72 protein-coding genes (1 of these 72 cut by a window edge) are annotated in these 115,343 nt (G+C 72.2%); 38 read left to right on the top strand and 34 right to left on the bottom strand.

The window, feature by feature from the left end; all coding sequences use genetic code 11:
• Both AW272_RS26715 and AW272_RS26710 read left to right on the top strand, forming a co-directional pair.
• Nucleotides 1-2,387, top strand: the 3' portion of a protein-coding gene (locus AW272_RS26715; RefSeq protein WP_066371124.1) for a CHAT domain-containing protein. It extends 226 nt beyond the left edge of the window; only the last 2,387 of its 2,613 coding nucleotides appear in the window; its start codon lies off the left edge, out of view; it ends in the stop codon at nucleotides 2,385-2,387.
• A gap of 65 nt (nucleotides 2,388-2,452) precedes the next feature.
• The gene (locus AW272_RS26710; RefSeq protein ID WP_066370632.1) at nucleotides 2,453-5,188 is read left to right on the top strand and encodes an FGLLP motif-containing membrane protein; all 2,736 of its coding nucleotides are present in this window, start codon (nucleotides 2,453-2,455) and stop codon (nucleotides 5,186-5,188) included.
• Here AW272_RS26710 and AW272_RS26705 read toward each other — a convergent pair.
• Genes AW272_RS26705 through AW272_RS26690 form a run of 4 tightly spaced genes read right to left on the bottom strand, consistent with a single transcriptional unit; the run spans nucleotide 5,124 to nucleotide 8,844 of the window.
• On the bottom strand, nucleotides 5,124-6,062 hold the full coding sequence (locus tag AW272_RS26705) for an epimerase (protein WP_066370630.1): 939 nt from the start codon (nucleotides 6,060-6,062) through the stop codon (nucleotides 5,124-5,126). The two genes, AW272_RS26710 and AW272_RS26705, sit on opposite strands and share 65 nt — an antisense overlap.
• Before the next feature lie 31 nt (nucleotides 6,063-6,093).
• A complete protein-coding gene (locus AW272_RS26700; RefSeq protein ID WP_066370628.1) occupies nucleotides 6,094-6,765 on the bottom strand; it encodes a rhomboid family intramembrane serine protease in 672 nt (223 codons plus the stop codon).
• 13 nt (nucleotides 6,766-6,778) lie between these two features.
• Nucleotides 6,779-7,822 carry an ornithine cyclodeaminase family protein gene (locus tag AW272_RS26695; RefSeq protein WP_066370626.1) on the bottom strand — a complete coding sequence of 348 codons (1,044 nt, stop codon included), beginning with the start codon at nucleotides 7,820-7,822 and terminating at the stop codon, nucleotides 6,779-6,781.
• Nucleotides 7,819-8,844 carry a pyridoxal-phosphate dependent enzyme gene (locus tag AW272_RS26690; protein WP_066370624.1) on the bottom strand — a complete coding sequence of 342 codons (1,026 nt, stop codon included), beginning with the start codon at nucleotides 8,842-8,844 and terminating at the stop codon, nucleotides 7,819-7,821. Before AW272_RS26690 ends, AW272_RS26695 begins: the two co-directional genes overlap by 4 nt.
• Before the next feature lie 164 nt (nucleotides 8,845-9,008).
• On the opposite strand from AW272_RS26690, the gene AW272_RS26685 reads away from it, so the two are divergent.
• Nucleotides 9,009-11,975 (top strand): AfsR/SARP family transcriptional regulator, encoded by a 2,967-nt coding sequence (locus tag AW272_RS26685; protein ID WP_169807636.1) that lies wholly within the window; start codon nucleotides 9,009-9,011, stop codon nucleotides 11,973-11,975.
• 3 nt (nucleotides 11,976-11,978) lie between these two features.
• On the opposite strand, the gene AW272_RS26680 is transcribed toward AW272_RS26685, so the two are convergent.
• On the bottom strand, nucleotides 11,979-12,665 hold the full coding sequence (locus AW272_RS26680; protein ID WP_066370618.1) for an SDR family NAD(P)-dependent oxidoreductase: 687 nt from the start codon (nucleotides 12,663-12,665) through the stop codon (nucleotides 11,979-11,981).
• An 85-nt stretch (nucleotides 12,666-12,750) separates the two neighbouring features.
• Here AW272_RS26680 and AW272_RS26675 point away from each other — a divergent pair, with 85 nt between their 5' ends.
• A complete protein-coding gene (locus tag AW272_RS26675) occupies nucleotides 12,751-13,350 on the top strand; it encodes a TetR/AcrR family transcriptional regulator (RefSeq protein WP_066370615.1) in 600 nt (199 codons plus the stop codon).
• Nucleotides 13,351-13,375: 25 nt separating this feature from the next.
• On the opposite strand, the gene AW272_RS26670 is transcribed toward AW272_RS26675, so the two are convergent.
• Genes AW272_RS26670 through AW272_RS26650 form a run of 5 tightly spaced genes read right to left on the bottom strand, consistent with a single transcriptional unit; the run spans nucleotide 13,376 to nucleotide 17,634 of the window.
• Nucleotides 13,376-14,320: a sugar kinase gene (locus tag AW272_RS26670; protein ID WP_245657740.1), complete on the bottom strand. Its 945-nt coding sequence runs from the start codon at nucleotides 14,318-14,320 to the stop codon at nucleotides 13,376-13,378.
• Nucleotides 14,317-14,946 carry a bifunctional 4-hydroxy-2-oxoglutarate aldolase/2-dehydro-3-deoxy-phosphogluconate aldolase gene (locus AW272_RS26665; RefSeq protein ID WP_066370613.1) on the bottom strand — a complete coding sequence of 210 codons (630 nt, stop codon included), beginning with the start codon at nucleotides 14,944-14,946 and terminating at the stop codon, nucleotides 14,317-14,319. The genes AW272_RS26670 and AW272_RS26665 overlap by 4 nt, the downstream gene beginning before the upstream one ends.
• A complete protein-coding gene (locus AW272_RS26660; RefSeq protein WP_218011083.1) occupies nucleotides 14,946-15,764 on the bottom strand; it encodes a hypothetical protein in 819 nt (272 codons plus the stop codon). Before AW272_RS26660 ends, AW272_RS26665 begins: the two co-directional genes overlap by 1 nt.
• Nucleotides 15,758-16,906, bottom strand: coding sequence for a galactonate dehydratase (dgoD, locus tag AW272_RS26655; protein WP_066370611.1), 1,149 nt, complete (start codon nucleotides 16,904-16,906; stop codon nucleotides 15,758-15,760). Before dgoD ends, AW272_RS26660 begins: the two co-directional genes overlap by 7 nt.
• Complete coding sequence (locus tag AW272_RS26650) at nucleotides 16,903-17,634, bottom strand: SDR family NAD(P)-dependent oxidoreductase (RefSeq protein WP_066370609.1); 732 nt, start codon at nucleotides 17,632-17,634, stop codon at nucleotides 16,903-16,905. Before AW272_RS26650 ends, dgoD begins: the two co-directional genes overlap by 4 nt.
• A 90-nt stretch (nucleotides 17,635-17,724) precedes the next feature.
• On the opposite strand from AW272_RS26650, the gene AW272_RS26645 reads away from it, so the two are divergent.
• The gene (locus AW272_RS26645) at nucleotides 17,725-18,588 is read left to right on the top strand and encodes an AraC family transcriptional regulator (protein WP_066370606.1); all 864 of its coding nucleotides are present in this window, start codon (nucleotides 17,725-17,727) and stop codon (nucleotides 18,586-18,588) included.
• A 5-nt stretch (nucleotides 18,589-18,593) separates the two neighbouring features.
• On the opposite strand, the gene AW272_RS26640 is transcribed toward AW272_RS26645, so the two are convergent.
• The 5 genes from AW272_RS26640 to AW272_RS26620 are packed head-to-tail and all read right to left on the bottom strand — an operon-like array spanning nucleotide 18,594 to nucleotide 26,132.
• Nucleotides 18,594-20,684 carry an alpha-galactosidase gene (locus AW272_RS26640; RefSeq protein ID WP_157518801.1) on the bottom strand — a complete coding sequence of 697 codons (2,091 nt, stop codon included), beginning with the start codon at nucleotides 20,682-20,684 and terminating at the stop codon, nucleotides 18,594-18,596.
• Between the two features lie 11 nt (nucleotides 20,685-20,695).
• A complete protein-coding gene (locus tag AW272_RS26635) occupies nucleotides 20,696-21,517 on the bottom strand; it encodes a carbohydrate ABC transporter permease (protein ID WP_066370603.1) in 822 nt (273 codons plus the stop codon).
• Nucleotides 21,510-22,370, bottom strand: coding sequence for a carbohydrate ABC transporter permease (locus tag AW272_RS26630; protein ID WP_245657739.1), 861 nt, complete (start codon nucleotides 22,368-22,370; stop codon nucleotides 21,510-21,512). Before AW272_RS26630 ends, AW272_RS26635 begins: the two co-directional genes overlap by 8 nt.
• A gap of 44 nt (nucleotides 22,371-22,414) precedes the next feature.
• On the bottom strand, nucleotides 22,415-23,677 hold the full coding sequence (locus AW272_RS26625) for an ABC transporter substrate-binding protein (RefSeq protein WP_066370600.1): 1,263 nt from the start codon (nucleotides 23,675-23,677) through the stop codon (nucleotides 22,415-22,417).
• A gap of 10 nt (nucleotides 23,678-23,687) precedes the next feature.
• Nucleotides 23,688-26,132, bottom strand: a complete 2,445-nt coding sequence (locus tag AW272_RS26620) for a glycoside hydrolase family 97 catalytic domain-containing protein (protein WP_169807635.1) — start codon at nucleotides 26,130-26,132, stop codon at nucleotides 23,688-23,690.
• 690 nt (nucleotides 26,133-26,822) lie between these two features.
• On the opposite strand from AW272_RS26620, the gene AW272_RS26615 reads away from it, so the two are divergent.
• On the top strand, nucleotides 26,823-29,669 hold the full coding sequence (locus AW272_RS26615) for a glycosyl hydrolase family 95 catalytic domain-containing protein (RefSeq protein WP_066370597.1): 2,847 nt from the start codon (nucleotides 26,823-26,825) through the stop codon (nucleotides 29,667-29,669).
• A 66-nt stretch (nucleotides 29,670-29,735) separates the two neighbouring features.
• Here AW272_RS26615 and AW272_RS26610 read toward each other — a convergent pair whose 3' ends face one another.
• Nucleotides 29,736-31,091: a ricin-type beta-trefoil lectin domain protein gene (locus tag AW272_RS26610; protein ID WP_066370595.1), complete on the bottom strand. Its 1,356-nt coding sequence runs from the start codon at nucleotides 31,089-31,091 to the stop codon at nucleotides 29,736-29,738.
• A 515-nt stretch (nucleotides 31,092-31,606) separates the two neighbouring features.
• On the opposite strand from AW272_RS26610, the gene AW272_RS26605 reads away from it, so the two are divergent.
• Nucleotides 31,607-31,831, top strand: a complete 225-nt coding sequence (locus AW272_RS26605) for a helix-turn-helix domain-containing protein (RefSeq protein WP_066370593.1) — start codon at nucleotides 31,607-31,609, stop codon at nucleotides 31,829-31,831.
• Nucleotides 31,832-31,971: 140 nt separating this feature from the next.
• On the opposite strand, the gene AW272_RS26600 is transcribed toward AW272_RS26605, so the two are convergent.
• Both AW272_RS26600 and AW272_RS26595 read right to left on the bottom strand, forming a co-directional pair.
• Nucleotides 31,972-32,766: an alpha/beta fold hydrolase gene (locus tag AW272_RS26600; protein WP_066370592.1), complete on the bottom strand. Its 795-nt coding sequence runs from the start codon at nucleotides 32,764-32,766 to the stop codon at nucleotides 31,972-31,974.
• Complete coding sequence (locus AW272_RS26595) at nucleotides 32,747-34,033, bottom strand: MFS transporter (RefSeq protein ID WP_169807634.1); 1,287 nt, start codon at nucleotides 34,031-34,033, stop codon at nucleotides 32,747-32,749. Before AW272_RS26595 ends, AW272_RS26600 begins: the two co-directional genes overlap by 20 nt.
• A 167-nt stretch (nucleotides 34,034-34,200) precedes the next feature.
• Here AW272_RS26595 and AW272_RS26590 point away from each other — a divergent pair, with 167 nt between their 5' ends.
• From AW272_RS26590 to AW272_RS26520, 15 genes are read left to right on the top strand one after another with little or no spacing between them, the layout of a single operon-like run.
• On the top strand, nucleotides 34,201-39,531 hold the full coding sequence (locus AW272_RS26590) for a type I polyketide synthase (RefSeq protein ID WP_169807633.1): 5,331 nt from the start codon (nucleotides 34,201-34,203) through the stop codon (nucleotides 39,529-39,531).
• Nucleotides 39,532-39,541: 10 nt separating this feature from the next.
• Nucleotides 39,542-39,745, top strand: coding sequence for an MbtH family protein (locus tag AW272_RS26585; RefSeq protein WP_066370589.1), 204 nt, complete (start codon nucleotides 39,542-39,544; stop codon nucleotides 39,743-39,745).
• Nucleotides 39,746-39,747: 2 nt separating this feature from the next.
• On the top strand, nucleotides 39,748-40,707 hold the full coding sequence (locus AW272_RS26580; RefSeq protein ID WP_066370587.1) for an LLM class flavin-dependent oxidoreductase: 960 nt from the start codon (nucleotides 39,748-39,750) through the stop codon (nucleotides 40,705-40,707).
• Nucleotides 40,704-45,680, top strand: a complete 4,977-nt coding sequence (locus AW272_RS26575; RefSeq protein ID WP_066370584.1) for a non-ribosomal peptide synthetase — start codon at nucleotides 40,704-40,706, stop codon at nucleotides 45,678-45,680. The genes AW272_RS26580 and AW272_RS26575 overlap by 4 nt, the downstream gene beginning before the upstream one ends.
• Complete coding sequence (locus AW272_RS26570; protein ID WP_066370582.1) at nucleotides 45,677-48,898, top strand: non-ribosomal peptide synthetase; 3,222 nt, start codon at nucleotides 45,677-45,679, stop codon at nucleotides 48,896-48,898. The genes AW272_RS26575 and AW272_RS26570 overlap by 4 nt, the downstream gene beginning before the upstream one ends.
• Nucleotides 48,891-54,914, top strand: coding sequence for a non-ribosomal peptide synthetase (locus tag AW272_RS26565; RefSeq protein WP_066370581.1), 6,024 nt, complete (start codon nucleotides 48,891-48,893; stop codon nucleotides 54,912-54,914). Before AW272_RS26570 ends, AW272_RS26565 begins: the two co-directional genes overlap by 8 nt.
• A complete protein-coding gene (locus tag AW272_RS26560; protein ID WP_066370578.1) occupies nucleotides 54,907-55,680 on the top strand; it encodes a thioesterase II family protein in 774 nt (257 codons plus the stop codon). The genes AW272_RS26565 and AW272_RS26560 overlap by 8 nt, the downstream gene beginning before the upstream one ends.
• The gene (locus tag AW272_RS26555; RefSeq protein WP_083958704.1) at nucleotides 55,677-62,114 is read left to right on the top strand and encodes a non-ribosomal peptide synthetase; all 6,438 of its coding nucleotides are present in this window, start codon (nucleotides 55,677-55,679) and stop codon (nucleotides 62,112-62,114) included. The genes AW272_RS26560 and AW272_RS26555 overlap by 4 nt, the downstream gene beginning before the upstream one ends.
• A complete protein-coding gene (locus tag AW272_RS26550) occupies nucleotides 62,104-71,685 on the top strand; it encodes a non-ribosomal peptide synthetase (protein WP_066370576.1) in 9,582 nt (3,193 codons plus the stop codon). The genes AW272_RS26555 and AW272_RS26550 overlap by 11 nt, the downstream gene beginning before the upstream one ends.
• Nucleotides 71,682-74,876 carry a non-ribosomal peptide synthetase gene (locus tag AW272_RS26545; protein WP_066370574.1) on the top strand — a complete coding sequence of 1,065 codons (3,195 nt, stop codon included), beginning with the start codon at nucleotides 71,682-71,684 and terminating at the stop codon, nucleotides 74,874-74,876. The genes AW272_RS26550 and AW272_RS26545 overlap by 4 nt, the downstream gene beginning before the upstream one ends.
• The gene (locus AW272_RS26540) at nucleotides 74,873-82,423 is read left to right on the top strand and encodes a non-ribosomal peptide synthetase (protein ID WP_066370569.1); all 7,551 of its coding nucleotides are present in this window, start codon (nucleotides 74,873-74,875) and stop codon (nucleotides 82,421-82,423) included. Before AW272_RS26545 ends, AW272_RS26540 begins: the two co-directional genes overlap by 4 nt.
• Nucleotides 82,410-83,342 carry an ornithine carbamoyltransferase gene (locus tag AW272_RS26535; RefSeq protein WP_083958703.1) on the top strand — a complete coding sequence of 311 codons (933 nt, stop codon included), beginning with the start codon at nucleotides 82,410-82,412 and terminating at the stop codon, nucleotides 83,340-83,342. Before AW272_RS26540 ends, AW272_RS26535 begins: the two co-directional genes overlap by 14 nt.
• Complete coding sequence (locus AW272_RS26530; protein WP_218011082.1) at nucleotides 83,339-84,520, top strand: Zn-dependent hydrolase; 1,182 nt, start codon at nucleotides 83,339-83,341, stop codon at nucleotides 84,518-84,520. The genes AW272_RS26535 and AW272_RS26530 overlap by 4 nt, the downstream gene beginning before the upstream one ends.
• Nucleotides 84,517-85,356, top strand: coding sequence for an ABC transporter ATP-binding protein (locus tag AW272_RS26525; protein ID WP_066370565.1), 840 nt, complete (start codon nucleotides 84,517-84,519; stop codon nucleotides 85,354-85,356). Before AW272_RS26530 ends, AW272_RS26525 begins: the two co-directional genes overlap by 4 nt.
• Complete coding sequence (locus AW272_RS26520) at nucleotides 85,349-86,221, top strand: ABC transporter permease (protein WP_083958701.1); 873 nt, start codon at nucleotides 85,349-85,351, stop codon at nucleotides 86,219-86,221. The genes AW272_RS26525 and AW272_RS26520 overlap by 8 nt, the downstream gene beginning before the upstream one ends.
• 34 nt (nucleotides 86,222-86,255) lie before the next feature.
• Here AW272_RS26520 and AW272_RS26515 read toward each other — a convergent pair whose 3' ends face one another.
• From AW272_RS26515 to AW272_RS26490, 6 genes are all read right to left on the bottom strand, one after another.
• Nucleotides 86,256-86,948: a type 1 glutamine amidotransferase domain-containing protein gene (locus AW272_RS26515; protein ID WP_066370564.1), complete on the bottom strand. Its 693-nt coding sequence runs from the start codon at nucleotides 86,946-86,948 to the stop codon at nucleotides 86,256-86,258.
• A 49-nt stretch (nucleotides 86,949-86,997) separates the two neighbouring features.
• Nucleotides 86,998-88,212: an MFS transporter gene (locus tag AW272_RS26510; RefSeq protein WP_066370561.1), complete on the bottom strand. Its 1,215-nt coding sequence runs from the start codon at nucleotides 88,210-88,212 to the stop codon at nucleotides 86,998-87,000.
• Nucleotides 88,213-88,405: 193 nt separating this feature from the next.
• A complete protein-coding gene (locus AW272_RS26505) occupies nucleotides 88,406-88,885 on the bottom strand; it encodes a hypothetical protein (RefSeq protein ID WP_066370559.1) in 480 nt (159 codons plus the stop codon).
• A 124-nt stretch (nucleotides 88,886-89,009) separates the two neighbouring features.
• Nucleotides 89,010-90,119, bottom strand: coding sequence for an AbrB family transcriptional regulator (locus tag AW272_RS26500; RefSeq protein ID WP_157518800.1), 1,110 nt, complete (start codon nucleotides 90,117-90,119; stop codon nucleotides 89,010-89,012).
• A 58-nt stretch (nucleotides 90,120-90,177) separates the two neighbouring features.
• Nucleotides 90,178-91,452, bottom strand: a complete 1,275-nt coding sequence (locus AW272_RS26495) for an RNA polymerase sigma factor (RefSeq protein ID WP_083958699.1) — start codon at nucleotides 91,450-91,452, stop codon at nucleotides 90,178-90,180.
• Nucleotides 91,452-91,826, bottom strand: a complete 375-nt coding sequence (locus AW272_RS26490) for a YciI family protein (protein ID WP_066370557.1) — start codon at nucleotides 91,824-91,826, stop codon at nucleotides 91,452-91,454. The genes AW272_RS26495 and AW272_RS26490 overlap by 1 nt, the downstream gene beginning before the upstream one ends.
• Nucleotides 91,827-91,998: 172 nt before the next feature.
• Here AW272_RS26490 and AW272_RS26485 point away from each other — a divergent pair, with 172 nt between their 5' ends.
• Together AW272_RS26485 and AW272_RS26480 are read left to right on the top strand one after the other, a co-directional pair.
• Complete coding sequence (locus AW272_RS26485) at nucleotides 91,999-92,856, top strand: hypothetical protein (protein WP_157518799.1); 858 nt, start codon at nucleotides 91,999-92,001, stop codon at nucleotides 92,854-92,856.
• A 37-nt stretch (nucleotides 92,857-92,893) separates the two neighbouring features.
• Nucleotides 92,894-93,628, top strand: a complete 735-nt coding sequence (locus AW272_RS26480; protein ID WP_066370554.1) for a VOC family protein — start codon at nucleotides 92,894-92,896, stop codon at nucleotides 93,626-93,628.
• Here AW272_RS26480 and AW272_RS26475 read toward each other — a convergent pair.
• Nucleotides 93,625-94,593: a helix-turn-helix transcriptional regulator gene (locus AW272_RS26475; RefSeq protein WP_066370553.1), complete on the bottom strand. Its 969-nt coding sequence runs from the start codon at nucleotides 94,591-94,593 to the stop codon at nucleotides 93,625-93,627. The two genes, AW272_RS26480 and AW272_RS26475, sit on opposite strands and share 4 nt — an antisense overlap.
• A gap of 60 nt (nucleotides 94,594-94,653) precedes the next feature.
• Here AW272_RS26475 and AW272_RS26470 point away from each other — a divergent pair, with 60 nt between their 5' ends.
• A complete protein-coding gene (locus AW272_RS26470) occupies nucleotides 94,654-95,058 on the top strand; it encodes a RidA family protein (protein ID WP_066370551.1) in 405 nt (134 codons plus the stop codon).
• 20 nt (nucleotides 95,059-95,078) lie between these two features.
• Here AW272_RS26470 and AW272_RS26465 read toward each other — a convergent pair whose 3' ends face one another.
• Nucleotides 95,079-95,918 carry an SDR family NAD(P)-dependent oxidoreductase gene (locus AW272_RS26465; protein ID WP_066370548.1) on the bottom strand — a complete coding sequence of 280 codons (840 nt, stop codon included), beginning with the start codon at nucleotides 95,916-95,918 and terminating at the stop codon, nucleotides 95,079-95,081.
• A 58-nt stretch (nucleotides 95,919-95,976) separates the two neighbouring features.
• On the bottom strand, nucleotides 95,977-96,504 hold the full coding sequence (locus AW272_RS45260) for a TetR/AcrR family transcriptional regulator (RefSeq protein WP_066370546.1): 528 nt from the start codon (nucleotides 96,502-96,504) through the stop codon (nucleotides 95,977-95,979).
• A 162-nt stretch (nucleotides 96,505-96,666) separates the two neighbouring features.
• On the opposite strand from AW272_RS45260, the gene AW272_RS26455 reads away from it, so the two are divergent.
• The 7 genes from AW272_RS26455 (at nucleotide 96,667) to AW272_RS26425 (ending at nucleotide 105,472) form a co-directional block, all read left to right on the top strand.
• A complete protein-coding gene (locus AW272_RS26455) occupies nucleotides 96,667-98,004 on the top strand; it encodes an extracellular solute-binding protein (RefSeq protein WP_066370543.1) in 1,338 nt (445 codons plus the stop codon).
• Nucleotides 98,005-98,007: 3 nt separating this feature from the next.
• Nucleotides 98,008-98,922: a carbohydrate ABC transporter permease gene (locus AW272_RS26450; protein WP_066370542.1), complete on the top strand. Its 915-nt coding sequence runs from the start codon at nucleotides 98,008-98,010 to the stop codon at nucleotides 98,920-98,922.
• Nucleotides 98,919-99,746, top strand: a complete 828-nt coding sequence (locus tag AW272_RS26445; protein ID WP_066370540.1) for a carbohydrate ABC transporter permease — start codon at nucleotides 98,919-98,921, stop codon at nucleotides 99,744-99,746. The genes AW272_RS26450 and AW272_RS26445 overlap by 4 nt, the downstream gene beginning before the upstream one ends.
• A complete protein-coding gene (locus tag AW272_RS26440) occupies nucleotides 99,743-101,548 on the top strand; it encodes a glycoside hydrolase family 9 protein (protein WP_066370535.1) in 1,806 nt (601 codons plus the stop codon). The genes AW272_RS26445 and AW272_RS26440 overlap by 4 nt, the downstream gene beginning before the upstream one ends.
• A gap of 29 nt (nucleotides 101,549-101,577) precedes the next feature.
• A complete protein-coding gene (locus AW272_RS26435) occupies nucleotides 101,578-102,732 on the top strand; it encodes an ROK family transcriptional regulator (RefSeq protein WP_066370534.1) in 1,155 nt (384 codons plus the stop codon).
• Between the two features lie 2 nt (nucleotides 102,733-102,734).
• Nucleotides 102,735-103,349 (top strand): hypothetical protein, encoded by a 615-nt coding sequence (locus AW272_RS26430; protein WP_066370532.1) that lies wholly within the window; start codon nucleotides 102,735-102,737, stop codon nucleotides 103,347-103,349.
• Nucleotides 103,350-103,783: 434 nt separating this feature from the next.
• Nucleotides 103,784-105,472: a lamin tail domain-containing protein gene (locus AW272_RS26425; RefSeq protein WP_066370530.1), complete on the top strand. Its 1,689-nt coding sequence runs from the start codon at nucleotides 103,784-103,786 to the stop codon at nucleotides 105,470-105,472.
• 77 nt (nucleotides 105,473-105,549) lie between these two features.
• On the opposite strand, the gene AW272_RS26420 is transcribed toward AW272_RS26425, so the two are convergent.
• Nucleotides 105,550-106,032: a metallophosphoesterase family protein gene (locus tag AW272_RS26420; RefSeq protein WP_066370527.1), complete on the bottom strand. Its 483-nt coding sequence runs from the start codon at nucleotides 106,030-106,032 to the stop codon at nucleotides 105,550-105,552.
• Between the two features lie 38 nt (nucleotides 106,033-106,070).
• Nucleotides 106,071-106,298: a YciI family protein gene (locus AW272_RS44460; RefSeq protein WP_218011080.1), complete on the bottom strand. Its 228-nt coding sequence runs from the start codon at nucleotides 106,296-106,298 to the stop codon at nucleotides 106,071-106,073.
• A gap of 6 nt (nucleotides 106,299-106,304) precedes the next feature.
• Between AW272_RS44460 and AW272_RS26410 the strand changes: the two genes are divergently transcribed.
• Nucleotides 106,305-107,072 carry a glycosyltransferase gene (locus AW272_RS26410; protein ID WP_218011079.1) on the top strand — a complete coding sequence of 256 codons (768 nt, stop codon included), beginning with the start codon at nucleotides 106,305-106,307 and terminating at the stop codon, nucleotides 107,070-107,072.
• Nucleotides 107,073-107,075: 3 nt separating this feature from the next.
• Here AW272_RS26410 and AW272_RS26405 read toward each other — a convergent pair whose 3' ends face one another.
• Nucleotides 107,076-107,456 (bottom strand): HIT domain-containing protein, encoded by a 381-nt coding sequence (locus AW272_RS26405; protein WP_066370521.1) that lies wholly within the window; start codon nucleotides 107,454-107,456, stop codon nucleotides 107,076-107,078.
• Between the two features lie 533 nt (nucleotides 107,457-107,989).
• Between AW272_RS26405 and AW272_RS26400 the strand changes: the two genes are divergently transcribed.
• Entirely contained in the window at nucleotides 107,990-108,421 is a 432-nt protein-coding gene (locus AW272_RS26400; RefSeq protein ID WP_066370518.1) for an IS3 family transposase, read from the top strand.
• Between the two features lie 91 nt (nucleotides 108,422-108,512).
• On the opposite strand, the gene AW272_RS26395 is transcribed toward AW272_RS26400, so the two are convergent.
• On the bottom strand, nucleotides 108,513-108,884 hold the full coding sequence (locus AW272_RS26395; RefSeq protein WP_066370515.1) for an STAS domain-containing protein: 372 nt from the start codon (nucleotides 108,882-108,884) through the stop codon (nucleotides 108,513-108,515).
• A 191-nt stretch (nucleotides 108,885-109,075) separates the two neighbouring features.
• Between AW272_RS26395 and AW272_RS26390 the strand changes: the two genes are divergently transcribed.
• From AW272_RS26390 to AW272_RS42435, 4 genes are all read left to right on the top strand, one after another.
• The gene (locus AW272_RS26390) at nucleotides 109,076-109,393 is read left to right on the top strand and encodes a helix-turn-helix transcriptional regulator (RefSeq protein ID WP_066370513.1); all 318 of its coding nucleotides are present in this window, start codon (nucleotides 109,076-109,078) and stop codon (nucleotides 109,391-109,393) included.
• Between the two features lie 281 nt (nucleotides 109,394-109,674).
• Entirely contained in the window at nucleotides 109,675-109,797 is a 123-nt protein-coding gene (locus AW272_RS45725; RefSeq protein WP_275527321.1) for a hypothetical protein, read from the top strand.
• A complete protein-coding gene (locus AW272_RS26385) occupies nucleotides 109,794-110,222 on the top strand; it encodes a YkvA family protein (protein ID WP_066370512.1) in 429 nt (142 codons plus the stop codon). Before AW272_RS45725 ends, AW272_RS26385 begins: the two co-directional genes overlap by 4 nt.
• A gap of 62 nt (nucleotides 110,223-110,284) precedes the next feature.
• Nucleotides 110,285-110,746, top strand: coding sequence for a hypothetical protein (locus tag AW272_RS42435; protein ID WP_157518797.1), 462 nt, complete (start codon nucleotides 110,285-110,287; stop codon nucleotides 110,744-110,746).
• A gap of 356 nt (nucleotides 110,747-111,102) precedes the next feature.
• Here the strand turns inward: AW272_RS42435 and AW272_RS26380 are convergent, their stop codons facing one another.
• The 3 genes from AW272_RS26380 to AW272_RS43550 form a co-directional block, all read right to left on the bottom strand.
• Nucleotides 111,103-111,687 (bottom strand): hypothetical protein, encoded by a 585-nt coding sequence (locus AW272_RS26380; protein ID WP_066370509.1) that lies wholly within the window; start codon nucleotides 111,685-111,687, stop codon nucleotides 111,103-111,105.
• Nucleotides 111,684-112,172: a SigE family RNA polymerase sigma factor gene (locus AW272_RS44455; RefSeq protein WP_066370506.1), complete on the bottom strand. Its 489-nt coding sequence runs from the start codon at nucleotides 112,170-112,172 to the stop codon at nucleotides 111,684-111,686. The genes AW272_RS26380 and AW272_RS44455 overlap by 4 nt, the downstream gene beginning before the upstream one ends.
• 674 nt (nucleotides 112,173-112,846) lie before the next feature.
• A partial coding sequence (locus AW272_RS43550) for a thioester reductase domain-containing protein (protein WP_218011078.1) occupies nucleotides 112,847-115,343 on the bottom strand: 2,497 nt, incomplete at its 5' end.

The raw sequence follows: 115,343 nt of genomic DNA, 5'->3' as shown, positions 1-115,343 counted from the left end.
AGGCCGACGTGCTGGCCAGCCTCGGGGTGGCGCTGGTGTTCGCCGGCCGGACGGCGGCGGGCCGCCAGGCGCTCGACCTGGCCGTTCTGAGCTCCGTGGGGTGGTTGCGGGGCCGGAGCCTGCTGCGCCGTGGCGGGGTGCTCGTCGTGCTCGGAGCCCATCGCGAGGCGCTGGCCGATCTGAACGACGCGATCGAGGTGCTGCACCGGGACGACGACCGGATGTGGGAGGCCAGGGCGCTGACCGAACGCGCCTTCTGCCATCTCGCCCTGGGCGCGGTGCGGGAGGCCGCCGACGACCTGGGGCGGGCGGAGGAGATGTTCCGCGCCACCGGGCAGGAGCTGGAGTCGGCCGACGCCGTGGTGCACCGAGGGGTGTTGGCCCTGCGCATCGGCGACCTTCCCGAGGCGCTGGCCTGCTTCGACGCCGCGGCCGACCGCTTCGACCGGCTTGAGGTGTCCGATCCGGCCCTCAGCCTGCACCGGTGCCGCGCGCTGCTCACGGCGGGGCTGGCGGACGAGGCGCTGATCGAGGCCGATTCGGCGATCGACCGGCTGGAAGGGGTGAACGGGCAACCGGCGAAGGTGGCCGAGCTGATGCTGATGGCGGCCGAATGCGCGCTGGCGGCGGATCGCCCGCAACCGGCCCTCGCCCGCGCCGCGACCGCGGTCGAGCTCTTCGAGAAACAGCACCGTCCCTGGTGGCGGGCGCACGCACGGCTCGTTCTGGTCCGCGCGGAGTTCGCCGCCGGACCGCCGACCGCCGGCCTCCTCGCCACCGCCGCCGAGTGCACCATCGAACTGGCCGGCCTGTCCTCCCCCGACCTGCCGCTGAGCCGCCTGGTCGCGGGCCGGCTGGCGCTCGCGCTCGGCCGCGCGTCGACGGCCCGGCACTACCTGACCGACGCCGCCCGGGCGCGGTGGAGCGGCCCGGCGCAGACCCGGACCGTGGGCTGGCTCGCGGAGGCGCTGCTGGCCGAGACGGACGGCGACGCCCGGCGCCTGATGAGAGCCTGCCGACGCGGCCTGGCGGTGATCGAGGAACACCGCGACACCCTCGGCTCGTCGGAACTCCTGGCGCAGGCCACCACCTTCGGCGCCCAGCTGGCCGGGCTGGGCCAGCGCCACGCGCTGGAGCTCGACCGGCCCCGCCTGCTGCTGACGTGGTGCGAACGGTGGCGCGCCGGCGCCCTCGCGATCCACGTGGCACGGTCGTCGGACGACGAAGCGCTCCAGGCCGACCTCGCCGCGGTCCGGGTGGTCTCCAGCAGGCTCGCCGACGTCCGTGCCCAGGGGCTGCCGACCGCCGCGCTGCACGCCGAGCAGCTGCGGCTGGAGCGGGCCGCCAGGGCGCGGGCGCTGCGGACGCGCGCGCCGGGCCGGTCGGCCCCGCTCCCCTTCGACGTGTCCGCCCTGCTGGCGAAGCTCGGCGACGACACGCTCCTCGAACTGGTCGACGTCGACGGTGAGCTGCACGTCCTGCTCTGCGGTTCCGACCGGGTGCGTCGGTTCCCCGCCGGGCGGCTGGATCGGGCCGTCACCCAGATCCACGGTGTCCGGTTCGGGCTCTCCCGCCTGGCCCACGGCCGGTCGACCCTGCGCCCGGACGAGATCCTCGGCCAGGTGGACGCCGCCTCAGCGGCGCTCGAACGCACGCTCTTCGGCGACGCGATGTCCCGTCTCGGCGACGGCGACGTGATCGTCGTCCCGCCCGGACGACTCCACGCCGCCCCCTGGGCGCTGCTGCCCGCCCTGCGCGACCGGGTGCTGAGCGTGGCGCCCTCGGCCACGTCGTGGTCACGCGCCCGGGACTCCCCCGGTGGCGGCGGCGACGTGGTGCTGGTTCGCGGGCCTGGGCTGGCGTCGGGCGGCGAGGAGGTGGTGCGGATCGCCGCCGACTACGTGGATCACCCGCCGCCGGTCGTGCTCGGTGACGGCGGGGCGACCGTCGCCCGGGTGCTGGCGGCCATGGACGGGGCCGGGCTGGCGCACATCGCGGCGCACGGGACCTTCCGCGCCGACAGCCCGCAGTTCTCCGCGCTGCGCGTCGACGACGGCCCCCTGATGGTCTACGACCTGGAGCGGCTCCACCGGCCGCCCCGGCACGTGATCCTGTCGAGCTGCGACTCGGGCCGGGTCGCCGCGGTCGGCTCCGACGAACTGCTCGGCCTGGCCGCCTCCCTGATCCAGCTCGGCACGGCCGGGATCGTGGCCAGCGTGGCCCCGGTGAACGACCGGGCGGCGGTGCCGCTGATGGTCGCCCTGCACAGGGAGCTGCGCGCCGGGTCGCGGCTGCCCGAGGCCCTGCGCGCCGCCCGCCTGGCGGTCGGCACCGACCCGGTCGCCCTGGCCACGGGTTGGTGTTTCCTCGCCCTCGGCTCGGGCTGACCGGTATTTCGGGACGGGTTCCGCCCTCCGTGCTGATGAGGCACGACCGAGGGAGGAGTTCCGAGATGCGACGGTGGACCGCGATCGTCCTGGGCGCCATGACGATCGTCACAGGCCTGGCGATGGTGGCGCCCGCCCACGCGGAGGAGGTCACGCTCACCCCGAGCTGGGGCGTCGCCGGCACCAAAGTGACCGCCGAACTGGCCGGGGTATGCCCCGGCGAATACGCGATACAAGGCCAGACCGAGGTGAAGACGGAGGAGTCGGCCGAGTCCTCCGCGCGTTTCGAGATACCCGCTGACTGGACGCTGGGACCTCATCCGGTGAAGATCAGCTGCCCGGCGGGAAAGGTCGGCGGCCAGAGTTACTTCACCCTCGTCACCGCCGGGGCCGACGTCGCCATGGCGGCCCCCGGATCGTCGATCACCGTCAGCGGGGCGGGCTTCGTCTGCGCGGACCGCCTGGCTCCGCAGCCGGAGGTGACGCTGGTGTGGGGCGGCCGGAGTTTCCCCGCGAAGGTGGACTCCGACGGCCGTCTCACCCGCGTGCTCGAGGTGCCGGAGATCCCGGCCGGTCAGTACCTGATCGACGTCCTCGCGGGGTGCCGCGAACCCGTGTCGCCGGCCGCGCGGATTCCCCTGGGAGTCGCGGCCGTCGACCTGCCGTCGACGGCGCTCGCCGGGTCGAAGATCGAGGTCTCGGGAAAGGGCTTCTCCTGCGGCCCGCGACCCGGTGAGCACGCCGGGCCCCTGCGGGTCACTCTCGACGGGACCCCGGTGCCCGCCGAGTCGGCGGACGCGGACGGCAGGTTCTCCTCCGGGGTCGCCGTGCCTGCCGACTCCGTTTTCGGCCGGCACGACATCGTCGTGGCCTGCGGCGACAGCTCGTTGCCAGCGGCCTTCGAGGTCGTTCCCCGCGAACCCCGGCTGGTCGTGCGGCCGGAGCGGGCCCGTCCGGGTGGTGAGGTGGTCGTCCGAGGAAGCCGGTTCGACTGCGGTGATCAGGCCGGAGCCGGTGGAGACGTGCTGCTCACCTGGGAGTCCGAGACGCGGGTCCGGCAGACGGCCGGTGACGGGAGCTTCGAGGAGCGACTCGGGGTGCCGCCCGACTCGGCACCCCGCCCCTGGACCTTCCGCGCCCGGTGTGTCGATGACCAGCGGCTCAGCGGCCAGGCGACTCTCACCATCGACCCTGCCACCTCCGAATCGCCCGAACCCACGCGCGACCCCACACCCACACCCACGCCAAGTGACCGCGTCATCATGCCCACGCTCAGGCTCCACATCGGGCACGGTGAACACGGCCAGCGGGTGCGCGTCCAGGGGCGGGGCTTCGCCTGCGACCGTGTGGAGTTCGGCTGGGCCGGCCGCCCCGGAAAGAAGACGGACCCGGTCGACGGGGTGTTCCGCGGCGATCTGAAGGTTCCCGCCGACCTCTCCGCCGGACGGCACGACGTGGCCGCCCGATGTCTCGACAACGCCGATCTGGCGAGCGACGAGCAGTTCGACGTCCTGCCGAAGACCGACGCGAAGCTGCGGCTCTACCGGTCCAAGGGCCCGCCGGGCACCCTCGTGACGGCGGTCGGCCGGGACTTCCCGCCGGGCTGCGCCACCGCGCGGCTGCACTTCGACAAGGAGAACCGCCCGCTGACGGCTGTGCCGGCCGTCGCCACCGGGGGCGAGTTCACCGTGCCGGACCGCGAGCCCGGCGCCTACACGGCCCAGCTCGTCTGCGCGGGCCGCGCCACGGCCACCGCCACGTTCACCATCCCCGAGGGGTGGTTCAGGACGACGTTCGCCGAAGCGGTCCGGGCCCCGGACGAGGTCTCGTGGCGGCTCGACCACCTGGTCGGCTCCGTGATCCTCGGCGTGATCATCATCCTGATGCTCGGATTCCCCGCGGAGATGTTCAACAAGGCCTACGAGAACAGTCAGGGACCCGGCGCCCGATCCCGGACGCTTCGCGGCATCAGGACCGCGCTCGGCCGGGTGCCGGTCGGCTTCCAGTTCGCCGTCGCCGTCGCGGCGGGGGCCGCGCTGCTGACCTTCGCCTCGCCGCCGGACGACCGGGAGGTCCGGACCGCCGTCGCGTTCGCCGTCGCGCTCATCCTGACGACCCTCACGTTCACAGTCGTGAACGAGGTGTTCACGCGGTGGGCGACCGAGGAGAAGGGCTCGTTCCGGGTGCTCCCGGGAGGTCTGGCCGTCGCCGCCGTCTGCGCGGTCGGCTCACGCTGGCTGGACCTCAATCCGGGTTACGTGTACGGCATCATCACCGTCTTCGTCTATCTTCCCGAAGGCGCGTCGGCGGTCGTCGAAAGGGGCGACGACGAAGACCGGGCGCGGGCCGTCCTGGTGGCGGCGATCGCCACGTTGACGCTGAGCCTGGTGGCCTGGCTGGCCTGGATCCCCTCGAACGACGAGGCGCTGCGCGCGAGCACCGACCCCCTGACGCTCCAGTTCGACGCGGCGCTCGCCGCCGTCTTCGTGATGGGGGTGCAGAGTGTGCTGTTCGGCCTGATCCCGATGCCGTTCCTCGACGGCTACAAGCTCACCCGGTGGAGCTGGCCCCTGTGGGGAGTGGTCGTCGGCATCGCGCTGTTCGCCTTCGTCCACATCGTGTACGGCAAGGAGTCGGAGAAGGCCATGGAGCTCGACTGGGGGGCCGTGCGGGAGATGCTCGCCGCGTTCGCCGTCTTCGCCGTCGTGTCGCTGGCCTACTGGACGTTCGTGCGCCTCAGGAACGGGCCCGCCGCACCAGATCCCCTGCCGCCTCAGCCCAGTCGGGGTGGTCGAAGGTGAAGCCCGCGTCGAGCAGGCGGCCCGGGACGACCCGGCGGCTCTTGAGCAGGAGTTCGGTGTCGGTGCGCAACGCGAACGCGCCGATTTCAGCCATCCACTTCGTGGCGGGCAGGCCCACCCGCACACCCCAGGCCTCGCGCAGCAGGCGCATGAAGTCGCGCTGCGGCAGGGGGCCGGGGGCGGCCAGGTTGACCGGGCCGGTGAGGTCGTCGCGGCCGGCCAGGAACTCGACGGCGCGGACGAAATCCCGGTCGTGGATCCACGACACGTACTGCGCGCCGCCCGCCACCGGGCCGCCGAGGCCGAAGCGCGCCAGCCGGAGCAGGACGTCGAAGATGCCGCCGTGGTCGGGGCTCATCACCATGGCCGAACGCAGGGCGACCTTGCGCGTGTGCGGAGTCTCGGCCCGTTCCTGCGCCGCCTCCCACGCCTTGGCGATCTCGACGCTGCGGTTCCAGTAGGCCGGGACGCCGGGCTCGGTGCCGCCGAGCACGCCGGTCGTCTCGTCGTTGGGCGCGTCGAGGCGATGGGCGTAGATGGTGGCGGTGCTCATCTGTAACCAGACCCGGGGAGGTCGATCGGCGGTGGCGATGGCATGGCCGACGACTTCGGTGGACTGTCTGCGCGACTCCATCATGGCCCGGAGGTTGGCCGGGGTGTAGCGGCAGTTGACGCTGCGCCCGGCCAGGTTGACGACGAGGTCGCTGCCGTCGATCTCCTTCGCCCACGGTCCCAGGGTCCGGCCGTCCCAGGCGACCTCGCGCTCGTGGACCGGTCGCCTGGTCAGGACCACGACGTCGTGGCCGGCGGAGGTGAGGGCGCGATTCAGGATCGCGCCCACCTGGCCGGTTCCTCCGGGGATCACGATTCTCATCACGGTACGAGCCTACTGAACGTGTTCAAATTCAGACGAAGCGGGCCAGGACCACCAGCAGGATCAGCAGAGCGGCCACGGCGACCAGGATCGGGGTGCGGGAGCGGCCGCCGTACACGATCGCGGTGGCCGCGACGGCTCCGGCGACCAGCCCGCCAGCGTGGGCGGCGACGGACATGCCCGGCAGGGCGAAGGTGGTCACGACGCCGAAGGCCAGCAGGACCAGGGGCAGCCACAACGGCAGCTTGCGCCGGACGCTGACCACCAGCAGGGCCGAGAACAGGCCGAAGACCGCGCCGGACGCGCCGGCGGTCAGCACGTCGTGGGCGGTGTAGTAGACCGCCACGCTGGCGGCCAGGCCCGACAGGGCGTAGACGATCAGGAAGTCGGTGGTCCCCACAGCGGGTTCCAGGACGCGGGCGGCCACCCACAGCATGATCATGTTGGCCAGCAGGTGGAGCAGGCCGTAGTGCAGGAACAGGGTGGTGACGAGCCGCCAGTACTCGCCGCCGTCGACGGCCTCGCCGCTCATCTCGCCCCATTCGTGTAGGGGGCTGACGCCGTCGAGGAAGATCAGGCCGGGGTCGAAGCCGTCGGCGACGGTGATCATGACGCTGGCCACGAGCGCGACCAGGACGTTGACGGCGACCAGGGCCGTCGTGGCGGGGTGGCGGACGCGCGTGGCCAGTTGCGTGTTGGTCATGGCTTCTCCTGAGTCACATGGGGAGGCGGAGGCCGGCGTCGTTGCGCAGGGCGACGTCCTCGACGGCCCGGCCCAGGGCGATGTCCAGGACGGACATGCCGAACGGATTGCTGAGGACGACGTCGTCGGGGTGGGCGCGGCCGGGGTGGGCGCCGGTGAGCAGCGCGCCGAGGGTGGTGTCGACCGGGCGCGCGCCCTCGCGGGCGGTGACGCCTGGCCGGGGTGATCGGTCGGGGGCGAGCAGGTCGCCCGAGCGGTACATGCGGCCGAGCAGGCGGCGGGGGTCCTGGCTGACCAGGTCCCAGTCGTCCACGACGACCAGGTCGGCGCCGGTGACGACGTCGGGAAGCACGTCGTCGAGTGACACGTGGGCGACCAGCGTGCCCGGGGCCAGCCAGGACATCGGCAGCCAGCCCTCGGTGACCGTGGTCACGGTGATCACCAGGTCGCGGTCGCGGACGCACGACTCGGCGTCGCCGGCCACGCTCACGTCCAGGTCGTCGGCCACGGTGTCGGCGAGCGCGCGGGCGCGGGCGGGGTCCAGGTCGTACAGGACGACGTTCTCGACCGGGAGCAGGGCCAGATGGGCCTTCGCCAGCGTGCCGCAGCCGATGACGGCGGCGCGGGAGGGGCCTGGGCGGCCGAGCAGGCGGGCGCTGACGGCGGTGACGGCGGCGGTGCGCATCGCGCTGAGGTAGGCCGACTCCATGATCGTCCGGGGCCAGGCGATGTCGGGGTCGAACATCATCAGCAGGCCCTGCGACCGGGCCAGGCCGAGGGCGGGGTTGCCCAGGCTGGCGTTGATCGTCTTCAGGCCGAGGGTCAGGGTGTCGCCGTCGCGCAGGGCGCCGGGCATGGCGAGCGCTCGGGCCGCGGCGCCCGAACTCGTCCGCCAGCCCAGGTAGGCCTCCTCCGGCAGGATCGTCTGACCGGAGCCGTGCCGGACCAGCGCGTCCTCGACGACGGCGGGCAGGTCGATCTCGGCGCAGCACTCGATGACGGCGGCGCGCGGCAGGTAGCGCAGTTCGGTATCGGGATACTCGGTGAACAGCGTCATGCGTAGGCGCCTTCCAGGTGGAAGCGGATGCCGTCGGCGCGCAGCCGGGCCTCGGCGGCGGTGGTGGGGCCGATGAGTCCGTGCGCGGTGAGCCAGCGGTCGTCGTAGAGGGTGTCGGCGTAGGCGACGCCCGAGTCGGGGCACAGGCACAGCGGCCGCCGGGGCGGGTGGTGGCCGAGCAGGTCGCGCAGGCAGGCGGCCACGACGCTGCCGCTGGAGCCGCCGAGCGCCATCCCGGTGTCCGCGCGGAACAGGCGGCAGGCGGCCGTCGCCTCCGCGTCGGGCACCCGGTGGGCGCGGTCGTAGCTGTCGGGGGTCAGGAAGGCGGAGGGGCGGCTCGCGCCGATGCCGCTGATCAGGCGCGGGCCCGCCGACGCGCCGGTGGCCAGGGAGCCCACGGCGTCCACGGCCACCACGTCGATGGCGCGGCCGAGTCCGTGGATGTGGGCGGCCACGCCCGCGAGGGTGCCGCCGGTGGAGACGGCGACGTAGACGGCGTCCAGGCCGGGGTGGGCGGCGATCTCAGGGCCGGTGGTCTCCTGGTGGATCCTCGGGTTGGCGGGGTTGTGGTACTGGTCGGTCCAGCGGTGGCCGGGGTTGGCGTCCAGGATCCGGCGGACTTCCCGCAGGCGGGTCAGCAGGTAGCCGCCCCGGCCGTCGGGCTCGGTGACCTCGTGGAGCTCTCCCCCGGCGGCGGCGATGGTGCGGCGGGTGGCGCGCGGCGTGTTGGGGTCGACGACGGCGATGAAGCGGCAGTCGAGGCGGGCCAGCAGGCGGGCCAGCGCGAGGCCCAGGTTGCCCGAGGTCGACTCGACCACGACCATGCCGGGCCGCAGCGGGCTCTCGGCGTCGAGGGCCATCAGCAGGCCGGCCGCCGTCCGGTCCTTGATGGAGCCGGTCGGGTTGCCGCTCTCCAGCTTCAGCAGCAGCTCGTGCGTACGCCCGCGGACCGAGACCTCCGCGACGACGACGGGGGTGCCGGGGATCGCCGAGCGGAGCACCTCCTGCGCGGTCGTCGTCATGGCGCGTCCCTCCACCGGCAGGATCGGGGCAGGGGCGGAGATCGGGAAGAGCGGTGGCGAGTTGTCGCCAGCGCTGACCTGTGCGCTTGACGTTGATTGACGTTCGAAGTCACTTTGTCGCGAACTCTTCCCTTTTCGGTCGCGATTCGTCAGTAATTGATCACGTGAGCCGCATAGTGTTCGGTGCGCTCGGGCCGCTGGAGGTCGTCGTCGACGGGCGTGCCCGCTCCCCAGGAGGGGGTACGCAGCGTGCGCTCCTCGCCGTCCTGCTGTTGAACGTGGGGCGGGTCGTCCCCGTACGGGAACTGATCGACGCACTGTGGGAGGAGCCGCCGGACACCGCACTCGGCCAGGTCCAGACGCGGGTGTGGCGACTGCGGACCCTGCTCAACAGCGGCGGCGCGGAGCCCCGCGCGGACACCGAGCTGGTCACCCGCCCCGGCGGCTACGTGCTGCGGGCCGAAAGGACCGCGCTCGACTTCGCCCGCTTCGAAGACGGCGTGGGCCGGGCCAGGGCGCTCCTGACCGGTGCGTCAACCGAGGCCGGCACCGCCGAGGCGGCCGATCTGCTGGCCGAGTCGCTGGCGCTCTGGCGCGGGCCCGCCTTCAGCGACGTCGAGGTTCCCGCGGTACGGTCGGCCGCCGCCGGGCTGGAGGAACTCCGGCTGCTGGCCGTCGAGGAGCGCATGGAGGCCGCCCTCACCCTGGGCCGCCACCGCGACGTGGTCCCCGAACTCCAGGACTGGGTGGCCAGGTACGCCTTCAACGAGCGGCTGCGCGGTCAGCTCATGCTCGCCCTCTACCGGTCGGAGCGGCAGGCCGAGGCGCTGGAGACCTACCGCGAGGGCCACCGCCTGATCGTCGCCGAACTCGGCGTCGAGCCGCAGCGCCCGCTGCGCGACCTGCACCGCGACATCCTGACGTCGGCCCCCCGCCTGGACCGGGCCGCCCCCGCGCCGCCGCCGCGCCCGGAGCGGTCCACCCGTCCGCAGCGGCCCCGGGAGCTGCCGCCTGACATCGCCGGGTTCACCGGCCGCGCCGCCGTCGTGGCCGAGATGGCCGCGCTGGTCTCCGACCCGGGTCCGGTGCCCGCCGTCGCGGTGGTGTCCGGCCGGGCCGGGGCGGGCAAGACGGCGCTGGCCGTGCACGTCGCCCACCGGGTCCAGGAGCGCTTCCCCGACGGGCAGTTCTTCGTCGACCTGCGCGGGCTCGACCAGCGCCCGGCCAACACCTCCGTGGTGCTGGCCCGGCTGCTGCACCGGCTCGGCGTCGAAGACGACGACGGCCTTCCTGACGGGAGCGACGCCGCCGACGTGTCCGAGCGCAGCGCCCTCTACCGGGCGCACATGGCCGACCGGCGGGTGCTGCTCGTGCTCGACAACGCCGGGAGCGAGGCGCAGATCCGGCCGCTGCTGCCGGGCGGCCTCGGCAGCGCGGTGATCGTCACCGGGCGTCGGCGGTTCGGCGGGCTGGAGAACGCCCGTTCCTTCGATCTGGACGTCCTGACCGAGGACGAGGCCGTCGACCTGCTGGTCCACACGGTCGGCCCCGACCGGGCAGCGCCCGGTGAGACGGCCCGGCGCATCGTGCGCCTGTGCGGGCGGCTGCCGCTGGCGATCCGGGTGGCCGGAGCGCGGATGCGCGGCCGTCCGCACTGGCGGCTGTGGCGGCTGCTCGACCTGCTCGCCGACGAGCGCAGCCGTCTCGACACGCTGCACTCCGGGGACATCGGCGTGCGCGCCAGCGTCGCGCTCAGCTACGAGGGCATCGACGAGCCGGCCGCCCGGCTGTTCCGGCTGCTCGGCGTGCTCAACGCGCCGACCTTCGCCGGGTGGGTGGCCGGGCCGCTGCTCGGGCTGCCCGACGACAAGGCGGAAGAGTTGATGGAGACCCTGGTGGAGGCCCGCCTGGTCGACGTCGCCCACGTCGACGAGGACACCGGCGCGGTCCGCTACCGCATGCACGACCTGCTCTGCCTGTACGCCCACGACCGCGCCCTGGCCGAAGAGTCCCGCGAGTCCCTCGACGCCGCGCTGCGCCGGGCCTTCGGCCGCTTCCTGTTCATGGCCGAACACGCCCAGGCCCGCCTCCCGCGCGGGGTCGCGCCGCTCGGCCGGGGCACCACGCCGCGCGTGCCGCTGCCGGACGCCGACCTGGCCCGCCTGACCGCCGACCCGATGGCCTGGTTCGAGGCCGAACGCCAGACGCTGGTGGCGATCTGCGTCCAGGTCTGCACGCGGGGCCTGGACGAACTGGCCTGGGAGCTGTGCTGCTGCGTCAGCCGCTTCCTGGAGGTCCGCTGGTACGTCGACGTCTGGCTGAGCGTCAACAAGTGCGCCCTGGAGACCGTCCGCCGGGCGGGCAACCGGCAGGGCGAGGCCCATCTGCTGCGGTCCCTGGGCGAGCACTACCTCGACCTGGACCGTTACCCGGAGGCCATGGAGTGCGCCGAGGGCTCGGCGGCCATCTTCACCGAGCTCGGCCTGCCCGGTTTCGCCGCGCACGCGGGGGTCGCGGGGGCGCTCGCGCACGCCCGTACCGGCCGGCTCGGCACCGCGCTCCGCACCCTGCGCCGCTCACTGTCGGTCTTCACCGATCTGGACGACCGGTCCGGCACCGCCCGCGCCCTGCGCGCCCTGGGCGTCGTCCACCGCGATCTCGGCCGCTACGACGACGCTCTCGACTGCCACCGGCGCAGCCGGGATCTCTACGCCGAGATAGGCGACCGGGTCGGCGAGGCGCTGGCCGACCGGTGCCTGGGCGCGCTGCACCTGGTGACCGGGAACCTGGAGGCGGCCGCGCCGCTGCTGCACCGGAGCCTGGAGGTGTTCCGCTCGTGCGAGCACGACGTCGCCGAGGGCTTCACCCTGATCGAACTCGGCGCGCTGCACGGCGCGCGCGGCGACAAGGACGCCGCCCGGCGGGCGCTCGCCCGCGCCCTGGAGATCTTCGTCGCGACCGGCGACCGCTACGGCCGCGCCCACACCCTGCACCATCTCGGCGTCAGATACGCCGAGGAGGGCGAGACCATGCGGGCCCGCGACTGCCTGAACCAGGCGGCCCGGCTGTGGGCCGACATCGGCGTCGCGCTGTGGGAGGCCCGCACCAAACAGGTCCGCGACGAGCTCTGACGTCTACCAGTCAAGTTCCCCGGATTCATCTTGGAAGGTTCCGGTCGGACCGCTTGCGCCGAGGGTCGCCAGCCGCACGACGGTCCTGGCGCTCTCCTCCGGTGACCTTCCGCCGCCGAGTGCCGCGGTCATGTCGGTGGCGGTGAAGCCGGGCTCGAGCGCGTTGAACCTGATGTCCGGCTGGGACTTGGCGTACTGGAGCGTGAGCATGGTCGCCGCCGCCTTGGACGAGGAGTAGAGCGCGGCCCTCAGGTGGAACTCCGGCCGGTCGGGGTTGGTCACCGCCCAGAACGACCCGGCGCTGCTGGAGACGGTGACCACGGTGGGGTTCGACCCTTTGCGCAGCAGGGGGAGCGCCGCCTCCGTGACGCGCACGATCCCCACCGCGTTGGTGTCGAAGACGCGGAGAGCGGTGGGGCCGTCGGTGACCTCGTACTCCAGGATGCCCGCGTTGTTCACCAGGACGTCGAGCCGGCCCTCGGCCGCGTCGACGGCCGCCAGCGCGCCGTTCACCGACGCGTCGTCGGTCACGTCGAGCTGGACGAATCGGGCGCCGAGCTCGGCGGCGGCCTTCTCACCCCGCTCGACGTCGCGCGCGCCGATGTAGACGACGTGGCCCAGTTCCAGGAGCTGTCTGGCCGTCTCGAAGCCGATGCCCTTGTTGGCCCCGGTGATCAGTGTGATGGGCATGGGATCCCCCTTTATGTATCGATCACTACAGAATTCGACTGTAGCACTTCTGCAGCGATCGATGCGAAAGAGGTAGGCTGCGGGCGTGAAGACGAGACAGAGCGGCCGGCCACGGGGGTTCGACGCCGACCAGGCCCTTGAGCGCGCGATGCTGGTCTTCTGGCGGCACGGCTACGAGGGGGCCAGCCTGGCCACCCTGACCGAGGCGATGGGCATCTCCACCACCAGCATGTACGCCGCCTTCGGCAACAAGGAGGAGCTGTTCCGCAAGGCCCTGGAGCGCTACACCGAAGTCCCGAGCGCCTACCTGGCCGAGGCCCTGGAGGAGCCGACCGCCCTCGGCGTCGCCACCGCGATCCTGGCCGGCACCGTCCGGACCACCACCCTCCCGGACAACCCCAGCGGATGCATGGGGGTGCAGGGCGCCCTGGCCGCCAGCGACTCGGGGCGCGGCGTCCGCGACCTTCTCGTCGCCTGGCGTCAGAACGGCTACGCCCAGGTCGGGGAGCGGTTCCAGCGAGCCGTCGACGAGGGCGAACTGCCTCCGGAGACCGATCCGGGGCTGCTCGCCCGCTACGTCACCACCCTGGCGTTCGGCATCGCCGTGCAGGCCGCGAGCGGTGTCGGCCGCGCCGAACTCCAGGAGATCGCCGACACCGCCCTGCGCAACTGGCCGCCCGCCTGAGAGTGAGTCGCCCGTCACTCCGGCGTCAGCGCAGAACGGAACCGGGCAGTGTGTCGAGCAGACCGAGTTCCGGCCGGGCGGGCAGCCCCTCCCAGTCGCCGGGGGAGGCCACCGCGAACGCGCCCACGGTGACGGCCCGGCCCAGGCGCCCGGTGAGGTCGAGGTCGTCGAGGAGCCCGGAGAGATAACCGGCGACGAACGCGTCACCGGCGCCCACCACATCGGTGACCCGCACACTCCGGGCCGGGACGTCGGCGGACTCCAGGGGCGTGTGGCCGCTCGCGCCGTCCCGGCCGCGTTTGACGATGACGTGCTCCACGCCCGCGTCGAGCAGGGCGGCCACGCGGGCGTGCTCCGTCGTCGCGGTGGCGGGGGCGATGAGTTCCAGTTCGTCGTCGGAGGCGATGACCACCGACACCGACGACGCGAGCGGGCGCAGGGTCTCGGCCGCCACGGCGCGGTCCCACAGCCGGGCCCGGTAGTTGACGTCCAGGCAGACCCGCACACCCGAGGTCGCCGCCGTGCGGACCGCCGACCGCACGGCCTCGGCCGGGCCGGGGCCGAGGGCCGGGGTGATGCCGGTGACGTGCAGCAACCTCGGCGGCGGATCGAGCGCGGGCAGGACGTCGGCAGGTGACAGGAAGGACGCGGCCGAGCCCGCCCGGTGGTAGATCACCCGGGTCAGCTCGCCGACCCGGCGCTCGAACAGGATGAGGCCGGTGGGGCCGCGCCCGTCGGATCGGGCGTGCGCCAGGTCGACGCCCTCGGCGCGCAGCGTGCGCAGCACGAGCTCTCCGGTCTCGTCGTCCCCGACCAGACCGGCCCAGCTCACCCGGTGACCCAGGCGGGCGAGACCGATCGCGACGTTGGACTCCGCGCCCGCGATCGACAGCCGCATCGTGCCGCCGAGCCGGATCGGGTCGGCCGCCCGCAGGGCCGCCATCGTCTCCCCGAAGGTCACGACGCTCACAGCGCCTCCCGCAGCCGCCGGACCCGGGCGCGCAGTTCGGCGAGGTCGCCACCGGCGGCGGCGTCACCCACGAGAGGTGAGCCCACGCCGACCGCGACCGCGCCCGCCGCCAGGTAGTCGGCGGCCTCGGCCACGCCGACCCCGCCGACCGGGACGAAGGGCACGTCGGGGAAGGGGTCCCGCAGCGCCCGCAGGTGGCGCACACCGCCGAGCGAGGCGGGGAACAGCTTGATCGCCGAGGCCCCGGCGGCCCTGGCGGCCACGACCTCGGTGGGGGTGAGCGCCCCGGCCAGCACGGGCAGGCCCAGCGCGCGCCCGGCCGCGACGGCCTCGCTCACCGCCGGGGTGACCAGGAAGGACGCGCCCGCCTCCGCCGCGGCCCGCGCGTCGTCGCCGGTGACGACGGTGCCGGCGCCCAGGTCGGCGTCGGGGCCCAGGGAGGCCCGCGCCTCGCGGATCACCTCCAGCGCCCCGGCGGTGACCAGGGAGACCTCGATCAGCCTGACGCCCTCCTCCGCCAGGGTGACGACCGTGCGCAGCGCCGCGCCGGCGTCCGGGCCCCGCACGATGGCCAGCAACCGGTGCCCGGCCAGCGCGCGGAGGAAAACGTCGTCGTGTTCGGTCATCAGCTCATCCGTTCCGCGGCGAGCACGAGCCGCCAGGTCAGTTCTCCGGACGACGGCACCGTCGCGGCCTCGCCGGGGCCGGCTTCCGCCAGGTCGAACACCGTGCCGAGCATGGGTTCCACGCCGATGCTCCGGTATGGCGAGATGTCGGGGAACCCGCCGAGGTTGCGCCACAACGCGATCCCGGCGGGGACCTCCGGGGGCGCCTCCACCCGCAGGTCGAGGAGGTCCGCCTCGTCCTCCACCCGCACCGCGGCGCACCGCAGCACCGCGCCCACGGCGGTGCCGTCGTCGGGCCCGAACCGGTCGAGTTCCAGCCCGGACGGCGCGGGCCAGCAGCCCTCCAGATAAGGCGAACCCGGCGGCCAGGCGACGTCCAGCTGCGGCGCGGCCTCGGGGAAGATCCGGGTCGGGGTCCCGTACGGGGCCAGGAGCCGCGCCTTCTCGCTGAGGTCGAGCAGGGCGTGGGCGGCCCAGAGGAACCGGAACCCGGGGTCGGCCGACAGCCGGTAGGTCGCCACCACCGCCCCCGCCTCATCGTCGACCGCACGGGTCAGCTCGAACCGGTCGCAGCTCACCGTGCTGAGGGCGGGCGAACCCGTCCAGGGGCGGGTCCAGGCGTCGCCGTGGTCGGGCAGCCCGCGCACCGTCGGGACGCACTCTTCGAGGCCGCCGACGTCGACGAACTCCGACCCGGGCACGGCCGCCGCCCTGGCGGGGTCGGGCCGGGACCACAGCCATTCCCGGCCGCCTCCCGACAGGGAGGTCCATCGGCCTCCCCCGGCGAGGTCGAAGCGGGCCGTCAGCGGGATCACCACTCGGCCACTCCGCCGTCGTCGTGCCGCCAGATCGGGTTGCGCCAGGCGTGCCCGGCCTGGTCGGCGCGTCTGACCACGGCCTCGTCGATCTCGACCCCGAGTCCGGGCGCCGTCGGGCGGGAGACGTATCCGTCGGTGAACGTGAACACGGAGGGGTCGACCACGTAGTCGAGCAGGTCGGCGCCCTCGTTGTAGTGCATGCCGATGGACTGCTCCTGGATCAGGAAGTTGGGCGTCGCGAACGCGACCTGAAGGCTTGCGGCCAGCGCGAGCGGTCCGAGCGGGCAGTGGGGGGCGAGTTTCGCATCCCACACCTCGGCGAACGAGGCGATGCGCCGGGTCTCGGAGATGCCGCCCGCGTGGGACAGGTCGGGCTGCACCACGGCCACCCCGGCCTCCAGCGCGGCCCGGAAGTCCCACCGCGAGTACAGCCTCTCACCGGTCGCGATCGGCACGCCGCTGGCGGCCACCACGCCCGGCAGCAGGTGCGGACGGTCCGGCAGCACCGGCTCCTCGGCGAACAGCGGATGGAACTCCGCGATCAGCGGCAGGATGCGCCGGGCGTCGGCCGCGCTGATCCGGCCGTGGAAGTCCACCGCCAGGTCGCGGTCGGGGCCGAGGACCTCCCTGGCCAGCGCGATGCGGTCGATCACGCTCCGGACGGCGGCGACCCCGGCGAGTGCGGGCATGCGGCCGGTGGCGTTGATCTTGACGGCGGTGAACCCGGCCTCCATCCGGGCGCCGATGCCGTCGGTCAGGTCGGACAGCTCGTCGCCGCCGGCCCAGGCGTAGACGCGGACCCGGTCGCGGACCGGCCCGCCGAGCAGCGCGTGCACGGGGACGCCGTAGGTCTTGCCGGCGATGTCCCACAACGCCTGGTCGAGGCCGGCCAGCGCGCTGGAGAGCACCGGGCCGCCCCGGTAGAACCCGCCGGTGGCCATGACCTGCCAGTGGTCCTCGATGCGCAGGGGATCTCGCCCGATCAGATATTCGGCCAGCACGTGGACGGCGGCGCGCACCGGCTCGGCGCGCCCCTCCACGATGGGCTCGCCCCAGCCGACCACGCCGTCGTCGGTCTCCACCCGGCAGAACAGCCAGCGCGGGGGGACGAGGAACGTCTCGATCCTGGTGATGGTGGTCATGCCGAGTCCTTCACCGCGGTCCAGCCGCCGTCGACCACCAGGGTGGTGCCGGTGATGTACGAGCTCTCGTCGCAGGCCAGGAAGACCACGGCGGCGGCCACCTCGTCGGGGCGGCCGAACCGGGCGGCGGCGGTGGCCGCCGCGCTGCGCCTGCGGTCCTCCTCGCCGATGCCCTCCCAGGCGGGGGTGAGGATCGGGCCGGGCAGCACGGTGTTGACCCGCACGTCGGGGCCGTATTCGACGGCGAGCTGACGGCCGAGCGACACGAGCCCGCCCTTGGCCGCGGCGTAGGCGGGGTGCCGGGGAACACCCACCAGGGCGTGCACGGAGGAGGTCAGCACGACGGTGCCCCCGCTCTCCCGCAGCAGGTCGGCGCACACGTTGACGGCAAGGTAGGTCGCCTTCAGATTGACCGCGAGCTGCCGGTCCCAGTCGTCTTCCGCCAGTTCGTGCGCGGGCGCCCGCACCACCGTGCTGGCGTTGCTGAACAGCACGTCCAAGCGGCCGAACTCGGCGCGGGCCAGGTCGGCGATCCGCCGCCAGGTCGCGGCGTCGGAGACGTCACCGGTGACCGTCAGCACGCCCGACCGGCCGGGGCCCTGCCCGGTCACGTCCACCGCGATCACCTGAGCGCCCTCGGACCGGAACCGCTCCACCACGGCCGCGCCGATCCCCGACGCCGCACCGGTCACCACGGCGACCTTCCCCGACAACAGTCCTCGTCCCATGGCTTCAGTCAACAGGTGCTCCTCGGTGGTGCGGAATGTTCGAAGTGTGTGATGGCCTGGACGATCCGACGTACCTGGCATACTGGCCCGATGCCGATTCAGGAGGGGTTCCGCAATCAGCGGCTGACCGTCGTGCCGCGCCGGGTGGTGGCCGAGGCCAGTTCCCGGCCGGTGACCCGGCGCCTCATGGTCACCGACGCCGGTTACTACCCGTCGGCCGCGGATCACCTGATGAAACGGCCTCGCGGCATCGAGGAGGCCGTGTTCATCCTCTGCACGGCGGGGCTGGGATGGGCGACCATCGGCGGCACCCCCTACCGGATCGGATCGAACGCGGCTCTGGTCATCCCGCGCGGCGTCCCGCACGCCTACGGCGCGTCGGAAGAGGCTCCCTGGACGATCTGGTGGTGTCACCTGCGTGGCACCGATCTGCCGGAGCTGCTGGAGGAGATCGGCGCCGGCCCGTCGAGGCCGGTGGTCTCGATCCGGCGGCTCGACCGGGCGGTCGCTCTGCTCGACGAGATCGTCACCGTGCTGGGGCGCGACCATTCGCCGGCCAGCCTGATGGGCGCCGCGGGCGGCGCGTGGAAGCTGATCACCCAGATCGTGGTCGACCGCGCCATGCCGGAGCCGGGCGACCCGTTGCAGCGGGCGATGGCCTACCTGGCCGAACGGCTCGACACCACCGTGCGGGTCGCCGACCTGGCCTCGCTGGTCGGCGTGTCGCCGTCCCATCTGAGCGCGCTGTTCCGCCGCGCCACCGGGGGCGGGGTGCTCGCGCACCACACCGCGCTGCGGATGGCGCAGGCGCGCAGCCTCCTCGACACCACCGACGCCACCGTCGCCGACATCGCCCGTGAGGTCGGCTATCCCGATCCGTTCTACTTCTCCCGTCACTTCCGGCGCATGCACGAGGCCAGCCCGACCGACTACCGCAACCGTGCCAAGGGCTGACACGGCTATGTCGACACCACCCGGAGCAGCACCGAACGGTCGACGTCCAGCGACGGGGCCTCGACGCCGGCCAGCCGCAGCACCCGGCCGGGCAGGGTGACCCCGGCCGACTGCCAGGGCGGGAGCACTCCGCCGGGAACCGAGCCCGGATAGACGGCTTCGACCCGGTAGGTGAGGGTGTCGTCCAGGCCGGGAAGCCGGACGCGGCCCGGCGGCCAGACGGCGGGACGTTCGACCACGCTGAACGCGTAGAGGGCCTCGGACTTGTCCTGCGCGACCACGCCTTCCAGCCGGTACGCCGGATCGGCCAGGTCGGCGTGCACGACCCGGCCCGAGTGCAGCAGGGACCGGTGCTCCTTGTGGAAGGCGACCCAGCGGGCCAGCGCGGCGAGGGTCTCCGCGTCGGCGGTGAGGAGGTTGACCTCGAGGCCCAGGTGACCCCACAGCGCCTTCTCGGCGAGATAGTCGAGGGGGTGCACGCGATGGGTGGTGTGCGATTCGGTGGCGCCGATGTGGGTGCCCTGCATCTCCGGCGGGACCAGCAGCCCCGTCCAGCGCTGGATCTCCAGCCGTTCGTGCGGGTCGTTGCAGTCGCTGGGCCACACCCGGTCGGTGTGTTCCAGGACGCCGAGGTCGATGCGGCCGCCGCCGCTGGCGCACGACTCGATCTCCAGGCCGGGGTGGGCCGCCTTGAGCTCGGCCATCAGCCGGTAGGCCTGCTCGACCTGCCGCCGGACGCCCGGCCGCTCACCGGCGTCGAGCAGGTAGCGGTTGTGGTCCCACTTGATGTACGCGATGTCCAGCTCTCCGACGAGCTCGCTCATCCGCTCGAACACGTACGTGTAGGCGTCGGGGTGGCCGAGGTTCAGCACGTGCTGGTGGCGGGAGGGCACACCCGGGCCGTGCCCGGCCTGGAAGATCCACTCGGGGTGACGCCGGGCCAGCTCGGAGTCGAGGTTGACCATCTCCGGCTCGAACCAGAGCCCGAAATCCATGCCGAGCTCGCGCACCCGGTCGGCCAGCGGCCCGAGGCCCTGCGGCCAGACGCCGGGGTCGACCGTCCAGTCGCCGAGGGAGGAGGTGTCGTCGCGACGGCCCAGGAACCAGCCGTCGTCGAGCACGAACCGCTCCGCGCCCAGTTCCGCGCCGCGTTCGGCGAGGGCGACCAGGGTGTCGAGGTCGTGCCGGAAGTAGACGGCCTCCCAGGTGTTCAGCACCACGGGCCGGGGCGATCGGGGCCGTGACCGCAGATGCCGGTGGAAGCGCCCGGCCATCTCGTCGAGGCCGGCGCCCCACGATCCGTACTGCCAGCGGCTCTGGAACGACTCTCCCTCGCCGAGCACGACCTCGCCCGGCAGCAGGACCTCACCGGCCGCCAGGTGGCGGGTGCCCGCCGGGGTCAGTTCGGCGGCGAGCACCTGGTTGCCGCTCCACGCGAGGTGGGTGGCCCACACGAGCCCCTGCCGGAACCCGAAGCCGTGCTCACCGGCGGCCAGCAGCAGCGTGTGCTCCAGCCCCGGCTTGCCGCCCCGGGAGGCGCGCACCCACTCCCCCACCTGGAACGGCCGCCGTTGCGGCACCCGCTCCAGCGCCCAGCGGCCGGTCAGGTCGAGGATCTCGGTCGCGTCCGAGGGCACCGGCAGCGCCAGTTCCACCGAGCCGATCCGGTACGGCTCCGCCGCCTCGTTGACCACCCGGGCCCGCTGGCGGACCAGCCCGCTGCCGGGCAGGAGTTCGATCTCGACCTCGATCGTGAGGCCGAACTCGGGGTCACGGGCCGTCGAGCGCAGCAGCGACCCGTCGACCGTGTGCGCGGCGTCGCGGAAGTAGGGCGCCCAGCGGCGGCCGTCGGTGTCTCCGACGAGCCCGGGGCGGCCGAGCCAGCCCTCGTGGAGCTGCGGGAGCACCGGGACGGGCTGCGGATAGGTGACCGCGCTGTCGCCGACGGCGGGAAGCGCCGCCCGCTGGAGGTCGGCCAGCGCGTCCGGCCCGAGGTCGCCGAGGTCGGGGCCCCAGTGCAGGACGCGCGGCAGGCGTCCGCCGTCGACGGCGACGACCACGCTGGTGCCGCCCGCGCGCAGGTGGATCGGGTTCATGTTTCCTTCCGTCATCCTTTGAGTCCGCTGCTGGCGATGCCGCGGAAGAACTGGCGCTGGAGCACCAGGAAGACGATCACGAGCGGGATCGAGCAGACGAACGCGCCCGCCATCAGGGTCGGGTAGTCGGTGCCGAACTGCCCCTGCAGCCCGGCCAGGCCGACCGGCAGCGGCCGGTTCTCCCCCGAGGGCGAGACGATCAGCGGCCAGAGCAGGTCGTTCCACGAGTACAGCCCGGTCAGCACCGTCAGCGCGGCCAGGGTCGGCTTGGCCATCGGGAGCATGACGTGCCAGAAGACCTGGAACGGGTTGGCGCCGTCGAGCCGGGCCGCCTCCTCGTAGTCCGGCGGCATGTTCATGAAGGCCTGCCGCATGAGGAAGGTCCCGAACGCCGAGAACATGCCGGGGATCGCGAGGGCCGGCAGGGTGTCGAGCAGCCCGAAGTCGCGGATCAGGCCGTACTGGCCGATCAGGAACAGCTGGCTGGGCACCATCAGCATCGCGAGGAACAGCCCGAACAGCGCGTTCCTGCCGGGGAACGGCAGGCGCGCGAAGGCGTAGCCGGCGAGGGCGGCGACCGCGACCTGGCCCACGACCCGCAGCACCAGCGAGCCGGTGGAGACCGCGAACATCGACCAGAACGGCACCGTGGAGAAGAACGTCTCGAAGGCGTGCAGGCTGAACTCCTGCGGCAGGATCGTCGGCGGGATCCTGGACACCTCGGACGTCGTCTTGAAGAGGGTGAGGATCTGCCAGACGAACGGCACGACCATGATCACGGACGCGATGACCAGCAGCAGGTGGACCGGCCAGGTGCGGCGGCGCTCAGCCATAGAAGACCCAGGATCTCTGGAGACGGAACTGGAGCGCCGTCGCGATCATGATCACGATCAGCAGCACGATCGCGATCGCCGCGCCGTACCCCTGCTGGAACTGCACGAACGCCTTCTCGTAGAAAAGGTAGACGATCGTCTTGGAGTCGGCCAGCGCGGTGTTGTTGACGCTGCGCAGCATGATGAAGATCAGGTCGAACATCTGGAGCGCGGCGATCACGGTGAGGATCGTCACGAAGAAGATGCTCGGGCTCAGCAGCGGCACGGTGATGTGGAAGAACTGCCTCACCCGCCCCGCGCCGTCGAGCGCGGAGGCCTCGTAGACCGCCTTCGGGATCGCCTGCAGCCCGGCGCCGAGGATGATCAGGTTGATGCCCAGGCCCATCCAGATGCCGACGGCGGCGAAGGCGTAGATGGTGAACCGGGGGTCGGCCACCCAGTACTGCCCGTCGATCCCGAACCACGACAGCACGTAGTTGAACAGCCCGAAGTCACCGTTGTAGATGAACCGCCAGACCATGCCGATCGCCACCGGCAGGGTGACGACCGGCAGGAAGAACAGCACCCGGTAGACCGTGCGGCCACGGCCGGCCTGCTCGATCAGCGCGGCCAGCACCACCGCCAGCGGGATGCCGAGCAGCACGATCGCGGTGTAGAGCGCGGAGTTGCCGAACGCCTGCCACACCTCGCCGTCGCCGAGCAGCTCGGTGTAGTTGTCGACGCCGGTGAAGGTGGCGGGCCCGAACGCGGGGACGTCCTGGAAGCTCTTGATCAGCGTCGACAGGAACGGCCACAGGTAGAGCGCGACCAGGCCGATGGTGGCGGGCGCGATGAACAGCAGCGCCCACCCCACGCCCGACCTGTTCGCGCTCCTCGCTGACGATCTCGTTGCCCGGCTCATTGCTTGGCGAGCACCTCGTCGACGGCGGTCTGGTACTCGGCGGCCGCTTCCTCGACCGGCTTGGCGCCGTCCCAGGCCGGAGCCAGGTACTGCGCCGCCAGGCCCTGCCACTCGGCGGTGTTGCCGGCGACCGGGAGCGGCACGCCGTATTCGATGGCGTCGATGAAGGTCTGGAGCTTGAACTCCGGCATCGAGTCGAGCCACGGCTGCTGGGTGCCCTTGTAGGCGGGGAGCACGGTGCCGGTCGCGGCCTGGATCTCGGCCGCCTTGGTGCCGCCGAGGAAGGCGAGGAACTTCTTCAGCTCCTCGGGGTGCTTGCTGCCGGCGTACCCGGCGTTGCCGATGCCGCTGGTGACGGTGGCGCGCTTGACGCCCTGGGGCAGCGGGGCGACGTCGACCTTGCCCTTCAGGTCGGCGTTGTTGTGGAAGCGGAACGCCCAGTAGGCGCCGGAGAAGTACATGGCGACCTTCTGGTTCTCGAACATGGACACCGCCTCGGTGTCCGAGAGCTGCTTCAGCGTCGGCGACGATCCGGCCTTCTGGAGGTCGGCCCAGAACTTCAGCCCGGCCACCGCCTCGGGCCCGGCGAAGTCGGAGGCGGTGCCGCCCGGCTTGATGATGCTGCCGCCGGCCTGGAGGATCGTGTTGTAGTAGCCGCCCTGCGCGTCGATCGGGGCGGCGATGCCCCAGACGCCCTTGGCCGGGTCGGTCAGCTTCTTGGCCGCCTCCTGCACCTGCGGCCAGCCCCACGTGTCATCGGGATACTTCACGCCCGCCGCGTCGAACAGCGCCTTGTTGTACCAGATGCCGTTGGTGTCGAAGTCCTTCGGCAGCCCGAAGATCTTGCCCTCGTAGGTGTAGGAGTCGGACACGGCCTTGGGGTAGGCCGTCATGTCGATCCCGGTGGACTTCACCGTGTCGGACAGGTCGATCAGCGCGCCGCCCTTGGCGTACTCGCGGAAGTGGTCGGCGAGCATCCAGAACGCGTCCGGCGCGGTCCCTCCGGCGGCGCCCACCTGGAGCGTCGACCAGTATTCGGGCCAGGGCAGCGTCTGGACCTTGACGGCGATGTTCGGGTTCTCCTTCTGGAACTCGGCGGCGATCTGCTCCATCGCGGGCGCCTGGTCCTCGCTCCAGTTGGCGTACGTGAGGGTGACCTTCTCGGCCGGAGCCGCCTCGCCTGAGCTGCCAGAACCGCTGGAGCAGGCGGTGAGGAGGGTCGCCGCCACGGCCAGTGCGGCCGTCCAGGTGTGCTTCATCGTTTCCTCTTCACTTCGTGGGGGGTTGGTGGACGTGGACGATGGTGTCGACCCAGTCGACGTGCGCGCCGGAGCCGACGGCCTCACCGCGCAGGCGCAGCGCCCGGACGCCGGAGACATCGAGGTCGAAGGGGGTGACGGGCTCGCCGGACTCGACCTCGGCGGCGAAGATCTCCCGGTCGTCGGCGATCACGGCGACCCTGGCCCGGCCGGTGGACTCGTCGTCGACGCCGACGGCGCCGGTGAGCCGGGCGGCGTGCCCGCCCAGATGGAAGTGAGCCTCGGAGGCGGGGGCGGTGCCGAGTCCGTGCGCGAACTCCTGCCCGGCCACCCGCAGGGGACCTCCGTCGCGGGGGTTGCCGCCGCCGTTGGACATGTCCCGCTCGACGGGGCCGTCGGCGTTGACGAACGCGATCATCGGCAGCACCGAGAGCGGATGCGCGCCCGGGGCGAGCGGGCGCACGACGCGCGCGTGGGCCACGACCGGGACCACGCCGTCGCCGTCCCGCTCGACGGTCACCACGCCGAGCCGTCCGGGCCGCAGCCCCGCCGTGGGGCGGATCGCCCAGCCGGTCTCGGTGACCCGCTCGGCGGTCCAGCCCGGCGGCGGCCGCAGCCGGGCGTCCGGGTCGGTGGTGATCGTCGCGGTCCCGTCCGCGCCGATCTCGGCGATCGGCGGGTTCACTTCGGGAGGGCTCTGGTACGGCCGGGGCCCGGCGCGGAAGAGTTCGGTGCCCGCCGGGGCCACGACCGCGGCGAAACCGCCGTCCCGGGCCACGGCGATCTCGACGGAGCCGGTCGCCGTCGTGGTCGTCTCCGCCAGCCCCTCGGTGGCGTCGCCGACGATCCACACCTGGGCGTCGGCCCCGGCTCCCAGCCGGGTCAGGGGCACGCGGATCGTCCGGGCGTCGCCGGTGGCGATGCCGCCCAGGAACCACCGGTCCCCGGCGCGGCGGGCGATGACGGCGCAGGTGTCGGGGTCGCCCGTCAGCAGCACGGTCTCGTCCCAGACCGGCGCGAGCTCGGCCAGGAAGCGGGCCGCGAGCGGACGGGCGGTGTAGGCGTCGACGTGGTCGGCGAAGTGGGTGATCCCGCATTCGAAGGCCACCGAGAGCCCCAGCTCGTGGCCGTCGCTGGTGGTGCGTCCGGCGGCGCCGAAGGCGACCGGGGTGGCGTCCATCGCCCCGACGATGTTGCGGGTGAAGGGCTGGATGACATTGTGGGCGGCGGTGAGGGCCTGGTTCTCGAAGAACACGTAGTATTCGGCGCCCCGGATCGCCTCATAGCCGATCACCTGGGGGAAGGTGCGCATCCAGCCGCGCGGGATGACCGAGCCGTGGAAGTTGACCATGAGGCCGAGCCGCGCCGACTCCGCGAGGATCGTGTCGTACCAGCGATAGCGGTCCTTCGACTCCGACTCCATGAAGTCGACCTTGATCCCGGCGACCCCCCACGACCGCCACAGCGCCAGTCTGCGCAGGTCCTCCGGGCTGTTGAGGTCACGCCAGATCGTCCACAGATGGACCTGGACGCCCCGCCGGCTGGCGTGGGCGACGATCTCCGGAACCCAGGTCTCCTCCCAGCCGCAGTCGATCAGCAGGTGCTCCCAGCCGAGGTCGGCGGCCACGTCGACGAAGTGTCTCTGCTTGTCGAGCTGCGCGCCCGAGTAGAAGTCCGACCACCACGACCAGGCCGCCCGGCCCGGCCGCACCCAGTCGGCCTCCGCCAGCTCGGGCGAGACGGCCGGGGCCAGTTCCTCGACGAACAGGGAGGAGACGAGCTCGGCGAGCGTGCCGACGAGCAGGACCCGCCACGGCGTCACGACGCCGCGGGCGACCTCGACGGCGTCGTCGGCGAGGGTGAAGTTCAGGGTGGGCCCGTCCGCCCGGACGTGGGCGCCGGAGAACCGGCCGTCGATGCCGGACTCGGTGACGAGGAGATGGGTGTCCGGGTCGAGGCGGGTGAGGAAGGGCAGGCCGTACGCGCCGCCCGGCAGATCGGCGGTGTCCACGCCGAACCGGGGGGTCTCGTACCAGGTCTGGTAGTCCAGCACCCAGCTCCGCGACCCGGCGGCAAGAGTGAGCGCGGTGTGATCACCCGTGATGAGGGCGGTGCCGTCCAGGGCCGGCAGCGCGTAGCGCACGGCGACGCCGTGGGGCCCGGTCCGCAGGACGGCCTGCCACTCGACGCCGCCCTCGCGGAAGGTGTGCACGCTCTCGTGGTGCGCGTACTCGTGATCGCCGGCCGACTTGCCGGAGCGGAGCGTGAACCGGTCACGAACCTCGCGGGCAGCCACGTGGACCTGCTCGGCGTCCACACCCATCCGGACGCCGCCGAGCGAGAACCCGAGCTCGACCTTCTCAAGGACGGTCGCGGCGCCTCGGGTCACCGTCAGCCGCACGCCCGCGGGCGTCGTGCGGATCGAGGCGCGCACGTTCGTCGTTTCGTCGCTCAACACGTTCTCCATCACATGGCATCGGTTCTTGCCCCACGTCGCGAGATCCCGCCAGGGGTCTGCCGAGCATAAGTCCAGGTCAGAGCAGCTATGGCAGGGGTGTTCCGCCGCTTCGTCCCGGCTGGCGCCGAGAGCGGCGGTCCACCTCCCGCCGGGCGCTTCACTAGACAGACAAACGCCGGTGAGGCAAAACTATGGGCCCCTCTGAGCGCGGCCGGAATGGTGGAACCGTCGGATCAGCTGGACATTCCGACTATCTCGGGCGATCCGATCATGGACATCGCCCGCCAGCCCCGGACCATCGGCTCGGCGCCCGTTCCCCGCGCCTGCGGGGCAGGCCGACCGCGAAATCTACGGTTGCCAGCTGGTAACTTCCATGAAATTTTCACAAGCACAGGCCGAAAGGTACGGCTCCCCCGAGGGCGAACATCCAGGCCGGGCGATGTCCCGGCGGCAATGCCCAGCTCAGCGGGGGTGACGTGCGTTGACGCCGGATAGGCGGTCCGGTGTACTCAGGCGGCCGACCCCACCCCCCAGGAGAAGGCCATGCATATATGTGATCGCAAATGTTAGCGATAACACTTTTCGTCGGCACCAGCCGTGGCGACCTCCGCCGGGCACCCGCCGCTGCCACCGCGGCGGAAAGCCCCCGGACGGCCGAACGTGATCCCCTTCAGAGAGAGAACAGAAATGTCTGATCTATCGCGCAGGCAATTACTGAGATACGGCGCCGCCGGGGCCGGAGCCGCGCTGCTGCCACTGCAGTGGACGGCGGCGGCCCGAGCCGCCTCGGCTCCCCCACCGGAAGTGAGCGCCGTCAACGATCTGGCGCTGTGGTACGACGAGAGTGCCGGCACCGACTGGCTGCGCGCCCTCCCGATCGGCAACGGCCGGCTGGGCGCCATGGTGTTCGGCAACGTCGACACCGAGCGGCTCCAGCTGAACGAGGACACCGTCTGGGCGGGCGGCCCATACGACCAGAGCAACACCCGGGGCGCCGCGGCGCTGGGCCAGATCCGCCAGGCGGTGTTCTCGAACCAGTGGAGCCAGGCCCAGAGCCTGATCGACCAGAACATGCTGGGCAGGCCCGCCGGTCAGCTCGCCTACCAGACCGTCGGCAACCTGCGGCTCGCCATCGGCAACACCAGCGGCGTCTCGGAGTACAACCGCTACCTCGACCTGACCACGGCGACCACCGTGACGACGTACGTGCAGAACGGGGTGCGGTACCGGCGCGAGACGTTCGCCAGCGCGCCCGATCAGGTGATCGCCATCCGGCTGACCGCCGACCGGTCCGGCTCGATCTCCTTCTCGGGGACCTTCGACAGCCCCCAGCGGGTCACCCGCTCCAGCCCCGACGGCACGACCGCGTCGCTGGACGGCGTCTCGGGCGACTTCGAGGGCATCTCCGGCCAGGTCCGATTCCTGGCCCTGGCCAAGGTCGTGGCCGACGGCGGCACCGTGAGCAGTTCCAGCGGGACGGTGCAGGTCAGGTCGGCCAACTCCGTCACCGTGCTGGTCTCCATCGGGTCCAGCTACAAGAACTACCGCGACGTCAGCGGCGACTACCAGGGCATCGCCCGCGGGCACCTGAACGCCGCGGCGAACCGGAGCTGGGACGACCTGCGGTCGCGGCACGTGGCCGACTACCAGCGGTTGTTCAACCGCACCACCCTGGAACTGGGCCGGACCTCGGCGGCCGACCAGCCGACCGACGTGCGCATCGCCCAGCACAACAGCGTCACCGACCCGCAGTTCTCGGTGCTGCTGTTCCAGTACGGCCGCTACCTGCTGATCTCCTCCTCGCGGCCGGGCAGCCAACCGGCCAACCTCCAGGGCATCTGGAACGACTCCCTCACCCCGGCGTGGGACTCCAAGTACACGATCAACGCCAACCTGCCGATGAACTACTGGCCGGCCGACACCACCAACCTCGCCGAGTGCTACGAGCCGGTGTTCCGCATGGTCAGCGACCTGGCCGTCACCGGCGCCCGCACCGCCCAGGTGCAGTACAACGCCGGCGGCTGGGTCACCCACCACAACACCGACGCCTGGCGCGGCAGTTCGGTGGTCGACGGCGCGATGTGGGGCATGTGGCAGACCGGCGGCGCGTGGCTGGCCGGCCTGATCTGGGAGCACTACACCTTCACCGGCGACCTGAACTTCCTGTCCACCTACTATCCCGCGATGAAGGGCGCCGCCCAGTTCTTCCTCGACACGCTCGTCCAGGAACCCAGTCTCGGCTACCTGGTCACCAACCCGTCCAACAGCCCGGAACTGCCCCACCACAGCGGCGTCAGCGTCTGCGCGGGCCCGACGATGGACAACCAGATCCTGCGGGACCTGTTCAACGGCTGCGCCCAGGCCGCCCAGACCCTCGGCGTGGACGCGAGCTTCCGCACCCAGGTCCTGGCCGCCCGTGACCGCCTCCCTCCGATGAAGACGGGCTCGCGCGGCAACATCCAGGAATGGCTGTACGACTGGATCGAGCCCGAGACCAACCACCGCCACGTCTCCCACCTGTACGGTCTGCACCCCAGCAACCAGATCACCAAGCGCGGCACCCCCGCCCTGTACACCGCCGCCCGCCGCACCCTGGAACTGCGCGGCGACGACGGCACCGGGTGGTCCCTCGCCTGGAAGATCAACTACTGGGCGCGACTGGAGGAGGGCTCCCGCGCCCACACCCTGCTCCGCCTGCTGGTGACGACGTCCCGGCTCGCCCCGAACATGTTCGACCTGCATCCGCCGTTCCAGATCGACGGCAACTTCGGCGCCACCTCCGGCATCGCGGAGATGCTGCTCCACAGCCACAACAACGAGCTGAACGTGCTGCCGGCGCTGCCCTCGGCCTGGTCCAGCGGAAAGGTGCAGGGCCTGCGCGGCCGGGGCGGCTACACCGTCGACACCACGTGGAGCTCCGGCCGGGCCACCGAGATCCTCGTCAAGTTCGACCGCGCCGGGACGGCCAGGGTCCGCAACCCGATCTTCACCGGCACCTACCAGGTCGTCGACGTGGGAACCGGCGCCGCGGTCACTGTCACCAAGCCGGAGTCGGACGTCATCGCCCTGCCCGGCCAGGCCGGCAGTACCTACCGTCTCACCGGCACGGGCGCGCCGCCCACGGCCTACGTGCGGATCTCCAACGGCACCACCGGCCTGGCGCTGGACAGCGGCGGCAACGTCGCCTCCGGCTCGGTGGTCAAGCAGTGGAACAACGACGGTTCCACCAACCTGCAGTGGCAGCTCGTCGACCTCGGCAGCGGCTGGTACCGGATCGTCAACCGCACCAACGGCATGGTCATCGACAGCTGGGGCAACACCGCCAACGGCGCCCCCGCCCGTCAGTCGGCCTGGAACGGCGGCAACAACCAGCAGTGGCGGCTGGCCTCCGCGAGCAACGGCCGCCAGCAGATCATCAACCGCGGCACCGGCACCTCCCTGGACGGCATGGGCAACGCCACCGCCGGATCGACCGTGGCGATGTGGGCGCCGAACAGCAACACCAACAACCAGTGGACGATCACGTCCGTATAAGAAAGTCGATAGAAGAAAAGGGGCCCCGCCACCTCTGAGGTGGCGGGGCCCGGTGGTCTGGGGATGTCAGGTGCGGGTCCACCTCTGGTTGCCCGCGCCGGTGCAGGACCAGATCTGGATCCGGGCGTTGTTCGCCGTGGAGCTGCCGGCCACGTCCAGGCACTTGTTCGCGCCGATGGCGGTGATGCTGCCGTCGGAGTTGAAGCGCCACTTCTGGTTGTTCTGGCCGTTGCAGTCCCAGATCAGGACGCCGGTGCCGTCGGCGGTGCCGGCGCCGCTGACGTCCAGGCACTTGTTGCCGTACACCCGCAGCTCACCCGAGGACGTGGCGGTCCACTGCTGGTTGCTCTGGCCGTTGCAGTCCCAGAGGACCACCGCGGTGCCGTTGTTCTGGGAGGCGCCGGTCACGTCGACGCACCGGTTCGACGCCACACCGCGAATCGGGCCCGTCGTCCCGGGAGTGGCGGAAGGAGTGGGAGTGGGACTGGGCGAGGGGTCGGAGCCGCTCTGGAACTGGGAGAAGAACTTCCACACCTCGGTCTTGGTCCAGGTCGTGATGCCGCTCTCGGCGTAGGTCCCGTCGACGGGGCCGGGCATGTGGCCGTTGTCGAAGGCGGCCCACACGACCGGGTAGCCGGACCGGCAGCCGGAGTAGGTGGTGAGGGTGTGGGTCCGGCTGCCCTGACCGGGCTCGGGCGGGTTCTGCGCGGTGCAGCCGTTGTTCCGGACGAACCGGTCCCGCAGCGAACGTCCCTGGGAGATGTTCAGCACCGAGTCGGTGATCCCGTGCAGTCCCATGTACGCGATGGGCTGGGTGCCGCCGTCGCACCCGCTGAGCTGCGCGCCGGAGAAGACGGCGACCGCGCGGAAGACCGTCGCGCGGGCGCAGGCCAGCGCGTAGCTCATCCCGCCGCCGTAGCTGAAGCCGGTGGCGAACCGCTGGGTGGTGTCGACGCACAGGTCGCTCTCGATCCGCGCCATCATGTCGTCGACGAACCGCAGGTCCTCGCCGCCGGAGTTGGCCCAGCCGTTGCCGAGCCCCTGGGGTGCGACCAGGATGGCGCTGTTGTTCGACTTCTCCTGGAGCCCGTAGTACGACCACGGAGTCCCGCTCGTGCCGCCGGAGGAGACGTCGTTCATGGTGCCGCCGCGCCAGTGGAAGGCGAAGATCAGCCGATACTGCCGGTTGGCGTCGTAGCCGTCGGGCACCCGCAGGATGAACGACCTGCTCTTGCCCCCGCTCTGGATGGTGTAGGTGCCGTTGCGGAGCGTCGGCGTCTTGCCGCATCCGGCGGTCGCGGCGGCCACGGCCGCTCCCGACGCCGCCGCGGCGCCGCTGGTGCCCAGCGCCGCATGGCCCATGGCTAAGACGAGCCCGGCCGCGGCCACAACGGCCCCGAAGATGGTTCTGTGCCTTGACATCACGCGATTTCCCTTTGTTTCGAGTACGGAAATGAAGAGATCGCTGAACGGCTTCGGGACAGACGAACCACACCACGCTTATTTCAGTCTGATGGCGAGGGAAGAGCCTTCTCATGGTGGTGAGCTCGGCACCCACGGATGGATGCGGCGTTTGCCCGCGAAGGGACAGCCGTCAGGTGTGAAACCAGCTCACCGCCATGTGATCGCTAACATTCGACGAACGAGGCGACCCTTCCTGCCCGCTCCGCCCTGTCCCGATAGGTGTTGCGTAGCCAACACCGACGAAAAGGGCATCGTCAAGAGTACGAAACATACGCCGCCTCTTGGGATGGCGGCGGCGGGCCGTCCTAGCTGGGCATCGACCTCTTCCGCGCGGTCCGGCCGGAACACGGCGATGAAATCTTCATTCTGATCTCTTCCGCCGCCGCCGATCGCGGGGAAGCCGGTCACCGGTGAGAGCGGGGCGAGAGCGAACGGAGAGGACAGAGGTGATCAGCGCGCATACGGTACGCGGTATGGGCCACCTGTCCTCGCACGACTTCACCGCCCGATCTCTTCCCGAGCACCTTCAAGTGGTTCTCGTCCAGCTTCTCAGCGGCGCCACCGACCAGGCCGCGAGCAACCGTCTGGGCATCTCCGCACGCACCTACAGCCGCCGGGTCTCCGAACTGCTCGACCACATGGGCGTGCAGAGCCGCTTCCAGGGCGGCGTCGAGGCCAAACGGCGCGGCTGGGTCTGACAACGCCCGCAGTAAGACCTGGCGTAGAAGCGGACCGTCCGCGGGAGGCGGCAGGCGAACTCCGCGTCGTCGCGGGTCCGGGTGTCTCGCGCCGAGCCTTCGATCAGGTCCCAGAAGCCGTCGACGTCCGGGGGACGAACCTAGAGGCGCTTGAAGAACTCCACCAGAACTCGGTTGACCAGGGCCGGGCGTTCCAGGAAACCGTAGTGGCCGCAGCCGGGGATCTCCGTGTACGTCGCGCCGGGGATCGCCTCGGCGGCCTCGCGGCCCATGAACGGGGGCATGAGCAGGTCTTCGGCGAAGGCGACCACCAGGGCCGGGCAGGTGATGCCCGTCAGGGCCTTGCGGCGGTCGCCCGCGAGGGTGGCCTCGTACTGGAGGGCGGGGCCGTCGCCCCGGATCGGGAAGGCGGTCAGCAGGTCGTACCAGTCGGCGGCCACGTGTTCGTCGGCGAGGGTGCGGGCGGAGAAGAGCTGGATCATCATCGCGACCGGGTCGCCCTCCCCCGAACGCACGCGATGGGCGCTGGCGGCGGTCATCTTCTCGCGGAAGAAGTCGGCGCGGGCGCGGGTGCCGAGCAAAGCGATACCGCTGACCAGGGACGGGTGGGCGAGGGCCAGTTCCTGGGCGACCATCGCGCCCAGCGATGCCCCGGCGACCGCGACCGGGCCGCCGCCGAGGGCGCGGATCAGGCCGGCGGCGTCGTCGGCGAAGTCGGCCAGGTCGTAGGGGCCCGGTGGGCACGACGACGGGGCGGTGCCCCGGTTGTCGAAGGTGATGACCCGGTGGCCGGCCTCGACGAGGGCGGGGACCTGGTGCAGCGTCCACATCCCCGACGAGGACGCCGCCGGGTTGATGAGCAGCACGGGCGGCCCTGACGGGTCGCCGTGGGTCTCGTAGGCCAGGGTGATCCCGTTACTGCTCGTCGTCGGCATCGTCCACGCTCCCGGTTTTGCTCCACAGCCCCGTGTCCAGACGGGTGATCGCGATCACGAAGAGTATGGCGATCGCGGCGGCCCCTATCAGGACGGGGGTGCGCAGTCCGAACTCCCGGCTGCCGCCGACGGACTCCCCCACCGTCACCAGCAGGCCGCCGACGGCCGCGCCGAGCGGCAGCGGGCCCCACGAGATCAGCCGGTAGATGCTGTTCACCCGGCCCAGCAGGCGTTCGGGCACGATCCGCTGGCGGTAGCTGATGGTGATGATGTTCCAGGCCAGGCCGAGCCCGGCGCTCACCGACAGGGCCAGGGCCACCACGATCCCGCTGCTGGCGAAGCCGACGACGGTCAGGGCCAGACAACTTCCGGCCAGGGACAGCAGCAGCACCTTCCGGGGGCCCAGCCGGGACTCCAGCCAGGGGGTGGTCTGGGCGCCGATCATGCCGCCGACCGCGCCGACCATGAACAGCAGGCCGTATTGGAGGGCGGACAGGCCGAGGATCTCCTGGGCGAACAGGACCTGGGTGGCGATGGCGACCGCGCCGGCCACGTTCAGGGCCGACAGCAGCAGGCCGAGGGCGCGCAGCGGGCGGTGGTCCCAGAAGAACCGCAGGCCCTCGGCGACCTGCCGCCGCATCGGGCGGGGGTCGTCCGGGAGCTTCGCGCGGGCCGCCGGGAGCAGGGAGACGAGCAGGCCGGACAGCAGGAACAGGGCCGCGTCCACGGTGAAGGGGACGGCCAGGGCGATGCCGACGAGCAGGCCGCCTACCCACGGGCCGACGAACACCCCGGCGACGGTGTCGGCGACGGTGAGGCGGGCGTTGGCCCGCTGGAGCTGCCGCCTGCTCACCAGGCTCGGCAGGATCGTCTGGGCCGCGTTCTCGTTGGCGACGGTGAGGGTGCCGAGGGCGAAGGCGACGACGTACAGGACCGGAAGAACCATGTGCCCCGTGTAGAGGGCCGCCGCGACCGCGCCGACCAATACGGCCCGGCCCCAGTGGGTGACCGCGAGCACGCGGCGGTGGTCGGCCCGGTCGACGATGGCGCCGATCGGCAGGCTGAGCAGCAACCACGGCAGGTCGGCGGCGACGCCGATGAGGGCGATCAGCATGGGGTCGCGGGTGAGCGAGGTGGCCAGCCAGGGGAAGGCCACCGCGCCGATGCCGGTCCCGAGGTTGGCGACCAGGAAGCCGGCCCAGAGCAGCCAGAACCGCCGGCCGAGCCGGTGGCCGGCCTCGGTGACGGGCGTGATCGAGGGGGTCACCACGGTCGGCGCTCCTTCCAGCGGGGACGGCACCGCCGACCAGCGGACCAAGCCGCATACCCGCCCGTCAACGCCGCTGGCGACTTGTCGCCACCGCCTTGCCCCTGCTCGCCGCGTCTCCCAGCCTGGTGCTTGCCGGTGCCCGGATGATCACATCAGGAGCGCACGTGGAAGACACGACCAGACATCACATCGCGATCGTCGGCATGGCCGGGAGGTTCCCCGGTGCGCACGACATCGAGGAGTTCTGGCAGAACCTGGTGGCCGGGGTCGAATCGATCACGTTCTTCACCGACGACGAGCTGCGCGCCGCGGGCACGCCCGACGACCTGCTGGCCTTCCCCAACTACGTCAGAGCCGCCCCGATCGCGCCGGGGACCGAGGACTTCGAGCCCGCCTACTTCGGCATGTCGACCCGCGAGGCCGAGATCCTCGACCCGCAGCACCGCCGTTTCCTGGAGGCCTCCGACGCGGCCCTCCAGCACGCGGGCTACGACCCGGCGCGCTACGAGGGCCGGATCGGCACGTTCGGCGGGGTCGGCATCAACCGCTACCGCGAGCTGAACGTGATCCGCAACAGTGACGCGATCCGGCTGATGGGCCACTTCGCCATCGACCTGTCCAACACCAGCGACTACGTCGCCACCCAGACGGCCTACCGCCTGGGGCTGCGCGGCCCCGCCCTGACGACGCTGACCGCCTGCTCCACCTCGCTGGTCGCGGTGCACACCGCGATCCGGTCGCTGCTGGCGGGCGAGTGCGAGATCGCGCTGGCCGGCGGCGTGGACGAGCCGCTGCCCAAGGTGTCGGGCTACTTCTACGAGGACGGCGGGATCTTCTCCCCCGACGGCCACGCGCGCGTCTTCGACGCCAAGGCCAAGGGCACCATCTTCGGCAGCGGCGTCGGCATCGTCGTGCTGAAGCGGCTGGCCGACGCCATCGCCGACCGCGACACCGTGCACGCGGTCATCCGGGGCTCGGCCATCAACAACGACGGCTCGGCGAAGGGCGCGTTCGCCGCGCCCAGCGTGCAGGGCCAGGTACGGGTGATCACCGACGCCCTCGCGCGGGCCGGAGTGAGCGCGGACGACATCGGATACGTCGAGGCCCACGGCACCGGAACCCTCGTCGGCGACCCGATCGAGGTCAACGCGCTCACCGAGGCCTTCCGCGCCTTCTCGAAGAAGATCGGGGAGGTGCCGATCGCGTCGGTGAAGTCGAACGTCGGCCACCTCGGCGCGGCGGCCGGGGTGACCGGGCTGATCAAGACCGTGCTCTGCCTGTCGCGGCACGCGCTCCCGGCCAGCCTCAACTACGACGAGCCGAACCCGGCGATCGACTTCGCGTCCTCGCCGTTCTACGTCAACACCGAACTCGCCCCCTGGAAGCCGAACGGGCACCCTCTGGTGGCCGGGGTCAGCTCGTTCGGCGTGGGCGGCACCAACGCGCACATGATCGTCGAGGAGGCGCCGTCGAAGCCGGCGACGTCGTCGTCGGGGCCGTACCGGCTGATCCCGCTGGCGGCGCGCACGCCCACGGCGCTGACCGAGCTGGGCTCGCTGATCGGGCGGCACCTGGAGGAACGGCCCGGCGACCTCGCCGACGCCGCGCACACCCTGAGCATCGGCCGCACCGCGCGCTCGGTGCGCGGTTTCGTCGTCGCCGATGACCCGGGCGCCGCCTCGGAACGCCTGGTAGCGGGGGTGGCCGCGTCGAATCCGGCGCTCACTCCGCCGCGCGGTGGGACCCGTGAGATCGCGTTCGTCTTCCCGGGCCAGGGCGCCCAGTACGCCGCGATGGGCAAGGACCTCTACGACACCGAGCCGGTCTTCCGCGCCGAGATCGACGCGCTGGCCGCTCTGGTCACCGACTGGGACCTGCGCGAGAAGCTCTGGGGCGGCGAGGGCCTCGACGAGACCTCGATCACCCAGCCCGCGGTCTTCGCCGTGGAGTACGCCCTGGCCACCCTGCTCCGCTCCTGGGGCCTGGAGCCGTCGGCGATGGCCGGTCACAGCATCGGCGAATACGTCGCCGCCACCCTGGCGGGGGTGTTCACCCGTGACGAGGCGATGCGGCTGGTCCTCAAGCGGGGCGCGCTCATGCAGGCGCTGCCGCGCGGCTCGATGCTGTCGGTGCCGCTGTCGGAGGACCTGCTGGTCCCGATGCTGACGCCGGGCCTCGACCTGGCCGCCGTCAACGCGCCCGACCTGTGCGTGGTCTCCGGCCCGGACGACGAGATCGCCGAGCTGCGCGCCGTGCTGTCGCTCCAGGGCGTCGAGGGCCGTCCGCTGCACACCTCGCACGCGTTCCACTCGTCGATGATGGATCCGATCCTGGACGAGTTCAGCGCCGCCGTCGCCGCGGCCGCCCCCCGCCCGCCCGAGCTCGCCTACGTCTCCAACGTGACCGGCACCTGGATCACCGCCGGCCAGGCCACCGACCCGGCCTACTGGAGCGAGCACCTGCGCCGCTGCGTGCGCTTCGGCGACGCGGTCGCGCTGCTCACCGAGGGGCGCAAGCGGGTGCTCGTCGAGGTCGGCCCCGGCACGACCCTGACCACGCTGGCCCGCCGCCGGCTCGACGCCGAGATGGCCGGGCTGGTGGTGCCCGCGATGCGGCATCCGCAGCAGCGCACCTCCGACGTCGCGGCCCTGCTGACCGCCGTCGGGCAGGTGTGGCAGGCGTCCGGGGCGCTCGACTGGGACCGGTTCTGGGCCGGTGAGGAGCGCTCGCGCATCCCGTTGCCCGCGTATCCGTACGAGAAGCAGCGCTGCTGGGCCGAGCCCGACCCGGGCTCCGCCCCGCAGGCGGCGGGGCCGGTGGACACCGGGCCCTACTACGTGCCGGTGTGGCGGGAGACGCCGCTGCCGGCCCCCGCGCCCGCCGACGAGCGGACCTGGATCGTGTTCTCGCCTGGCCACGGCGTGGTCGAGGAACTCGTGCGGCACCGCCGCGCGGCCGGGCTGCCGGTGGTCTCGGTCGTACCGCCGGGCGTCGAGGGCGACGTCGTGGCCGGGCCGCGTGAGCCGGCCGACCACTCCGCCGCGCTGGAGCGGGTGACCGGGGAACGGCTGGCGATCGTGCACGGCTGGTCGGCCGCGAACGCCGCCGACGGGCCGCAGGGCTGGCTCGACCTGGGCTTCTACAGCGTGCTCAACACGCTCCAGGCCATCGCCCGCCGCCGTAGCGGGGCCGAGGCCGACATCGTGCTGGTCACCACCGACATGAACGACGTCTCCGGCAGCGACTCGGTGGAGCCCGCCAAATCGGCGCTGCTCGGGCTGCTCAAGCTGGTGCCGAAGGAGCTGACCGGGGTCACCTGCCGGGCCGTCGACTTCGCCGGGACCGGCAACGCGGTCGCCGACGCCCAGCGGCTCGCGGCCGAGATAGCGGCCGGTTCCCCGGAGGAGGACCAGGTCGCCTACCGGGGGCGCAAGCGCTGGATCTGGGGTTACGACCAGGTCGACCTCGACGGTTCCGCCACCGGCACCGGTCTGCGTGAGGGCGGCGTGTACGTCATCACCGGCGGCCTGGGCGGTCTCGGCCAGGTGCTCGCCCGTGACCTCGTCTCACGGGTGAACGCCAAGGTGGTGCTGGTCGGTCGGCACGCCCGGGAGGTCCCCGAACTCGGGGACAACGCGCTGGTCGTGGCGGCAGACGTCGCCGACGTCGAGGCGGTGCGCGAGGTGCGCCGGCAGGCGGAGGAACGGTTCGGTCCTGTCAACGGCGTCTTCCACGCGGCCGGCGTGTCAGGCGGCGGCATGCTGGAGACGCGCTCCCCACTGGACGCCGCCCAGGTCTTCGCCCCCAAGGTCGGCGGCCTCTACGCCATCGAGGAGGTCTTCGGCGACTCCCTCGACCTGTTGGTGCTCTACTCGTCGATCGCGGTGATCTCGGGAGACTTCGGCCTGGGCGACTACTGCGCCGCCAACGCGGTCATGGACGCCTACGCGCATTCGAAGGCGAACGGCCCCACGCGGGTGCTGTCGATCAACTGGCCGATCTGGTTCAACATCGGCATGGCGCACGACACGTACGCGCCGGCGGTATTGACCGACTTCGAGCGCGGCGACCGCTACGAGCCGGTCGAGCATCCCCTGCTCGACAGCCGCCTGCACCAGCTCTACTCCGACGAGATCGTGTTCGTGAAGCGGCTGACCGAGGCCGACTGGACGGTCGACGAGCACCGCCTCCAAGGGCTGCCCACGATGCCCGGCACCGGCCTGGTGGAGATCATCCGCGCCGGGTTCGAGCTCGGCACCGGGATCGCCGACGCCGAGATCCGCGACGTGATCTTCATGCGCCCGCTGACGTTCGAGCACACCCGCAACATCCGCGTCGCCTACCGGCCCGACGGCGAGGGCGGCTACCACGTCAGCGTCGGCGACGCGGAGGAGGGTCCGGAGCAGAACGAGTACACCCGCGCCCGGGTCCGCCGCGCCCCGGCCGAACCGGTGCCGGTCCACGACCTGGGCATGCTCAAGATCCTCTGCGACCGCGAGGACACCCCTTCCTACGATCCGGTGATCGGCGGCCTGACCGTCGGAGCCCACTGGGACAACATCCGGGGCCGCTGGCGGGGCGAGGACGCCGAACTGGTGCTCGTCGAACTGCCGGACGCCTTCCAGGCCGAGGTGGCCGGCTACGGCCTGCACCCCTCGATGCTCGACAGCGCCAACGCGCTCGGCCAGAGCATCGCCGCCGACGCCCGCTTCCTGCCCTTCGGCTACGACCGGATCGTCGTGCGCGGACGTTTCCCCGAGCGGGTCTACAGCCACATCCGGCACCGCGACGACACCACCGGCGACATGACCCGCAGTGACATCACGATCGTCGACCCCGACGGCCGCGAACTGGTCGCGATCGAGGGCTTCACCCTGCTGGCCTACGACGCGGGCGGCCAGGCCGAGGCGGTGCCAGAGGCTCCCGTACTGACGGCGGGTCCCTCCGCCGCGGCCGACCTGGAACTCAGGCTGCTGCGCGAGGCGGACCTGGAGTTCGGCATCCAGCCGGAAGACGGCTCGGCCGCGCTGTGGGAGATCCTCGGCAGCGGCGTGTTGCCGCAGCTCATCATGTGCCCCGACGGCCTGGGCGAACGACTGCGCCGGGCCGCCGGGGTCACTCGGGACGCGCTCCGCGAGCAGATGGCCCAGGCCCCGCAACGGGCCGCCGCGGTGACCGCCCGGAACCTGGCCACGCCGTACATCGCCCCCGCGAGCGCCTCGCAGCGCGCGCTGTCGGGGTTCTGGCAGGACTCGCTCGGCGTCGACCAGGTCGGCGTCGACGACGACTTCTTCGACCTCGGCGGCAACTCACTGATCGCCGTGCAGCTCGTGGCGCGCATCCGCGAGCACTTCAGGACCGAACTCGCCGTCGCGGTGCTGTTCGAGTGCCGGACGGTCCGCAACCTGGCGGGCGACATCGAGGACACGCTCACCGAGCGCGTCGCCGGAATGACCGACGAGGAGGCCGCCGCCCTCCTCGCCACCCTGGAGTAGGGAGACCACGTTGTTCGAGGACGACGACGACCGCGACTACACCGTCGTGATCAACCACGAGGAGCAGTACTCCATCTGGCCGGTCCAGCGGGCGGTCCCCGCCGGCTGGTCGGAGGTGGGGCGGACGGGACCCAAGGCCGAGTGCCTGACCTACATCGAAGAGGTGTGGACCGACATGCGTCCCAAGAGCCTCCGCGAGCGGATGGGCGGCTGACCGTGCCCGCGCCGGGGACCGGAGTGGTGATCCACGGGCAGGACCTGCCCGTGGCCGAGATGCTGGACCGGGCCGCCCTCGCCGAGAAGATCGGCGTGGACGCGGTCTGGCTCGTGCAACTCCCCAGCCTGCGCGACAGCGGCTCGGTGCTGGCCGCGCTCGCGGGCGTGACGTCACGGGTCACCCTCGGGGCCGGCGTGCTGCCCTTCTACACCCGGCCTCCCGTCACCTTGGCGCAGACCGCCTTGACGGTCGACGAGCTGTCCGGGGGCCGGTTCGCGCTGGGGGTCGGCAGCGGGCACCGGATGACGGCCGAGTGGATGCTCGGCGTGCCGATGGGGCCGCCGGTGGACTCCATGCGGGAGTACCTGTCGGTGGTGACGTCCCTGATCAGGGACGGAGAGGTCTACCAGACGGGGCGATACTTCACCGCTCATGCCGTGTACGCCGGGCCGCGCCGCCCTGAGCTGCCGGTGTACCTGGGGGCGTTCGGGCCGCGCATGGCGGAGCTGGCCGGGGAACACGCCGACGGGCTGATGTTGTGGATGTGTTCCGCCCCCTACGTGCACGAGGTCGTGATGCCCGCGTTGAGGCGCGGGCTGGCGCGGGCCGGGCGGTCGCTCGACGGGTATCCGGTGATCGTGATGGTGCCGGGGGCGGTGAGCACCGACCTGGCCGGGGATCGTGAGTTGTTGCGGCGTTATCTCGCCGCCTACGCGCGGGTGCCCACCTACCGGACCATGTACGAGCGCAGTGGCTTCGGGGCGGACCTGGCTTCCGGGAAGGTCGGCGACGCGATGCTCGACGGCATCGCCGTGCTCGGGGACGAGTCCGCTGTCGCGGACATGGTCTCCCGGTACGCCGAGGCGGGGGCCACCCAGGTCGTCATCACGCCCATGGCCTCGGCGCACAATGATCGGGCGCTGTTCACGCGTACCGTCGAGGCTCTGGTGAACCGGTGAGCGGCGGCCTTCACGGCGCTGTTCTGGCGCGCGCCCGGCGGCGGCCGGACGCGGTGGCGGTGCGGTGCGATGGCGTCGCCCTGACCTACGGCGAGCTGCTGGCCCGCTCGGCGGCGGTGGCCGGGTTCGTGCGTGCGGCCGGCGTCGGGCCTGAGGACGTCGTCGCCGTCCGGGCGCGGCGTGGGGTCGCCCTGCCGGTGGCGCTGCTCGGGGTGTTGCGGGCGGGCGCGGCCTTCCTCGCGATCCCCGAGGACGTTCCGGAGGAGCGGGCGGCGCGGCTCACAGCCGACTCCGGGGCGCGCCTGACCGTGACCGGGACCGAGGTCGGCGAGGGTTTCCACGATGCCTTCGTTGACCCTCTGACCTGCGCCTATGTCGCGTACACGTCGGGGTCGACCGGGCGCCCGAAGGGGGTCGTGGTTCCTCATGAGGCGGCGGCCGGGCACATCGGCGCGATGGGGCGACGGCTGCGCCTGGGGCGGGACGACCTCGTGCTGCAGTACGCCGGTGAGGGCGTCGACGTGTTCGTCGAGCAGCTCTTCTGCGGGCTGTCGGCCGGGGCGACCGTGCTCATGCGCGGTCCCGAGCCGTGGGGTACCGCGGAGGTGCGGGCGGCGTTCGCCTCCGGGGTGACCGTGGCCGACCTGCCCGCGGCGCTGTTCGCCGAACTGGCCTCGGGGCCACTCGACGGGCCCGCGCCGCGCGTGCTGACGGTCGGCGGGGAACGCATGCCCGCCGGGGCGGCCCGGCGGTGGGTCGAGGCGGGACACGCCCTGGTCAACGCCTACGGCCCGACCGAGACAGTGATCACCGCCAGCGCCTCTTCCGTCCGGGCGCCGGGTTCGGAGGTGCCGATCGGCTGGGCGGTCGGGGGGCGGCGGCTGCGTGTACTGGACGCCGAGCTGCGCCAGGTCGCGGCTGGGGAGTTGTATGTCGGGGGCGCCGATCTGGCGCGCGGATATCTGGGCCGCCCCGCCGCCACGGCTGAACGCTTCGTCCCGGACCCGGACGGGCCGCCCGGTGCGCGCATGTACCGCACCGGCGACCTGGTGACCACCTCGCCCGACGGGCTGGTGTTCGCCGGCCGGGCCGATGAGCAGGTCAAGGTCAGCGGCTACCGGGTCGAACCCGGCGAGGTCGAGGCGCTCCTCGTCACGCACCCCGGGGTGACCTCCTGCCGGGTGGTCGCCGACGACGGTCGGCTGGCCGCGCACCTTACCGGTGCCGTCGAGGTCGACGCGCTGCGGGCCTGGGCCGGGGAACGCCTTCCTGCGTGGATGGTGCCGTCGTCCTGGCACGTGCACGAGCGGCTGCCGGTCACCGCCGCGGGGAAGGTCGACCTGGCCGCGCTCCGGACCTTGGCCGAGACGTCTTCTGGGTCCGCGAGCTGGGACGATGACGTCCACCAGCGGATCGCGGCCATCTGGGAACGAGTGCTCGGCACCGGCCCCGTCGGGCCGGACGACGACTTCTTCGGCCGGGGTGGGACGTCGCTGGCCGCCATCCGGGTGATCGCCGCGCTGCGCGCCGAGTTCGGGTGCGAGCCCGCTCTGCGCGACTTCTACGCCACCCCGACCGTGGCCGGGATCGCCGGTCTGCTGGCCGCCGGGCCCTCTGTGGCCTCGAGCATTCCGGTCGTGGACGACCTGTGCGCGCCGCTGTCCTTGATGCAGGAGCAGATCTGGTTCCTGGAGCAGGTCGATCCGGGCAACATCGCCTACAACGCCCCGACGACCTTCCGGTTCGAGGGACCCCTCGACGCCGACCGGCTGGCGGCGGCGATCACCCGGCTGGTCGAGCGGCACGAGATCCTCCGGGCCACCATCGAGACCGCCGCCGACGGCACGCCCTTTCAGCGGGTCCACCCGCCCTACCCCGTCGGGCTCCCGGTGGTCGAGACCGCCGATCCCGAGGCGGTCGTGCTGGCCGAGTCGCGGCGGGCCTTCGACGTGTCCGCGCTGCCCCTCGCCCGGTGGACGCTGCTGCGGATCGCCCCTGACGTGCACGAACTCGTTCTCGTCGAGCATCATCTGATCCACGACGGCTGGTCGTTCGCGCTGCTGGCCGAAGACTTGGCCGCCTTCTACCGTGGCGTGTCGCCGGTGTCCTCGCCCGGCGCGCGGTATCGCGACTTCGCGCGGTGGCAGCGGGACGGCCTGTCCCAGGAGCAGCGGGCGTACTGGACGGATCGGCTGCGCGGCGCCGACGACGCCCTGGACCTGCCGCAGGACCGGGCCCGGTCCGCTGAGCACACCTTCGCCGGGGGCACCCACCGGGTCGAGCTCCCGGCGGACCTCTGCGAGCGGGCGCGGGCGGCCAGCCGGACCGCCGGGGTGCCGCTGTTCGCGACCCTGCTGACCGCGTATGTCGGGTTGCTGCACCGGGTCGGCGGGCGGCGGGACCTGTGCGTGGGCTCGGCCTTCGCCAACCGCCGGGTCCCCGGGACCGAGGCGACGGCCGGCATGTTCGTGAACCCGGTGACCCTGCGCTTCGACATTCCTCCTCACGCCACCGCGACGGAGCTGCTGGCCCAGGTCGCGGCGGTCGTCCGGGACGCCCAGGAGAACCAGGAACTGCCCTTCACCCGGGTGGTCGAGGCGCTGTCCCCGGTACGCGTCCCCGGCCGCAACCCGCTGTTCGCCGCGATGTTCAACATGGACGACGCGCCGCTCAGCCCGCTCGACTTCGGCGACGTCCGGGCGAGCTACCTGGAGCGGCACAACGGCACCGCCAAACTCGACCTGTCCGTCCTGGCGGTCCCGCGCGCGGAACGCCAGAGCGGCCTCCCGGAGGCCGAACGCGACCGGCGCATCACGATGATCTGGGAGTACCGCGCCGACCTGTTCGACGCCGCCACCGTCGCCCGGATGGCGTCACAGTACGAGACCCTCCTGTCGGCCCTGCTCACCGAGCCGAACCCGCTCGAGGAACTCCTTCTCACCGCGCAGCCCAACGCTTCGGCCGTGGCCCGGCCGACGGCGCAGGCCGAGGCCCTCCCTCCTGCCTCCCTGGCCGAGGACGTCGTCGGTCTGTTCCTCCGGAGAGTGGCCGAGGCCCCTGAGCGGGTCGCGGTCCAGGTCGCGGGAGGTTCCTCGCTCACCTATCGGGAGCTGGATCGGCGGACCGGTGTCGTGGCGGGGCTGCTGGACGGATTCGGGCCTGAGGACGTCGTCGGGGTGTGTGCTGATCGAGGTCTCGACCTGCCGTCCCTCTTTCTGGGCGTGCTCCGGGCCGGGGCGGCCTACCTGCCGGTCGATCCGTCGTGGCCTGCCGCGCGCGTCGCGGAACTGCTGTCGGCCGCAGGGGCCACGGCGGTCCTGACGACTGCGTCTTACCGTGACATTTTGGACGTCGCGGAGCCTCTGTCGGCTGACCTGTACCGGCGGGTTCCCGTCGTCGTGCCCGATTGGGGCCGGGAGGTCGTCGCGCCGCCGGTTGTCGTTCCTCCTCCGGAGGCGGCGGCGTACCTGATCACCACGTCGGGGTCGACCGGGGAGCCCAAGCGGGTGGTGAGCACGCGGGGCGGGCTCGCGGCCGAGTATCGGGCCTGGGAGCGGGCCTACCGGCTGGAACCCGGGGGGCACGCGCAGGTCGCGTCGGCGGCGTTCGACGTGTGCACGGGTGAGATCGTCCGGGCGGCGGCGAGCGGCGGGACGCTCGTGGTCTGCCCGCCCGACGTCGTGCTCGATCCGGTGGCACTGCACCGGGCCTTCTTGAAGAACGACGTCCACTACGCGGAGTTGCTGCCGTCGGTCGCCCGGCTGCTGGCCGACCACTGCATGGCCACCGGGGAGTCGCTCGGGTTCATGCGGCTGATCGCGGTCGGCGGCGAGCCGTGGACCGCCGCCGAGCACACCGCCCTGGCGCGGGTCGCCGGGCCGTCGACCCGCGTTCTCAATGTGTACGGGGTCACCGAGGCCACCGTCGGCAGCACTCTGTGGGAGCCCGCCGGACCTCTCGGCGACGGCTGGCTGCCGATCGGCTCGGGGCTGCCCGGCGTCGGGGCGCGCGTGGCCGACGCGGCCCTCTCCCCCGTTCCTCCCGGTATCGCCGGGACGATCTGCCTGTCCGGACCCACTCTCGCCCGTGGCTACCACGGCGAACCGGGCCGCACCGCCGACCGATTCCGGCCCGACCCGGCAGGTCCGCATGGCGCCCGGCTGTATGCCACCGGCGACCGCGGCCGGCTCCGGCCCGACGGCGCGATCGAGTTCCTCGGGCGGGACGACCGCCAGGTCAAGGTGCGCGGCTTCCGCGTCGAACCGGGCGAGGTCGAGGCCGCCCTGCGCGCAGCGCCCGGCGTGCGGGACGCGATCGTGGTCCCCGCCCGGGACGAGATCGGCCGGGTCTCACGGCTGGCGGCCTTCGTGCTCGTGCGGCCCGATATCCGGCCTGATGTCCTGCCTGATGCCCGGCCCGATGCCCGCCCCGATGTCCGGCCTGATGTCCGCCCCGACATTCGCCGCGGCGAGCGGGTCGGCGAGTCGGCGGACGGCGGGGAGCTGCTCTCGTGGGTGCGGGAGCGGTTGCCCGCGCATCTGGTGCCGGGTTCGGTGACCGTGCTGGAGGCCTTCCCCCGGACTTCCACCGGCAAGATCGACCGGGCCGCGCTGGCCGCTGCCGCGCCTGTCCGGCGGTCCGAGTACGTCGCTCCCCGGGACGAGCGGGAGCGGGTGATCGCCGGGATCCTCGGCGAGGTGCTCGGCGGGGTCAGGGTCGGTGCGTTCGACGACTTCTTCGCGCTCGGCGGGCACAGTCTGCTGGCCGCGCGGGCCGCCGTCCGGCTGCGGGAGGCGCTCGGACGGCACGTGTCCGTCCGAGACCTGCTGGCCGCTCCCAGCGTGGCCGCCCTCGCGGGACGGCTGGCCGCGACCGGGCGGCAGGCGGCGACGCCGGTGCCGGTGCGCGCCGACCGGAGTGCCTACCGGGTGGACGTGGCGGTCTTCGACGACGCCGGGGAGGTGGCCCGATGACGTCGGTGGTGGCGGTCCCCGCCTCGTACGCGCAGGAGCGCCTCTGGCTGGCCGAACGGCTGGCCGGGGGGCGCGCGCACCACGTACACACGGCGGTTGAACTGACCGGTCCGCTCGACGTGACGGCCTTCGCGGCGGCGGTCCAGCGGGCTGCGGGCCGGCACGAGGCTCTGCGCACCACCCTGCGCCCCATCGACGGACGCCCCCACCAGCTCATCGCCGACCACCTCGTCCTGCCCTCCCCGGTCGGGGAGACGGCGAGCGAGGTCCGGCTGGATCTGGCGAGTGGGCCGGTCGTGCACAGCGAGTTGGTCCGTGTCGGTCCTGACCGGCATGTGTGGCTGCTGACCGCGCATCACGCGGTCTGCGACGGCTGGTCGCTCGGTGTGCTGCTCGAGGAGATCGGCGCCGCCTATCGCGGCGAACCGCTCGCCGAGCCCGCGCTCCACTACGCCGACTACGCCATCTGGCAGCGCGACCTCGGCGAGAACGGCGGCCTGGACGAAGGACTGGCCCACTGGTCGCGCGTGCTCGCCGGAGCCCCGGCCGCGCTCGACCTGCCCGCCGACCGCACCCGCCCCACCGACCGCACCCTCAGCGGCGCGCTCCTGCCGCTCCCCCCGCTGCCCGCCGGGCTGGCGACGCTGGCGGAGACCGAACGGGTGACCCCGTTCGCCGCCGCCCTGGCCGCCTTCGCCCTGCTCCTGCACCGCCTGACCGGCGCCGGGGACCTGGTGATCGGCACCACCCACGCCGGCCGCGACCGCCCGGAGACCGAACGCCTGGTCGGCTGCGTCGCCAACACCCTGCCGCTGCGGATCGCCGTGGACCCCCGGATGGGCTTCCGCGCCCTGCTGCACCGGGCCGGGGACGCCGTCCTGTCCGCCCACGACCACGCGGACGTGCCCTTCGACCGCATCGTGCACACCCTCAACCCGGCCCGCGAGCCCGGCCGACACCCGATCTTCCAGGTCATGCTCGACACCGAACCCCCCTCGACCGACCGCCTCCGCCTCCCCGGCGTCACCGCGAAGGCGCTCCCCGCCCCCGACCGGGGCGTCGCCCTGTTCGACCTGAGCCTGACCCTGAGCCGGGACGGCGGCGTGGTCCTGGAGTACAGCACCGACCTGTTCGACGAGGAGACCGCCCACTCCTACGCGTCCTGCCTGGCGCCCCTGACCGCCTCAGCACTGTCCACCCCGGACGCCCCACTCCGCGACCTGCCCGCCCTCCCGGAAACGGACCGAAACCACCTCATCGCAACGTCCACGAGGACCATCCCGGACATCACGTTGGGCGACATGCCGGCCCTCGCGGAGGAAGACCCGCAGCATCCCCCCGCGACCCGCGTCTCCCAGTCCTCGCCCATCGGCCAGGTCGCGGAGCCGGCCGGGGCGGCGAACCGGAGCCACCGCGCAGCCGACCACTCTTCGCTGGTTCAGGACCTGATCGAAGCCGCGGCCCGCCGACGGCCGGACGCCTACGCGGCCGGAGAGCTGACCTGGCGAGAGTTCATGGGCCGGGCCTCGTGGGTGCAGCAGGAGCTGGAGCGACGTGGTGTGGGGCGCGGCGCGGTGGTGGCGCTGCTGGCGGAGCGGTCACCGGAGGCGATTGCCTGGATCTGCGGCATCCATCGCGCCGGGGCCGCCTATCTCCCGCTCGACCCCGCCCTTCCGGAAGCCCGCCTGACGGACCTGTTGTCCCGGATCCGCCCCGCCGCGGTCATCACCGGCGACGCCACCCGCCTGATGGATTTCCCGACCCTCCCGGAGGTCCGAACAGCAGCCGTCAGCGTGGCGGTGGCCGTTTCTTCTCAGGATCTCGCCTACGTCATGTTCACCTCCGGGTCCACCGGGGAGCCCAAGGCCGTTGAGGTCACGCATGGCGGGCTGGCCGCTTATGTGGCCGCTCACCAGGCTCTCTATGACCTCTCGCCCGACGATCGGGTGCTTCAATCGGGATCGCTGAGCTTCGATCTCAGCGCGGAGGAGATCTTCCCGTGCCTGGTGGCGGGGGCGACGCTCGTACCGCGCACCGAGGACATGCTCGAAGGGCCGGACGCGTTCCTCGCGGGGCTCGACCGGCTCGGCATCACGGTCGCGCATCTGCCGACCTCGCTGCTGCCGCCGCTCGACGGGCCACCGCCTGCCGCGCTCCGGCTGGTGGTGGTCGGCAGTGAGCCCGCCGACCCGGCTCGCCTCCGGCCGTGGGCCGCCGTGCCGGGTGCCCGGCTCGTTCATGTGTACGGCGTCACCGAGGCCAGCATGGTCTCCACCGCCGCCTTCCTGGACGAAGTGCCCGAGCGGACCCGTCCGAGCATCGGGCACGCCATCGCGGGCACCGAGGTTCACGTCTTGGACGCCATGCTCGAACCGGCCCCCGACGGGGTACCCGGCGAGGTCTACATCGGTGGCGCGGGGCTGGCCCGTGGTTACCGGGGCGATCCCCGGCGGACCGCCTCCCGGTTCGTCCCCCACCCGTTCGCCCAGGGACGCCGCCTCTACCGGACCGGCGACCTGGCCCGGCGGCGGGCGGACGGCTCGCTGGAGCACCTCGGCCGCCGCGACCGGCAGCTCAGCCTGCGTGGATTCCGCATCGATCCGCTGGAGCCGGAGGCCGCGCTGCGACGCCACCCGGCCGTCGCCGACGCCGCCGTCACGGTGCGCGGCGACCTGCTGGCCGGATACGTCGTCCCGCGTGGCGAGAGCGTCCCGGCGCACGACCTGCGCGCGCACGTGGCGGAGAGCCTGCCGCCGCACCTCGTGCCGGGTGTGTTCGTCTGGCTGGAGGCGCTGCCCCGGACCGGCAGCGGGAAGGTCGACGTCGCCGCGCTTCCCGCGCCGCCGGCCCGCACCCAGGCCGCGCGCCCGCTGACCGGCCCGGCCCAGATCGCCGTGGCGGACGTCTGGCGGGCCGTCCTCGGTGTCGACGGCGTCGGCCCCGACGACGACTTCTTCCAGCTCGGCGGCCATTCGCTGCTCGCCGGTCAGGTGGCGGCCCGGCTGCGCCGCCACTTCGGGGTTCCGGTCCCGATGACCCTGATCTTCCGTCACCCCCGCCTCGCCGATCTCGCCGCCGCCGTGGAGCAGGTGTCCCATCCGGGTACTCGCCCGTTCGGCGGGCGGGGCATGTCGGCGGGCCAGGCGCTGCGGGACGCCGTCGGGGACAGTGACGAGCTCGCGGAGCTCATGCGGAACCTGGGGGTGGGCCGTGACTGAGACCGCGAAGATCGTCCCGGTGTCCCGGGGGCAGCGGCGGCTCTGGTTCGTGGATCGGCTGGCCGGGGGTGCGCGCGAGTACAACGTCGTGCTGGCCCTGCGGCTGCACGGTGACCTCGACGTCGACCGGCTCACCGAGGCGATCTCCGGGGTGGTCGCCCGGCAGGAGGCGCTGCGGTCGCGGTTCATGGCCGTCGACGGCGAGCCTGTCATGATCGTCGATCCGCCCTCTCCCGTGGTCGTCGAGCGGGTGCACGGCGATCTCGAATCGGTGCTGGCGGAGGCGGCGAACGGGGTCGATCTGTCGGTGGGGCCCATCGCCCGGTTCTGGCTGGCCGAGCCCGACTGCACGCTCGTCGTGGGGGTGCACCACATCGTGTTCGACGGCTGGTCGGCGTCGGTGTTCGTCCGGGATCTGGCCGCTCTCTACTCCGGTACGCAGGCGCCCGATCTGGCGGCGGGGTTCGCCGACTACGCCGTCTGGCAGCACGAGTCGGGGCTGTCCCCCGACGGGCTCGCCTTCTGGCGGGACACCCTGCGCGACGCTCCGGCCGTGCTCGACCTGCCGCTCGACCGGCCCCGGCCGGTGCGGCGGTCCGGTGCGGGTGAGCGCATTCCGCTGACCGTCTCCCCCGAGGTCACCGGGCGGCTGGCCGCCGTCTGCCGGGAGCGGGGCGCGACGACGTTCATGGGGCTGCTGGGCGCGCTCAACGTGGTCATCGGCCGATACTGCGGCACCCGCGACGTCGTGGTGGGCACGCTCACCTCCGACCGGGTGCTGCCCGAGCTGGAGGATCTGGTCGGGTTCTTCGTCAACACGGTCGCGCTGCGCACCGACCTGTCGGGGGATCCGGGCTTCGGTGAGGTGGTGGCGCGGTCGCGGGTCACCGCGCTGGAGGCGTTCGGGCACCAGGACGTGCCGTTCGACCGGGTCGTCGAGGAGGTCTCGCCGCAGCGGGCGGCCGGGGTGACCCCGTATGTGCAGGTCGCGGTCGCGTTGCAGAACGTGCCCGAGCCGGCGGCGCGGCTCGGGGGCGGGGTGACGGCGACGCCGGTGCCGGTCCCCATCCGGGTGGCGGCGTTCGACCTGTCCGTTCAGGTCTGGCCGGAAGACGGCGGTCTGACGGGGTTCGTCGAGTACGCCACCGAGCTGTTCGACCGTCCGACCATCGACGGCTTCGTCACCGCCTTCCAGCACGCCCTGGCCCAGGGCACCGCCGAGCCGTCCGCCCCCATCTCCCGGCTTATCCTCACCGCGCCTGAACCTCCGGCCGCCGAACCGCCACCGGCCCGCTGCCTGCACGACCTGGTCGCCGACGTGGCCGCCCGCACCCCGGAAGCCATCGCCGCCACCTGCGCCGGATCCGAGCTCACCTACGCCGACCTCGACCGGCGCGCCCGCCGGCTCGCCCACACCTTGAAGGAGCACGGCGTCGGGCCCGGCTCGATCGTCGGGGTGTGCCTGCCCCGGTCGCTGGACGTACCGGTCGCCCTGCTGGCCGTGCTGCACGCCGGGGCCGCCTATCTGCCGCTGGAGGCCGACTACCCGGCCGAGCGGCTGGCGTACATGATCGAGGACTCCGGCGCCCGGGTGGTCATCGGCGCAGGAGCCTTCGACGGGGTCACGGTGGTCTCCCCGGGCACCGGACCTGGCGAGGCTCCCGCACTCGACCCGGTCGACCCAGAAGCTCTGGCGTACGTCATCTACACCTCCGGCTCGACCGGGCGGCCCAAGGGCGTGGGTGTCGCGCACTCGGCCGTGGCCTGCCGGGTGCACGAGCCCGACTGGCTGCCGCTCGGTGCGCATGAGGTGTTCATGCTGGCCACGCCGTTGTCGTTCGACGTGTCGGTGCTGGAGTTGTTCGGCTGCCTCGTGAACGGGCACACGCTGGCGATCCTTCCGGCGGGCAAGGCGCTGCCCGAGCGGGTGGCCGCGTTCCTCGCCGACGAGCCGGTCACCGTCACGTGGCTGACGGCGGCTCTCTTTCACGCCGTGGTCGACTGCGCCGAGCGGCCGTTCCCCACGGTCCGGCATCTGATCGCGGGTGGTGACCAGCTCTCGGCCGACCACGTCGCGCGGGCCGCCGCGCTGGTGCCCGGCGGGCAGGTCATGAACGGTTACGGCCCGACCGAGGCCACGATCTTCACCACCACCTACGACATCCCGCGCCACCACTCCGGGCGGGTGCCGATCGGGACGGCGCTGCCGTTCACCGGGATCCACATCATGGGGCCCGGCCTCTCGCCGGCGCCGCCCGGCGTCATCGGCGAGCTGCTCGTGTCCGGCGCGGGTCTGGCGCGCGGTTATCTGGGACGGCCCGCGCTCACCGCCGAACGGTTCGTGCCCGACCCCGGGACACCCGGCGGTCGGCTCTACCGGACCGGGGACCTGGTAAGACGGCGTGGCGACGGGCTCACCGAGTTCCTCGGACGGGCCGACCAGCAGGTGAAGATCCGCGGGTTCCGGGTCGAACTGGAGGAGATCGAGCAGGTTCTGCGTCGCCATCCGGGGATCAGGGACGTCGTGGTCACCGCCCCCGAGCACGACGGCGACCGGCGGGTGATCGCCTACGTCGTCCCGGCCGGGGAGGGGCCCTCGCTCGCCGAGGTGCTGCGGCACTGCCGGGACGCCCTGCCCGACTACATGGTGCCGGCGCTCGTCGTGACGCTGGCGGCGCTGCCCGTCAGCCCGAACGGCAAGGTCGACCGGGCCGCGCTGCCTCGTCCGGCCTCCGATCGGCCCGCGCTGGAGGGGTACGTCCCGCCGCGCGGACATGTGCAACGTGCGCTGGCCGACCTGTGGACCACCCTGCTCCGCCTCGACCGGATCGGCGCGCACGACCACTTCTTCGACGTCGGCGGCCACAGTCTGCTGGCCAGCCGCCTGCTGGCGAGGGTCCGCAAGACGTTCGCCTGTGAGGTGCCGCTGGCCGACTTCCTGGCGACGCCGACCGTGGCGGCGCTGGCCGATCTCGTCCAGGACCGGCTGACCGCCGCCGGCTCCGTCACTCAGGGACGTCCGGCGCTGGCGCGGGCCGCGCACAACGGCACCGTGCCGGTGTCGCCGGGGCAGCGGCGGCTGTGGTTCGTCGACCGGCTGGCCGGGGGTGCGCGCGAGTACGAGGTCGTGCTGGCCCTGCGCCTGTCCGGTGACGTGGACGTCGACCGGCTGGTGGCGGCGGTGTCGGGGGTGGTGGCCCGGCAGGAGGCGCTGCGGTCGCGGTTCATCGAGGTGGACGGCGAACCCGTCATGGTCGTCGACCCGCCCGCCCCGGTCACGGTCGAGCGGGTGCACGGCCCGGTCGAGCCGGTGCTGGCCCAGGCGGCGGCCGGGGTCGACCTGTCGGTCGGTCCGGTGGCCCGCTTCTGGCTGGTGGAGCCGGAGCTCACCCTGGTCGTGGGTGTGCACCACATCGTGTTCGACGGATGGTCCGGGTCGGTGTTCCTGCACGACCTCGCCGCCCTCTACGCCGGGCAGGAGCCGCCACCGCTCACGGCCGGGTTCGCCGACTTCGCCGTGTGGGAGCACGAATCCGGCGTCTCCCCCGAGGCGCTGGACTTCTGGCGGGAGACCCTGCGGGACGCGCCGCCGGTGCTGGACCTGCCGCTCGACCGGGCCCGTCCGGCCCGGCGCACGTGGGCGGCCGACCGGGTGCCCGTCCGGGTTCCGGCGCGGGTGATCGAGGCGTTCCGGCGGGCCGGGGCGACGCCGTTCATGGGGGTGCTGGCCGGGCTGAACGTCGTGCTGGCACGGGCCTGCCGGACCACGGACGTCATCGTGGGCACCTTCACCACCGACAGGGCCGCGCCCGAACTGGAGGACCTGGTCGGCTTCTTCGTCAACACCGTCGCGCTGCGCACGGACCTGTCGGGCGATCCCGGGTTCGGCGAGGTGCTGGCCCGGTCGCGGGCGGTCACGGTGGCGGCGCTGGCCTGCCAGGGGGTGCCGTTCGATCGGGTCGTGGAGGAGGTCGCGCCCGCGCGTGCCGCCGGGGTCACACCGTTCGTGCAGGTCGCGGTGGTCGTGCAGAACACGCCGGAGGCTCCGGTGGAGCTCGCGCCCGGGGTGCGGATCGAGGCGGTGCCGGTGCCGGTCACGACGTCGGCGTTCGACCTGTCGCTCCAGCTCTGGCCCGAGCCGGACGGCGGCATGACCGGGTTCGCCGAGTACTCCACCGAGCTGTTCGACCGCCCGACCGTCGAAAGCGTCGTCACCGCCCTGGACCGGGTCCTGGACCAGGGCACCGCCGACCCGGCCCAGCCGATGGCGGCGATCTCACTCGCCCCCGTGTCCGCTTCCGAATTCGCCGCCCGGGACGCCGGTACCGGTCTGGCCGAGACGATCGCCGCGCGGGCTGCCCGCACTCCGGACGGGGTCGCCTTCCGGGCCGGGGCGGACGTGCTCACGTACCGGGATCTGGATCGCCGTGCCCGGGCGGTGGCCGACCGGCTGCGTGCGCGGGGTGCGGGCCCCGAGACCGTGATCGGCGTGCGGTTGCCGCCCGGCCTGGATCTGCCGGTCGCCGTCGTCGGGATCCTGTACGCGGGCGCCGCCTATCTCCCCCTCGACCCCGCTCATCCGGCCGAACGGCTGAGCGCGCTGGCCGAGGACGCGGGCGCGCTGCTCGTGCTCACCGAGGTCGCCGACGAGGTGTCCGACACGGCGATCACGCCGGCCGATCCCGAGAACGTCGCCTGTGTCATCTTCACCTCCGGGTCCACCGGGCGGCCCAAGGGTGTGGCGATCACCGGGCGGTCGCTGCTCAACCGGCTCGGCTGGATGCGGGAGGCGGTGCCTTTCCTGGCCGGTGAGGTGTCGTGCCAGAAGACCCCGATCGCGTTCGTCGACTCCCTGTGGGAGCTGCTCGGTCCGCTGACCGGCGGGATGGCCAGTGTCGTGCTGAGTCAGGACGCGGTCCGCGATCCGCAGGTGCTGGTGGACGAGCTGGCCGACGCCGGGGTGTCGCGGGTGCTGATCGTGCCGTCGTTGCTGCGGGTGCTGCTGCGGACCGTCCCCGGCCTGGCCTCGCGGCTGCCGAACCTGACCACGTGGGTGAGCAGCGGCGAACCGCTGACCCGCGATGTCGCCCGGCTGTTCGCCGAGCTGCTGCCCGGGCGGCTGCTGCTCAACCTCTACGGCTCCTCCGAGGCCTGGGACGCCCTGTGTCCCGACGGCTCACCCGACCCGCGCGAACCCGCCTCTGGGCTGTCGCCCGGGGTTCCGGTCGGGCGGCCGATCGCGGGGGTGCGGGCAGTGATCTTGGACGAGGGCATGCGGCCGGTTCCTGATGGTTTCCCCGGTGAGCTCTATGTCGGTGGTCGGGCGCTGGCGCGCGGTTACCTGAACCGGCCGGGGCTGACGGCCGGACGCTTCCTGCCCGACCCGGCCGCGCCCGGGGCTCGCCTCTATCGGACCGGTGACCTGGCCAGGGTCCGGGCCGACGGGCAGGTGGAGTTACTGGGGCGTACCGACCATCAGGTCAAGATCAGGGGCGCGCGGGTCGAGCCCGGGGAGGTCGAGGCGGCGCTGGAGGAGCTGGCGGGCGTCCGGCAGGCGGCCGTCGTGGCTGTCCCCACGGATGGCGGGACCGAGCTCGTGGGTCATGTCGTCGCGCCGCGCGACCCCTTCGAGCTGCGGCGCGAGCTGGCCGGACGGCTGCCCGCGCACCTGGTGCCCGCCCGGATCGCCGTGCACGACGCGCTGCCCCGGACCGCCACCGGCAAGATCGATCGGCGCGCGCTGATGACGTACAGGACGGAAATCGCCCCGGAATCGGCGGCGATGACTGATCTGGAGCGGCGGATCGCCGCGATCTGGGCCGAGGAACTCGGGCGCGAGGTCGGGCCGCATGAGGACTTCTTCGACGTCGGCGGCCACAGCCTGCTCGCGCCGGTGCTGGTCGGCAAGCTCGCCGCCGAACTGTCGGTCGAGCTGCCGCTGAGCTGGTTGTTCGATCATCCGACCGTGCACGCCATGAGTATGTCCCCGCAGCTCACGGGAGGACCGCATGAGTGATCCGAGGAACCCGTGGCTGGCGCGGCTGCGTCCGGCCGCCGACGGCGACGTGACCCTGGTGTGCCTGCCGCACGCGGGCGCGGGGGCCGCCGCCTTCCGCGAGTGGGCCGGGGACCTGCCCTCGGGCGTGGACCTGTGCGGCATCCGGCTACCCGGCCGGGAAAGCCGGTTGCGGGAGAGGCCGCACACGCGGCTGGCGGAACTCGTCCCGGTGCTGGCCGACGCGCTCGCGGCCGTCGTGGATCGGCCCTACGCGCTGCTGGGCTACTGCTCGGGCGCGCTCACCGCCTATGAGCTGGCCGATCACCTGATCGCGGCCGGTCGCCGCCCGCCCGAGCTGCTCGCGGTGTGCGCGTTCCCCGCGCCGGCGCTGGTCGAGCCGACCGAGGTGCACACGCTGCCGACCGATCAACTGGCCGGGCACCTGAAGGGGCTGGGCATCGTGCCGGACGCGATCCTCGCCGACCCCGCCCTGTTCGGCATGTTCGAGCCGGGGGTACGGGCCGACTACGAGGTGCTGGAGACCTGGCGGCACCGGGCCCGGCCGCCGCTGCCGATCCCGATCTCGGTGTTCGGCGGCGACACCGACCCGAGCGTGACCGTCGAGGAGCTCCAGGGCTGGCGGGCCGCCACGACCGGGACGTTCACGCTGCGCGTCTACCCGGGCGGGCACGGCTTCTTCACCGCCGACCGCCGCGCCATCGCCCACGGCGTCGCCGCCGACATCGCGGCCGGTCGCCCGGCCGACCTGGCGGTGGCCCGATGACCTCACCTCCGATGTCGGACGTCAAGCGGCGGCTGCTCGCCCGGCTCGCCGCCGGGTCCGCCGGGCCGCCGCCGCCGAGGGTGCCGCGCCGGACCGGCACCGGGCCCGTCCCGCTCTCGTACGCCCAGGCCCGGGTCTGGCTGATGGACCGGCTGGCCGGGGAGCTGCCGCTGTTCAACCTGGTCATCGCCGGACGACTGCCGATGGACGTCGACCGCGAGGAGCTGACCCGGCGGCTGGCGGTGATCGTCGGGCGGCACGACGCCATGCGCATGTCGGTCACCGAGGACGCCGGGGAGCCGTTCCTGCACGTCGCCGAGCAGGTGCCGGTCGACATCCCGCTCGTCGACCTGTCCGGGGTCGCCGCGGCGCAGGCCGAGGAGATGGCCTTCCGGCACGCCTACGAGACCGGGTCGCGCCCCTACCGGCTGGATCGGGCGCCGCTGTGGCGGGTGGAACTGGTCCGGCTCGGGCCGGCCGACCATGTGCTCGTCATCGCCGCCCATCACATCGCCGTGGACGGCACCTCGCTCACCCTGATCCTGCGCGAGCTGGCCGGGTTCGACGAGCCGGAGCTTCCCGTCGGGTACGCCGACTTCGCCGCCTGGCAGCGCGGCCCGGCCGTCGCCGAGCAGGACAGGGGGCTGGCGTACTGGACCGAGCGGCTGGCCGGGCTCGACCCGCTCGACCTGCCCGCCGACCGGCGGCGACCGGCCCGGCCGACCTATCAGGGCGACTCGCTTCAGGTCGTGCTGGACCCGTCGCTGGTGGGGTCGCTGGCGGGGATCGGGCGGGCGGCGGGGGCGACGCCGTACATGACGGTGCTCGCGGCGTTCTGCGTGCTGCTGCACCGTTACACCGGCGTCGGCGACGTGTCGCTGGGCGCGTTCGTGTCCGGGCGGACCGAGCCTGAGCTGCACAACCTCGTCGGGATGTTCAGCAACATGATCGTCGTGCGGGCCGACCTCGGGGGCGGGCCCGGGTTCCGGCAGGTGATCGAGCGGGTGAAGTCGGCGCTGCTCGGCGCGATGGCCCATCAGGACGTGCCGTTCGAGCGGCTGGTGCGGGAGCTGGGCCACCGGAGCGGCGGGGACCGGTCGGCGCCGCCGCTGGTGCGGGTGGCCTACAACATGCCGGCCGAGGCGGGCGCGCTGCCGCCCATCGGGTCGTCGCTGCCGCTGGACTTCACCCACCGGGGGTCGCAGCTCGACCTGACCCTGCACATGATCGAGGAGGCCGGGACGATCCGGCTGACCTTCGAATACGCCACCGACCTGTTCGACGCCGCGACCGTCGACCGGATGAGCGGCCACTTCTGCACCCTCCTGGCGGGCCTGGCCGCCGACCCGGACGCGCCGGTCGCCCGGGTCGCGATGACCGGCCCGGCCGAGGACCGCCGTCTGGCCGCCTACGAGCAGGGCGCGCCCTACGACCGCGAGTCACCGGCGGCTGACAGCCGCGAGTTCATGGCGCTCCACGAGCTCGTCGCCGAGCAGGCCCGTCGTACCCCTGACGCGGTCGCCGTGGCCGGGGCAGGCCGCCCGCGCACCTACGCCGAGCTGGAGGCCGACTCCGACGCCGTCGCCCACCGGCTGCGCGAGGCCGGCGTCGGCCCCGAGTCGCCCGTGGGCGTCTTCCTGCGCCGGGGCGCCGCGTTGCCCGCCGCTCTGCTGGCCGTCTGGAAGACCGGGGGCGCGTACGTCCCCCTGGACCCCGGCCACCCCCGTGACCGCCTGGCGACCGTGGCCGCCGACTGTGGCGTGCGCGTCGTGGTCACCACTCCTGACCTGGCCGGACGTCTCCCCGACGGCCTGACGCCGGTGTTCGCCGACGAGGTCGTGCTGCCGGGTGTGTTCGTCCCGGCCCCCGCCGATCCGGACCGGGCCGCCTACGTCATGTACACCTCCGGCTCGACCGGCCGTCCCAAGGGCGTCGTCATCAGCCACGCCGGGATCGCCAACCGGGTGCTGTGGACGGTCGCCGAGCACGGCCTGCACGCGGGCGACCGGGTCCTCCAGAAGACGCCGCTGACCTTCGACGCGGCGGGCTGGGAGTTCTTCGCGCCGCTGGTCTCCGGCGGCACGGTCGTCCTGGCACCGGAAGGAGCCGAGCGCGACCCCGGCGCGATCGTCACAGCGGTCGGCGACCACGACGTGACCGTGCTCCAGGTCGTCCCGGCGCTGCTGCGGCTGCTGGTCGAGGAGCCCGGCTGGGAGCGCAACCGCGCCCTGCGGCTGCTGTTCTGCGCGGGCGAGCCTCTGCACGCCGACCTGTGCGCCCGCCTGCGCGCGCTCAGCCCGGCCAGGATCGTCAACACCTACGGCCCCACCGAGTGCTCCATCGACGTCACCGCCCACGAGGTCGGCCAGGAGACCGGGCCGATCCCGATCGGCCGCCCCATCGGCGGGCTGCGCATCCGGGTGCTGGCCGACGGCGAGCGGGTGCCCGAGGGCGTGGTGGGCGAGCTGATGGCGGGCGGGGCCGGGGTCGCCCGCGGCTACCTGGGCCGCCCGGCGCTGACGGCGGAACGGTTCGTGCCCGATCCCCATGGGCCACCCGGGTCGCGGCTCTACCGGACCGGCGACCTGGCGCGGTGGACCGGAGCGGGGGTGCTGGAGTTCCTCGGCCGTACCGACGACCAGATCAAGATCAACGGCGTGCGGGTGGAACCCGCCGAGATCGAGGCCGCGCTCGCCGCGTGCCCGCAGGTCAGCGCGGCCGTGGTGACACCCCGCCGCGCGCCGTCGGGTGGTGTCCAGCTCGTCGCCCACGTGACCGCACGGTCCGGGTCCCTGGTCGTGGACGCGCTGCGCGAAGCGGTCAGAGGCCGCCTGCCGGAGGCGATGGTCCCGGCGGCGATCGTCGAACTGCCTTCCTTCCCCCGTACGAGCAGCGGCAAGATCGACCGGCTCGCGGTCGCCGCACTCCCCGTGACGGTCGAGGACGGCCCCCGTACACCCCCCAGAACCGCGACCGAGAAGACCGTCGCCGAGGTGTGGACGACCCTGCTCAACCTGGAGCCCGGCGCGATCGCCCTGGAGGACGACTTCTTCCGGCTAGGCGGCCACTCGCTGCTCCTCGCCCGCCTGGCCGCCCGCCTCGCCGAGACGACCGGCCGGGCGGTTCCGCTCCCGGAGCTGTTCACCCGCACGACCGTCCGCGACCAGGCCGCCTACCTCGACGGCCCGGCCCGGCAGGCCCCGCCCCCGCTGGTGCCGGTGCCGCGCACCGGCCGGCTGCCGCTGTCGTTCGGCCAGCGCCGCCTGTGGTTCCTCGACCGGCTGCGGCCCGGGTCCGCCGAATACGTCGTCCCACTCGTCGTGCCCGCCCCCGGCGGGTGGGAGGCCACCCGCGAACGTCTTCTGGACGTCGCCCGCGCCCACGACGTGCTCCGCACCCGATACGCCGCCGGGGCGGGCGACCCCTACGCGGTCGTGGACGAAGAACCCGCCGTGCTCCTGGAGGAGGCGTCGGCCGATTCCGCCGCCGGGGTGACCGCGCTGCTGGCCGCCGAACTGGCGCGAGGCTTCGACCTGGAACGCGGCCCGGTGTGGCGCGCGCTGCTCGTCCACGTGCCGGGCGGCGCGGACCTGCTGCTGGTCACCGTCCACCACATCGCCTGCGACGCCCGCTCGGTCGAGGTCCTGACCCGCGCGCTCGGCGGCGACGGGATCGTCTCCCCCCGCCTCGGCTACCCGGACTTCGCCGAGTGGCAACGCCGCACCCTGACCGGGGCGTACCGCGACCGCCTGGTGGCCCACTGGAAGGAGCGGCTGACCGGCGTCACCCCGCTCGACCTGCCCGCCGACCGCCCCAGGCCGCCGATCCGCGACGCGCGCGGTGCGATGCACGCCTTCTCCGTACCCGCCCTCGGCCTGCTCGACCGGGGCCGCCGGGCCGGCGCGACCGCGTTCATGACGGTGCTCGCGGCCTTCACGGTGTTCCTGGCCCGCCACACCGGCCGCACCGACCTGCCCGTCGGCGTGCCCGTGGACGGCAGGGACCGGCCCGAACTCGACGACGTGCTGGGCTTCTTCGTCAACACGCTCGTCCTGCGCGCCGACCTGTCCGGCGCACCGGACTTCGACGAACTCCTGACCCGGATCCGGACCACCGCCCTGGACGCCTTCGCCCACCGCGACCTGCCGTTCGAGGTCCTGGTCGACGAGCTGCGCCCAGAACGCGACATGTCCCGCATCCCGATCACCGACGTCCTGTTCGACCTCCAGACCGGAGACCGGCCCGAAGACCTGTCCGAGGACGGCGAGGGCCTGTCCGCCTGGCGAACCGCCAAGGCCGACCTCACCCTGATGGTCCGCCTGTCCCGAGACGGCACCCTGACCTGCCGCTTCGAATACGCCACCGCCCTCTTCGACCCCGCCACGATCGAACACTTCGCCGACCGCTTCTCCTGCCTGATCACGGCCCTCGCCACCGCAACGGGCCCGGCCGAGAACGCCGACCTGCTGTCCCCCGGCGAGCGAGCCACCTTGACCGACTACGAGTCCGGCACCCTCCACGGCCCGATCGCCGCGCGACCCGCCGAGACTGGTAGCCCGGAGTCCACGCCAGGCACCCTCCGCGACAGGATCGCCGCCGAGCCGAACGACTCTCGTCGCCCCGAACTCGCGCCCGGCACCCTCCACGGCCTGGTCGCCGCGCACACCGCCGCCACGCCCGGCGCACTCGCCGTGACCGCGCCCGGCACCCCCGGGCTCACCTACCAAGAACTCTCGGATCGCGCGGCCCGGCTCGCGGCCCGGTTACGGGCGGCCGGGACCCGCCGGGGTGACGTCGTGGGGGTCTGCCTCGAACGTGGCCCCGACCTGGTCGTCGCCCTGCTGGCGGTCCTGCGGGCGGGCGCCGCGTACCTGCCGCTCGACCCTGACGACCCGCGTGAACGGCTGGCCTGGCTGGTCGCCGACACCGACGCCGCCGCGGTGGTCACCGAGTTCCCCGACCGTCTCCCCTCGGTCGTCCCCCTGCTGTCACCCGCCGACGAATCCGTCCGGGAGACCAGCAGGGACGCCGCCCCGGAACCGGCAGGGCCCGGCGACCTGGCCTACGTGATCTACACTTCCGGCTCCACCGGCACCCCCAAGGGCGTGATGATCGAGCACGCCGGGATCGTCAACCGGATCCGCTGGATGCAGCGCGCCTACGGCCTGCGGCCCGGCGACCGTGTCCTGCAGAAGACCCCCGCCACGTTCGACGTGTCGGTGTGGGAGTTCTTCTGGCCCCTGATCACCGGCGCGACCCTGGTCACCGCCCCGCCCGGCGCGCACCGCGACCCACGTGCCCTGGCCGGGGTGATCGCCGGCGAGGACGTCACCCATCTGCACTTCGTCCCGTCGATGCTGGAAGCCTTCCTCGCGGTCGTCCCGACCGTGCCCCAGTGCGTGCGAGAGGTGTTCGCCAGCGGCGAGGCCCTCACCGCCTCGGCCGCCCGCGCCTTCCACGCCGCCGCGCCGCACGCCCGCCTCCACAACCTCTACGGCCCCACCGAACTGTCGGTCGACGTCACCGCGATCGAGGTACCCGCCGGGCAGACCGACCCGGTCCCGATCGGCGCCCCCATCGACGGCATGCGCGTCGTGGTCGTCGACGGCCAGGGCCGCCGCGCGCCCGTCGGGGTGCCGGGCCACCTGCTCGCGGGCGGCGTCGGCACCGCACGCGGCTACGTCAACCGGCCGGGCCTGACCGCCACGCGCTTCACCCCCGACCCCGACCGTCCGGGCGAGCGGCTCTACCACACGGGCGACCTGGCCCGCTGGACCCGCGACGGCGTCCTGGAGTTCCTCGGCCGGGCCGACGACCAGGTCAAACTCCGTGGTGTACGGATAGAGCCCGGCGAGATCGCAGCCGTCGCGGCCACCTTGCCGGGCGTGCGCGAGGCGGTGGTGACCGTCGCAGGAGACCGCCTGGTCGGCTACTACGTCGCCACCGGCGAGCCCCCGCACGACCGCGACATCGTCACGCACTGCGCCCGCCGACTGCCCGCCGCGCTCGTCCCAGCCGTCTGGACCCGGCTGGACGCACTGCCGGTCGGCCGCAACGGCAAACTCGACCGTGCCGCGCTCCCGGCCCCCGGCCCCGCCGCTGTCGAGGGCGACCGCCCGCCCGAGGGCGTCGCCGAGGAACGCGTGGCCGCCGTCTGGGCCGAACTGCTCGGCGTCGAACCGGGCGCTCACCAGGACTTCTACGCCTTAGGCGGCCATTCACTGCTGGCTGTACGCGTCCAGCACCGCCTGGCCGAGGAGTTCGACGTGGACCTGCCCCTGCGGGCCCTGTTCGAGTCGACCACGGTGGCCACCCTGGCCGCAGCCGTCGAGACGGCGCTGTCCGCCCAGATCGACGACCTCAGCGACGCCGAGATAGAACGCCTCCTCGCCGAAGACGACGTGCCAGCGGACGGAGCCAGACATGACGCATGACACGGCCGCCGAGAAGCGGCGGGAGCTGCTGCGACGTCGGCTCGCCGGGGCGCGTGGCCCGGCGGCGCGGTTGCCGCTGGCCGATCGGTCCGGCCCGCTGCCGCTCTCGCCCGGCCAGCGGCGGCTCTGGTTCCTCGATCGGCTCGATCCCGGCGGCGTCGCCTATGTCGTGCCGCTGGTGTTGCGGTTCGCCGAGCGGGTGCCCGCGGCGCGGCTGCGCGAGTGCCTGTCGGAGCTGGCCGCCCGGCACGAGGCGCTGCGCACCCGGTTCGTACCCGGCGACGGCGAGCCATGGCAGGTCGTCGACGCGCCTTCGACCATCCGGTTGGCCGTGGTCCCGGCCACGCCCGAGCGGGTCGAGGAGGTCGTGGCCGGTCTCGTGTGGCGGCCGTTCGATCTGGCCGCCGGGCCGGTCTGGCGGGCGGCGCTCGTCGAGGTCGAGGGCGGCGGGTGCGTGCTGGCGCTGGCCGTCCACCACATCGCGTGTGACGGGATCTCGTTGGAGATCATCTCTCGCGAGCTGACCGCGTTGCTGTCCGGCGCCGACCTGCCGCCGCGCCCGCGCGTGCAGTACGCCGACGTCGCCGCCTGGCAGGCGTCCCGTCCGGCGGCGGGCCCTGAGCTCGACTACTGGCGGGACCGGCTGGCCGACCTGTCGCCGCTGGAGGTGCCGACGGACCGGCCCCGGCCGGCCGTGCGCGGCACCGGTGGCGGGATGGCCCTGTTCGGGGTGCCCGCAGAGGTGGCCGAGAGGTTGGCGGGATTTGGGCGGAGCCGGGGGGCGACGCCGTACATGACGCTGCTGGCGGCCTGGGCGCTGCTGCTCGGCCGGCACGCGGGACGGCTCGACGTCGCGGTCGGCACGCCGGTGGCCGGGCGGACCGCGCCCGAGGTGGCCGATGTCGTCGGCTGTTTCGTGAACATGCTGGTCATGCGGCTGGACCTGGCCGGGAACCCGACGTTCGGGGAGCTGCTCGACCGGGTCAGGCAGACCGCGCTCGGCGCGTTCGCGCACCAGGACGTGCCCTTCGAGCGGCTGGCCGCCGACCTCGAACCCGGCCGCGACCTGACCAGAAACCCCCTGTTCCAGCACGTCTTCGCCTACGAGGAGGACCCGGCCCGCGGCGAGGGCGGACCGGGACCTGCCGAGGTGGTGCCATTGGCGTCGGTGAGCGCCAAGTTCGACCTCCAGCTGACTGTGCGCAGGCAGTCGGACGGCGCTCTCACGGGAGTCGTCGAGTACGCCGCCGACCTGTTCGACCCCACCACCGCCGCGACGATGGCCGCCCGGCTGACCCGCCTGCTGACCGCGATCGCCGCCACCCCCGACGCCCACGTGGCCGACCTGCCGATCCTGGCCCCCGACGAGCGCGCCGCCCTGCTGAGCTGGAGCACGGGCGGAGCCGAGCCGGACCACCGCTTCCAGCCGCATGACCGCGCACACCTCCAGCCGGCCGCCCAGTTCGCGGAGGGATCCGAGTCAGACCACCGCCTCCAGGAACATGGCCGCGCACACCCCCACCCGGCCGCGCCGGGCGCGGAAGCACCCGAGCCGGGCCACGAGGACGTGGTCACCCGCTTCGAGCGGCACGCTCGCGCGCACCCGGGCCGCATCGCTCTGGTCGCGGGGACCGAGTGCCTCACCTACGCCGCCCTCGACGCCCGCGCCGACGCGCTGGCCCGGCGGCTGCGCGCCGAGGGGGCAAGGCCGGAGAGCCGCGTCGGGGTCCGCCTGCCTCGCGGCGCCGACCTGGTGCTGGCGCTGCTCGCGGTCGCGAAGTCGGGTGCCGCCTACGTCCCCCTGGACCCCGGCCATCCCGAGGCCCGTCTCGCCCAGATCACCGAGGACGCGGGGATCACGATCACCCTCGATCCCGCCCGCCCCGAGGACCGGCTGGCCCGGCTCGCGGTGGACGCGGGGGTAGAGACCAACCTCGACCCCGCCCGCCCCAAGTCAAAGCCCACCCAGATCGCCGGGATCTGGATCACCGTCGAACCCACCCGCCCCCAGGCCGAGTTCACCCAGAACGCCGAGCGGTCCGGGACCGCCGAAACGACGGCCGCCATCGATCGGCTCGCCTACGTCATCTACACCTCCGGTTCCACCGGCCGTCCCAAGGGCGTCGAGGTCACCCACCGCAACCTCGGGCGGCTCGTCACCGCCGACCGGGAGGCCTTCGGGTTCGGCCCCGACGACGTGTGGGCGATGTGTCACTCCCCCGCGTTCGACTTCTCCGTGTGGGAGATGTGGGGCGCGCTCGCCCACGGCGGGCGGCTCGTCGTCGTGCCACACGAGGTGGCCCGGGATCCCGAGGCGCTGGCCGCGCTGGTCGCCGCCGAGGGCGTCACCGTGCTCAACCAGACCCCGACCGCCTTCGCCGGACTCCAGGCCGTGATGCCCGAGCCGCCGCCCACGCTGCGGATGGTCGTGTTCGGCGGCGAGCGTCTGGACGCCGCCACGCTGCCGGACTGGCCCGGCGTCGAGCTGGTCAACATGTACGGCATCACCGAGACCACCGTCCACGTCACCCGCCGCCCGGTCACCCACGCGGACGAGGGCAGCCCGATCGGCCGCCCGTTGAACGACATGCGCACCTATGTCGTGGACGTCTTCGGCGACCTCGCCCCGCCCGGCGTGATCGGCGAGCTGTACGTCGGTGGCGCGGGAGTCGCCCGCGGCTACCTGGGCCGCCCGGCGCTGACCGCCGACCGGTTCGCCCCCGACCCGTACGTTCCGGGCGCGCGGGTCTACCGCTCCGGCGACCTCGCCCGGTGGACCGCCGGCGGCGAACTGCGGTTCGCGGGCCGGGCCGACCAGCAGGTGAAGATCCGCGGCTACCGGATCGAGCCCGGCGAGGTGCGGGCCGTCCTCACCGCCCACCCGGGCGTGGCCGACGCCGCCGTCATCGCCCGCGAGGACACCCCGGGCCACCGCCGCCTGGTCGCCTACGTGGTCCCGGGAGTGCCCGCGGCATCAAAGGCCGCGCCGGGGGCCGACACGGCCACGCCCGGCGAGCTGCGCGAACACCTGCGGAAACTGATGCCGCCGTACATGGTGCCCTCGGCGATCGAGATCGTGGCGGGGCTGCCGCTCACCCCTACCGGGAAGCTCGACGTCGCGGCGCTGCCGGCGCCCGGCGCGGCGCCTCGTGGAGCCGCCGAGCCGCCGGGGACCGTGGCCGAGCGGCGCATGGCCGCCGTGTGGGAGCAGGTGCTGGGCCAGGCCGGCATCGGGGTCCGCGACGACTTCTTCGAGCTGGGCGGCGACTCCGTCCGGGCGGTCGCGCTGGTCGGGGCGCTGCGCGCCGAGGGGTTCGACGTCGCGGTCAGGGACGTGTTCGAGGACAGGACCGTCGCCGCGCTCGCCGTGCGGGCCGCCGGGCGCGGCACCGCCACGCCGCACGTCTCGGTGCGACCCTTCGCGCTGATCGAACCGCACGAGCGGGATGCCCTGCCCGGGGGCGTCACCGACGCCTACCCCCTGTCGCGTATCCAGGCCGGCATGGTCTACGAGATGCTCGCCGACGCCGAGCGCGGCAACTATCACAACGTCACCAGCTTCAGCATCACCGACGACGCCCCCCTCGACGAGGCCGCCCTGCGGCGGGCCGCCGAGCTGCTCGTCGAGCGGCACGACGTGCTGCGCACCTCGATCGACCTGTCCGGCCGCGACCGGCCGATCCAGCGGGTGCACGCCGCCGCGACCATGCCCGTCCACGTCGGCGCGCTCGACGATGAGCGCGAGCTGGACGCCTTCCTCGCCGACGAGCGGGCGACGCCGTTCGACCTGCTGGTCCCCCCGCTGCTGCGCCTGGCGGCGCACCGCACCGGCCCGGACACGTGGCGGCTGTCGCTCACCGAGTGCCACGCCATCCTCGAAGGCTGGAGCTACCACTCGCTGCTGATGGACCTGCTCACCCTCTACCGCGCCCTCCGCGACGCGCGGGAGGTGCCGGCCTCCGACCCGCCGCCCGTCCGGTACGCCGACTTCGTCGCCGCCGAACTGGCCACCGTCGACGATCCCGGGACGGGCGCCTACTGGAAGGGCGTCGTCGACGGGCACGCCAAGCTCACCCTCCCGGCCGCCTGGCGCGAACCGGGGGGCGGGCGAGAACCGTACAAGATCCAGATTCCGCTGTTCGACCAGGACGCCGGGCTGCGGCGGCTGGCCTCGGCGGCGGGCGTGCCGCTGAAGAGTGTGCTGCTGGCGGCGCATCTGAAGGTTATGTCGGGGCTGACGCACGAACGCGCCTTCCACACCGGGCTGGTCTGCGACACCCGGCCCGAGGTGCTCGGCGCCGACCGGCTGGCCGGGATGTTCATCAACACGGTCCCGTTCCCGCACGCGCCGAACGCGGCGGACTGGCGCGGGCTGGCCCGCGAGGTGTTCGCGGCCGAGACCGCGATGTGGCCGCACCGGCGCTTCCCGCTGCCCGAGACGCAGCAGCGGTTCGCGGGTGGACGGCAGATCGTCGAGGTCTACTTCAACTACCTGGACTTCACCGTCGTCGACACCGACCTGGTCGACCTGGCGGGCAGCGTCGACGTCAGCCCGAACGAGTTCCCCCTGTCGGTCACCGTCCTCGGCGGCCTGCTGACCCTCACCTCCCGCCCCGAGGTGCTCGCCCACGACCAGGCCGGACGTCTCGCCGGCCGCTACAAGGCGGTCTTGGACGCGATGGCGTCCGACCCCTACGGCGACGCCCTGGCCGCCTACCTCGCCCCGGGCGAGCGCGACCGGCTGCTCCAGGGGCCGCCCGAGCTGCCCCGCCCGCCGGTCACCGTCCTGGAGGTGTTCGAGGAGACCGCCCGGCTGCTCCCCGGCGCGGAGGCCGTCACCACCTGGGACGGCCGCTCCCTCACCTACACCGACCTCGACGCCCGCGCCAACCGCGTCGCCCACGCGCTGCGCGCCCACGGGGCCGGGCCGGAGACCGTGGTGGGCCTGTGCCTGGAACGCGGCCCCGATCTGGTGGCCGGCATGCTCGGCGCGTGGAAGGCCGGGGCGGCCTACACGCCGCTGGAGCCCGCCCACCCGGCCGACCGCTGGGGCAACGTGCTCGCCGACGCCGCCGCCCTGGTCGTCCTCGCCGACCCGGAGCACGCCGCCGCCCTCGCCGGGGTCTGTGACGGCACGGTTCTCACGCCGGACGTGTGGGCCGACGCGCCGTCCACCCGGCCGCTGGTGAGGCCGGACCTCGACGGGCTGGCGTACATCATGTACACCTCCGGGTCGACCGGCCGCCCGAAGGGCGTGCTGATCGGGCACCGGGGCCTGGCCAACTACCTGTGGTGGGGGGTCGAGCGGTACGCCGCCCACGGCAACGGCGGAGCCCCGCTGTTCTCGTCGGTCGCCTTCGACATGGTGGTGCCGAACATCTTCGTCCCGCTCATGCTCGGTCAGCGGGTGCACCTGCTGCCGCCCCGGGTCGAGCCGGGCGAGCTGGGCGGACTGCTGGCCGACGGCGGACCGTACAGCTTCGTGAAGCTCACCCCCGGCCACGTGGAGCTGCTCACCCACCAGCTCGACCCCGACCGGGCGGCGGGGCTGACCGAACTGCTGGCCATCGGCGCGGACGCCTTCCCGACCGGCATCCTGGACCGCTGGCAGGCCATCGGCGGCGGCACCCGCACCCTCAACGAGTACGGCCCGACGGAGATCTCCGTCGCCAACAGCACCTACGCGATCGACGGCCCGGTGCCCGGTGAGGTGGTCCCGATCGGCGTCCCGATCCCGAACACCACCATGTACGTCCTGGACCGCCAGCTCGAACCGGTCGCCGTCGGCGTGGTGGGCGAGATCTACATCGGCGGGGCCGGGGTGGCCCGGGGCTACAACGCGATGCCCGGCCGCACCGCAGAACGGTTCGTCCCCGACCCCTACGGCACTCCCGGTGATCGCCTCTACCGGACGGGCGACCTCGCGTCGGTACGGGAGAACGGCGACGTCGACTTCCTCGGCCGGGCGGACGACCAGATCAAGATCCGCGGCTACCGCATCGAGCCGGGCGAGGTCCAGGCCGTGCTGACCGCCCACCCGGGCGTGCACGAGGCGATCGTGCTGGCCAGGGACGAACGCCTGGTCGCCTACTGGGTGCCCGCCGAGGCCGGGACCCAAGAGGCCGAGCTGCTCGCCTGGTGCCGGGACAGGCTGCCCGACTATCTCGTCCCGGCTCACGCCATCGCCATCTCGGCCGTTCCGCTGAACGCCAACGGCAAGGTCGACCGCAAGGCGCTCCCTGAGCCGGGCGCGGCCGGGGAGCGGGTCTCCGTCGCGCCGCGTACCGACGTCGAACGCCGGGTCGCCGAGGTGTGGGCGGGGCTGCTCGGGAGGGAGCCGGGGGCCACCGATGACTTCTTCGCCCTCGGGGGCCACTCGATCATGGTGGTCCGGATGGTCACCCGGCTGCGGGAGGCGTTCGGGGTCGCGCTGCCGATGCGCGCGGTCTTCGACCGGCCGACCGTCGAGGCCGTCGCCCGCCTGGTGTCCGAGGCGGTGTCCGATTCCGCGTCCGATTCCGCGTCCGATTCCGCGTCCGAGACCACCGGACCGCAGCCGATCCCCACCCTCCACCGCAGCGGCCCGGTGCCGCTCTCACCGGCGCAGCGCCGACTGTGGTTGCTCGACCGGCTCAACCCGGGCAGCCCTGAGTACCTGGTCCCGATGGCCATCCGGCTGCGCGGCGGTCTCGACCAGGGAAGGGTCCGCGACGCCTGGGAGCGGCTGGTCGCGCGGCACGAGATCCTCCGCACCCGGTACGCCGTCGTCGACGGCGAGCCCCGCCAGACCGTCGACCCGGCGGGCCCGATCGACCTCACGGTCACCGCCGAGCCGGAGGAAGCCGCGCTGCGGACCGCCCTGGCCGCCGCCCGGCAGCCGTTCGACCTGGCGGCGGAGTGGCCGATCCGGGTCCGGCTGATCGAACTCGGCGCCGACGACCACCTGATGGTCGCGGTCCTCCACCACATCGCCTGCGACGGCTGGTCCACCGGCGTGCTCCAGCGCGAGTTCGCCGCCTTCTACGCGGGCGACGACCCCGGTCCCGACCCGGTCCAGTACGCCGACTACACCGCCTGGCAGGACGGCCAGGCCACCGAGCTCGACTACTGGCGCGAGCGGCTGGCCGGGCTGGAGACGCTGCCGCTCGCCACCGACCGGCCGCGCCCCGCCGTCCGCGACTGGGCCGGCGACGCGGTCACCTTCGACGTGCCGGACGACGTGGCCGACGGGCTGCGAGCGGTCGCCCGCGCGCACGGCACCACGATGTTCGTCACCACCCTGGCCGCCGCCCAGATGTTCCTGGCGCGCCAGACCGGGGCCCGCGACGTCCCGCTCGGCACCCCCGTGGCCGGGCGGGACCACCCCGACCTCGCCGGGATGGTCGGCTGCACGGTCAACACCCTCGTCGTCCGGGGCGACCTGCGCGGCGACCCGGCGTTCACCGACGTGCTGCGAAGCGCGCGGGAGACGGTCGCCGGGGCGCTGGCCCACCAGGACGTGCCGTTCGAGACGCTCGTCGAGGAGCTGTCCCCCGATCGCGACCTGTCCAGGAACCCGCTGTTCGACGTGATGTTCGCGCTGGACCACGTCGATCGCCCCGAAGGGGAGCCGGTCGTCCTGGACGGCGGCGTCGCCAAGTTCGACCTGACCCTGCACCTCGATGACCACGGCGACACCCTGACCGGCCTGCTGGAGTTCGCCACCGCCCTGTTCGACCGGATCACCGCCGAACGGCTGGCCACCCGCTTCCTCCAGGCCCTGGGCGAGATCGCCACGAACCCGTCGATCCGGCTGTCCCGCCTGGCGATCCCGATCGCCCCGGCCGGACTCCGGAAAGCCGCGCCGACTGACGCCATCCCATGGGAGACCACCCCGGACGCGATCGCCGAGAAGGTCGCCGCCACCCCCGACGCGGTGGCCGTCATCGCGCCGGACGGCACCACGCTCACCTATGCGGAGCTCGACCGGATGGCCCGCCGCGTCGCGGGACGACTTCAGGCCGAGGGCGCGGGCCCCGAACAGGTCGTCGGCGTCTGCCTCGGGCGCGGGCCGGCACTGCTGGCCGCGCTGCTCGGCGTCTGGTACGCCGGGGCCGCCTACCTGCCGCTCGACCCCGGATGGCCGCCGCTGCGCCGCGCCGCGCTCCTGGCGGACATCGGCGTCACCATCGTGCTCGACGACCACGTCGACGAGGGCCCGGAGATCGACCCGGTCCCCGTCGACCCCGACACCCTCGCCTACGTCATCGCCACGTCGGGCTCGACCGGCCGCCCCAAGGGCGTGGCGGTCTCCCACCGATCGCTGGCCGCCTACCTGCGCGACGCCGCCGCCCGCTACGACGCCGCCGCCGGTTCGGCCGTGCTCACCTCGCCCGCCTACGACCTGGCCGTCACCACGTTGTTCGGCCCGCTGGTGGCGGGCGGCCGGGTGAGGATGCTCCCGGCCGACCTGGACGTCGCCTCCCTGGGCAGGCTGCTCGCCCAAGGCGGCCCCTACGGCTTCGTCAAGCTGACCCCCGGCCACCTGGAGGCGATCCTCAGCTCCCCGTCCGGCGAACGGCCGCAAGCCGGACACGTCGTCGTCGGCGGCGAGACGCTTCCCGCCGCGCTGGCCGCCCGCTGGCCCGACGCCGTGATCGTCAACGAATACGGCCCCACCGAGGCCACCGTCGCCTGCACCGTCCACGTCGCCTGCACCGAGGAAGGCCCGCGCGTGCCGATCGGCAAGACGATCGCCGGAGCGTCGGTCAGGGTGCTCGACCCCTGGCTGGACCCCTGCGCCCCCGGAACGCCGGGCGAGGTCATGATCGGCGGCCCCGGCGTGGCGCGCGGCTACTGGGCCCGCCCGGGGCTCACCGCCGAACGGTTCGTCCCCGACCCCTACGGCCCGCCGGGCGCGCGGATGTACCGGACCGGCGACCTCGGCCGTGTCCTCGACTCGGGCGACCTCGACCTCATCGGCCGCACCGACGACCAGGTCAAGATCCGCGGTCACCGGGTCGAGCCGGGGGAGGTCGCGGCGGTCCTGGCGGAGCATCCCTCGGTCGCCGAAGCGATCGTGGTCGCCCGCGAAGGCCGGTTGGTGGGTTATGCCGTACCGGCGGAGACGACCCTCGACGAGGACGGGCTCATCGGCTGGCTCAGGGAACGGCTGCCCGCCCCGCTCGTGCCCTGGCGGGTCGTGCCGATCGCCGCCGTCCCGCTCACCCACAGCGGCAAAGCCGACCTGAGGGCGCTGCCCGCGCCCGCGGCCGCCGCGACCCGCACTCCGCCGGGCACCGCCGCCGAGCGGCTGCTGGCCCAGGTCTGGACCGACCTGCTCGGCACCGCCGAGTTCGGTGTGCACGACGACTTCTTCCGGCTCGGCGGCCACTCGATTCTCGCGGTGCGGCTGCTGGCCCGCGTCCAGGAGGTCTTCGAGGTCGAACTGGCCTTCCGGACCGTGTTCGAACACCCCTCCGTCGCCGGGCTGGCCCGTGCGGTGGAGGAGGCGATCCGCGCCGAGGTCGCCGGGCTCTCCGACGCCGAGGTAGCGGCCGAGGCGCAGCGGCAGAAAGGCAGTTCAGCATGACCGACGCCATCCGTGAGGAACTGATCCAGGCCCGGCTCGCGGGCGGCACGACCGGCCGCCGCCAGACGATCCCGCGCGTGCCGCGCGGCGGGCCGCTGCCGCTGTCATTCGGGCAGCGCCGCCTGTGGGTGCTCGACCGGCTCGACCACGGGGGCGGCGAATACCTGGTGCCGACCGTGATGCGGATGCCCGAGTCACTGGACCCGGAGGTGGTCCGCGCCGCCTGGCAGGCGCTCGCCGACCGGCACGAGGCCCTGCGGACCCGGTACGTCCTGGTCGACCAGGAGCCGATGCAGGTCGTGGACGAATCGGGCGAGCTCGACTTCGAACTGCGCGACCTGACCGAGGAGCAGGCGCTGGCCTGGTCGGAGGAGGCGTCCCGCACGCCGTTCGCGCTTGACCGCGACTGGCCGGTGCGGGTCCGGCTCGCCCATCTGAGCGAGGGCGGCTACCTGCTGGTCATCGTGCTGCACCACATCGCCTGCGACGCCTGGTCGAACGGCGTCCTCGGCGAGGAGTTCGGCCTGCTCTACTCGGCCATCGGCGAGGGTGTCCCCGCCACGCTGCCCGACCTGCCGATCCAGTACGCCGACTTCGCCGTCTGGCAGCGCGACCGCCTGACCGGTGACCTGCGCGAGCAGATCCTCGGCTACTGGCGCGACCGCCTCCACGGTCTGCCCCGGCTGCGGCTGCCGCTCGACCGGCCCCGCCCGGCGCTGCGCGGCGGCACCGGGGGGACCGTCCCGTTCCGGGTGGGCGCCGAGACCGCCGACCGGCTGCGGGTGCTGGGCAAGGAGCACGACGCCACTCTCTACATGGTGCTGCTGGCCGCCTTCCAGGGGCTGCTGGGCCGCCACTGCGCGACCCGCGACGTCGTCGTCGGTACGGTGGTGTGCGGCCGGACCCGGCCCGAGGTCGACCACATGGTCGGTTTCATGGTCAACACCCTGGTCGTGCGGACCCGCTGGAGGCCCGACGCCGACTTCCACACCCTGGTCGACCTGACCAGGGAGGCGGTGCTCGGCTCGCTCGACAACCAGGACCTGCCGTTCGAGCAGCTGGTCGAGGAGCTCCAGCCGGAGCGCGATCCATCCAGGATGCCGCTGTTCGACGTGATGTTCGGCTCGCAGACCGACGACTCGCTGCGCGTCGGCCTGGACGAACTGGACGCCACCCAGGTCGTCCCGGACTCCCCCATGGCCAAGTTCGATCTCAGCGGCTACGTCGAGGACGTCGCCGACGGCTCGCTGCTGGGCCGCCTGGAGTTCGCCACCGAGATCTTCGACCGGCCGACGATCGACGCCATGGCCGAGCGGTACGTCCGGCTGCTCGACCTGGTCGCCGCCGACCCCACGGCGGTCGTGTCGCTGGCCCCGATCTTCGGCCCGGACGAGGTCTCCACCCTCGAAGTCGCCGCCGAGCCGCCCGACCTGCTGGTGCCCGACGCGATCGTGGCGCAGGCCCGCCTCACCCCCGACGCCACGGCGGTGACCTTTCCCGGCGGGCGGTTGACGTACACGGAACTGATCGAGCGCGCCCACGGGGTGGCGGGCCGGCTGCGCGCCGAAGGAGCCGGGCCGGAGAGCGTGGTCGGGGTCAACCTGGGCCGCCACGAGAACCTGATGCCGGCGCTGCTCGGCTGCTGGCTGGCCGGGGCGGCCTACCTGCCGATGGATCCCGTCTTCCCGGTGGAGCGGCGGCGGCTGATGCTGGCCGACGCGGGCGCGGAAGTGGTGCTCTGCGAACCGGTCACCGACGATCTCTCCGGTACGCCCGGCCTGACGGTCGTCGACGTGCCCGGCCTGGGCGCCGGGCCCGAGGTCGAACCGGTCACGCACGACCCCGACGGCCTCGCCTACGTCATCTACACCTCCGGCTCCACCGGCCGCCCCAAGGGCGTGATGATCAAGCACGACGCGGTGGCCGAATACGTGAAGCACTCGGCGAGCTACCACCAGGGCGAGGGCGGGGTGCCGCTGTTCCTGTCGGTCGCCTTCGACATCTCCGTGCCGGGCCTGTGGCCGGCGCTGACCAACGGACGGCACGTCGCGATGGTGCCCGACGACGTCGACCTGGCCGACCTCGGCCGCGCCCTGTCGGACTGCGGCCCGCACGCCTTCATCGACCTCACCCCCTCCCACCTGGAACTCCTCACTCACCAGCTCAGCCCGCAGGAGGCCGCCCGCCTGAGCGGCCGGTACGTCCTGGGCGGCCAGGCCCTCCCCTACGCCCGCATCCGCGCCTGGCGCGAACTCGACCCCGACACCCCGGTCGTCAACGAGTACGGCCCCACCGAGGCCACCGTCGGCTGCCTGCGCCAGGCCGTCACGGTGCTGGGCCCCGACGTCGAGACGGTCCCCATCGGCACCCCCCTCCCGGGCATCACCGCCTCGGTCGTGGACGAGGAACTCCAGCCGGTGCCGCCGGGCGTCGAGGGCGAACTGGTCATCGCCGGCGGGCACCTGGCGCGCGGCTACCTGGGCCGCCCCGCCCTGACCGCCGAGCGGTTCGTGCCCGCCCCCGGCGGCGGACGTCTCTACCGGACCGGGGACCTGGCCGCCCTCACCGACGGTGTGCTGGAGTTCCGGGGGCGTGTGGACGACCAGGTCAAGATCCGGGGCCATCGCATCGAACCGGGCGAGATCGCCGCCGTCCTGCGCGAGCACCCGCTGGTCAGAGACGCCGTCGTGGTCGCCCGCGACCAGCGGCTCCTCGCCTACACCACCGGGGAGGCCGCCTTCGACACCCTGCTCGCGCACTGCCGGTCCCGGCTGCCCGAGTACATGGTCCCCTCGGCCTTCGTCACGCTGGAGACGATCCCGCTCACCCCGCACGGCAAGGTCGACACCGCCAAGCTGCCGGTGCCCGACCCGGCGGCGGGTCCGGCGTCCCGGCCGCCGGAGACCGAGACCGAGCAGGTGATCGCCGAACTGTGGGCGGAGGTCCTGGGCGGCGCGGAGCCCGGCGCGCACGACGACTTCTTCGCCTCCGGCGGCGACTCGATCAGCGCCATCCGGATGATCGGCGGACTGCGCGACAGCTTCGAGGTCGACTTCCCGTTCCGCGTCTTCTTCGCCGGCCCCACCGTCGCCGCGCTGGCGGAGGAGGTCGAGGCGGCCGTACGCGCCGAGATCGACCGCATGACCCACGACGAACTGCACGCGGAACTCGCCCGCGAGGAGCCGTCATGACCGTCGACGGGGACCTGCGCGAGGAGCTCATCAGGCGGCGGCTGGCCGGCAACCGGCGCCGCCGCCAGGGCATCCCCACGGCCGACCGCTCGGCGCCGCTGCCGCTGTCGTTCGGCCAGCGGCGGCTGTGGCTGCTGCACCAGTTCGACCCGGCCAGCCCCGAATACCTCGTGCCGATGGCGATGCGCCTGCGCGGCGACCTCTCCCCCGTCGCGGTCGCCCAGGCCTGGGACGCCATGGTCGCCCGCCACGAGATCCTGCGCACCCGCTACGTCGACGACACCCAGGTCATCGACCCCGCAGGACCGCTGGAGGTGCGCACGGCCGACCTGTCGGCGCTGCCGGAGGACGAGCGCCTGCCCGCCGCCATGGAGATCTTCGAACGCGAGGCCGGGACCCCGTTCGCCCTCGACCGCGACTGGCCGCTACGCGTCTGGCTGGTCACCCTGGGCCCCGACGACCACGTGATGATCACCGTCTACCACCACATCGCCTTCGACGGCTGGTCACTGGGCGTCATCGACACCGAATGGCCCGCCCTCTACCTGGGCTACGCCCTCGGCGAGCCCGACCCGGCCTCGGGACTGCCCGACCTGCCGATCCAGTACGCCGACTACGCCGCCTGGCAGCGCGACCGCCTGACCGAAGGCGGGGCGCTCGACCGCGACCTGACCTACTGGCACGACCGCCTGACCGGCCTGCGCCCCCTCGACCTGCCGACCGACCGCCCGCGCCCCGCCGTGCGCGACTGGGCCGGCGCCAAGATCGAGTTCGACGTGCCGCCCTGGCTGGCCGAACGCCTGCGCAAGGTCGGCCGCGACCACCAGGCGACCCTGTTCATGGTCCTGCTGACCGCCTTCCAGACCCTCCTGTCCCGGCTGACCGGCCGCCGGGACATCGCCATCGGCACCCCCGTCGCCGGACGCACCCTCCCCGAGCTGGCCCGCGTCATCGGCTTCACTGTGAACACCCTGGTCATCAGGGGGACGTGGCGCGGCGACCCTGCCTTCCGCGACCTGCTGGCCGAGACCCGAGCTTCCGTCCTGGACGCCCTGGACCACCAGGAGGTCCCCTTCGAGCGCCTGGTCGACGACCTGGAACCCGGCCGCGACATGTCCCGGCACCCCCTGTTCCAGGTGATGTTCGGCCTGCACAACGAGGAGTCCGGCTCGGGCGACTACGGCATCCTGACCGCCGAGACGCTGCTGACCGAGGGCGCCGTCGCCAAATTCGACCTCAACCTCCACTTCGAGGAGACCGCGCACGGCGGCCTGGCGGGAGTCCTCGACTACGCGACCGCCCTGTTCGACCACACCACCGCCGAGCGCCTCGTCGACCACCTGAACCGCGTCCTGACCGAGGTCGCCACCGACCCGTCCCGCCCGGTCTCCGCGATCACCCACACCCCGGCGACGGTCCCGCCCCTCGCGGAATCGCCTGACCCCACACCGATCCCGGCCCGAATTCTTCGGTACGCCCTCGCGCACCCCCAGTCGATCGCGATCACCACCGAAGGGGGTTCGCTGTCCTACGCGGCCCTCGTGACGAAGGCCGAAGGGCTGGCCGCCCGGCTGCGCGCGGAGGGCATCGGCCCGGAGGACCGGGTGGCGGTCTGCCTTCCCCGGGGACCTGACCTCGTCCCGGCCCTGCTGGGCGTCTGGCTCGCGGGCGCCGCCTATGTCCCGCTGGACCCGGGGCATCCGGATACCCGCCTGAACATGATCGTCACCGACGCGGGTGCCCGCCTGATGATCACCGATGCCGACCTGGCCGCTCGCTTCGCGGATTTCCCGATGCTTGTACTCGACACAGCGGGCAGCACCGAACACGAGCCGGACATCCTTGCGAGCCGCCCGGCCCAGTTGGTTGACGACCTGACCGCCATGGATCAAGTCCTCTTCCCGGGCGACCCGGGCCTTGCGGGTGAAGGCTCAACGTCTGCTGTGAACACCCCGTCGCAGGTGGTGCTGAGCGGAACGGGAGCGCGCCCGGCGCCCCAGGACTTGTGGGTGACGTCCGGCGCGGAGCCCGGTGACGCCTCGCGCGGGGCCGACCCAGTCGCCGATTCCAGCGTCCCACGTGCCGTCGTCGATCTCGACTCCTCGGCCTACGTGATCTACACCTCCGGTTCCACCGGTGCGCCCAAAGGCGTCGTCGTCACGCATCGGAACGCGGCCCGTCTGCCGACCGTCACCGAGGGATCGTTCGGGTTCACAGCCGATGACGTGTGGACCTGTTGCCACTCCGCCGCGTTCGACTTCTCCGTGTGGGAGATCTGGGGCGCGCTCGCGACCGGGGGCCGGGTCGTCGTCGTGCCCTCCGATGTGGCGCGGGCCCCCGACGAGCTGCTGGACCTGCTGGTCGCGGAGCGGGTGACCGTGCTCAGCCAGACGCCGTCGGCGTTCGGCGGGCTCGTGGCGGCGGCCGGGCGGGACGACCGCCGGCTCGCCGATCTGGCGCTCCGCCTGGTGGTCTTCGGTGGCGAACGCCTCGGCACCGCCGCCCTCGCACCGTGGTTCGCCCGGTTCGGGACCGGCGGCCCCCGGCTGGTCAACATGTACGGCATCACCGAGACCACCGTGCACGTCACCGCCCACGACGTCACCGGGGTCGAGGAGGGCGAGGGCAGCCGGGTGGGCCTGCCGCTGGCCGACCTGAGCGCGGTCGTCGTCGACGCCTACGGCGACCCGGCCCCGCCCGGTGTAGCCGGTGACCTGCACGTCGGCGGCGCGGGCGTCGCCCGTGGCTACCTGGGCCGACCGGGCCTGACCGCTGAGCGGTTCGTGCCCGACCCGTATGGGCCGCCCGGTTCCCGCCGCTACCGATCCGGCGACCGTGCGCGCACCCGTGTCGACGGCACCCTGGAGTTCCTCGGTCGCGTCGACGACCAGCTCGCGTTACGCGGTCACCGCATCGAGCCCGGCGAGGTCGAGGCCGCGCTGACCCGCCACCCGGCTGTCGCCGGGGCCGCCGTGGCCGTTCACGAGGCCAGGCTGATCGCCTATGTCGTGCTGCGAGCCTCCGCGGCTCCGCAAGCCGACGCCTCGCGGAACGACGTCGGTGACCTGCGCGGACACTGCGCGCGGTCACTGCCCCCGTACATGATCCCGGCTCTTTTCCTCGTCGTGCCCGAGCTGCCGCTGACGCCGAACGGGAAGGTCGACCGGCGGGCCCTGCCCGCGCCGGAGACGTCGGAACCGGAGAAGGCGGGCGCGCCGCGTACCAGGACCGAGGCTCTGATGCTGGCCGCCTGGACCCGCGCCCTCGGACGTGGCGGTGTCGACGAGGACTTCTTCGAGGCGGGCGGCGACTCCCTGCGCGCGGTCGCCGTCATCGGTGAGCTGCGGGCCGCCGGGTTCGACGTGAGCGTCCGCGACCTGTTCGAACGCCGGACCGTCGCCCGGCTCGCCGCCCTGGCCGACAAGCGTCCCGCCGCCGAGCAGCAGCCGCCGGTGGCCCCGTTCGCGCTGCTGCTTCCCGAGGACGCGGCCCGTCTGCCGGAGGGCGTCACCGACGCCTACCCGCTGTCGCAGATCCAGGCCGGCATGGTCTACCAGTCGATCCTCTACCCGGACCGGCAGTACTACCACGACGTGGTCAGCTTCTCCGTCCACGACCGCCCCTTCGACGAACCCGCGCTCCGCGCCGCGGCGGAGGCGGCGACCGCCCGGCACGAGAACCTCCGCACCTCGGTCCACCTGGCGGGATACTCGCTCCCGCTCCAGCTCGTGCACGCGGCGGCGACCCTGCCGATCGAGGTGGAGGACCTGCGCGCCCTGCCCGAGAAGGCCCGCGCGGCGGCCGTCGAGGCCCGCCTCACGAAGGAGCGCGAGACCCGCTTCGACCTGCCGGCCGCGCCGCTGATGCGTCTGGCGGTCCAGGTCGAGTCCGACGACCGCTGGCGGCTGTGGATGACCCTCCACCACGTCATCGTCGAAGGCTGGAGCCACCACCAGCTGCTGATGGAGCTCCTCACGGGTGAGGGAAGCACCGAGCAGGTGGCCGTCCGGCACGCCGACTTCGTCGCCGCCGAACTGGCCGCCATCGACTCGGTCGAGGACCAGGCCCACTGGGCCGGCGTGCTGGCGGACCACCGCCGCTGGGACATCCCCGACGCCTGGGGCGACCCCGCCGCCGACGGCGAGGTCGACCAGATCCACGTCGACCTGCTCGGCGCGTATGAGGGACTGCTCCGGCTGGCCGCCACCGCCCAAGTGCCGCTGAAGAGCGTACTGCTCGCGGCCCACCTCAAGGTGCTGGCCGGGTGCACCCCCGACACCGCCTTCCACACGGGCCTGCTGTGCGACGCCCGCCCGGAGGCCGCCGGGGCCGACCGCGTCCACGGCATGTTCCTGAACATGGTCCCCTTCCCCTTCGCGCTGAAGGGCGGGACATGGCGGGACCTGGTCCGCGAGGTCTTCGCCACCGAGGTCGCACTGTGGCCGCACCGGCGCTTCCCGCTGCCGGAGATGGCCCGCCGCTGGGGCGACGGCCGGGAACTGCTGCCGGTGTTCTTCAACTACCTCGACTTCCACATGGTGGACGCCGAGGTCGTGGACCTGGGAGAGAGCGTCGGAGAGGTCCCCAACGAGTTCCCGCTGATGGTCACCACCTCCAACGGCGTCCTCACCCTGACCACCCACCGCCGCTCCCTGAGCCGCCACCACGCCACCCACCTGGCCGACGCCTACCGAGCCGTCATCACCGCCATGGCCGACGACCCTGAAGGCGACACCCTCATCCCGTGCTTCACCGCCGAAGCGACCCAGAGCACGCCGCCGGAATCGCGGGGCTCCGTGCCCAATTCGATCCTCGCGCAGGTCCTCCGGACCCCCGATGCCGTGGCGGTCTCGGTCGCTGAGGGAGGGACCGAGACCGTCACCTATACCGCGCTGCACGAACGGGCGCGGCGCGTGGCCGGGCTGCTCGCGGCGGCGGGCGCCGGGCCGGAGAAGGTCGTCGGGGTACGGCTCGGGCGGGGACCTGACCTCGTGGCCGCGCTGCTCGGCGTCTGGTACACCGGAGCCGCCTACCTCCCCATCGACCCTGCGTGGCCGGCCCGACGAGTTTCGGATGTCCTGACCGACGCGGGAGCCGTCGCCCTCCTCGGCGATCTCCCCACCCCAGACGTCCTGCCTGACGCGGGAGCCGTCGCCGTCATCGGCGATTCCCCCACCCTGGACGACCTGTCTGATGCGGGAGCCGTGGGCCCTCTCGGAGAGTCCCCCACCTGGGGCGACCTGTCTGACGCGGGAGCCGTGGCCCCTCTCCCCGCTTGGGACAACCTGTCGGAAGCATCGACGGTGTTTTCCACGTCGACCTGGGGCCGGGCGCAGCCGATCGATCCGGTGGAGGTAGACCTCGACAGTCTCGCCTATGTGATCTTCACTTCGGGCTCCACGGGGCGGCCGAAGGGGGTGGAGGTCAGCCACCGCAACCTATCCGGATATATCCGGACAGCGGCCGCGAAGGGCTCGGCCCCGCTGATCTCGTCGCCCGCCTACGACATGGCGGTCACCGCTCTCTTCGTCCCCCTCGTCACCGGTGAGCGCGTGCACATCCTGCCCGATCGCCCGGAGGACCTCGGCAAGCTCCTCGCCGACGGCGCCCCCTACGGGTTCGTCAAGCTCACCCCCTCCCACCTGGAGATCCTCGCCACCACCCCGCAGCAGCCCACCACGTGGCTGATCGGCGGCGAAACCCTCACGACCGCCCTGGCCCGCCGCTGGCTGGCCGCCGCGCCGGGCTCGGTGCTCGTCAACGAGTACGGCCCCACCGAGGCCACCGTCGCCTGCGCCGTCCACACCGCCATCAACCCGGAAGAGCTGGGCGACGGCGAGCGTGTCCCGATCGGGCGGGCGATGCCGGGCGCGACCGTCCGCGTGGTCGACCGCTGGTTCCACGCCGCGCCTCAGGGCGTGCCCGGCGAGGTCGTCATCGGTGGCGGCGGGGTCGCCCGGGGGTATCGGGGGCGTCCGGCGCTGACCGCCGAACGGTTCGTCCCGGACCCGGACGGGCCTCCCGGCTCCCGGATGTATCGGACGGGTGACCTGGGGCGGGTCCTGGAATCGGGTGACCTCGATCTGATCGGGCGGACCGACGACCAGGTCAAGATCCGGGGACACCGCGTCGAACCCGGTGAGACCGCCGCGGTCCTGGCGGCCCACCCTGCCGTCCGTGCCGCCGTCGCCGTCCCCGTGGACGGTCACCTCGTGGCCTACGCGGTGTCTGCCTCACCGGCCACGACACCGAGACGGCCGGGCGGGTGGGCGGAAGCCGTAAAAGAACCCCATTTTGAACAGACATCGCACGCCGCACAGAGCACGGAAGCGGACCAGGAAGAGGGCACGTCTGTCGCGCGGGAAGCGAGCGCCGGACGCGAGGAGGAGCTGCTCGCCTGGTTGCGGGAGCGTCTGCCCGCCCCTCAGATCCCGTGGCGGGTCGTCATGATCGACGCCATCCCCGTCACCCCCGGTGGCAAGCTCGACCGGGCCGCGCTCCCCTCGCCCACTCCGCCGGCCCGCATCCACACCGTCTCCCCGGAGACCCCCACCGAACACGCCCTGGCCGCCATCTGGCGGATGATCTTCAAGCGGGACGTCAGCACCGGCGACGACTTCTTCGACCTGGGCGGACACTCCCTGCTCATGCTCCGCGCCGTGGGCCTGGCCAGCGAGCAGAACGTCGGGCTCCGCGCCGCCGACATCCTCGAACTGCGCACGCTCCGCGCCATCGCCGCCCGCGTCGACAGCCGGGTCGACAGCCGAATCGACACCGCCACGAGCCCGCTGTTCCCGCTGAACAAGGCCGAGGGCCGACCGATCATCGCGATCCACCCCGCAGGCGGGAGTTCCCACTGGTATCTGCCGCTCGCCGAGCGCCTCAAGGTCCCCGTCACGGCGCTGGCCGTCCCGGACCTGGAACGGGCGGCCGACATCGCGGCGCTCAGTGACCACTACCTGCGGCATCTCCCGGCCGGGAGCCTGCGGCTGTTCGCCTGGTCCTCCGGCAGCGTCATCGCCTGGGAGCTGGCCCGCCGCCTCACCGCCCAGGGACGGCCCCCGGAGCGGCTCACGCTCGCCGACCCGATGACCGACATCCCGGGCAGCCACGTCGGCGCGGAGACCTTCGACGAGCTGGAGCGCCTGCTGGCCGACCCCGGCACGAACCGGCTGGCCCGGGGGCTGACCGGCTACCGGGCGCAGCGGCTGCTCAACGATCTCGGCATCGCCGCCGGGCGCGACGACCTGGCCGCGCTCGCCGAGGAGATCCGGCTGTGGCGGACCCTCGACGCCGCCACCGCCGCCTACCGGTTCACGCCGCTGCCGATCAAGGTCCGGCTGGTCGCCAGCGACGACGCCGCGAGCGGGCAGCACAGCGTGACCGGTCACCTGCCCTACTCCGACTATCTGACCCGCTGGCGTGAGCTCGCGCTGCGCGGGCTCACCGTCACCCGGCTCGGCAGCAGCCACCGGGGACTGTTCCATCCGCCCTACGTCGACACGCTCGCCCGTGTCACCAGTGAGGTGAACCATGACGACCGCTGACGCCGCACTGGCGACCCGGCCGCGCAACCTGCTCACCCTCGGCGACCTCCCGCCCGCCGACCTGGACCACCTCGTGGCGCGTGGCGCCGTGATGGCCGAGCGGGTCGCGGCGGGCGATCCGGAGCTGGCCGGGGTGCTGCGCGGTCGGGTCGCGGGGATCTACTTCACCCGCACCTCCACCCGGACCCGGACCGCCTTCTCCAGCGCGGCCCTGCGCCTGGGGTCGGGCCTGATCTCCTACGGGCCCGGCGACCTCCAGGTCAACACCGGTGAGACGATCGCCGACACCGGCCGGGTGCTCAGCGGCATGCTCGACCTGCTGGTCGTGCGGACCGCGGGGCCGGTGGCCGAGATGGCGGCGCTGGCCGCCCACCCGCGCATGGCGGTGGTGAACGCGATGAGCGCCGAGGAGCACCCCACGCAGGCGCTGGCCGACCTCACCACGCTCCAGCGCCACTTCGGCCGGGTCGACGGGCTCCGCGTGCTGTATGTGGGTGAGGGCAACAACACCGCGACCGCGCTGACCCTGGCGCTGAACCGCTACCCGGCTGCCGAGCTCCACCTGCGGACCCCGCCCGGATACGGCCTGCCCCCCGGTTTCCCCCACGTCAATGAGCGCCACGACATGGACGACCTGCCCGCCGACGTGGACGTCGTCTACACCACCCGCTGGCAGACCACCGGCACCACCAAACCCGACCCGGACTGGCGAGACGTCTTCGCCCCGTTCCGCGTCGACGACGACCTGCTGGCCCGCTGGCCGGACGCGATCTTCCTGCACGACCTGCCCGCCCACCGCGGCGAGGAGGTCACCGCGAGCGTCCTGGACGGCCCCCGCAGCCTCGCCTTCGCCCAGGCGGAGAACAAGCTCTACAGCGCGATGGCCGTCCTGGAATGGGCGGGCGGTGCGCGGTGGTGACGACCCCCAGCCTCGACACGCAGGCCACCCGGGTCACCGTGCGCGGCGACCGGCTCCTGGCCGACATCACCCGCCTGGCCGCGATCGGCGGACGCCTCGACGGCGGCGTCGACCGCGTGGCCGGATCGGCCGCCGACCTGGCCGCCCGCGACTGGCTCGGCGCCCGCATCGCCGAAGCGGGCTGCGTCACCTGGCGCGACCCCACCGGCAACATCTTCGGCCGGGCCCCCGGCGGACGCGACCCCTGGCTGCTGGCCGGCTCCCACACCGACACCGTCCCGGGCGGCGGCCGGCTCGACGGCGCCTACGGGGTGCTCGCCGCGCTGGAGACGCTGCGCGCCCTGCACGAGAGCGGCCACCCGGCGGCCCGCTGCCTGGAGATCGTCAGCTTCTGGGACGAAGAAGGCGCCGCCCCCACGAGCACCGGCGGCCTGACCGGGTCGACCGCGTTCTGCGCGAGCGACCACGTCAAACGGGTCGCCGCGTTCCTCGAACCGCACATCGAACAGGGCCCCCGCATGGAGGCGGCCGGCTTCGACCTGGCCGTCGTGGACGGCATCGTCGGCATCGACCGCCACACGGTCGTGGTCACCGGCGAGACCAACCACGCCGGCACCACCCCGACCGACCGCCGGGCCGACGCCGGCCGGGCCGCCGCCCGCATCCTCATCGCCGTCCGCGACGTGGCCGCCGAGGCCGACCCCTCGATGGTCGCCAACGTCGGCTGCGTGGAGGTGCTCCCGGGGGCGCCCAACGTCGTCCCCGGAGAGGCCCGCCTGGTGGTGGAGTTCCGCGCCGCCACCCGCGCGGCCCTGGACCTCGCCGCCGCACGGCTGGCGGCCCGCGCCGAGGAGGCCGCCCGCGAGGAACGCTGCACGGCGGCCGTGACCCCGCTGTCGAGCAAACCCGAGTCCCGCTTCGACCCCGCCCTGCGGGACCTGCTGGGCCGGACCTGCGCGGACCTCGGTGTCCCGACGACAAGCATGGTGAGCTTCGCCGGCCACGACGCCGGCGTCCTGAGCAGGCACGTCCCCACCGCGATGCTGTTCGTGCCCAGCACCGGGGGCGTCAGCCACGCCCCGGCCGAGCACACCCCCGACCGTCAGCTCGTGCTGGGCTGCCAAGCCCTGCTCGACACGGTGGTCGCCTGGTACCAGACGAGAGGAGAGCGGCAATGACCGCCGTACGGGTCAGAGGTTTGCAGAAGCGATACGGCAAGACCACCGCGGTGGACGGGATCGACCTGGACATCCAGCGGGGCGAGGTCTTCGGCCTGCTCGGCCCCAACGGGGCCGGCAAGACCACCACCGTCGAGATCCTGGAGGGCTACCGCGACCGCGACGGCGGCGAGGTCGAGGTCCTGGGCGTCGACCCCGGCCGCGCCCACAACTCCTGGCGCGACCGCATCGGCGTCGTCTGGCAGAGCACCGCCGACGCCCCCGAGCTCAGCGTCGCCGAGATCACCCGCAACTTCGCCCAGTACTACCAGCACCCCCGCGACCCCGAGCAGGTCATCGACCAGGTCGGCCTCACCGAACACGCCGGCAAGAAGGTCTACCACCTGTCCGGCGGCCAGCGCCGCCGCCTCGACGTCGCCCTGGGCATCATCGGCGACCCGGAACTCCTGTTCCTGGACGAACCCACCACCGGCCTGGACCCCGAGGCCCGCCGCAAGTTCGCCGACCTCATCCTGGGCCTGGCCCAGGAGGGCACCACGATCCTGCTGACCAGCCACTACCTCGACGAGGTCGAGACCCTCGCCGACCGCCTCGCCGTCATCGCCCGCGGCGTCATCGTCGCCGAAGGCACCCCCAAAACCCTCGGCGGACGCGCCACCGCCGTCAGCACCGTCCAGTGGATCGGCGAGGACGGTCTCCAGACCCTCGACACCGCCACCCCCGCCAAGGCCGTCGCCGACCTGTACGCCGCCCACGGCGAGATCACCGGCCTCACCGTCAGCCGCCCCACCCTCGAAGACGTCTACATCAAGTTGATCGGAGCCGAGAATGAGTGAGCCCGCCACCCTGACCGCGGCACAGCCGTCGAGCAGCCGGCCGCCCGCGCGGATGCCCCGGGTGGAACCGGCCCGCGCCCTTCGCCTCGGCCTCGTCCGCACCGCCCTGGAAACGCGGATGTTCTTCCGCGAACGCGACCAGATCGCCTTCGTCTTCTCCATCGCCGTGGTGATGCTGATCATCCTCGCGTCGATCTTCACCACCCGCTACAACGGCCTCGACGTCACCGTCTCCCAGGTGTACGCCGCCGGCCTCATCGGCACCGGCATCATGGCCGTCAGCTTCCAGAACCTCGGCATCGCCATCGCCGTCGAACGCGACCTGGGCGGCCTGCGCCGCCTGGCCGCCACCCCGATGCCGCCCAGCGCCTACTTCATCGGCAAGGTCGGCAGCGTCTTCGTGGTGGCGGTCATCCAGATCGCCATCCTGCTCGGCATCGGCGTCGCCTTCTACGACCTCGATCTCCCCTCCACGATCGGCACCTGGTTCACCTTCACCTGGGTGTTCGTCCTGGGCCTGGCCGCCATGACCATGCTCGGCATCGCCGCCAGCAGCGTCCCCCGCTCCGCCCGCAGCGCCACCGCCGTCATCACCCTGCCGTTCGTGGTGCTCCAGTTCATCTCCGGCGCCTTCATCCCGCACACCGACGTCCCCGACTGGCTGCTGAACGCCTCCGGGATCTTCCCGCTCAAGTGGCTCTGCCAGGGCATGCGCTCGGTCTTCCTCGGCCCCGAGGCCGCCGTCCTGGAAGTCACCGGCAGCTACGAACTGGGCAAGGTCGCGCTGGTCCTCGCGGCCTGGATGATCGGCGGCCTCGCGTTGTGCCTGCTCACCTTCCGCTGGCGCGACAACCACACCAAGTGACCCCGGTTCCGGCGGCCCTCCAAGGCCGCCGGCTTCACGGGAGGACCTTGAGCAGATGCTCGGCCAGGACCTCGGCGGACGCCGGGTTCTGGCCGGTGAACAGGTTGTGGTCCACCACCGTGTACGGCATCCACGCCTCGCCCCGGCTGAAGTCGACACCCAACGCGATCAGCTCGTCCTGCAGCAGCCACCGGGCCTTGGAAGCGAGCCCGACGCCCTCTTCCTCCTCGTTGGTGAACGCGGTGACCTGGTAGCCCGCGAAGGGCGACTCACCCCGGATCCTCGTCGCCAGCATCGCCGCGGGCCCGTGGCAGACGATCGCCAGCGGCTTGCCCGAGGCCAGCGCCGCCGTCAGCAGCCGCCCCGCGTCGGCGTCGACGCACAGATCCTCCATCGGACCGTGACCGCCCGGGCAGTAAACGGCGTCGTAGTCCTCCAGCCGGGCGTCGGAGAGCTGGATCGGCCGCCGCATCTCCTCCGCGGACCGGATGACCGCCTCCAGGTCCAGCGCGGCCTGCGCCCCGCCCGCCATCTCCGGCCGCAGACTCATCATGTCGACCGTCGGGACCACCCCCCGAGGCGTGGCGACCACGATCTGATGACCCGCCTCGGTCAGGGTCTTGTACGGGGCCGCGAACTCCTCGGCCCAGTAACCCGTGGCGTGCCGGGTGCCGTCCTTCAGCGTCCAGTACGCCGTCGCGGGCATCATGAAAATCAACCTAGCCATCGAAAACCGCCCCCTGACTATGGCTGGCGTAGGTCTTCTACCAGCCACTTTATGCCTCCTCCCGTCGGGGCACTTGGTGGGTGCGGCCGGCCGCGACCAGGAACCCGACCGCCGGCACGGTGATCGCGGCGGCGCCCAACAGGGCCGCCCGGATGCCCAGACGCTCGGCGACCAGGCCCAGCGGCGGTCCTCCCACCACCTGCCCTGCCGCGTTGACCTGGCTGAACAGCGAATACACGGTCGCCCTGGTGGCTGACCCGGTCTGCCCGGCCAGCCAGGCCGCCTCCAGCGGTCCGGTCGCCGCCCGCGACAGGCCCAGCGCGACCGCCGACACCGCCGCCGACCAGAACGACCCGGCCAGCGCGAACACGATCGTCGCCACCACGCACCCGGCCCTCAAGGCGGCCATCGCCCCGGCCGTGCGCCGAGGGTCACGGAGATCGACGGCCCGGCGGATCACCTGGGTGACGCCGATCGCGCCGATCATCCAAGCCGCCGCGAGCAGACCGAACCACACGTGCGCGCCGCCGATCGCGGGGAGGCCGATGTCGTCCAGGAAATGGAGCTGGGTGAGGCGGTCCAGGCCCTCGCCGGCGAAAGCCGTACAGGCCAGGGCTGCCAGCAGCAGGAGCAGACCTCGGTGGGCGCGGACCGCCGCCAGCGCGGTGACGGCCTGGCCGCGCATCGCGCGCCAGGACGCCGGGTCCGGGACGGGGTGGAAGCCGTCTTCCGGCATGACGACGATCAAGGCGAGGCCGAGGACGAGCCAGACGACGGCGGCCACCAGAATCGGGACGTTCAACCCGAAACCAGCCAGCGCCACACTGGCCCCGATACCCAGCACGGCCCCCGCCTGGCCCGCCTGAGCACCGGTGACCAACACGTCGGGAGCGCGGTCCGGGCCGAGCTCGTCGACGATCCACGCTTCCTGGGCGCCGTCGACGAACGTGGCGCCGACACCCCAGACGACGTTCGCGAGCAGGATCGCGCCGAAGACCGGGAACAGGCCCTCGATCAGGAAACCGGCGCCGAACAGCAGATAGCCGATGATCACCGAGAGACGGCGGCTGCGCAGGTCCGCCAGGACACCGGTGGGGACCTGGGCGAGAAAGCAGACCGCCTCCAGGACGGTCCCGACCAGGATCATCTGCAGGGGGCCGAGCCCGGCGGTCTGGGCCTGGTAGACGAGGTTGAGGGTGAACGCGGTGTGGCCGGCGAAGGCCGCCGTTCCGCAGATGGCGAGATAGGTGACACGAGCACGCAAGGAGAGCTCCGCGGGTGGGAGGAGAAGGGGAAACCCTCCGGCGCCGACCTGGCTCAGACCATGCGTGAGACGACCACGACTCCGGGGGACGAGGCGATGCGGTCAACCGTCATCGGGCCCCTCCTCTCCACGCGGGTCGGGGCGACTTTAGGCGGCGGCCCGACCACGCCGCAACCGATTTCGTCGCTGGAGCTCAGGACGTCCACCGGAACGAATTGGACAACGTCCGCCACGGGCCCACGTTGTCGGCTCCCACCGGCCCCGCCAAGGTCAGCACCGCCTGACGGCCACCCTTGGTGAAGACATAACGGTCGATCTCCTCCCGGACGACCTTGCCCGTCACCGGATCCGGCGAACTGTCGGCATGGAACGTGGTCCGCATCGCCTCACCGCCCGCCCGGTCGACGGGCTTCAGGTCGATCCGGACGCTCCCCGGCGGATCCGGCCGCACACCGATCTCGACGCGGACGCTGTTCAGCCTGTCGGTGAAGGTCGCACCGGTCGGGAGGTCCTTACGCGCCCAGCCCTTGGGCACCTTGACCTCATACCCCTGGCCCGGCGGCCGGAAGGGGAGGAACACGGTGCTGTCCGGGATGCGGTCGGACCCCAGGGCATGCGCCGCCCTGGCATGCGGGACCGCCGACGGCCCGCCGCACGACACCACGACGATCATCACAGCTATGACCAGCGCAAAGACCAAATTTCGCGCTTTCATAACTCCACCATAGGCAGACCCCGTCAACGCCTGGTGAAGGGTTTTCGGTGGAGTGAGTAAGTACGCGGACAACCCGACGCCTTTACAAAGTAGATTTCTGACGTCGCACGAGGCAGAAGCGGATCAGCAGCGGAGCCAGGAAGGCCATCTCGAACAGGCGCAGGCTCTGCACGCTGGAGATCAGCGCCAGGTTGGCGTGCGCGGCGGAGGCCGAGGCCAGCACCGCGTTGATCCCCCCGGGCGTGGTGGCCAGATAGGTGTCGCCGAACGGGATGCGGGTGAGGGCGGAGACCACCCAGGCCAGGACTCCGCAGGCCGCGCTGACGACCACGACGCACACGACCGCGGCGGGCAGGATGCGCCGCAGCCGCCACACGGCGTGCCGGGAGAACCGCAGCCCCACGTCCAGGCCGATCATGGTGAACAGCAGCGACCGCAGCATCCCGTCGGGCGCGAAGCCGTGGGCGAGCCCGGTCGCGGAGACCACCGCCGACACGAGCATGGCGCCCATCATCGTCGAGCTCGGCAGCCGCAACCGGGGGCCGACGATCACACCGAGCAGAGCCACGGCCCCGAGGATCATCAGGCCGGTCACCTGGTCGGGCCCCGTCACCAGATGCCAGGCACTCCCCTCCCCCGGTGGGGACGTACCACCCGCATGGGACGACGGCAGCACCAGGCTCAGCAGCACCGGCGTGCTCGCCACCACGAAACCCAGCCGCAGGTACTGCATGAACGCCACCTGACGCCCATCCGCGTCAAGATCCCCGGCAGAGGCCACGGCGGCGGCCGACCCTCCCGCGATCATGCCCAGGGTCGCGGTGGCCCGATCCACGCCACCGAACCGCACCATGGCCCACGCGGCGCCCTGGCAGATGACCAGCGTCAACAGCGTCACCACCACGAGCGGCACGATCGACCCCGCCACCTGCCCGAGCGCGGAGACGTTCAGATACGTCCCCATGAGCACGCCGAGCAGCGCCTGCGACCCCCTGTTGAGCACAGTAGGCGGCGGCCGGCGTACGAGCCCGGTCAGCGCCGCGACCAGCCCGAGCAGCAGCGGTATCAGCATGTGCGGGGAGGGCAGCTCGGGTTCGCCCAGCTCCCCCGCCGCGACCATGACCGGCAGGACCAACGCCCATCCGACGAGTTCGCGGACCCGGCCCCCGCCGGTCCGCAGCGAGATTCGCATGCCCAACACGCTAGTTCCGGCAAGGAAAGCCCCAGGTTAGAGCACTCGAAGGGCTGAGTTAGCGGGAGTCGTCCACGGGGTCGGGCGGGGCCGCATTCGAGTCAGGGCCGATCGCGCGGGCCGCCTTGCGCAGCAGCACGGAGCGTTCGCGCTCGTTGGCGCACCGGCCGGCGGCCAGCTCCAGTTCGGCGCGCGCCTCCGGCCACCGGCCGAGACGGGCCAGCAGCTCGCCGCGTACGGTCGGGACCAGATGCGAACCGGGAAGCCGGTCCGAGGCGATCAGCTCGTCGACGATGGCCAGCGCCCGCGCCGGGCCCGAGGCCATGGCCACGGCGACAGCCCGGTTGAGCTCGACCACCGGCGAGGGCGCGACCCGGCCGAGGGCCTCGTAGAGCAGCACGATCCGGTCCCAGTCGGTCGCCTCGACCGACGGCGCCGACGCGTGGACGGCGGCGATCGCGGCCTGCAGGCCATAGGGCCCGAAGCCACGGGCCGATGCCCTGGCCAGCGCGGCCAGCCCCCGGCGGATCGCCGTGCGGTCCCAGAGCCGCCGGTCCTGGTCCTCGATCAGGATCGGCGTGCCGTCCGGCCCGGTGCGGGCCGGGAAGCGCGCGGACGTCAGCTCGCACAAGGCGAGCAGCCCGTGCACCTCCGGCTCGTCGGGCTGCAGCGCGGCCAGCGTGCGCACCAGCCGGATCGCCTCATACGCGACGTCGGGACGCAGCAGCTGATCGCCCGAGGTGGCCGTCGATCCCTCGGTGAAGATCACGTACAGGACGCTGAGCACCCCGCCCAGCCGTTCCCGGCGCTCGTCGGCCGGCGGCAGCTCGAACGGCACTCCCGCCGCCGCGATCGTCTTCTTGCCCCGGGTGATGCGGGCCTGCACGGTCGGCACGGACACCAGGAACGCGCGGGCGATCTCCTCGGTGGACAGGCCGCCGACCACGCGCAGGGTCAGCGCCACCCGGGCCTCGCGGGAGAGCACGGGGTGGCAGCTGACGAACATCAGCGCCAGGACGTCGTCGCCGATCTCGTCGGGGTCGATCTCCTGATCGACCGCGGTGTCGATCGCGGCGTCGGCCGCCAGCAGGGCGTACCGGTCCTGGAAGGCGGTCCGGCGGCGGATCGCGTCGATCGCCCGCCGCCGGGCCGTGGCCATCAGCCAGCCGGCCGGATTGGCCGGAGAGGCGCGCGGCCACGACACCAGCGCCTCGGCCACCGCCTCCTGAGCGGCGTCTTCCGCCAGCCCGAAATCGCCGGTGAACCGGGTCAGCGCGGCGACGATCCGGGCCGACTCGATCCGCCAGACGGCCTCGACGTCGGCCGTGCCCATCAGATCTCGCTGCCCGGCGGGACCTCGTCGGCCTCGGCCACCCGCCGGACCTCGATCTTCGACCCACGGACCGCCGGCACCCGCTTGGCCCACTCGACCGCCTCCTGCTTCGTGGCGACGCTGAGCAGGAAGTAACCCCCGAACAGTTCCCTGGTCTCGCCGTAGGGCCCGTCGGTGACGACGGGAGCCTCCCCGCTGAAGTCGACCACGACGCCCCGGCCCGGATCGTCGAGCCCTTCGGCCGCGAGGAGGACATCGGCCTTGATCATCTCCTCGATGAACCGGCCGGTCGCCGCCATCGCCTCGTCGATCGACGCCATCATGGCCGCGTTCGTCTCATCGGTGCCCCGCATGATCAGCATGTACTTCGCCATCGCGTTCTCCTCATCCGGCGAGGCCGCCTCTCGACCCTCGCACCCACACGTCGAACGGGCGGCCCGCGGATCGACACGTTCCCCGAGAAATCTTCCGGCGCGACACATCCGATCCTGTCAGAACGGCCCCTCCGCGTTTGAACCTCTCGTGATCTCCGGCCGTCTCGGAGGCATGAGAGGTTTGTGGCCGCTGGCCGTGCTCGCGACGCTCGCCGCATGTGGAACGGCCCCCGCCGTCACCGTCACCGCGTCCGAGCAGCGGTACGAAGCCGACCTGACCGTGCTGTCCGACCAGCAGCACGGACCCCAGCTCTGCGCGATGGTCGCCGAATCCTTCCCGCCTCAGTGCAAAGGCCCCGACGTCGTCGGCTGGGACTGGGCCGCCGTCGCGCACACCGAGGAGCGCGGCACGCGCTGGGGCGACTACCACGTGGTCGGCACCTGGGACGGTGAGAAACTGACCCTCACCGAACCGCCCCGCTCCCCCGGGCCTCCCGCGTCCCCGCCCGCTGCGGATCCGTTCGCCACCACCTGCCCGGAGCCCGAGGGCGGCTGGCGTCCGGTCGATCCCGCCAAGGCGACCGAGGAGGCGATGTCCGCCGCGATCGCCCGCGCCCAGTCGCTTCCCGGCTACGCCGGCAGCTCGATCGACCAGAGCTACCTGCAGGAGATCGAGGCCTACGACCCCGACGACGGGAGTTCCGTGGAGCGTTACGCGAACGACCCCGAGCGCCTCGTGCTGACCCTGCTCTTCACCGGCGACCCGCTGGCCCACGAACCGGCGATCCGGGAGATCTGGGGCGGCGCGCTGTGCCTGGCCCCGGCCACGCGGAGCGAGAGCGATCTACGCGCCCTCCAGGACAAGGCGTCCGAGGAGATCGAGGGTGCCGTTTCCGCCGGCACGAACCAGCGCACGGGCCAGGTCGAGATCGGCGTCTGGGTGGCGACGCCGGAACATCAACAAGAGGTCGACGAGAAATACGGAAAGGGCGTCGTGGTCCTGAACGGCGTACTCAAACCGGTGGGCTGACGCACAGTGACCTGCGGATCTCCATAAGATCGCTTGTATGGCACTGCGACCTGTTCACGTGAACATCAAGGCCCTTGATGCCTCGGCGGTCGGCCGGTTCTGGGCGGAGGCGCTCGGCTGGAGTGCCTACAGCGCCGGAGTGACCACCTATGTCGGTCCCCCCGGCGGCCTCGTCTGGCCCGACCCGGTCGCCCTCGGGATCGACGTCGTCCCCGTCCCGGAGCCCAAGACGGCGACCAAGAATCGCACGCACCTCGATCTCGCCACCACCTCCGCGGCCCACCAGACGGAGTTGGTCGCGCGCCTCAAGGACCTCGGCGCGACACCCGCCGACGTGGGTCAGGGCGATGTGCCGTGGACGGTCCTCGCCGACCCGGAAGGCAACGAGTTCTGCGTGCTGGAGCCCCGGGAGATCTACCGGGACACCGGGCCGATCGCCGCGGTGGTCGTCGACTGCGCCGACCCTCGGGCGATGGCCCGGTTCTGGGGTGAGGCGACCGGCTGGACTCCGCGCGAGGTGACCGACGATCACGCCGCGTTGCGTTCCGCCATGGGTCCATATCTCGAACTCCTCCGCACGCCCGGCGTGAAGACCGCGCCCGACCGCGTCCACCTCGACCTGCTGCCCTACCCCGGTGACGACAAGGCGGCGGAGGTCGCCCGGCTGCGAAGCCTCGGCGCCACCGACCTCGACCTCGGCCAGGGCGATGTCCCGTGGACGTGCCTGACCGACCCGGAGGGCCACGAGTTCTGCGTCCTCGCCCCGGCCTAACGGGCGTAGCGGGTGGCGACCGTGGTGGCGCGCTTGTGCAGGGAGTCGCGCAGCCACTGCGGGGTCAGGGCTTCGGCGTTCACGCTGAGCTGCCACAGCGCCCACTCGGCGTGTCTCGGGTCCTGGAAGGTCACCTCCAGCCGCAGCCAGCCGTCGGGGTCGGTCTCTTCGGCGAGGACGGCCAGCGCGGTGCCCACCAGGTCTTCGCGCCGCAGCGGGTTCACCCGGACCAGCACGGTGACCTGGTCGCCGCCGGCCCGGAAGCGGGTGCTGCGTTCCTGCCAGGCCCGGTCGAGATCGACCCTGTCCGGTCGCTGCGCGGGTTCGGCGAGTTCCTCGGCGGCAGAGATGCGGGACAGACGGTAGGTGCGGTCGGCGCCGGATCTGGTGGCCAGCAGGTAGCCCTTGTCGCGGACGGTGACCAGGCCGATCGGGTCGACCGTGCGCCACTTCGGGGTATCGTCCGCCGACGCGTAGTGGATGCGCAGTTTGTGCCCGGCCAGCACCGCGCGCAGGACCTCGGCCACCACGGTGTCGGGCGCCTCCTCGTCGGCCAACCGGCGCGAGAGCAGGTCGATCTCCGGGTCGATGAGCAGTCGCCCGGCCGCGCCGGCGGCGGTGTCGCGATAGCTGTCGGGGAGCGCGTCGACCACCTTGAGCATCGCCGAGGCGAGCGCCGAGCCGAGGCCGAACGCCTGGGCGCCGCGCCGCGATCCGGCGACCAGCAGGGCGAGGGCCTCGTCGTGGTTCAGGCCGGTGAGCTCGGTACGGAAACCGGGCAGCAACGCGAACCCGCCGTGCCGCCCGCGTTCGGCGTAGACCGGGACACCGGCCGACGACAGCGCCTCGATGTCGCGCAGCACGGTGCGGGTGGACACCTCGAGCTCCCGGGCCAGCGCCGCCGCCGGCAACCGGCCGTGCTGCCGCAGCAGGAGCACCAGCGAGACCAACCGGTCGGCGCGCATGCGAAAACTCTACGGAATACACGACACAGGATGTCGTGATTTGCCGAGAAGCTCGTCCCCATGACTACTACGAAGCGAACCGCCGTCAACCCGTGGGCCTGGTCGGTGGAGATGGGCTACAACCAGGGCGAACTCGTCTCCGGGCACACCCGGACGCTCTACTGCTCCGGGCAGACCGCGATGAGCGCCGACGGCAGGCCCGAGCACGCCGGTGACATGGCGGCGCAGCTGGCGCTGAGCCTCGACAACCTGGAGGCCGTGCTCGGCGAGGCCGGCATGTCCCTGGCGAACCTCGTCCGGCTCAACGTCTACACGACCGACGTCGACCGGCTCTTCGAGAGCTACGGCGTGCTGGCCGCACGGCTGGGCGCCGCGGGGGTGGCGCCGTCCACCACGATGCTCGGGGTGTCCCGGCTGGCGATCCCCGATCTGCTGGTCGAACTGGAGGGGACCGCCGTCGCGTGACGGGCGTCGGTGACGGTTTCCTACCGGAATGACAACCGTTCGCTCAGAGCCAGCACCGCGCCGACCGTGCGCGGGTCCAGGCTCGGCCGGTACGCCGGAACCGGCCTCGCGCGCGGCCCGATGACCAGCCCCGTCTCGCCGTCGAGGCCTGGATCGGTCGCGGCGAACACAGACGGGCGGGCGGCCACCGAGGCCGGGCCCGAGGTGGCGCGTTCGAACGTGCGGCGGACCAGGGGCCAGAGCACGCGCAGCCCCGGGGACACGATCCTGGGGTCGCGCATCGTCCCGTCGGTCATCGGGGTCGCGGCGCCGCCCGGGTCGGCGGCGAAGACCGAGGTGCCGGTGCCGCGCAGCCGTTCGGCCAGGTGGAGGGTGTAGGCGAGGTTGGCCAGCTTGGCCCTGCCGTACCAATGGAAGCCGTAGTAACCGCCGGGCGGTGCCGCCTCGTCGAAGACCCTCTTCGCCGTGCGCACGGCGCCCGAGGTCACGTTCACGACCCGGCCGTTCTTCACGGTGTCCAGGAGCAACTCGGTCAGCAGGTACGGCGACAGGTGGTTGACCGCGAAGGTCGCCTCGATGCCGTCGACCGTCTCGGTGCGGTCGGCGAACATCGCGCCGACGTTGTTGACCAGGACGTCGAGGGAGCCGTCCGAAGCCAGCCGGACGGCCAGCGCCCGCACCTCCGCCAGCGATGAGAGATCGGCCTGGACGAAGGTCGCGTCGCCGATGCGGTCGACCGCCGCCTGGCCGCGTTCAGGACTCCTGCCGACCACGGTGACGTGGTGGCCGGTCGCCGCGAGACCGATCGCGGTCTCCAGGCCGATGCCGCCGGTGCCCGCGGTGACCACTGCGCGTCTCATGGGTGCCTCCAGTAAGCGGATTACTATCCGCTTCGCACCGTACCGGATAACTATCCGTTTAAGCGAGGCCCTTGATCAGGACGTCCAGATAGAGATCCGACCGGCCCGGCGCGGCGCCGATCGCGTGGGCGATGCCGCAGACCAGGTGGACCATGTCATCGGCCGCCACGTCAGAGCGGATCCGGGCGCGGGCGAGCAGGGCGGCCACGGCCGCGCCGAGTTCGGCCTTCAGCACCGAGGTCTCCGGATCGGCGTCGTCGGGAGCCTCCAGGACGGCGGCGAAACCCGGGTCGGCCAGGGCGCGGCCCACGATGTACCGCATCAGATCACGCACGCCCGCCACCGCGTCTTCGGCGGAGGCGGCGGCACGGGCCTCGGCGACGAGGTCGTGGAGGCGTTCGGCCGCGAGCGCCTCCAGCAGGGCGTGCCGGGTCGGGAAGTGGCGGTAGACCGTGCCCACGCCGACCCCGGCCAGCTTGGCGATGGCGTTGAACTGGAGCGACTCGTCGCCGGCGGCCCACTGATCGCGGGCGACCCGCAGCACCAGGGCGCGGTTGCGGGCGGCGTCCGAGCGGGGTCTGGTCACCCGGCCAGCCTAGTGATCCGTGATCGTAAGGACTGTTGCCCGACTCTCCCTGTTACGAGTTGATGTCGCCCATTGACCGTCCATGTGGCCCAACCTAAGGTCCATTGAAAGTTAGGAAAACTTACTAACTTTCCGTGCGCGACTGGTCTTAGGAGCAACCACGTGCGCTTCTTCTCTCTTGCGGCGGCCGGGTGTCTGGCCCTGACGCTGACCGCTTGCACCGCAGGCAAGGAGGCGCCGCCCGCCCTCGGCGCCCAGTCGAAACCCCCATCGCCCGCCGCCCTGCCCGCCGCGACGCTGGAGTTGTGGCACGGCTTCTCGACCGACGTCGAGACCAAGGCGTTCGAGAACGCCATCGCGGGCTTCACCAAGAAGTTCCCGCAGATCAAGGTCGTGACGAAGAAGGGCATCCAGGACGCGCAGATCACCCAGTCGATCCGGGGTGGCGAGGCGCCCGACGTGGCGGCGTCGTTCACCACCGACAACGTCGCCCAGTGGTGCAAGAGCGGGGCCTTCCAGGACCTCTCGCCCGTCATCAAGCAGGACGGGATCGACCTGAGCGTGCTGCCGGCCGCGTCCCGCGCGTACACGGAGTTCGAGGGCAAGCGGTGCACGATGCCGCTGCTCGCCGACGCGTACGGGCTCTACTACAACAAGGCGCTCATGCAGGGCCAGGAGCCGCCGAAGACGCTGTCGGAGCTGACCGAGCTGACCAAGAAGCTCACCGTCCGCGACGCCGACGGGAACATCGAGGTCGCCGGGTTCATCCCCAGCTTCCAGTACTACGAGAACTCCCCCAGCCACCTCGGTCCCATGGTCGGGGCCAAGTGGTACAACGACGACGGCACCTCGGCCATCGGCTCCGACCCGGCGTGGAAGCAGCTGCTGACCTGGCAGAAGGAGCTCGTCGACTGGTACGGCTACGACAAGCTGGAGAAGTTCCGCAAGGGCCTGGGCGACGAGTGGGGCGCCGAGCACCCGTTCTTCGAGGGCAAGGTCGCGATGGTCCTCGACGGCGAGTGGCGCAACGCCATGATCGCCGCCGATCCGAAGGCCAAGGCCCTCGACTACGCCACCGCGCCGCTGCCGGTCGCCGACGACAAGCCCGACCTGTACGGCAGCGGCTTCACCGCCGGCACCGTCATCGGCGTGCCGAGAGGCGCCAAGCACCCGCAGCACGCCTGGGAGCTGATCAAGCACCTGACCACCGACACCGCGTCACTGGTGACCCTGTCGAACGCGCTGCGCAACGTGCCCACCACCCAGGCCGCCATGGACGACCCGGGCCTGGCCAGGGACGATCAGTTCGCCACCTTCCTCAAGATCTTCGCCCACCCGAAGACCTCGACGCTGCCGGCGAACGTCAACAGCGTCTTCAACCAGGACGCCTTCTCCACCTTCCTCATCGAATGGGAGAAGGGCGCGGTCAAGGACCTGGACGCCGGGCTGGCCAAGGTCGACGAACGCATCGACGACAAGATGAAGCTCTCCGGAGGCTGATCGATGGCCGCCACGCGCGGGGAGGGCGTCCGCGCCCTCCTCTGGCTCTCCCCCTGGCTCGTCGGCGTCGCGGTCTTCTTCGTCTATCCGCTGCTGTCGACGGTGTACTTCTCCTTCCATCGGTACGACCTGTTCACGCTGGAGTTCATCGGCCTGGACAACTGGCGCTACGCCTTCGCCGACAGCCGTGTGGGGCAGTCGGCCCTCAACACGCTCTGGCTCGTGGTGTTCATGGTCCCGGCGCAGGTCCTGTTCGCACTCGGCGTGGCGCAGCTGCTGACGAAGATGAAGAGCGGCGCCGGCATCCTGCGTACGCTGTTCTACCTGCCGTCGCTGGTGCCGATGGTCGCGGGCACGGTCGCCTTCGTCTACCTGCTGAACCCGGCGACCGGACCGGTCAACCAGGCGCTGGCCTGGATCGGGATCACCGGCCCCGACTGGTTCGGCAGCGCGGCGTGGGCCAAGCCCAGCCTCACCCTGCTGGCCCTGTGGGGCGCCGGCAACGCTGTGATGATCTTCCTGGCCGCGCTGCTCGACGTACCGAAGCATCTGTACGAGGCCGCCGCCATCGACGGCGCGGGAGCCTGGCGGCAGTTCCGCAGCATCACGCTGCCGGTGATCTCCCCCGTCCTGATGTTCTCGGCGGTGACCGGCGTGATCTACGCGGTGCAGTACTTCACCCAGGCGATGATCGCCTCCCGGGTGGCCTCGGGCGCGACCGACTCGGCGGGCACCTCGTTCACGCCCGGCTATCCCGACGGGGCGCTGCTCACGCTCCCCCAGCACCTGTTCCACACCGGGTTCCGCGACTGGTCGATGGGGCTGGCCTGCGTCCACGCGCTGATGCTGTTCGCGGTGTCGATGCTGTTCACGCTGGTGCTGCTGCGCCAGTTCAGCCGGGCGGAGGCGGCGTCATGACGCGCAGACGGGGTCTCTACTGGATCGCCCAGCACGCGCTGGCCATCGCGCTGGCGCTGATCTTCATCGGGCCGATCGTGTTCATCGGGCTGACGGCGCTGATGACCGACGAACAGGCCCTCACCAGCCGCCTGTGGCCCGACCAGTGGAACTGGGGCAACTTCGCCGAGGTGTTCGCCCGCTCCGAACTGCTTACCTGGACCCTGAACACCTTCGTGTACGCCTCGCTCGCCACCGTGTTCATGCTGGTGTCGTCGATCCCGGCGGCGTACGCCCTGTCGCGGTTCCGGTTCAAGGGCAGCAAGGTGGCCTTCCTCGTCGTGATCAGCGCGATGATGCTGCCGCCGCAGGTCGTCGCGGTGCCGATCTACCTGGTGTGGGCGCGGCTGGACCTGACCGACTCCCTGTGGCCGCTGATCCTGCCGATGCTGTTCGGCGACGCCTTCTCGATCTTCCTGCTGCGCCAGTTCCTCATCACGATCCCCCGTGACTACACCGACGCGGCGAAGGTGGACGGCTGCTCCGACGTGCGCATCCTGTTCACCGTCATCCTGCCGATGGCCCGCCCCGCGATCGCCGCGGTGGCGCTGTTCTCGTTCTTCTACTGCTGGAACGACTACTACGGGCCTTTGTTGTACGCCGGGGTGGACCAGGAGAATTGGACACTGTCGCTGGGACTAGCCTCCTTCAAGGCGTTCCACAGCGTGCAGTGGAACCTGACCATGGCGGCCACCCTGCTGGTGACCGCTCCGGTGATCATCGTTTTCCTCTTCGCCCAGCGGGTCTTCATCGAGGGCGTGACATTGACAGGAGTAAAGGGATGAAACTTACAAGATCGGTCGTCGCGCTGACGTTGGCGACGTCCGTCGTCGCGACCCCCGCCCTGGCCGACGTGGCGCCCCCGCCCGCACCCGCGCACGTCCGGGTCGACCAGGTGGGCTACTGGCCGAACGAGGCCAAGCACGCCTATCTGATGACGAACGGCCGGGCGGGCCGTTTCACCGTGGTCGACCACCACGGCAGGACGGTCCTCACCGGGCAGGCCGGCGCCGACCGGGGCGCCTGGAACGGCGCCTACCCGAACGTGTACGACCTCGACCTGTCGAAGCTGAAGACCCCGGGCCGCTATCGGATCAAGGCCGGCGGCGCCACCTCGTCGGAGTTCCAGATCGCTCCGTCGCGCACTCCCGTCCAGGATGTGCTGCGCTTCTTCGGCGTCCAGCGGGACACGACCCACCGCAACGACCGCGCCGCGTCCGTCTACGACTGGCCGACGTTCACCGGCCCGGACACCGACCAGACCAAGGGCGAGCTGAAGAAGATCGGCGGCCCGGTCGACGTGGCGGGCGGCTGGTTCGACGCGGGCGACTACCTGAAGTTCACCCACATCCTGGCCTACGTCGACACTCTTCTCTGGGCGGCCCAGCGCGACGGCAAGGTGCACGGGCCCGCCCTGCGCGACGAGGCGACCCACGGCCTGAAGTACCTCGACAAGATGTGGGACGAGAAGTCCAAGACCCTCTACATCCAGGTCGGCGTCGGAGCCGGGAACGAAGAGGGCACCTTCGTCGGCGACCACGACGTCTGGCGGCTCCCCGAGGCCGACGACGGCGACACCGCCGAGGGCCACCAGTTCATCCGCAACCGCCCCGTCTTCCGCGCCGCCGCCCCCGGCCAGCCGATCAGCCCCAACCTGGCCGGTCGCACCGCCGCCGCGTTCGCCCTGGCCTCCCAGCTCGAACCGGACCGCCGCCGCGCCGCCCACCTGCTCGAACAGGCCTCCTCCGTGTACGCCATGGCCAAGACGGAGAACGTGGGTCAGCTCGTGACCTCACTCCCGCACGCCTTCTACCCCGAGAGCGTCTGGCGCGACGACATGCAGCTCGGCGCCGCCGAGATGACCCTGGCCGCCCAGCGCCTGCGCGACCCCCGCGCCAACCGCTGGCTCGCCGACGCCGCCCGCTGGGCGCGCGGCTACCTCGACGAGGACCAGGGCGACACCCTCAACCTGTACGACGTCAGCGCGCTCGCCCACGCCGACCTCGTCAAGGCCATCCGGGCCGCGCACTCCTTCGACCTGGCCGTCACCGAGGCGGATCTGATCGCCGGGCTGAAGGCGCAGCTCGACATCGGCGCCGACCGAGCAGCCGCCGACCCGTTCCGCGCCGGGGCCGAGCACGACCAGTTCGACGCCGTCCCGCACGCCTTCGGCCTGGCCGCGACCGCCGACCTCTACCGCAAGGTGACCGGCGACCGCGCCTACAGCGCCTTCGCCACCCAGCAGCGCAACTGGACGTTCGGCGCGAACCCGTGGGGCGTGTCCTTCGTCGCCGGGGCGGGCGCGAACTCCATCGCGTGCCCGCACCACCAGATCTTCAACATCACCGGCAAGCCCGCCACGGGCGCCGTCGTCAACGGCCCGAACAGCGCCGACCTGTTCGAGGACGGCCTCGGCGAACCCTTCGAGGAGATGCCCCCCTGCCCCGCCGACGGCAAGGACAAGTACGCCCAGTTCACCGGCCACGGCAGCCGGTTCGTCGACGACGTCCGCAGCTGGCAGGCCTCCGAGCCGGCCGACGATTTCGCCGCGATCGCCCTGTACTCCCTGAGCCTGACGTCCCCGTGAAGCCTCCTCTTCACGGGACACCCAGCCTGATGCGGGCGATCAACAAAGGCCGGGCGCTGCGCGTCCTGCTGGAGCGCGGCCCGCTGACGCGTCCCGAGATCGGCGAGCTCACCGGCCTCTCCAAACCGACGGCCTTCCAGCTCCTGGCCCGCCTCCACGAGGCGGGCCTGGTGGTCGCCGACGGCATCCGCGCGGGCCAGCCCGGCCCGACAGCGGAGATCTACCGGATCAACCCCGACTCCGCCTACGTCGCCGCCCTCGACGTCACCCGCGACCGGATCAGCGTCCAGGTGGCCGACATCACCGGGCAGATCCGGGGCGAACACACGGTCGCCGTCCCCTCGGGCGCCCCCGGCCCGCTGGTCGACCGCCTCGCGGCGGCCATCGGCGCGGCCGGGCCGCCCGGCCCGCTGCGCCGGGTGGTGATCGGTGTGCAGGGCGCCGTCGACCCCACCACCGGCCTGCTGAGCTACGCCACCGACGAAGATCTGCCGGGCTGGCGGATCCCCGACCTATTGGCCGCTCTGCGCACCGGCTTGGGCACCGAGGTCGACGTGGAGAACGACGTCAACCTCGTCGCCCTGGCCGAGCAGGCCCACGGGGCCGCCGCCGACTGCCCCGACTTCGTGCTGCTGTGGGCCGACGAGGGCCTGGGCTCCGCCCTGGTGATCGGCGGAAAGCTGCACCGTGGCTTCTTCGGCGGCGCGGGCGAGGTCGGCTACATGCCCACCCCGGGCGTGGCGACGGCCCGCGACGGCGGCCGGTTCGGCCACCACGGCTACCAGGCCCTGGTGGGCGGCCCCGCAGTCCACGACCTGCTCCGCACCTACGGCGTGGAGGCGCTCGACTTCCGCCGGGCCGTGACCGCCGCGGTCGACCTGGCCCAGGGCACGGGCCGGGCGGCCGAGGAGGCCGCCGCGGGTCTGCGGCTGGTGGCCTCGCGGCTCGCGATCGGGCTGGCGGCCATCGCCTCGGTCGTCGACCCCGGCCTCATCGTGCTCACGGGCGGGTTGCCGACGGCGGGCGGGGAGTTCCTCCGTGACCTGGTCGAACGGGAGCTGCACGCGATCACCCATTCCCGTCCCCAGGTGCGGTTGTCGGCCCTCGAAGGGAACCCCGTGCTCGCGGGGGCGCTGGATCTGGCGCTGACGTCCGTACGGGAAGAGGTCTTCGGGCTGATCTGACGGTGAAGTGGATCTCATTGCTCGCGATCGTGTCGCTCGCGACGAACTGCCAGTGGACGTCGTCGGCGACCCCGCTTCGCGCGCCTGACACGGCGGCGACCTCAGTGGAGCAGATCGCCGCACGGCTCGACCCGCTCCAGGTCAGACGCCTGCCCACCGGCGACACCGAACGCCCGCTGTACCACCCGCTGGTTCCGGAATGCGACGCCGGTGAAGACGTGGAGGTGCGACATCCCGGCTACACCGCCCTGCTCCGATCGGCGGAGAGCCCCGACCCCATTGGCGTCCGGATCTGGATCACCGGCCCCGACGAGGCGAAGAGCCGGACAGACGGCGTCCGCGCCGCGTCCACACGCTGCTTCGCCCATTCCATGTCGTCGATCACGCGTCAGGGCTGGAACGCCGAGGTCCTGACGTGGATCACCCCCACCAGTTCCGACAACGGCGACCCCATCGCGCAGGTCTCGGTGACCGCGTACCGGGGACCGTTCCTCGCCGAGGTCTCCTGGTGGTGGCCGTCCGATCACGTGAACCGAGGACGACTCGACCGGGGTCTGGACGCGGCCATGGCCGTACTCGGCGCAGTGGGAGGCGATCCCGGCCTGCTCCCGCCTTGAATCGCGCATCCACGTCGCCGCGCGCCCAAGCCGCCGAACACGCCGCCGAACGACTCACCATCGCCTGAACGTCGGCCTGCCGGTTGCTGCACTCTTCGACGGGCCGGCTCACATACGTCTTCGAGCAAGTGGCCGGTGAGCACCACCGCGGGGACGGTCCGGACGAACGCGCGGATCGCCTGCCAGGTCCCAGGCAAGCGCCTCCATCCGGCCGGGACCGCCGTCGACGATGAGCGCGAGTGACAGAATTCCGGCGTTCGAATTGTCATCAATTCGACGTTCCACACGTCGATCGACCCGGCTGTCGAATGTTCACCATCACGAGGCCGCATGTTTGCGGCAGGCGCGGTGTGCGCCTGATGACACTTCCGTGAGCCCGCCGTCAGCATGGTCGCGGGCCCGTCCCGCACCTCGACCCGGAAGGTCTCTTGCCGATGAAACTCAGGCTCCGCGCGCTCACGGGGGCCCTGGCCGCCGCCATGGCGCTGGCCACGCTCACCACCATCCCCGCGGCGAATGCCGCCACGGTTCCGTCGCAGGGATCGGCGACGCAGCTCGACGTCGGCAACTGGAACATCGAATGGTTCGGTTCGACGGGCAATGGCCCGACCAACGAGGCGCTTCAGCAGCAGAACGCCCGCGACGTCATGGCGGGCACCGGCATGGACGTGTGGGGCCTCGGCGAGATCGTCAGCACCTCGGCGTTCAACACACTCGTGGCCGGTCTGCCCGGGTACACCGGGGTCGTCGCCAACGACTCGAGGGTGACGAACGGCGCGCAGTACTACTCGGACTTCAGCAACGCCGAGCAGAAGGTCGCCCTCGTCTGGCGCTCCAGCATGGCCACCCTGGTGAGCGCGAAGGTCATCCTGACCAGCCAGAACAGTAACTTCGCCGGTCGCCCGCCGGTGGAGTTCACATTGCGCGGCACGTTCGACGGTGTCACCCGTGACCTCGTCTTCATCGTCCTCCACGCGAAGGCCGGGTCTGACCAGGCCGCGTGGAACCTGCGCAACCCCGCGTCGCAGGCGCTCAAGTCCTACCTCGACTCGACCTACCCCACCCAGAACGTCTTCGTCATCGGTGACTGGAACGACGACGTCGACACCTCCATCACATCCGGGAAGGCCTCGCCCTACGCCAACTTCGTGAACGACTCGGCGCGCTACACGTTCCCGACGCGGGCCCTGTCGCTGGCGGGCGTGTCGTCGACGGCGGGCTACCCCGACTTCATCGACCACCAGCTCACCACCAACGAGGTGCAGGCGAAGTACGTCGCCGGCTCGGCGAAGGCATTCCAGCCCCAGGCCTACATCTCGAACTACGCGTCCACGACCAGCGACCACTACCCGGTGTTCGCCCGCTACAACTTCGTCATCGGCGGTGGCGGCGGGAACCAGTCGCCCACGGCGTCCTTCACGAACTCCTGCACCGCTCTCAGCTGCACCTTCACCGATGGCAGCACCGACTCCGACGGCACTGTCGTGAGCCGTGGCTGGAACTTCGGCAACGGCCAGACCTCGACGGCGACCAACCCCGCCGTTACCTACGCGTCGGCCGGAACCTACACGGTCTCGCTGACCGTGACGGACAACGGCGGGGCCACCCACACCACGACCAAGAGCATCACCGTCACCACCGGCGGTGGCGGCGGGGCCGCCAACGTCATGATCAACGAGGTGCTGGCCAACGAAGCGGGCAGCAGCACCGCCGGTGAGGCGGTCGAGATCGTGAACACGGGTGGCTCGGCGATCAGCATCGCCGGCTGGACCGTCCGGGACGGGTCGGCGGTACGGCACACGTTCGCGGCCGGGACGACGCTGCAGCCCGGCAAGGCGATCACCGTGTTCGGCGGGGCCTCCGCGATCCCCGGTGGCGTCGTGGCGGTGGCCGCCGGCACGGGTGACCTCAACCTGTCCAACAGCGGCGATCAAGTGATCCTGCGGGATTCGGCGGGAGCGACGGTCCAGTCGATGACCTACTCGTCGAGCCAGGCGAACTCCGACGGGGTGTCGATCAACCGAAGCCCTGACGGCTCGGCGACCGGCGCCTGGGTCAAGCACAACACCATCAGCTCGCTGTCCAGCTCGCCCGGCCGGCGCGCCGGCGGAACGGCGTACTGACCGGCCTGATTTCGACGTGGTCGTCTGGTGTGCGCGTCAACTCCCTGTGACCCGATCCGACTCCAGCGCCGCAGCCGTCAGGTGACGGGCACGATCTCCGCTTCGGCGAGGGCGCCGTTCTCGATCCACAGCAGTCCCAGCGTGCCGTGCGGCTGGCGTCGGCGATCGGTGGGCGAGCCCGGGTTGAAGATGCGAAAGCCGTCGGCGCCGCTGTCCATGGGGATGTGGGAGTGACCGAAAACCACCAGCCCGGCTTCGGGGAATCGGGCCCGCATCCTGGCCAGCCGCCCTCGGGACTGGCCGCTGTCGTGGATCATGGCCACCCGCAGCCCGCCCAACGTGAGCTCCAGCGTCTCCGGCGCCTCGACATCCGGGCCGTCGTTGTTGCCCTTGACGGCGTGGACGGGCGCGTGGACGGCCAGTTCGTCGAGGACCCAGCCGACACACACGTCACCGGCGTGCAAAATGGCGTCGGCGCCACGCAGATGCCCGGCCACCCGGGGAGGGCACGCCTTCCAGAAGCGCGGCGCGTGCGTATCCGACAGAACGACGACCTTCATCCCTCCATGATTGTCCGCGCGGGGGTGACCGTACGCCGTCAGGCGAGCGTGTCGAACCGGAACACCCGGACCTCCTGCGAGCTGCGGCAGGGGGCCGCGATCTTCTTCGCCCACTCCAACGCCGCCTCGCAGGAGGGCAGGTCAAGAATGGTGTACCCGCCGTTCAACCCCGCGGCCTGCGGATAGGCGCCGTTCGTCACCGTGCCGTCATCAGCCACAAGGACGGGATCGACGGCTTCGCCTATTTCGCCGCCGAAGACGTACACACCGGCGTGCTGGAACGGGAGCTGGAGACCTCCAGCAGGGTCTTCCACCTGATCTGGCGGTCGTTCGCGCGCGGCACCCTCGGCGTGTCGGCGCTGGGCATGGGCGAGATCCCGGCGCAACTGGCGAGCCCTTTGCCCGCAGAGGCCGTGCGTCGCCGACGTGCCGGCCGACACACTCAGGAGCTCGGGCTGGTGGAGGATGCGGAGCATGTGCTCCTTTGGATTGCCGGCACTGCCCGTCCTGCTGATCTTCTGCGGCAGCAGCGGCTCCCAGCGCATCAACGACGCCGTCACGAAGCAGCTCGACACCCTGCGCGCCCGCTTCGCGATCATTCACATCCGGGGCAGGGCAACCTCGACCCGGCGCTCGACGGCATGCCGGGGTACCGGCAACTGGAATACCTGCACGAGGAGACGGCCGACGCCCTATGGCTCGCCGACCTAGTGGTCGGACGCGCCGGCGCCACAACACTTGCTGAACTCGAAGCTTTCGGCAAGCGGGCCGTCCTCATCCCACTGCCCGCACGCGTCAGCCGTGGCGACCAGCTCGACAACGCCGACGCCTACGCGCGCCGCCACGCGGGGCGGTGCATCGTGATCCCTGACGATGAGGAACTGCAAGGCGGTGCCTCGCTCGCGAAGGCATGTGCGGAGCTGTTCGCCGATCTCGGCTCCGGCCCGCAGGAGCGGCCGGATCCCCGGGCGGCCCATCGCGCAGCCGACCTCGTCGCGCAGGAGACCGTGACCGCGGTTCGCCTGAGACGAGCGCGGTAGGGCTCAACTGTCGTGGTGCCCGTAGGTCGCGAGAATCTGCTCCTCCGACTCACCACGGTGGAACACGTGGAAATGCAGATGCCGGGATTCTTGGTAAAGCCCGACATTCGTGGTGACACATGCCGCGCCCTGCTCCTCCGCTATCTGCGCGGCAACCTGCTGGACCACTTTCATCACCTTGTTGAGCAGCACTTCACCCCCGTCCCCGAGGTCGACCAGGGACGGCGTGTGCACCTTCGGGACCACCACGACGTGCACTGGGTGGGCAGGGTTGGTGTGCTCAAACGCGAGGACCTCCTCGGTTTCCGCCACCACCTTGACCGGCGTGAGGCCGGGGATGGCCTGGTGGCAGTAGAAGTCGGAGAAAGCGTTCGAACCAGACATCACAGTATGTAGCCTTCTGCGTCGGACAGTAATGTCTCTGTCGCCCTACAGTCGAACCGCAGGATCAACAGAGCTGTTTGATCAACTTCACCCGCATACCGGATGCTTGGTCGAACTTTACAAAGGCACCTTTCTGCAGCGCTGACGACCGACCGCACGCTTGTACGTGCCCGAAACGCGATGACGGCCGTCCCGGGCGCAGCAACATTTGACCGTGCGGGCCGTTCCTTCTCCCCCTGATGAGTGCCCTGCGCGCCGAGGAGGGACGGTAAGACGAATCTGCGACAGAGCCGTCAATGGACTGATGTTCCCCGGCTTTCGTGGAGTCGCTTTGCTTGACTTGTGTGCCATGGACCCCTCGAGAAGAGGTCGGCATGCCGCCGGTTACCCGGAGCGACCACGACCGAGCAGGCCGAGTTGCTGGCCGCCCGCAAACGGATCCGGGGCCTGGCGACCGAACTGGCCGTCACCCATCGGGCGATCGAGCTGGTGCGAGAGGTGGTGCCCTCACAAGACGATTCGAAGCGATCGCGGTGATCGCCGGTGAGGACCTGCCGGTCCAGGTCGCCTGCAGGGTGCTGAACGTCTCCGAACCCGGCTACTTCGCCTGGCGGAACCGCCCGCCCTCGCCCAGGTCATTGCGGCACGCGTGGCTGACCGAGCGCATCCGTCAGATCCACGCCGCCTCCCGCGGCGCCTACGGATCGCGATGCGTCCACGCCGAACTCAAACTGGGCAGCGGCCCGCTCGTCGCCTACCACACCGTCGAGATGCTGATGCAGCGCCAAGGCATCCGCGGCCTGCCCGGCAACCCGCGCCGGCCTGGAGAACCCGCCATCGAACTCGCCAACGTGATCTTCGACTACCTCGAGATCTTCCACAAACGGCAACGCCGCCACAGCGCCCTGGGCATGCGCACGCCGGTCGAATACGAGATGCTCTACCCAACCCGTCAACCGGCATGAAGTCCAGCCATGCGGCTCCACCCAACACGGGGAACATCACCACATCACGTGATGGCCTGACTCCTGGATGAGGCCCCCACATGCCCCGCTATCAGCTCCCCACCATGTGTTGGCCGCGTGTCGCCGCGGCCGTGCGGGCTTGCTCAACGCTCGCGTGCACCTGGAGGTGGTGCAGAACTCCGGTGATCTGAAGAAGCCGTGTGACACGCGGGTGGGGCGCCGCAAGGGAGAAGTTGTGCTTGCCGTGCGCGGCGCCGTCGTGGGCGTTCAGCAGGACATGCAGGCCACTGCTGTCCAGGAAGGTGACGGCGCTGAAGTCCAAGATGAGCGGGTTGCCTCGTTGCCGGCCTTCGAAGATGGCCTCGGCCAGTTCGGCGCAGTTGCTGGCGTCGATGTCCCCGGCTGCGTGGACAACGGTGCTGTCCGGCAGCTGATCCAGGGTGAGCGTCAGGGGAGTCACCACCGGCGGCCTTCGTTCATGAGTGGCCGCCGCTGGGTGACAGACGGGCGGGCATGGAACCTCCAACGGCAGGAGTCGTCCATTCACCATAAACCTGAAGAAGATTTCGCGAAAGACAGTTCGCTGTGCGAGGCTGGAACAGCCGTTGACGGCGACATGGAACCAACCATCTGGGGCCGAAAGCGTGACTTCCGATGACCACCGCTAAAGATCGTTCATCCTGGACGTTCCTGACTCATCACGCCCGGGTGCTGCTGGAGATCGCCCGAAATCCCGAGGTTCGGCTGCGCGAGGTCGCCCAGGTCATCGGCATCACCGAGCGAGCCGTCCAGGGCATCGTGGCCGACCTGCACGAGGCCGGCTACCTCACCCGAGACCGGGTCGGGCGCCGCAACCGCTACCAGCTCAACCTCGACCAGCACTTCCGTCACCACACCGAGGCCCACGCCCCCGTCCGCGCCCTGGTCGAGATGTTCGTCAGCGTGGAGACTTCGCCGAAGATCCTTTCATGATCACCGGCTCGCCTGTCCCGGTGCCGGGGTCGCTGCTGTCACGGGAAGCCCGACCAGGTCATCAGCATTCCGGCGGAACCGGCCACCGGCAGGTGCCGGCCCAGCATGGTTGGTTGCGCACGTCGGCCTCCTGGAGCAGTCACGACCCACAGCACAAGAGGACGCTGGTGTTGCCTCCTTGGGCTTCGCTCCTCGGAGCAAGAGCATCAGGGCAGGTGGCCTCGTTGCGGGCGAGAACGCGACTACTTCGCCGCCCCGCAGGCGCCGCGGCGCGAGCCGCCGTGAAGGACGCAGCCGCTGACTTTACCGCCTTCGCGCAGGCGGCACCGGTCGCCGAAATCCCGGCCCCGCTCGTCGAGCCCGCCGCGATCGCTGCCGGCCAGCAGGAAGGCGGCCGGCCGTGACCGGTGCATGGGAATGGGACCTGCTCATCGGCATCGCGGTGGCCCTGCTGGTCACCTGGCTGGCGCTGCTTGTGATGCTGGCCATCGTGCGACCACGCGAAGGCCTGCTGCGTGAGGCACTGCGCCTGCTGCCCGACGTTCTGCGTCTGGTACGCCGCCTGGCCGCCGACCCCGAGCTGCCCCGCGGGGTACGAGTGCGGCTGGCGCTGCTGCTGGCCTACCTGGCCTTTCCTCTCGACCTGGTGCCCGACTTCATTCCCGTGCTCGGCTACGCCGACGACGCCATCATCGTCACCGCGATACTGCGATCGGTGGTCCGCCGCGCTGGGCTGCAGGCCCTACGCCGGCACTGGCCCGGCACCGATGACGGCTTCGCCGCCCTGTCCCGCCTGACCGGGATCGGCAAGTCCCCCGAACCTGTCTGACGCCAGCCTCAACCCTCATCGCTGTACGTGATAATGATCTCTTATCACGCACAGGAGCGGTCATGAAGGCGCCGGCCAGGCGAAGTACCTTCAACGGAACTGCGCGACTCGTGCACGCTATCCGGTACATCACCCGGCATCGCAATGAACGCGGCCACAGGCCGGAAGGTCTCGCCGCTGCGCGGCGGCGTCGACCTCGCGGCGGCCCCGAGCCGTTCCCGTCGACGAACCGAGTCGGCAATCCGAACACGCATCGCGCCTGCGCATCGGCGATCATCAGGCGCGGGACTCGCGCGGGGCCAGGTTTCAGGTGGCACTCCTGGCCGCCGAACCTGACCGCCGAACTCCTGAAGGCCAAGGTCCGTTACGGCCAAAAGCGCGCCGGGATCACCGACTCCACCGTGCCGTCCCTCCTGGAGCGCGGCGGCCAACACCGCGATCGTGAACGCGACGACGGGACCGCCGCTCAGATCTCAGTGGCCAAGCTGGCGCTGCGCCGGATCGCCGATGCCGACCTGGCATAGGCGGGAAACGCCTGGCCCTGGCCACGCTGGAATCCAACGGCGATGCCCGGAGACAGCGCCGGCTGCAGGACGCGTTGACCGCTTTCATCGGCCCAGCAGCGCACGACCACGTTTCTGCGAAGCGCCGGACTACTGCGGCCCCTCAAATCCCTACCGCCAGAATCCGGTTCGATCCTCGATCTTTACCAGTCTCAGCCCCGTGACGGGGCCGCGTTCGTGCCACTGGTGTTGTGCCCCCGCTGCACTGCGCTCAGCACGGCGCCGACCCGCCACCACGGATCGTCTGCCGCTGGCAGGCGGGTGTGGCGGGGACGGCCCGGCTGTCCGGAAGCGGGGCGCGACATGCCCCGCTCGATTCACCTAGGGATCTCGGTGCTGCACTGGAGGGTGTCGCCGACGCGGGCCAGGCCGAAGGCGGCGCCGAAGCTGCTGGGGTCGTCCGGCTTGTAGTCGCGCGCCCGGATACCAGCGATGATCTTCGTGCCCTCGGGCATGGCCGTCGGGTCGATGGTCATCACAACCCGCCCGTCCTCCTCTTTGCTGTCGGACATGACCTTGTCGAAGCCCGGGATGTCGACCGGCGAGTTACAGAACTCGTTGATGCGAATGTCGGCCGGGATGCCCGCCTGGGCCAGCGCGTTCTGCAGGGTCGCTGGGTCGAGGGTCTGCTCCTTGGTGAGCTTGACGGTGACCGTACCGTCGATGTTGCTGTCGACGGAGAAGGCTGCGAGCTGGACGTGCACGCCTGCGGGAGGCGCGTTGACCTGCTGGCCGCCGGTCGCGACGAGCAGCGACAGCCCCCCGGCCGCTGCGGCCCCCACCGCGATCACCGTGACCTTCCTGCGGCGGCGCGCCCGGCCCGCCGCGACGATCCGCTCGACGGGGGTGTGCATGTGCACGCCCTCCATCGACTCCCGCATGGTGTCGAAGACGTCGTTCATGGTTGGTCCTCCTGAGTGATGGCGGTGGCGAGGTCACCGCGCAGTGCGGCGACGGCCCGTGCCAGGTGCGCGGTTACGGTGCCCGGAGCGATGCCGAGGGTTTTGGCGGTGACCTCGGTGTCCAGGTCGAGGAAGACCCGCAGCGCCACCACCTGCCGCTGCCGCACGGGCAGACGCCGCAGGGCCGCCATCAGCGCGGGGTCGATGCCCCGCGCCTGCTGGTGTCCTTCGGCGTCCTGGCCGGCCAAGGCGACCTCGCGGCGGCGTCTACGCCACCACGAGACGTGGGTGTTGAGCGCGGTGCGCACGACCCAGGCGCGCGGCGCGGGATGCGCCCGCACCTTGCGCCAGGCGCTCCACGCCTGAGCGTAGGCCTCGGCGACCAGGTCCTCGGCCAAGTGCGGGTTACCGGTGCCGACCAGTACGGCACGCAGGCACGCGTCCCTGCTGTCTCGGTAGAACTCCTCGAACTCCAGTTGCTCCACACCCTCTACACGTCTGGGAGCCTCATCACACTTACCTGAAACCCGCAATTGTTCGCGTGGATGGAGGCGACGATGCCGCGCGTATGGCCTCGTGCGCTTCGTCGCGGTCTCCGATGCGGTACGCCGGCTTCTCCGCCTCACCGGCTGGGATGAGCTGTTGTGCCGATGCTGGGCCCGGGAGCTGTCATCGTTTCTCACTTTGGGATTTTGGAAGGCGCCGCGACCAACTACGCGGCAAGCAGCGAAGGCCCAGAGTTCCGCCAGCGGCTGATGTCGGTTGCCGGAGTTCGGAGTAGGCGTCAGGATCGGCTTCGCCGCCGCCAGGGCTGTTGCCATGTCGGCTGCCCCCGATCGAGGCAGCCGCCGCGCGGAGAAGTGGTCACGCCTACCCTTCTCCGCCCCGTCGGCGCCACCGGATGCGATCGCGGACGGAAAGCGTGATTGCAGTGAGACGAAATTGAGACGGGAATTTCGGCTGTCCCGGAAGTGGATCGCTCAAGTTCGGCCGGGACGGCGGGACCGGCACCTCGACCTACGCCGACCCGGCCAACGGGCTCACCGGAATTGTGCTCACCCAGGTCGGGTTGGCCCTACCGGATGCCGCGCGGGTCATGCACGACTTCTGGACCACCCTCTACCGGGCGATCGACGACTGACCGGCCTCCCAAGCCGGTTCAGGCGGTCGGTGGCGGGAAATAGCCGGCGTCGATGAAGAAGCGGACGTAGGTGGCGAACAGCTCGTCGGTGGTCGGCGGGCAGGTGATTCCGGTTACGGTCAGTGCGGCCTCGGTGGCGGTGGTGTCGATGCCGGGATAGTCGTCGCCGCGCGCCGTGATCGCCTCGAAGGCGTCCAGCAATGGCAGTAGGGCGTTGTCGCGGTCGGCGAGGATTCGTGCACGCCAGTCGTCGGGGGTCGTCTCGGGTAGGGCGTAGCCGGCCGCGCGCAGGTGCCCGACCAGGGCCGGGAACGACAGGTGGTGCGGGTTGTAGAGATGGAACGTGCGGTCCGTGTCGTCGGGTCGGCGGGACAGTTCGACGATGGCCGCGCTGACGTAGTCCACCGGGACCAGGTGGAAGCGTCCGCCGGCCCCGGCGGGCACCGCTCCGGCCTGGATCAGGCCTTTCATGCTGAGCCAGACGAAGTCGCGGGTCTGGCAGGCGCCGTTGCGCTGGTCACCGCTGACGACGTCCACCCGGTGGACCGTGACGGGCAGGCCGCGGGCCCGGGCGACGCCGATCAGCTGCTCGCCGACCCATTTGCTCTGGAGGTAGCCGCTCGGAAGGCGTTCGGGGGGCCCGGTCGGGTCGTCTGCCCGCAGGGGGTGGTCGGCGGACTGGGTCGCGGCGAACACTCCGGTGGTGGACACGTGGTGGACGGGGACGGTGCGGTGCCGTGCGGCCAGTCGCAGCACCTCCTCGGTGCCGGTGACATTGGCCGGTTTGAGCATCGGGTACGGGTGCAGCCAGTTGACGGACGCACCCGCGTGGTAGACGGCGTCGACGTCACGGGCGAGGTTGTCGAAGTCCTCTTCGGACAGGCCGAGTCGCGGCCGGGTGAGGTCGCCGACGACCACCTTGACGCGGTCAAGGTCGGTCTCGTCCAGGATCCGGTACCACTCCAGGTTGTCCCGAAGCCGCTTGTGGGCGGCCGGTTCGTCGTCCGCCCGCACCAGGCAGTGCACCGTGGCCCGGGTGGTGCGCAGCAGGTCACGTAGCAGGAACGCGCCGACGAAACCGGTCGCGCCCGTCAGCAGGAGGTGTTCGGGGTCGGCGACCGACCGGACGACGGTCGCGGCGGGCACGATGTCGTCGGCGAGCCGGACCTCCGCGGCGAAGTCGATGCCGTCCAGGGCCCCGTCGGCCGGGCCCGCCGGTTTCCCGCCGCCGTCCAGGGCCGCGCCGAGGTGGGTGGCCAGGGCATACGGGGTGGGTTGGTCGAACACGACGGTCGCGGCGAGCCGCAGGCCGGTACCGGCGCTCAGGCGGTTGCGCAGTTCGATCGAAGTAAGGGAGTCGAAGCCGAGGTCGGGGAACGGCTGGTGCGGTTCGACTCCGCCGGGATCGTCGCGTCCGAGGATCTTGGCGGCGGCGGCGCGTACCAGGTCGAGCAGGGCGCGCGCCCGGCCCGCCTCGTCGAGCCCAGCGAGCGCGTCGGCCAGCGACGCGGCGTCTCCGCCGGTGTCGGTCACCACACGCCGGACGGTGACCCGGGCCAGGGCGCTGAGCAGCGGCGGGACCGACGCGCCGCGTTCGCGCAGCGGGGCGAGGCCCATGGGAGTCGCCACGACGGCCGGCAACCCGGTGCGGAGCGCGGCGTCGAGCATGGCGGGGCCGTTCGCGGTGTCGATGGGCAGGAACCCGGCGCGGGCCATCCGCTTCAGGTCGGCGGCACCGAGGTGCCCGGTCAGTCCGCTGGCCTCGCGCCAGAGACCCCAGGCGACGGAGGTCGCGGGCAGGCCCGCCGCGGCCCGGTGGTGGGCGAGCGCGTCGAGGGACGCGTTGGCGGCGGCGTAGTTACCCTGTCCGGGGCCGCCGATCACCCCGGCGAGCGAGGAGAACAGCACGAACCTGGTGATCTTGTGCTCTTGGGTGAGCTCATGCAGGTTCCACGCCGCGTCGACCTTGGGCCGCAGCACCCGGTCGACCTGCTCGGCGGTCAGGGTCGCCACGACACCGTCGTCGATCACGCCCGCCATGTGCACGATGCCGGTGACGGGATGCTCGGCGAGGACGGCGGCCAGGGCGTCCCGGTCGGCGGCGTCGCAGGCCACGATCGACACGCGCGCGCCGAGCCCGGCCAGTTCGGCACGCAGTTGGGCCGCGCCTGGCGTGTCCTCGCCGCGCCGGCTGAGCAGGACCAGCCCGCGAACGCCGCGTTCGGCGACCAAGTGCCGGGCGAACAGCGATCCCAGCGTGCCGGTGCCGCCGGTGATGAGCACGGTGGCGTCGGCGCCCCAGTCCGCGGTGGCGGCGGGCGGTGCGGGAACGCGGATCATCCTGGGGACGAGCAGGGCTCCGTCCCGGATGGCGATCTGTGGTTCTCCGCTGGCCAGCGCGGCGGCGAGCGTCTCAGCGGCCGGGTCGGCGTCGGCGTCGGCGTCGGCGTCGGTGTCGGTGTCGGTGTCGGTGTCGGTGTCGGTGTCGGCGTCGGCGTCGGTGTCGGTGTCGGTG

It is taken from the genome of Herbidospora mongoliensis (assembly GCF_001570545.1).
In the GTDB taxonomy this organism is placed as follows: Bacteria; Actinomycetota; Actinomycetes; order Streptosporangiales; family Streptosporangiaceae; genus Herbidospora; species Herbidospora mongoliensis.
Note: the sequence above shows the minus strand (reverse complement) of the source record. Positions and strands in the feature narration are given on the sequence as shown.

What these genes read in the sequence shown, in the direction of transcription:
- AW272_RS26710 (WP_066370632.1), top strand. Translation starts at nt 2,453, where the DNA reads ATGCGACGGTGGACCGCGATCGTCCTGGGCGCCATGACGATCGTCACA.
- AW272_RS26705 (WP_066370630.1), bottom strand. Translation starts at nt 6,062, where the DNA reads ATGAGAATCGTGATCCCCGGAGGAACCGGCCAGGTGGGCGCGATCCTG.
- AW272_RS26700 (WP_066370628.1), bottom strand. Translation starts at nt 6,765, where the DNA reads ATGACCAACACGCAACTGGCCACGCGCGTCCGCCACCCCGCCACGACG.
- AW272_RS26695 (WP_066370626.1), bottom strand. Translation starts at nt 7,822, where the DNA reads ATGACGCTGTTCACCGAGTATCCCGATACCGAACTGCGCTACCTGCCG.
- AW272_RS26690 (WP_066370624.1), bottom strand. Translation starts at nt 8,844, where the DNA reads ATGACGACGACCGCGCAGGAGGTGCTCCGCTCGGCGATCCCCGGCACC.
- AW272_RS26680 (WP_066370618.1), bottom strand. Translation starts at nt 12,665, where the DNA reads ATGCCCATCACACTGATCACCGGGGCCAACAAGGGCATCGGCTTCGAG.
- AW272_RS26665 (WP_066370613.1), bottom strand. Translation starts at nt 14,946, where the DNA reads ATGACCGAACACGACGACGTTTTCCTCCGCGCGCTGGCCGGGCACCGG.
- dgoD (WP_066370611.1), bottom strand. Translation starts at nt 16,906, where the DNA reads ATGACCACCATCACCAGGATCGAGACGTTCCTCGTCCCCCCGCGCTGG.
- AW272_RS26650 (WP_066370609.1), bottom strand. Translation starts at nt 17,634, where the DNA reads ATGGGACGAGGACTGTTGTCGGGGAAGGTCGCCGTGGTGACCGGTGCG.
- AW272_RS26645 (WP_066370606.1), top strand. Translation starts at nt 17,725, where the DNA reads ATGCCGATTCAGGAGGGGTTCCGCAATCAGCGGCTGACCGTCGTGCCG.
- AW272_RS26640 (WP_157518801.1), bottom strand. Translation starts at nt 20,684, where the DNA reads ATGAACCCGATCCACCTGCGCGCGGGCGGCACCAGCGTGGTCGTCGCC.
- AW272_RS26635 (WP_066370603.1), bottom strand. Translation starts at nt 21,517, where the DNA reads ATGGCTGAGCGCCGCCGCACCTGGCCGGTCCACCTGCTGCTGGTCATC.
- AW272_RS26625 (WP_066370600.1), bottom strand. Translation starts at nt 23,677, where the DNA reads ATGAAGCACACCTGGACGGCCGCACTGGCCGTGGCGGCGACCCTCCTC.
- AW272_RS26615 (WP_066370597.1), top strand. Translation starts at nt 26,823, where the DNA reads ATGTCTGATCTATCGCGCAGGCAATTACTGAGATACGGCGCCGCCGGG.
- AW272_RS26610 (WP_066370595.1), bottom strand. Translation starts at nt 31,091, where the DNA reads ATGTCAAGGCACAGAACCATCTTCGGGGCCGTTGTGGCCGCGGCCGGG.
- AW272_RS26605 (WP_066370593.1), top strand. Translation starts at nt 31,607, where the DNA reads ATGGGCCACCTGTCCTCGCACGACTTCACCGCCCGATCTCTTCCCGAG.
- AW272_RS26600 (WP_066370592.1), bottom strand. Translation starts at nt 32,766, where the DNA reads ATGCCGACGACGAGCAGTAACGGGATCACCCTGGCCTACGAGACCCAC.
- AW272_RS26570 (WP_066370582.1), top strand. Translation starts at nt 45,677, where the DNA reads ATGACGTCGGTGGTGGCGGTCCCCGCCTCGTACGCGCAGGAGCGCCTC.
- AW272_RS26560 (WP_066370578.1), top strand. Translation starts at nt 54,907, where the DNA reads ATGAGTGATCCGAGGAACCCGTGGCTGGCGCGGCTGCGTCCGGCCGCC.
- AW272_RS26555 (WP_083958704.1), top strand. Translation starts at nt 55,677, where the DNA reads ATGACCTCACCTCCGATGTCGGACGTCAAGCGGCGGCTGCTCGCCCGG.
- AW272_RS26550 (WP_066370576.1), top strand. Translation starts at nt 62,104, where the DNA reads ATGACGCATGACACGGCCGCCGAGAAGCGGCGGGAGCTGCTGCGACGT.
- AW272_RS26545 (WP_066370574.1), top strand. Translation starts at nt 71,682, where the DNA reads ATGACCGACGCCATCCGTGAGGAACTGATCCAGGCCCGGCTCGCGGGC.
- AW272_RS26540 (WP_066370569.1), top strand. Translation starts at nt 74,873, where the DNA reads ATGACCGTCGACGGGGACCTGCGCGAGGAGCTCATCAGGCGGCGGCTG.
- AW272_RS26535 (WP_083958703.1), top strand. Translation starts at nt 82,410, where the DNA reads ATGACGACCGCTGACGCCGCACTGGCGACCCGGCCGCGCAACCTGCTC.
- AW272_RS26525 (WP_066370565.1), top strand. Translation starts at nt 84,517, where the DNA reads ATGACCGCCGTACGGGTCAGAGGTTTGCAGAAGCGATACGGCAAGACC.
- AW272_RS26520 (WP_083958701.1), top strand. Translation starts at nt 85,349, where the DNA reads ATGAGTGAGCCCGCCACCCTGACCGCGGCACAGCCGTCGAGCAGCCGG.
- AW272_RS26515 (WP_066370564.1), bottom strand. Translation starts at nt 86,948, where the DNA reads ATGGCTAGGTTGATTTTCATGATGCCCGCGACGGCGTACTGGACGCTG.
- AW272_RS26505 (WP_066370559.1), bottom strand. Translation starts at nt 88,885, where the DNA reads ATGATCGTCGTGGTGTCGTGCGGCGGGCCGTCGGCGGTCCCGCATGCC.
- AW272_RS26500 (WP_157518800.1), bottom strand. Translation starts at nt 90,119, where the DNA reads ATGCGAATCTCGCTGCGGACCGGCGGGGGCCGGGTCCGCGAACTCGTC.
- AW272_RS26495 (WP_083958699.1), bottom strand. Translation starts at nt 91,452, where the DNA reads ATGGGCACGGCCGACGTCGAGGCCGTCTGGCGGATCGAGTCGGCCCGG.
- AW272_RS26490 (WP_066370557.1), bottom strand. Translation starts at nt 91,826, where the DNA reads ATGGCGAAGTACATGCTGATCATGCGGGGCACCGATGAGACGAACGCG.
- AW272_RS26485 (WP_157518799.1), top strand. Translation starts at nt 91,999, where the DNA reads ATGAGAGGTTTGTGGCCGCTGGCCGTGCTCGCGACGCTCGCCGCATGT.
- AW272_RS26480 (WP_066370554.1), top strand. Translation starts at nt 92,894, where the DNA reads ATGGCACTGCGACCTGTTCACGTGAACATCAAGGCCCTTGATGCCTCG.
- AW272_RS26475 (WP_066370553.1), bottom strand. Translation starts at nt 94,593, where the DNA reads ATGCGCGCCGACCGGTTGGTCTCGCTGGTGCTCCTGCTGCGGCAGCAC.
- AW272_RS26470 (WP_066370551.1), top strand. Translation starts at nt 94,654, where the DNA reads ATGACTACTACGAAGCGAACCGCCGTCAACCCGTGGGCCTGGTCGGTG.
- AW272_RS26465 (WP_066370548.1), bottom strand. Translation starts at nt 95,918, where the DNA reads ATGAGACGCGCAGTGGTCACCGCGGGCACCGGCGGCATCGGCCTGGAG.
- AW272_RS26450 (WP_066370542.1), top strand. Translation starts at nt 98,008, where the DNA reads ATGGCCGCCACGCGCGGGGAGGGCGTCCGCGCCCTCCTCTGGCTCTCC.
- AW272_RS26445 (WP_066370540.1), top strand. Translation starts at nt 98,919, where the DNA reads ATGACGCGCAGACGGGGTCTCTACTGGATCGCCCAGCACGCGCTGGCC.
- AW272_RS26440 (WP_066370535.1), top strand. Translation starts at nt 99,743, where the DNA reads ATGAAACTTACAAGATCGGTCGTCGCGCTGACGTTGGCGACGTCCGTC.
- AW272_RS26435 (WP_066370534.1), top strand. Translation starts at nt 101,578, where the DNA reads ATGCGGGCGATCAACAAAGGCCGGGCGCTGCGCGTCCTGCTGGAGCGC.
- AW272_RS26425 (WP_066370530.1), top strand. Translation starts at nt 103,784, where the DNA reads ATGAAACTCAGGCTCCGCGCGCTCACGGGGGCCCTGGCCGCCGCCATG.
- AW272_RS26420 (WP_066370527.1), bottom strand. Translation starts at nt 106,032, where the DNA reads ATGAAGGTCGTCGTTCTGTCGGATACGCACGCGCCGCGCTTCTGGAAG.
- AW272_RS26405 (WP_066370521.1), bottom strand. Translation starts at nt 107,456, where the DNA reads ATGTCTGGTTCGAACGCTTTCTCCGACTTCTACTGCCACCAGGCCATC.
- AW272_RS26390 (WP_066370513.1), top strand. Translation starts at nt 109,076, where the DNA reads ATGACCACCGCTAAAGATCGTTCATCCTGGACGTTCCTGACTCATCAC.
- AW272_RS42435 (WP_157518797.1), top strand. Translation starts at nt 110,285, where the DNA reads ATGAAGGCGCCGGCCAGGCGAAGTACCTTCAACGGAACTGCGCGACTC.
- AW272_RS26380 (WP_066370509.1), bottom strand. Translation starts at nt 111,687, where the DNA reads ATGAACGACGTCTTCGACACCATGCGGGAGTCGATGGAGGGCGTGCAC.